Source organism: Brevundimonas sp. TWP2-3-4b2 (assembly GCF_049897345.1).
Lineage (GTDB): Bacteria > Pseudomonadota > Alphaproteobacteria > Caulobacterales > Caulobacteraceae > Brevundimonas.
The window spans coordinates 1-112,660 of the sequence record NZ_JAFCWB010000001.1; the positions used below are offsets into that span (position 1 = coordinate 1).

Sequence of the window (112,660 nt, forward strand, 5' to 3'; positions counted from 1 at the left end):
GCGCCCCCCGCCAACCTCCCCCCCCCCCGCCCCCCGCCGGGGGCCCCCCCCCCCCGGGGGGGCGGGCGGGCCCCCCCCCCGCCGGGGGTGTCGCCCCGGCCGGCCCGCTTGTTGAGGACGTTTCCCGGCTTCCGTGATCGGCTGCGGTCCCGGCGCTTGCCCCGGGCTCGGGTCATCCGGGATTTCTGAGCGCCGCACCTGTGCCTTCCTCGCGACGGACCACAGTCCCGTCGAGACAGGCCCCTTGCTGAGTGAAGATCAGCCGCCTCACCCCGCCTTGGGCGGCAGTTCGAAGAAGTTCACGAAGCGTTCGAACACACCGGCATCGCCGCTGATGCTCACCGTCTCCAGGCCCGCCCCGCCATAGACGATCGCCGCGACCGCCTCCGGCGTGCCGTCGATCTGCACCTCGGCCTGTCCATCGTCCTCGCGCGCCGCCGTCAGGACCCCGTCCTTCACGCGCACCACGAACTGTTCCGACCCGAAGCGGAAGCCCAGCGTCATCGCCGCCGCACCCGCCTTGTGTGCGTCGAACATGGTCCGGAACGACAGCATCATCGACGTGGGACTCAGCGGCAGGGTGGGGTCATGCGCGGGCGACCGCGCCGCCCAGCGGCCCAGCGCGCTGATGATCGGCTCGGCCTCGCGCCCCCAGTCCGTCAGGTCATAGACCTGCACCGAGGCCGGCGGCGGCAATTTGCGACGCACGACGACGCCGGCAACCTCGAGTCCCTCCAGCCGTTGAGTCAGCACATTGGCGCTCAAACCCGGCAGACCGGCGCGAAGGTCGCCGAACCTTTTGGGCCCGAACATCAGCTCGCGCACGACCAGCAGCGCCCACCGCTCGCCAATCAGATCCAGCCCATGGGCCGTGCCGCACGCGTCGTCATAACGCCGTCCCGTCTTCTCGGTTATATTTTCTAACTTCATAGTTGACATATATAATCTCACGGACCACAAAGTGCAACATCGGGGCCGGACGACACCCCGTCTCCGAAGACCGCCCACCGCCCTCGAACAGCCCGCCTCCGCGAGGCAGATTCAGGGCCCGTACGGAAGGAAGTGACCGATGTCCCGCATGATCTTCATCAACCTGCCCGTCGCCGACCTGAAGGCCTCGACCGCCTTCTACGAGGCCGCAGGCGCGACCCGGAACCCGACGTTCAGCGACGAGACCGCCGCCTGTATGGTGTTCTCGGAGACCATCTTCGTGATGCTGCTGACGCATGAAAAGTTCGCCAGCTTCACCTCGCGCCCGATCGGTGACCGCTCGACCGTCCACGCCCTGCTCTGCCTGTCGTGCGACAGTCGTGCCGACGTCGAGGCCCAGCTGGCCGCCGCGGTCAGTGCCGGCGGCCGCCCCGACCCGACGCCGGTTCAGGACCACGGCTTCATGTACGGCCGCAGCTTTGAGGACCTGGACGGCCACATCTGGGAAATCATGTGGATGGACCCCGCCGTTGCGGGCGCTGACGGCGGCATGAACGCCGACGCCGCCTGACGCCCTTGGCCCATTGCCGGGCCGACACGCAAAGGAGACCCCGATGACCGACAAGATCACGCCCTGCCTCTGGTACGACACCGGCCAGGCCCGGGCCGCCGCCGAATTCTACGTCTCGCTGGGTCTGGCCGACAGCCGGATCGATGCGACCCACACCAGCCCCGCCGACAATCCGTCGGCCCCGGCCGGCGCGGAACTGATGGTCGAATTCACCCTCGCCGGCCGCGCCTTCCTCGGTCTCAACGGTGGTTCAGTCTTCCCCCAGACCGAAGCCGTCTCGTTCGTGATCCAGACCGGGGACCAGGCCGAGACCGACCGCCTGTGGAACGCCATCGTCGGCAACGGTGGCCAGGAGAGCATGTGCGGCTGGTGCAAGGATCGCTGGGGCGTCAGCTGGCAGATCACCCCGCGCCGCCTGATGGAATTCTACCGCGACCCGAACCCCGCCCGCACCCGGGCCGCCTTCGAGGCCATGATGACGATGAAGAAGATCGACATCGCCGCCCTCGAGGCCGCCGCCGACGCCGCCGGCCAACCCTGACCCCGCACGCGAGCGACCGTGTCGCCCGCGTCAGCCCCCACACAAAGGAGACGACTCATGCCCTTCCTCGACATCACCGTCATTCCCGTGCCCACCGCCAACAAGGCGGCGTATCTGGAGCATTCGCGCCAGACCACGCCCTTCTTCAAGGAACACGGCGCGACCGCCGTCACCGAGACCTGGGGCGAGGACGTTCCCGAGGGCAAGACCACCGATTTCAGAAAGGCCGTCCAGCTCCAGGACGGCGAAACCGTCGCCGTCGGCTGGATCACCTGGCCCGACAAGGCGACCCGCGACGCGGCCTGGGAAAAGCTGATGCAGGACGACCGCATGAAGGGCATCGACATGCCCTTCGACGGCAAACGCATGATCTTCGCCGGGTTCGAGGTCGTGCTGGAGGGGTAACGCCCGAACAAGCCCGGGACTGGCGCGGCCAGATCGACGCCGAGGCCGCGCGGCTGGACGCCCTGACCGCCTGGTTTCAACCCACATTCAGCCGTCGGTCCCCTCTCCCCCTCCCGCGTCATTCCGGGGCTGGGACCGGCGTAGCCGGGAACAAAACCCGGAATCCAGGCGTCTGGACGCCGCTGTCCGCCCCATATTCCAGTGTCGGGTCCGGTCCCCTGGATTCCGGGTTCCGCTCCGCGGCCCCGGAAAGACGGTGTTTGATGGACCATCAGCGGGTCCGTTGAATGTCGATTGAACCGGGTCTTTGGCGCCTCTACCGCCCCGCCTCCGCCTTCTCTGCCTCGACATCGTCCCAGGTCTGAGGGCCGGACACCTCATGGTCGGGCCGGGGGCGCAGGCCCGCGGCCGTGCGGGCCTGGACGCGCATATGTTGCCAGACCCGGCCGAACACCGCGTCCTCGGATCGGAAGGCCCCCGTGTCTTCATAATCGTGGCCGGCCCAGCCGCCGAATTCGGCGCGGGCGCGATCGTGGGCGGCGACCTCGGGGCCCAGGTGTTCGGCCCGCCATTTCAGGGCGAACAGGCCGAACTGCAGCGTCGTATGCGACTCGTCGGCCAGCAGCTGCGCCGCCAGCCGGGCGGCCTCGGCCTCGATATGGGTCTGCAACTGACGTCGCACGGCCCGGGCCTCGGCCTCGGCCTCTGCGTCCTCTTCGGGGGTCAGACGCCGGCCGAGACTGTCCTCGGCCGCGCACCGCAGCCGGGTCGCGGCCGGAACAAACCGGGCCAGCGCCTCGGCCGCCTTCAACAGGGCCGTGGCCTCGACGGCCCGCCCCGCCGCCAGCAGGGCCGCGGCCCGGGCCACCGCCCCCGCCCGCGCCTGATCGGGATCCGCCGGCGTCAGACCGGCCGCATCGCTCCCCGCGATCGCCCGCGCATGGGCGGCGTGGGTCCAGCCACAGCGGGAGGCGCGCTTGCGGATCGAATTGACTGAAATGCCCAGCCGCTTCTGGATCGATTCCGCGGTCTCTCCCCCCAGATAGGCGTCGCGCACGACGGCCCAGGTCTCGGCGGGAAAATTGCGGCGGGTGCGGATGCCTGTCTCGGTCATCCGCACAGCCTGCACCGGCCCTGCGTCAGGATCGGACGCATGTCCTCCTCTGTCCCGATCCGTCACCGCAAGACCGATACGATCCGGGACCCAGGCGGTACAAACGCGGCGGGGACAAAAGGGGGGGATCAGGGAGTAGGGATTAGGGATTAGGGATTAGGGGCTTGGGTTCAATCGAAACTCAGCAGAGCCGCTGATCGTCCACCAATCACCGTCTTTCCGGGGCCGCGGAGCGGAACCCGGAACCCAGGGGACTGGACTCCAGTCTGGAACGTGAGGCGGACGGCGGCGTCCAGACGCCTGGATTCCGGGTTCTTGTCCCGGCTACGCCGGTCCCAGCCCCGGAATGACGTGGGAGAGAGAACGCCTTGCCGTCCCGGATCGCCGCTTCGCGACGTCCGGGATGACAAGCGTCCCTGATCCCTAGCTGTCGAGGAAGCTCCGCAGCTTCCGCGACCGCGACGGGTGCTTCAGCTTGCGCAGCGCCTTGGCCTCGATCTGGCGAATGCGTTCGCGGGTCACGCTGAACTGCTGGCCGACTTCCTCCAGCGTGTGATCCGTATTCATGCCGATGCCGAAGCGCATGCGCAGGACGCGCTCCTCGCGCGGCGTCAGGGACGCCAGCACGCGGGTCGTGGTCTCGCGCAGGTTGGACTGGATGGCCGCGTCGATGGGCAGGATGGCGTTCTTGTCCTCGATGAAGTCGCCCAGGTGGCTGTCTTCCTCGTCGCCGATGGGCGTTTCGAGGCTGATCGGTTCCTTGGCGATCTTCAGGACCTTGCGGACCTTTTCCAGCGGCATGGCCAGCTTCTCGGCCAGTTCTTCCGGGGTCGGCTCGCGGCCGATCTCGTGCAGCATCTGGCGGCTGGTGCGGACGATCTTGTTGATCGTCTCGATCATATGCACCGGGATGCGGATGGTGCGGGCCTGGTCGGCGATCGAGCGGGTGATCGCCTGACGGATCCACCAGGTCGCATAGGTGCTGAATTTGTAGCCGCGGCGGTACTCGAACTTGTCGACCGCCTTCATCAGGCCGATGTTGCCTTCCTGAATGAGATCAAGGAATTGCAGGCCGCGATTGGTGTATTTCTTGGCGATGGAGATGACCAGGCGCAGGTTGGCCTCGACCATTTCCTTCTTGGCCTGACGGGCCTCACGCTCGCCCTTCTGCACCGTCTGGACGATACGGCGATAGTCGTCGATCGGCAGGCCGGCCTCGGTCGCCACGGCGGCGACGTCGCCGCGGATCTGGGCGATCTGGGCGGACTCATTGTCGCTGAACTTGTTCCAGCGCACGCCCATCTCCTTGACGCGGGCGGCCCAGGTCGGGTCCAGCTCGGCGCCGAAATAGGATTTGAGGAACTCGGGACGCGAGATGCCGTAGCTGTCGGCCAGACGCAGCAGCCGGCCCTCGAGGCCCATCAGCCGCTTGTTGATCGCATACAGCTGCTCGACCAGCGCCTCGATGCGGTGGTTGTTGAGCTTCATCGTCTTCAGCCGGCCCGAGATGGTCGACGTCAGGGCGTCATAGGCCTTCTGGTCCTTGGTGGTCAGGACCTCGCCCTTCAGGCGGCTTTCGACCAGCTTGTCCTGCAGCTTGCGGAACGCCCCGAAGTCGCCGGCCACCGCATCCAGAACTTCCATGACGCCGTCGCGCAGCTCGGCTTCCAGCGCCGAGATCGACATGCCGCCGCCGTCGTCGAAATCCTCGTCCTCCTCGTCATCCGTTTCGGGCTTGGGCTCGGCGCCCTCTTCCGGTTCGGCCGGTTCGACCACCGTGCCGGCGGGCGGCTGGTTGTGCGGCAGGGATGAGGGATTGAGCACGCCGTAGGTGGCGTCCAGGTCGATGACCTCGCGCAGCAGGATGCGGTTGTTGGCCAGTTCGTCGCGCCAGACCATGATGGCCTCGAACGTCAGGGCGCTTTCGCACAGGCCCGAGATCATGGCGTCGCGGCCGGCCTCGATCCGCTTGGCGATGGCGATCTCGCCCTCGCGGCTCAGCAGCTCGACCGAGCCCATCTCCCTGAGATACATCCGAACGGGGTCATCGGTGCGGTCGTACGCGGCCTTGGCGGGCGTTTCCGAGACGCTGGTCTCGGCGCGCTCGACGACCTCACCGCCCTCTTTTTCCGTGGTCTCGGCCGCGTCTTCCTCGGCCTCCACGACGTTGACGCCCATCTCGGACAGCATCGCCAGGGTGTCCTCGATGGCGTCGGGGGTCACTTCCTCGGACGGCAAGACCTTGTTCAGGTCCTCCATCGTGACATAGCCACGGGCCTTGGCCTGTTTGATGAATTTCTTAACCCCGGCGTCGGTGAGGTCGAGCAGCGGACCGTCGCTCTGGGCTTCGGTTTCCTGCGTCTCGGTTTGAGCGCTCATTCAGTCTATTCTCCGGGTGGAGCGGCTGATCAGGCCGTCCGCCGATACAACGTGTGGCGGGGTCGTTGGTTACGAGCCCGCGCTGTCTTCCCAAATCTCACCGGTTTTGATCGCACGACGCAAAGCATCCCGCTCGGCTTTCAGCCGGCGAAACGCCTCGTCCTGGCCCGGCGTACCAGCCGTCGAGCCCAGGGCATCCTCCAGCGCCGCCACGCGAGTGAGCGCGTCGAACGCCTGCGACCATCGGATCCGCGCCTCGCCGAGGGGCTTGTCTGTGGCCAGGAAGGGCGCGCCGGACTTTGCCGCCGCCTTCTCGACCTCGTGCATTAAAACGCCATGACCCGATTGCGCCAAATGGCGACGGAGCGCCGCCGAGTCAAGGTCTTGCCCCGAGAAGCGCAGCCGAACCATCTCCTGCGCCAGCCCGTCGAGGGCCGGATCGCCAAAGCCATGGGCGGCGATGGCTTCGAGGCAGTCGTCCATCCGCTCGGGGTCGTCGATGGCACCGTGCGCCAGGGCCGCGGCGACCGGCTCGATCGATCGCGACAGCGACTGCATGGCCTGCGCGCCCTCTGCCGTCTGACCCAGCTTGGGCGGCGGCCCCGGACGCCAGCGCCCGCCGGGGGCTGTTGACGGTTGGGCGGACGGCGCACGGCGGGCCGGAAACAGGGCGTCGAATCGGTCGAACAACTCACGGCGATACTGCTCCGCCAGATCCTTGTCCTGGATGGCGGAGGCGGCCTGCCGCAGTCGCCCCTTCAGGCCGGCGCGGCGCTCAGGCGAATCAAGCGGCTCGACCTCGGCCTCCTTGCCGAACAGGACCTCGGCGAAGGGGCGGGTCGCGGCCATGGCCTGACGCAGCGCCGGTGCGCCCTTGTCGCGCAGGATGTCGTCCGGGTCCTGACCTCCGTCCAGCAGGGCGAAACGGAACGAGCGGCCGGATTTCAGCTGCGGCAGAGCCCGATCGATGGCGCGATACGCGGCGCGGCGCCCGGCGGCGTCGCCGTCAAAGCACAGCACCGGTTCATGCGACACGCGCCACAGCCGCTCCATCTGCTCCTCGGTCAGGGCCGTGCCCATGGGCGCGACAGCGGGGATGCCCGCGCGGTGGCAGGCGATCACATCCATATAGCCTTCGACCACGACGATGGACTGGTCGGACCTTGATTCGGCACCGAGGATGCGTCGCGCCTCGGGCAGGCCATACAGGGTCGCGCCCTTGTGAAAGAGCGGGCTCTCGGGGCCGTTCAGATATTTGGCCCGATCGTCCGGGTTCATCGCCCGGCCACCGAAGCTGACGATGCGACCCCGCGCGTCGAGGATGGGGAACATCAACCGGTCGCGAAACCGGTCATAGGGCGCGCCCCCGCCCTCGGGCGCGATCAGCATGCCGGCCTCCACCAGATCGCCCGGTCGGGCACCGCGCTGGACCAGAGCATTCTTCAGCCCCTCGCGGTCGTTGGGCGCATAGCCCAGGCCAAACCGGTCCCACTGGTCCTCGGGCAGGCCGCGCTTTTCCAGATATTCGCGCACGGCCTTGCCCGGCGAACGACGCAGATTGGCGGCGAACCATTTCTGGGCCAGGTCCATCCAGTCGGTCAGGCCCTGCTTCTTCGCCTCGCGCTCGGCCGCCTGCGGGTCCTCGGCCGGCAGAGCCATGCCCGCCTCGCCGGCCAGCCGCTGAACCGCCTCGACAAAGGACAGACGCTCGGTCTCCTGCAGGAAGCTGATGACGTCGCCGTGCTTGCCGGACGAGAAGTCGTGGAAGAAGCCCTTGTCGTCATTGACGAAGAAGGACGGCGACTTCTCCTTGGTGAAGGGGGACAGGCCGACGTATTCGCGTCCCTGACGCTTGAGTTTCACCGTCCGCCCGATGATGTCGGACGGCCGAAGGCGGGCCTTCAGTTCTTCAAGGAAGCGGTCGTCGAAGCGCACCCCCCAGCCTTAACGCCGACGCCCCCGACAAGCGACTCCGGATCGGCTCTGACGCCCGCCCTCATCATCAGCGACTTGACTCGACAACTTTATAATTGAAAGTAGTCACGTTGAAAACGGAGGCCCGCCATGTCCGATACCGCCCGTTCCGCTACGCGTTCCGATGAAAGCGACCTCGCCTATCTGAAGCGGCTGGCGGTGGCCGGGCGCGGCGAGCCGGCACCGTTCCTGCTGCTGATGGCCGTGTTCGGCGGGGTCTATGGTTTCGCAGCTCTTGCCGTCATGGCGGCCTTGCTGATCGACGGCTGGCCGACGGAGGGCGCGGCCCCGGGGCCGGCGACCCGCTTCCTCGGGGGATGGATATTCGTGGCGGCGCATCTCGCCTTCCTCGCCGCCCTGCTCTGGACCGGCTGGCGGACGTTCGGCCCGAACCGGGTAAGCCTGAACCGCGCAGCGTCCGCGACCTGGACTGCGGCCTTCATCGGACTGGTCGTCGTCGTCGCCATGATCCGGTTATTCACGCGCAACGAGCCGTCGACCGACGCCGTCTATGCCGCGCACCTGCTCGGCCCCATGGTTCTCGTTCTGTGGGGCTGCGCCTGGTGGGTCACGGCGATCATCAGCGAGCGCCGCTGGCTGCTGGGAGTCGCTGTCGGCAGTTTCGCCGCGGCCCTCGCCCTGGCCTGGGTCGGCAATTCCGTCGCCATTCTGCCGATCATGGGCCTGAGTCTGGTGCTGCTGGCGTTCGCGCCGGCCGTCACTTTGATGCGCGAGCGCCGGGCGTGAGCCTGCCGACCGATGCACCTGACCCGCTTGTTTCCAGTCGGGTACGGGCCGGGGTGCTGGCTTGGCTGTCCGACAAGGGGGCGGGAGACTTCACCGAACTGGCCGCTGTGCTGGCACTGGCCAACAACGCGCTGTCCAGCCATCTCCAACGGCTCGAAAGGGCCGGCTATGTCGAACTGAGGCGAGGGTTTCTGGGCCGGAAGCCCCGAACGCGGGTGGTGCTGACGGCCGCCGGCCGCGCCGCCTGGCTTGCCCATCTGGATCGGCTGGGCTGACCGGCGAGCCATGGTGCCCGGCCGGGCGGCGGGACGGTGGATAGGCGGTGGCAAGGCTGTTATGAGATCGGCCTCAGGGTGGATCATGACACGACGTCGGACGTTATGGGCGAGCCTTGTCTGCGGCCTGGCGCTGGCCGGATGCCAGACGCTTTCGCGACCAGCCTTCACCTATGCCGACATCGCCGCCGCCAGTCCGGACATCCGCATGGATTTCATGACCGGGTCCGATCACGCCCGCTTCATCGCCGAGACAGCCGCGGCGGTCGATGCGACCCGGGACGGCCATTTCGACCTGTTGGCGCTATCCGGCGGGGGCGCGGTCGGGGCCTATGGCGCGGGTGTTCTGGTCGGTTGGGGCCAGCGGGGTGACCGGCCGACGTTCGAGATCGTCACAGGCGTGTCCACCGACGCGCTGATTGCGCCCTTCGCCTTCATCGGCGCTGACGGAGACGCTGAACTTGAGCAGGCCTTCACCGACGGGCGATCCGATCGGCTTCTTCAGGCCCGCTGGGTCATGTCGCTGGCCGGCCCGGGGCTGTTTCGCCAGCGACCGCTACGGGACCTGGTCGCCGCATCCGTCACCGACGATCTGCTCGACAGGGTCGCCGCCGGCCACCGGGCCGGACGAAGGCTCTATGTCGCAACGACCAGCCTGGAAACCCAAGGTCAGGTCGTCTGGGACATGGGCGCGCTGGCCGCGTCGCAGCGACCGGACAAACGGGAGGTCTTCGTCGACATTCTGACCGCCTCGGCCAGCATCCCCGGCGTCTTTCCACCCGTGTTCGTGGATCTGGAACGCGACGGCCACAAGGTGCGCGAGCTTCACGCCGACGGGCGGACCACGGCCAATTTCTTCATCGCGCCAGAGCGGCTGATGCTGGACCCGGAGTTGCTCGGCCACGTCTCGGGAGGCCGGGTCTGGGTCGCCTTCAACGGGCGACCGGATGCACGGTTCACTGTCGCGTCCTACAGCGGCATGGGGGTTGCCGAGCGCGGGCTCGACGCCATGATGAAGGCCTCCACCCGAATGAGCCTGGTCGCCGCCGACCAGTTCGCCGAGCTTCGCGGTCTGGCGCTGTCCGCGGCCCTTGCGCCTGTGGGCTCCAGCGAGAACAACCTGCGCTTCGATCGGGCCTTCATGCAGGGCCTGTTCGAGCAAGGGCGATCTGCCGCCTTGGGTGGGCAGGCGTGGAGCGATCCTAACCCCGGCCGGGCTGCGCCTTAACCTCTTGTTAACCAGAATGGCCAAACAACGGCGGTAAGCGCCTGAATATGCGCATAATTTTACGGGCATAACGGAACAATCCACAGACCTGTGGATTAACCATCTGTCCGTTCATGAACAGGAACGGATCTGGACGGGGCGCGGCGAAGATCGCAGCCCCGGCCGAGAATGAGAAAGACGATCCCATGTTCCTGACCATCGCGCGCCCGGCGGTGGAACCCCAAGGCCCCGACGCCGTCGCCGTCCCCGGTTCCCCTGTCGTTCCTGAAATGTCTCCGCGCGCCATGCACGCCCGCCTGCTGGAGAACGCGGCGTTGCGGCGCATGCGCGGCGCGGAACGACTCCGCTTGAACCGGCTGGACGACGCGAACTACTGGCTGCATGCCGCGCCGGTCGCGGTCCGGAAAGCCAGTGCCTTGCGCGAGGAGCGCAGCTTCGCCCCCCTGCCGTGATGCCGGATCGCGTATGGCACAGAGCCGACGCTAGCGGCCGCCGGGTTTGAACACGAAGTTGAAGATGTATCTGTCGGTTTCCACCGCGGCGCGGTGGTCGACGTCCGGATCGAACGCCTCGATACCCCTCAGGGCCCCATCCTTGAAGACCATGGCATCGTAACCGAGGGCCTGGATGTCCGCGATCGACTGCTCGATCCGGAGACTGGAATGGCGTTCCTCCAGCTCGACCAGCAGCGTCGGCCGGTCGCGCTCAATGACCCCCGCGGCACCCGCGATGACCGCCGCTTCATGGCCTTCCACGTCGATCTTCATAAACCCGCAGGGCTCGAGATCCAGCGAGTCCAGGCGCAGAGTCTCGACCTTGACCACGCCAAAGGTGCTGCCGGCGATCCAGCTGTTTTCCAGCGACGCATGCTGGTTGGAATAGCCGCGCGGCGAAAGCGGAACGTTCAGGTCCGCGGTTCCGGACCGATCTGAGAGAGCCACCTGGCGGGCGACCACATTGGCCGGCCGCGCGGCGTCCAGAATGGCGAACATCTTCGGATTGGGCTCGAACGCATAAACCCTGGGGCAGAGCGCGGCCATCTGGTGGGTCCAGACCCCGCGATTGGCCCCGACGTCCACGGCCGCCCGGGCCGGGTCGACCAGTCCTGGCAACAGCCTCAGTTCCGGCTCGCCCTTGCGGAGTTCCCGCTTGATGACTCGCCTGAGTTCCTGTCGCGGGCTGAACAGCGCCCGTTTGATCTTCTCCCGGAACGTGGTGGGCGGCGACCAGGTCACCCGGCCTGTTCCATCAGAGTCGCGAACCGCTGGAACAGGTACAGGCTGTCCGTCGGCCCCGGAGAAGCCTCGGGGTGATGCTGGACGCTGAACACCGGGCGGTCCTTCAGGGCGATGCCACAGTTGGTGCCGTCGAACAGGCTGACGTGGGTCTCGGAGACCGCATCGGGCAGGCTGTCGCGGTCGACCGTGAAGCCGTGGTTCATCGACACGATCTCGACCTTGCCCGTGGTCAGATCCTTGACCGGATGGTTGGCACCGTGGTGCCCCTGATCCATCTTGATGGTCTTCGCGCCCAGCGCCAGAGCCAGCATCTGATGGCCCAGGCAGATGCCGAACAGGGGCTTGCCGCTGTCGACCAGTTTTCTGATCTCGGGGACCGCATAGACGCCGGTCGCGGCAGGGTCACCCGGACCATTGGACAGGACGACGCCGTCCGGCTTGCGGGCCAGAATCTCCTCGGCCGACGTCGTCGCCGGCACCACCGTGATCTTGGCGCCGGTCGAGGCGAGCGCCCGCAGGATGTTCCGCTTCACGCCATAGTCGACGACGACCACGGTCTTGTTGGCAGCGTCGACGCGCGGATAGCCTTCCGGCCAGTCCCACAGTCCCTCGTCCCAGTCGAAGGCCTGGAGGGTCGAGGCGGGCCTGGCCAGGTCGAGGCCGACCAGGCCGGTCCAGGCCCTGGCCTGCGCGACCAGGGCCTCGAGGTCGAATCGTCCGTCCGGATCATGGGCGATCACCGCATGGGGCGCGCCGCCGTCGCGGATCAGGGCCGTCAGGGCGCGCGTATCGACGCCCGCCAGACCGACGACGCCGCGCCGCTTCATCCAGTCGTCGAACGAGCTGTCGGCGCGCCAGTTGGCGGGATCGGTCGGGACGTCGCGGAAGATCGCCCCCCGCGCCGAGGTGTCTGATCCGCCGCCGATCTGTTCCAGATCCTCAACATTGGTGCCGGTGTTGCCGACGTGAGGAAAGGTGAAGGCCAGGATCTGGCTCATGTAGGACGGGTCGGTCAGGATTTCCTGATAGCCCGTCATGGCGGTGTTGAAGACGACTTCGCCCAGCGCCGAGCCGGTCGCGCCGCAACCGAGGCCCTGCAGGATGGTTCCGTCCGCGAGCGCGAGCACGCCGGTGACGCCGGGAAGAAGCGAGGTGGTCATGGCAGGCTTCCTAGCACCGAATCCCGGCAAGCAAACGGCGGCGTTGCTAAAGAGGTGCCGCCGCCGGGTCAACGGGCGCAGCCGGCTTGCGCATCACGGCGAACCAGATTCCGGTGGTGACGACGAAGAAGACCGCCGTCGGCAGAATGTATCCGGGGGCCGCCGCGACCACCGCCGCCGAGGTGAACAAGAGGCCCAGCGCCGCCACCCCGCGCGCCCGTGTCCAGCGCGCCAGCCGGAACAGCGAGGCCGAACACAGGCCGTAGACGACGAGGCTCAGCACCGAGGTGACGCCGACCAGCATGCCGAACTGTCCGCCCAGTGTCGGCTGCCCGGAGATCACCGCCACCACGCTCATGATGGCCCCGCCCAGCAGGGGATTGGCGATCGGCGTGTGCTCGCCCGCACCGAAGCCGGAGGGCAGATAGCCGCGACGGGCCCCGGCGCGCGCCGTTTCGCCGCCCAGCATGACCCAGCCGCTCAGCGTGCCCACCGCCTTGATCACGGCACAGGCCGCGACCGCCGCCCCGATCGAGGCCCCGAACACCCGGGCGGTCAGGTCGGCATAGGGGCTGGAGGACTGGGCCAGAACGCCGGCGGGGATGACCCCGAAGACCGCCACACTGGCCGCGACATAGACCGCCGAGGCCAGAAGCACGCCGGCGATGGAGGCGCGTCCGACGTCGCGGGCGGGATTCTTGACGCGCACCGACAGCACTGCGGCGCTCTCGACGCCGAGAAAGGCCCAGAAGATCACGGCCAGCGAGGCCGGGACGCTTTGCAGAAGGCTGTTCCCCGACGGACTCCACGAGGCGGCGAAGGTGTCGGCGCTGAAGGCCATGATCCCGGCGGCCACCGCTATGACGATAGGCACCAGGCCGATGGCCAGCGCCAGGGCCGCGAACCGCGACGCCGCCCGGGCACCCAGAATATAGGCTCCGGTCGTCAGCCAGATCAGGCCCAGATTGCAGAAGGTGGCGGCCACCGGCCCCTTCAGGACGGGAAAGAAGAAGCCGAGATAGCCTGTGGTCGCCACGGCGATGGCGACATTGCCGACCAGGCAGGCGGTCCAGAACGCCAGCGTCGTCTGAAACCCGAAGAACCGGCCGAGTCCCCGCTCCGCAAACCCCGACAGGCCGTCGGCGTCGGGCTGCAGGCGGCCGAGGGCGGCGAAGACCAGCGCCAGGGTGACGGCCCCGCCGCCCGCGACGATCCAGCCGACGAGGCTCGAGGACCCGACCGGTGCCAGCGTCGCCGGCAGCAGATAGACGCCCGAGCCGATCATGTTGCCGGCGACGACGAGGGCGGCCAGGCCCCAGCCCAGCTTGTGCCGGTCCTCGATCATGGTGGTCATGGGTGAACCTCGGCGATGCGGGATTGAAACCAGGCGACGGCCGGTTCGTGCTCGGGACTCAACACGCCGCGATCATAGGCCCCCGCCGACAGATTGGCCTGCACCGCCTCGCAGATGGCGGCGTCCTCGGCGGTCAGACGGTCGGAAGCGGCCAGCGAATCCCCGAGCGCCGCCTCGCCGCCGTCGTTGAGGAACAGATAGTCCAGCCGCGTCCGCCCCGGTCCCACCGGCGTCATCCGCTCGATCATGGCCCCGTCGCGATAGACGTTGATCCCGAGGTTCGGCCACAGCCAGCCCCAGACTCCCGCCTGCGGCCCGTCGTTGACGCCGACCGCCTCCTGCACGACCAGATCGCCCTCGACCCGGACGCGATAGTCGGCTGGCCCCAGTTCGTCGGCCAGCAACGGATGGACGGAGGTGATGTGATATCCCTCCAGATAGTTCTCGGCATAGGTCTTCCAGTCGCAGGCCAGGTCGTGGCTGCGACGCAGGGCGGGGGCGGCGATGGTGAGACCCCGCCCGGCCAGCAGGGACTCCAGCGGTGCCACCAGATCCGACAGCGGCCGTGCGTCGGGATCAAGGGACGCGAAGACAAGCCCGCGCCAGGACTCGAGCCGCGCCGTCAGCAGACCGAAGTCGCGCGGATCGAACCCTTCCGCAACGCCGAATCCCGTCGCGGCGCGAAGCCGGCCGTCAAAGGCATAGCGCCAGCCGTGGTAGGCGCAGAGCAGTTCGCCCTCACAGTGACCGCGTGCGCCGGTGACCAGCGGCCCGGCGCGATGGCGGCAGACATTGTGAAAGGCCCGCAGTATTCCGTCCTTGCCACGCACTGCCAGCAGCCGGTGACCCGCGATGTCGCCGGCGATCCAGTCGCCGGGCGCGGGCGCTTCTGCCTCGTGACCCAGAAACAGCCAGGCCCGGCCGAACACCGCCGACCGCTCACGCGCCCAAGCGTCGGGACAACCGTAGAGTCGGGCGGGAAGTGTGGCCTGCATGACGCGGATCAAGGCCCCGCCGGGAACGCCCCGTCAACCGCCTCTAGACCGTGATGGCCGCCATGCCGGCAAACACAGCATGGGTGGCTCCGGCGGCCTGGGCGGCCAGACCCCGGTCAGGTCGCAGGTTCAGCAGCATGACCTGGCTGCAGGTCTGGCGTGCGGCGGCGATCAGCGCCTGGGCCGCCTGCCACTCCCGCGGCGCCTCGTGGGCGACGCCGGCGAAGTCTATCGCCAGACACCGCGCGCGGATGCCGGACAGCCTGCGGACCAGGCCCGCGTCAGGTGCAACGTGCAGGATCACGCCCAACGCTGCGGTCTCGAAGTGGGAGATCGACTCGTCGATCAACTCCGGCGGTGCCTGTTCCAGGCCACCCATGACTTCCACGAGCAGGTTCCCGGGCGCGGCACCGTGCTGAAGCTCGGTGCACAGCAGGGCGAACCGGCCGCGGCTGGATGCGACGGTGCGCCAGAACACCGGGATCACGCCGGTATCTTCAGAGCCCAGATGCAGCAGGTCGAGGCCGTGGTTCAGGGTCTGCAGGTCGATGCGCTGGAGGTCCGTCGGCTCAATCGTGCGCCGGCCGGTCGCCGCCAGAGCGGACTCACCACCCCGTTGCCGCACACTGCGACGGATACGCCGGCTGACCGGCATGGAACGATCGAGGTCGAACACGGGCTGGGCGGCCAGGGTGATGGTCAGCTCGCGACCGGCACGCGTCACCAGGCTGAAGGTCAGGCTTTCATAGGGTGCGGCGTAGGCCCGGCGCTCGCCCAGAGGTCGGTACAGGCCCTCGCCCGCCGGGTTGTCGTTCGGGTCGTGGCCCGCCGGGTCGTCCGGAACGCGTATCATGACCGCCCCTTTCGGCTGGTCCGCAGGTTCCCCCGATAGAAAGGATAAGGCCTGAGATACGAACGTAACCCTGACGAACGTGGTCAAGAACCGTTGACCAAGGGGGGCGCGGTTTTGGGCACTGTCCCCTCCCCGCGCCGGACCGGGAGTGTTAGGGAGTAGCATGCGCATCACCACGGTCGGCCTCGATGCCGATGACACACTCTGGCACAACGAAACCATATTCCGCCTGACGCACGAGCGGTTCGTGGCGCTTCTGGCCGACCATGCGGACCCCGCCACGCTGGAAGCGCGGCTCGCCGAAACCGAACAGCGGAATCTTCGCCTCTACGGCTACGGCATCAAGGGTTTTACCCTGTCGATGATCGAGACCGCGATGGAGCTGACCGGCGGTGAAGCCCCGGCGTCGGTCGTGCGCGAAATCCTGGCTGCGGGCCGCGAGATGCTGGGCCATCCCGTCGAGACCCTGCCCGGCGTGGACGAGGCCCTGGCCCTCCTGTCGGACTCATATCGGTTGATCCTCATCACCAAGGGCGACCTGCTGGATCAGGAACGCAAGCTCGCGGCATCAGGCCTCGGGGACCTTTTCGCCGCCGTTGAGATCGTTTCGGAAAAGAACCGCGGGACCTATGACCGCATCTTCGCCCGCCACGGCACAGGGGCCGATGAAGCGATCATGGCCGGCAATTCCATGAAGTCCGACGTCCTGCCCGCCCTCGAAGCCGGGGCGTTCGCGGTCCACATCCCCTACGCCATAACCTGGGCCCACGAGTTGGCCGACGCCCCCGCGGACCATCGTCGATACGGCAAGCTTGACAGTATTGACCAACTGCCAGGCTGGATCGCCTCGCGTAGTCGAACAGCAGCTTAAGTAACAACGTTTTACTTCTGTGACATTAAGTCGCCAAATGGGCGGTTGTTGACACGTTCGTATCAATAACGACGCTATACAAGCACATTTGTTACTGCAGTGCTTGACCGGGCATTGGTGCGGAGAGTTTGTAACTCTACCCATCCGGGAGGAGCTGGCTTGCCGCTTCTCTCCCCCCACCCAAGCGAGTTCACATATGACCGTTATCCGTAACCGCCTTCTGGCGACCACCGTGCTTGCGGGCGCGATGGCCGTGTCCGCCCCGACCTGGGCGCAAACCGCGCTCCAGACTCCGGTGCCCCAGGACAGCGCGACGCTGAGCGGCACCACTGTCGCAGGGCAACAGGATGACCCGTCGGTCCAGCTTGACGAAGTCGTCGTCACCGGCTCACGCATCCGCCGCGACCCGACCAATTCGCCGACCCCGCTGATCCAGGTCCAGCGCATGGATCTGCTGACCACCGGCCAGACCACGGTCATCGACTACCTCGCCACAATTCCCGCCCTGTCCAACTCGGTCGTCCCGTCCGACACAACCGGCAGCGGCCTGGGCGACGGCGGCCTGTCGCTGCCCAACCTGCGCAGCCTCGGCTCGAACCGGACCCTGACCCTCGTCGACGGACGCCGTCACGTGGGTTCCAGCGGCGGCCAGCTGTCGGTCGACATTGATACGATTCCGCGCCTGCTGATCGAGAACATCGAGATCGTCACTGGCGGCGCCGCCTCGATCTACGGCGCAGACGCCGTCTCGGGTGTGCTGAACTTTATCCTGAGGGATGATTTCGAAGGCTTGGAGATCGACGCCAACTACGGCATGATCAACCAGAACGGCGAGGCGAACCGCCGCATGTCCATTCTGGGCGGCGTCAACCTCTTCGACGACCGGTTGAACCTCTACGCGCACGGCGAATATGAGGAGGTCGACGAGGTCACCTCACTCGACATCGACTGGCTGGCCGACGCGCCGGTTCGCATCGGTATCGACGCCGACCCCACCACCGCCCGCTTCGACGGCTTCCAGGACGCGCAATTGTTCACCGGCGTGCGGCGCATCGACAATCCGCGCTGGGGTCAGACCACGCTTGCCAACGTCCAGCGGCCCAGCCCGCTGAACGACCCGGACGTCCCCTACGAGGATTGCTTCTCGGGCACCGGCGCGGCCTTCGGCTTCTCCTACAGCCCCAACTGCTTCGCAGTGACCCCCGGCAAGACCTACTGGTACGACGGCACCACCGCCCGTCTGGCCGACTTCGGACAGCGGGTGGGCGAGACCGGCATCAACCGTCCGTTCAATATTGGCGGCGACGGCGAGAACCCTGCAGAGTTCAGCACCGGCTCCCGCGTGCCCCGTTCGGAATCCGCCCGCTTCCAGGCCGGCGCGACCTTCGCCGTGACCGACAGCATCGACTTCTACGCCGAGGCCAAATACGTCACCGAAAACACGTTCGATCTGGCCCAGCCGACCTTTTACGACGTCGATCTGGTCAACTCGTACGGCGCTGGCTCAGCCAACCCGGTCTACAACGTCGCCAATTTTGACCTGCGTTACACCGACAATGCCTTCCTGCCGCAGATCGTAAAGGACGCGATCACAAACAATCTCGTCACGCCGTTCTCGGAGCCGACGGAGACCGAACCCGGGCAGCCACTTGCGCCTATCCTGCTGCGCAATGCGCGTCACAGCCTGTTCGGCCCGGACCGCACCCAGGACAACAGCCGCGAACTGACCCGCTTCGTGGCCGGGTTCCGCGGTTCGAATGACGGCATCGGATTCATCCGGAATATCGACTGGGACATCGGCTACACCTACGGTGAAGTCGCTGTCGAGAACCGCGAGCGCGGCACAGATAGCCAGCGCTTCGCCATGGCGGCTGACGCTGTTGTCGACACCGCCGGTATCGTTCGCGGTCGCCCCGGCGAAATCGTATGCCGCGTCCAGTTGTTGGCGGCCCAGGGTGCGCCGAACGGTGCCCTCGACCAGGGCCCGGCCGCCCCGGGGGATCTGCGTGATACGGAATATGGCCGTCGGTCCATCGCCGAATGCGCCCCGCTGAACATCTTCGGAAAGGGCAACCAGAGCGCCGAGGCTCTGGCCTTCGTCGACGCTGTCGTCGGCGTCACCGAGCGCAACGAGCAGGAGCAGGCCATCGCCTCCGTCTCCGGCAATCTGTGGGATTTCTGGGGCGCGGGCCCGATCGGCCTGGCCCTCGGTGCCGAATACCGTCGTGAAGCGACCGAGGCCACCGGCCGCGATCGCGACACCGCCGGGCGCACCCTGCTGTTCCTCAACAGCGGCCCTGACTTCCCGAAGGTGGAATACACCAGTGAGGAAGTGTTCGCCGAACTGTCAGTCCCGCTGTTCCGCGACAGCATGTTCGGCGAATACGCCGAACTCAGCGGCTCCTACCGATATGCCGACTACAGCACGGTCGGCAACGTCGATGTCTATGGCGTCAATCTGGTCTATCGCCCGATCAGGGACATCGCCTTCAAGACCAGCTTCAACACCTCGATCCGGGTGCCGGACCTGGCGGAGAATTTCTCTCCGTTCGGCCAGACATTCCTGAATGATGTCAACGACCCTTGTGCAACGCTGAGCATCGCTGCCCAGGACCAGCAGACCCAGGCCAACCGCATCGCTAACTGCACCGCCCTGGCCCAGCAGCAGGGCCTGACCTTCGACTTCGCCGGTGCCACTGCGACAAACGCCGACGACTTCACGCCGGACTACACATCAGGCGTTGCCGGCGTGTTCGGCGGCAACCCGTTCCTGGCACCGGAGGAGTCGGAGAGCTTCACCTTCTCGACGGTGCTGCGTCCCCGGTTCATCCCGAATTTCTCCCTCGTCCTCGACTACTATGAGATCAAGATCGACCAGGTGATTTCGGCGGTCTCGGCCGGCACGGCGGCGGCAAACTGCGTCAGCGGCCCGTCGCTCAACTCGGCGGCCTGCGCCACCATTTTCCGGAACAATCCGGACATTCCGTTCGGCATCGGCGCTCCGATCGGCGATCCCATCGGCGGATTCATCGAGGGATCGGTCAACTACGCGTCGCTGGAGACCCGCGGCCTCGATTTCACCGCCCGCTATTCGTGGGATTTTGAGGAGATGATGGGCCGCAACTGGGGCCGCCTGGACTATTCCATCGGCGGCCTGTGGCTGATCGACCAGAAGCAGTTCCTCAACGCAGACGATCCGTCGGACTTCGACGACCTGGCCAGCGGCCTGTTCTACCCCCGTGTCCGCTTCACCTCGTCTCTGACCTACGCGCCGAGCGAAGTCTGGAGCGTCAACTGGACGGCCGACTGGCAGACCGCACAGGACATCGTCCAGGCCCGCGACTTCGTCACAAATGCCGATCAGCGCCTCTATCATGAGCGGAACACGGGCAACTTCACCCGTCATGACTTCACGGTCCGCTGGAACGCCCGTGAGGATCTGTCGATCCGCGCCGGCGTGGTCAACGCCTTCGACGCGGAGCAGGCTCAATATCTGGGCACGACCCTTTACTCGAACTTCGACCCCTACGGTCGTCGCTTCTTCATCGGCCTGAACTACCGCCCGTTCTAGGACAGGCCGGCACATGACAGAGGGGGCGGTTCGCGAGGACCGCCCCCTTTTTCATGCGCGCAAGCCCGCCCGGTCTTGCCACTGCCGCCCCCCGTCTTTAGACGGGCCGCTTGACCGACAACCCGATCGACCCGCGCCGGCGACCCGCCGCCGCCTGAGGCCGCGCGCGCAAGGAGCCCGCCCCGTGTCAGACTCCGCCATTCCCCACGAGGAGCGGGACGCCATGGTGCGCGCATCGCTGGCGGCGCATGGCGACAGCGGGATCACGCCGCGGCACACGCTGTTTTACTTCTATGGCGAAGGCGACCACGACGATCTGAACGAGGTCGCGCGCCGCGCGGGCTTCATCACGCGCGGATCGGACGACTCGACCATTCTCGAGACAACGATGGCCGTGGACGAGGCGTCCTTCGCCCCGGTCTCGTCCATGATGCAATCCTGGGCCGCGGCCTTCCAGCTGGACTATGACGGCTGGGAGTGCGCGGTCGTGACGAACTGAGGAGGCTGAGATGCCCAAACGCACGGACATCCAGTCGATCCTGATCATTGGGGCGGGACCCATTGTGATCGGACAGGCGTGCGAGTTCGACTATTCCGGGGTTCAGGCGTGCAAGGCGCTGAAGGCCGAGGGGTACCGGGTCATTCTGGTCAACTCCAACCCGGCCACCATCATGACCGACCCGGAGGTGGCTGACGCCACCTATATCGAGCCGATCACCCCGGACTTCGTCGAGCGGATCATCGCCAAGGAACGGCCCGACGCCCTGCTGCCGACCATGGGCGGTCAGACGGCGCTGAACACCGCCCTGGCGCTGGATGCCTCGGGCGCGCTGGCGAAATACGGCGTCGAGATGATCGGGGCCAAGGCCGATGTCATCGACAAGGCCGAGGACCGCCAGAAATTCCGCAACGCCATGGACAAGCTGGGTCTGGAATCGCCCCGCTCCAAGGCGATCCACAACATCAGCGAGGCCGACGACGCCCTCGCCTTCGTCGGCCTGCCCGCCATTGTCCGCCCGTCCTTCACCCTGGCCGGCACCGGCGGCGGCATCGCCTACAATGTCGAGGAATATTACGAGATCGTCGAGCGCGGCCTCGACCTTTCGCCGACCACCGAAGTGCTGGTCGAGGAAAGCGTCCTGGGCTGGAAGGAGTATGAGATGGAGGTCGTCCGCGACAAGGCGGACAACTGCATCATCATCTGCTCCATCGAGAACATCGACCCGATGGGGGTGCACACCGGCGACTCCATCACCGTCGCCCCGGCCCTGACGCTGACGGATAAAGAGTACCAGCGGATGCGCACGGGCTCGATCAACGTCCTGCGCGAGATCGGCGTCGAGACCGGCGGATCGAACGTCCAGTGGGCCATCAATCCCGCCGACGGCCGGATGGTCGTGATCGAGATGAACCCGCGCGTATCACGCTCGTCCGCCCTCGCCTCCAAGGCTACCGGCTTCCCCATCGCCAAGGTCGCGGCGCGTCTGGCCGTCGGCTACACGCTGGACGAACTGACCAATGACATCACCATGGTCACGCCGGCCTCGTTCGAGCCGAGCATCGACTATGTCGTCACCAAGATCCCGCGCTTCGCTTTCGAGAAATACCCCGGCGCCGAGGCCACCCTGTCGACCTCGATGAAGTCGGTGGGCGAGGTCATGGCCATCGGCCGCACCTTCCAGGAATCGATGCAGAAGGCCCTGCGCGGCCTCGAGACCGGCCTGACCGGCTTCAACGAGATCGAGATCGATGGCGTCGTCGACGTCGAGGACGAAGCCTCGGCCCGGGCCGCCGTGATCCGCGCGCTGGGCCAGCCGACGCCCGACCGCATCCTGGTCATCGCCCAGGCCTTCCGCCACGGCCTGTCGGTCGAGGAGGTCAACGCCGCCTGCTCCTACGAGCCCTGGTTCCTGAGGCAGATCGCCGACATCGTTCGGGAAGAGGGGCATATCCGGGTGCGAGGCCTTCCGGGTATGCCCTCCCCCTCCTCCGTGCACCCCGGCGAAAGCCGGGGTCCAGATGGAGGACTCCCGGGTCAGGACAGTGTTCGCGATCTGGATCCCGGCCTTCGCCGGGATGCACGGAGTCATGAGGATGCGAGGGAAGCGGACGCAACGGCCTTCCGCCGCCTGAAGTCCAAAGGCTTCTCCGACGCCCGCCTCGCCCAGCTGACCGGCACGACGGAAAAGGCCGTCCGCGCCGCCCGCCGCGGCCTGAACGTCCGCCCGGTGTTCAAGCGGATCGACACCTGCGCCGCCGAGTTCGCCTCGGCCACGGCCTATATGTATTCGACCTATGAGACCGGTGCCCTGGGCCAGGTTCCGCAGTGCGAGTCCAACCCCACGGACAGGAAGAAGGCGATCATCCTCGGCGGCGGTCCCAACCGCATCGGCCAGGGCATCGAGTTCGACTACTGCTGCTGTCACGCGGCCTTCGCCTTCGCCGACATCGGCGTCGAGTCGATCATGGTCAACTGCAACCCCGAGACCGTCTCGACCGACTACGACACCTCCGACCGCCTGTATTTCGAGCCGCTGACGGCCGAGGACGTGCTGGAGCTGATCGATGTCGAGCGTTCCAACGGCAACCTGATCGGCGTCGTCGTCCAATTCGGCGGCCAGACGCCGCTGAAGCTGGCCCATGCCCTGCACGAGGACGGCATTCCGATCCTCGGCACCTCTCTGGACTCCATCGACCTGGCCGAGGACCGCGAGCGGTTCCAGGTCATGCTGCACGACATCGGCCTGATGCAGCCGCCCAACGGCCTGGCCCGCAGCGCCGAGGAGGCCGCGCAGAAGGCTGACGAGGTCGGCTATCCCGTCGTCCTGCGCCCCTCCTACGTGCTGGGCGGCCGCGGCATGGTCATCGTCCACGACCGCGAGCAGCTGGACCGTTATGTCGGCGAGGCCATGCGGGTTTCGGGCGACGACCCGGTCCTGATCGACCACTATCTGAACCGCGCCACCGAGGTGGACGTCGACGCCCTGTGCGATGACGAGACGGTCTTCGTCGCCGGCGTGCTGGAGCATATCGAGGAAGCTGGCGTCCACTCGGGCGACAGCGCCTGTTCGATGCCGCCCTTCTCGTTGTCAGCGGAAATCGTCGCCGAGCTGAAGCGCCAGACCGAGGCCATGGCCCGGGCGCTGAAGGTGCGCGGCCTGATGAACGTCCAGTTCGCCATCGAGGAGCCGCACAGCGACAAGCCGCGCATCTTCGTGCTGGAAGTGAACCCGCGCGCCAGCCGCACCGCGCCCTTCGTGGCCAAGACCATCGGCCAGCCTATCGCCGCCATCGCCGCCAAGGTCATGGCCGGCGTGCCGCTGAAATCCTTCGGCCTGACCGACGTCCCGTATGACCATATCGCGGTCAAGGAAGCGGTCTTCCCCTTCGCCCGGTTCGCCGGGGTCGACACCGTGCTGGGCCCCGAGATGCGCTCGACCGGCGAGGTCATGGGTCTGGACTGGAAACGCGACGGCGAGGCCGACATGGCCCCCGCCTTTGCCCGCGCCTTTGCCAAGTCCCAGATCGGCGGCGGCACCACCCTGCCGGTCGCGGGCTGCGCCTTTGTCAGCGTCAAGGACGCCGACAAACCCTTCATCGTCGAGGCGGTGAAGACCCTGCTGGCCGAGGGCTTCTCGATCATGGCGACGGGCGGCACCCACGCCTACCTCGCCGAACAGGGCCTGCCGGTGACCTTCGTCAAGAAGGTGCTGGAGGGCCGTCCCAACATCGTCGATGCGATGAAGAACGGCGGGGTCCAGCTGGTCTTCAACACCACCGACGGCAAACAGGCCCTGCAGGACAGCTTCAGCCTGCGTCGCACCGCCCTGATGATGAAGATGCCCTATTACACCACGACGGCGGGTGCCCTCGCGGCGGCCCAGGCCATCGGCGCCATCAAGGCGGGTGAGCTGGATGTGCGGCCGATCCAGGACTATGCGCACTGACCGACGGGATCGACCTGTCCGTCATCGACCGGGTGCTGATCCTTCTCGCCCTCGCAGAACTGACGGCCTTCGGCCTGTTCTGGTTCGACAAGGCCCAGGCGCGTGACCACGGCTGGCGGGTGCGGGAGAGCACGCTGTTGCTGGTCTCGCTTTTCGGCGGCCTCGGCGCGTGGTTGGGCCAGCATCTGCTTCGCCACAAGACACGCAAGGAGCCGTTCAGAACGCTTCTGGGCGTGGTGATCGTCGTCCACCTGATCGGAGTTGCGGCGGTGCTCTGGTGGCTACTGCAGGCGGCCGGATAGCGCATTTTGGAGGAAGTTTCGCAGCCGGCCAATTCGTGACTATTTCGACCATGCCGTGACTGCAAGATCGACCGCAGTCCGGACAGGTTGACCATGCGAAGGGTGCGGAGACTGCAACGGCCGCCGACTTGTCCAGCCGCATCACGAACGTCTCCGACGGGGCGGCCATGCGCGGGTCGCCGACCGCACACGTCCGTTTCTGACGCAGGCGCGTGTCAGGCTCGCCGAATGGATCACTTTCGTCTGCGCAAATATCGCGGGCCGGAGACATGGGCGCAGGTGCGCAAGGCCTATGTGGCGGGGGAATCCGCCCCATCGGTCGCGCGGCGGTTCGACGTCGGCCTGTCCAACCTGCGACGCCGCGCCATGGCCGAGGGCTGGATCCGCGCGCGGATCGACGAGCGGCTGGACCTGAGGGCGCTGAGAGGCGGGGCTGACGACCCACCGCCTGCGCTGATGGCGCTGGCGGAGTTGGAGACCCTGCCGGAGCCGCCCGGGATCGAGCGCCGGACGCGGCGCTCAGAAAGGCGGTCCGCCGCGCGGCCTGGCTGGTCAGCCAAGGGCAGTCTGCCGAGGCCGCCGACCTGCTTCGCGCGGCCGACGCGCTGGACCGGATGAAATGGGCTGCGAATTGAGTCCGCTTTCTGCCCGAAGGCGATGGACCGCTTTCGACCCAAATCGGCGATTAGAAATCTCGACTACGGTGATCGGGTCCTTGGGTCAGCGGGCCGTCAAAGTGAGAGCAAGGTTCGAGCCAGCACGTATGCGGCTACCGTGAAAATCAGCCCCGCGAACAAGACGTTCAACGCTCCCCGTCGCTTGCCGACCCTTTGCGCGACCCGGGTGCCAACCAGACCTCCCGCAAAGCCGCCCGCAATGAACACGCCTGCGACTGCCCAGTTTACCAACCCTGCAGAAGCGTAACTCGCGGACGTTGTCAGCCCAAAGCCCGTCACGGCCAGGAGCGACGAAGCCATCGCGTTCGTGATTGGCATGCCCGTCGCGGCTATGAGCCCGGGCACGATCAAGAACCCTCCCCCTATGCCAAAGAAGCCGGAGAGCAGGCCGGTGGCGAGGCCGAACCCGACAAGCTTGGGGAAGTTGTCTCGACCCAATGTGACATGCGGCAGGCCCTCGCCGTTCCGATTTCGCAGCATGAGTCCGCCGACCACCATCATCAGCACTGCGAACATCGCGAGCAACTTGTCTCCATCAACCTGCCGCCCGAACCACGCGCCGACCACCGCGCCAAGGACGCCAGCCAAGGTGAACACCGCAGCGCAGCGCCATTTCACGTTTCCCTTCCGCCCGTGGTTCAGGAGGTTGAGGAACGCGTTGGCGGCGACCGCGACCGCGCTCGTGCCGATGGCGACGTGGGGGTTAGTGATCCCGACGAGGTAGACGAGCAATGGCACGGCAAGCACCGAGCCGCCGCCGCCCACGAGGCCGAGCGTGAAGCCGACCAGCGACCCGGACGCGAGCGCCAAGCCGGCCTGCAGGGCGTCCATCAGGCGGCCTCAAGCTGCGCGCGCCGGTTCCAAGGTGCACCAGCAAGCAAGCGAGCCATGCCGCAGGAGCCGCTCGCACCGGCGAAGGTCAGTTCCGACCCCACGAACAGCGGAACGACGAAAAACCACGGCGACAGAAACAGGCCCGCCGTGGTCCCCAGCGCGACCATCGATCCCGCCGCCAACTGGACCTGCCGCTGCAGCTCAAGCGGCTGTCCGGGGCCCTTGGCGATGGGCAGGCCCGCGCGCCGCCACCCATCCAGACCGCCTTCGAGGATGAACCAGTCACAGTCCCCGGCCTTCTGTCCCAGCCGAAAGGCCTAAACCTCCGTTCGAATGCCACTGCGGCAGTGATAGATGATCGGACCTGTTTCCAGCTGGCCGCCGTCCCAAGACGAGAGGGGCAGCGATATCGCGCCGTTGATCCTTTCGCGGGCGTGTTCGTCCGGCTCGCGGACGTCGACGAGGACGGCTCCGCCATTGGCGCAGAGGCGGGCGGCCTCGATAGGGTTGATGGTCTTCATGATACTTACTCGCGGTTCTCCAGGGTCAGTCGCGGGGGCAGACGGGGAGGCCTGCCGCTTGCCAGCCTTCGATCCCGCCCTGCAGGAGATAGACGTCGTCGGTGGGGACGGAAGCCGCCAGAGCTTCGGCGTTCATCTCCGTGCGGCGACCCGTGCGGCAGTGAAAGATCACCGGCTGGCCGGGGCGCGCCTCGAGCCCGCTCGCTCCGGACGACATAGGCGCGCTCAGGGCACCCTCGATGACCTCGGCGCATTCCTGGGCTTCACGAATGTCGATCAGGACAGCGCCGTCGGCGACGAGGCGGGCGGCGGCTTCGGGCGTGACAGGTTTCGGGGTCATGTGAAGGCTCCTCAGGCTTTCCCGCGCGCGGCGGAGGTGAGTTCGCGGCAGTAGATGACGCGAAGCACCGCGAGCACGCGAAGAACGGCGTCGTCGTCGATGCGGTAGTGCAGGGTCTGGGCGTCCCGCCTGAAAGCGACCAATCCGTCGGCCCGCAGTCGAGCCAGATGCTGCGACAGGGCCGACTGGCTAAGACCCACCTCGGCGACCAGCGCGCCGACTGTCAACTCCGTCTGCGCCGACAGATGACAGAGGATCAGAAGCCGCCGCTCGTTGGACAGGTTGCCTAGAAGTCGCGCAGCTTCGCCCGCGTTCGCGGCGAGGGCTTCGATGGATGGAGGGGAATTGGCGTTCATCGCTCTTTCTATTAGACTTGTCTAATGTAGTAGTTGCTAATATATGTGTCAACACCGCAGACACATGGAGCCCTTCAGTGACCCCTTCGGCTGAAATCCGAGCCTTCTTCGACAAGCCCACCAGCACGGTCACCTATCTGGTGTTCGACCCCGCCACGCGCGAAGCGGCGGTCATCGATCCGGTCCTGGACTACGACCCCGCATCAGGCGAGGTGGACACGGGGTCGGTCGCTGCCGTGCTCGCCGAGGCCGGGCGGCTCCAGCTGAAGGTGGAATGGGCTTTAGAGACCCACGTCCACGCCGACCACCTGAGCGGCGCGCCCTACATCAAGGCGAAGACCGGAGCGAAGGTGGGCATCGGCGAACATATTGCCGACGTGCAGCGCATCTTCCGCCCCATCTTCAACGCCTCTGACCTCGTCGCCGATGGCAGGGACTTCGACCGTTTGTTCAAGGACGGTGATCGCCTTCGGCTGGGAGAGCTGGAAGTCGAGATCATCTACAGCCCGGGACACACGCCCGCTGACGTGAGCTACAGGATCGGCGATGCCGTATTCGTAGGCGATACGCTCTTCATGCCGGACTACGGAACAGCGCGGGCCGACTTCCCGGGCGGCGATGCTCGCCAGCTTTATCGGTCCATCCGCAAGCTGCTCGCTCTGCCGGGGGAAACCCGGTTGTTCATGTGCCATGACTACAAGGCGCTGGGTCGCGACGAGTACGCCTGGGAGACCACCGTGGCCGATCAACGGCTGCACAGCGTGCATGTCAGCGAGGGCGTGAGCGAGGATGAGTTCGTTGCGATGCGGACAGCTCGTGATGCGACGTTATCCGCGCCCAGGCTGCTGCTACCGTCCATTCAGGTCAACATGCGGGCAGGGCGTTTTCCGCCGGCTGAAGCCAACGGCATTCGATATCTGATGATCCCGGTCAAAGAGCGCGGGTGACATTCGCGGCCGTAAATCCGATGTCCGCTCCCCCCCCGTTTCAGAACTTCGTAGCGTCCGCTTTCCGCCCTTAGCCCAACGCCGCCTCCGGCTCCGACGCCGCATCCCGCCCCTCGACGATCCGCGCGGCCGCCAGATCGGCGGTGACATTGCCGATGGTGCGGAAAATGTCGGGCACCACCTCGACCGCCAGCAGCAGGGGCAGGACCTCGAGCGGCAGGCCCATGGCCAGGGCGATGGGGGCGATGGAGGCGAAGAAGCTGACCTGACCCGGCAGGCCGACGGTGCCGACGCTGATGGCCAGGGCCGTCACCGAGCCCGCGAACAGAACGCCGGGCGTCAGGGGGATGCCGTACAGGTGGGCGACATAGATGCAGACGGCCAGGTTGGCGACCGTCGAGGTGATGCGGAACACCGCCACGGCCAGCGGCAGGACCAGACCGGCCGTCGCCTGGGAGACGCCCAGATGGTCGATGGCCCGCTCGACCATGACCGGCAGACAGGCGAGCGACGACTGGGTCGAGAAGGCCACGACCTGGGCCGGGGCGGCGGCGCGGGCGAACCGGCCGAGACTGATCCGGCCGAAGACCACAGCCACGACATAGGTCACCAGGATCAGGCCGATCAGGGCCAGGGAGACCAGGGCGATGTAATGGCCCAGTACACCGGCCGCGCCCAGCCCGGCCCTCAGACCCACGCCCAGCGACAGGGCGAAGACCCCGACCGGCGCGGCGCGCAGCACCCAGTGGACGATGACGATCATCGTTTCCGACACGGCCTCGAAGAAGAGCGTCAGCGGCTGGCGCAGCCGGGCCGACAGCCGGGTGGTGGCGAAGCCGAACACGATGGCGAAGACCACGACCCCCAGAATGGCGTCATCGGCCGCCGCGCGGATCGGATTGGCCGGTGCCAGACTGGTCAGAAAGGCGGAAAACCCGCCGCCGCCGAGGTTTTCGCGCACTGCCGCGTCGCCGGTGGCCCCGGCCAGCAGAAGGCGCCCGCCCTCGGGGTCGATGGGCCACAGCATATGCAGGCCCTCGGAGGCGAGGACGCCATAGACCGTCGCCCCGATCAGCAGCAGGACGAAGACGATGATGGCCCTGAGCGCCAGCCGGCCGGTCGCGGCGGCGTCGGCGATCGAGGCGATCCCCGTCACCAGCAGGCTGAACACCAGCGGGATGATGGTCATGCGCAGGGCGTTCAGCCACAGCTGGCCCAGCCCCTCGATGAAGGCCACCGTGCCGGTACCCCCCGGGATGCCGTAAGCCTGTGCCGCCGCGCCGGCGGCCAGGCCGGCGGCCAGGGCGACCAGCACCCAGAGGCTGAGGGACGAGAACAGGGCGGCGGTGCGGGACTGGGTCATGGGACGAAGCTAGGCCGGGCCGCGTGCACCGTCGAGGGCGGCGATGACACCCCGCACGCCGACCGCCAGTCCGGCGGGTGTCAGATCGGACAGCGAAACGCGCTCCAGGACCGTCCGGCCCCGGGTCTCGCCGGTGCGGAGATAGGCCGGATCATAGTGGGCCTCGATCAGTTCCGCGGCTAGTTCCGCAATCTGGCCCCGCGCCGCCATCGCCCGCCATTCCGCCACGACGGCCCGGGCGTGATGCCGCGGCAGCCGGATCAGGGCCGCGTCGAGCGCGGCCGGGTCGGCGGCGATGTCGGCATAGGTCTCGACGATATGTGCCACCCGCGCCTGCAGCGGCACGGTCATCTCGATCACCGGCGCGGTGGACATAGCGGCCCACACCGAAGGCGGGATGACGCGTGCACCGATCTTGCTGCTCTCGGCCTCGGCGATGACCGGACGCGCGGGGTCGAGCCGTGACAGGACGTCGTGCAGGGCGGTCTCGAAGGCTTTCTGCGAGGGCTGACCGCCCGCCACGGCCCCGAACAGCGAGCCGCGATGCCGGGCGAGGGCTTCCAGATCCAGCGTCTGCGACCCGTGTTCGGCCAGCGCCGTCAGAAGCGCCGTCTTGCCCGAACCCGTCGGACCGTCCAGCAGCACCAGCCGGTGCGCCAGCGGCTGGTCGTACAGCGCCGCCGTCACCTGCCGCCGCCAGGTCTGGTAGCCGCCGTCCAGCACCGTGACGGGCCAGCCGACCTGATCCATGACCGTGGCCATGGCTCCGGAGCGCTGCCCCCCGCGCCAGCAATAGACCAGTGGCCTGAATGAACCGTCGCGACCCGCCAGCGCCCCTTCCAGATGGGCCGCGATATTGCGCGCCACCAGGACCGCGCCGCTGCGCCGGGCGAGAAATTTGGAGCCCTGGACATATTCGGTCCCGACCGCCGCCCGCTGCGCGTCGTCCAGTACCGGCAGGTTGATCGCGCCGGGCAGATGATCGAGCGCGAACTCGGCCGGGCTGCGCACGTCGATGATCGCGTCGAAGGCGTCGCGCGCGGCGGGCGTGAGCGCGACGGTACGCTGGATCATTCGATGCGCACCCGCGCCGGGCCCTCGACGACGCGCCCGACGACGGCGGCCCCGGCGAACCCTTCGGTGCGGGCCAGGGCCAGCAGGGCGTCGGCCTCAGAGGCGGCGACCGCGATCAGCAATCCGCCCGAGGTCTGCGGGTCGGTCAGCAGGTTTCGCCGCCAGTCGGGCAGGTCCGCGGGCAGGTCGATGGCCGCGCCATAGCTGTCCCAGTTGCGGCCCGAGGCCCCGGTGCAGACGCCGGCGGACGCCAGCGGCTCGACCCCGTCCAGCAAGGGCGGTGCCGCCGTCAGTTCGACCGTCAGACCCGACCCCCGCGCCATCTCGAGCGCATGGCCGAGCAGGCCGAAGCCTGTCACGTCCGTCACGGCATGGACCCCGACCCGTCCGGCCAGCCGCGCGCCGAGGGTGTTCAGCCTCGTCGTCGACGCGATCAGCGCGGCATATCCGGCCGCGTCCAGACGCCCCTGTTTGAACGCCGCGCTCAGCACGCCGACGCCCAGCGCCTTGGTCAGGATCAGCACGTCACCGGCCCGTGCGCCCCGGTTGGTCAGCACCTGGTCGGGATGCACCAGCCCGAGCGCCACAAGACCGTAGATCGGCTCGACGCTGTCGATCGAATGGCCGCCGGCGACCGGGATGCCCGCCGCGGCGCAGACCGAGGCCCCGCCCTGCAGGATCCGCCCGATCGTCTCGGTCGACAGCACATTCACCGGCATGCCGACAAGGGCGAGGGCGAAGATCGGCGTCCCGCCCATGGCGTAGACGTCGGACAGGGCGTTGGTCGCGGCGATGCGGCCGAAGTCGAACGGATCGTCGACCATGGGCATGAAGAAGTCCGTGGTCGCCACCAGCGCCTGCTGATCGTTCAGCCGCCAGACGGCCGCATCGTCGCTGGTTTCGGTCCCGACCATCAGATCGGCGAAGGCCGCCGCCTGCGGCACATCCTTCAGAATGTCGCGCAGCACCGCCGGGGCCAGCTTGCAGCCGCAGCCGCCGCCGTGGGCGAGGGAGGTCAGGCGCGGTTCGGTCATCCCGTGAAATCCCCCAGCATGACCACGCGATCGGCGAGGGCCGGTCCGGCCCGAAGCACCGCCTTCGCAAACTTCCCGTCGGCGGTCACCATCCTCGTGTCCCGCCGGATCGCAAGGGCCAGGTAGAGGCAGTCATAGATTGCGTGATCCAGTCGAGCGGCCAGGATCATGGCCTCGTCCAGCAATCCCAAGGCGTCCTCTGTCTCGACCGCGACGTCGGCAAACCGCGCCAGACCCGCGCGGGCCTCGTCGAGGTCGATCTCGTCCCGATCAAACGCCTTCCACAGACCATTGGCGACCTCGATCCGCCACCAGTCCGGCGCGACAAGAGGACTGAACAGGACCTGCTCGGCCAAGGCCGAGTCCGGCTCGACCAGCACCCATTTCAGAGCCACCGATGCATCGACGACGAGCGGTGTCACCGCTCCTCGCGGCTCTCACGGATCAGGACCTCGGACGGCGTGAAGACGCGCCCCTTGAGACGCTCGCGCAACGGCTCGCCCGCCTTCAGCCAGGCCTCGACCTGCGCCCGCCGATCGGCGGCGAGGGTCTGCTCCAGCAGGGCCCTGTGCTCAGCCTCGACACTGCGGCCATGGGCGGCTGCCCGGGCCTTGAGGGCCTGAACCACGTCTTCGGATACATTGCGGACGAGGAGTTGCGCCATGGCGCGGATGATAGCGTTTGATAGCACCCAGTTCAAGCAAGACGCCCCCCGCATTGGCCGTTGCCAGCCCGCCTCCGCCGGACCAAGGTTCGCCCTTCAAACGGGGGGCGGAACGATGCGACTTCTTCTTGCGACGACAACGGCGCTGGCCCTGCTCACGGCCGGGGCGGTCCAGGCCCAGACCGGCTCGACCGATGTCGAGCTGCGCCAGGCCATCGCACGGGACTATGACGCCAACCTCGGTGCCCTGTTCGACGACTTCCATCGAAACCCCGAACTGTCCGGTCTGGAGGTGCGCACCGCCGGCATTATGGCCGCCCGGCTGACCGCCCTCGGCTATGACGTGACGACCGGCGTCGGCGGGACGGGCGGGGTCGCGGTGCTGCGCAACGGCGACGGCCCGACCATCATGATCCGCGCAGACATGGATGGCTTGCCGCTAAATGAACAGTCGGGCCTGGCCAATGCCTCCACGGTCCGCCAGACCGACAGCGACGGCGTCGAAAAGCCGGTCATGCACGCCTGCGGCCATGACGTGCACATCACCGCCCTGGTCGGCACGGCGCGGCAGATGATAGCGCGGCGGCAGGACTGGTCGGGCACCCTCGTCCTGATCGCCCAACCGGCCGAGGAGCGCATCTTCGGGGCCCGGGCCATGGTCCGCGACGGCCTCTACACCCGCTTTCCCAAGCCCGACATCGCCCTGGCCTTCCACGTCTCGGCCGACCTGGCGACGGGGCTGATCGACCTGCCGCTGGGCATCACCTCGTCCAGCTCGGACAGCGTCGACATCGCCGTGCACGGCGTGGGGACCCACGGGGCCTATCCGCATCTCGGGGTCGATCCGATCGTGGTCGCCTCGTCCATCGTCATGAACCTGCAGACCCTGCCCAGCCGCAGCATCAACCCGCTGGAGGGGGCGATCGTGACGGTCGGATCCTTCCATGGCGGCATCAAACACAACATCATCTCCGACCGCGTCGACCTGCAGTTGACGGTCCGCGCCGACAATCCCGAGACCCGACTGGCCCTGCTGGACGGCATCGATCGGGTCGTACGCGGCACCGCCCTGGCGCTGGGAGTCTCGGAACAGCGCCTGCCCACCGTCGTCCGCTCGCCGACCGAGACCACGCCGCCGACCATCAACGACGCCGCCACCGCCGCCCGCGTGCGGACCGCCATCGGCGCGGCCATGGGCGCCGACCGGCTCGTGGACGTAGCCCGTAGCGGCACGGGGGCCGAGGATTTCGCCTGGTTCGTCAACCCCGACACCGGGGTCAAGGGCGTGTATTTCAGCGTCGGCGGCACCCCGGCCGCCGATGTGGCGAGCGCCCCCGGCCACCACTCCCCCCTGTTCCGCATCGATCCAAGGCCCTCGGTCACGACCGGCGTCGAGGCCATGGTCGTGGCGGCGCAGGCGCTGATGCCGAAGGGCTAGGTTCAATCAACATCCAGACGTGGGGACCCCGCCATCCCCCCGCGTCATTCCGGGGCTGGGACCGGCTTAGCCGGGACAAGAACCCGGAATCCAGGTGTCTGGACGCGGCCGGCCGCCCCGGGTTCCAGTAATGAGTCCAGCCCCGTGGATTCCGGGTTCCGCTCCGCGGCCCCGGAAAGACGATGCTTGATGGACGATCAGCGGGTCTGTTGAATGTCGATTGAACCTGGGCCGCGGCTGGAAATCGCTGGACCGACGCTGCGTCAACCGGCCTAACTGCGACACCCAGGGGGAGCCGGCGCCATGATCACCATCCATCACCTGAACGATTCGCGGTCCCAGCGCGTGTTGTGGCTGCTGGAGGAACTGGGGCTTCCCTATGAGGTGAAACGCTATCAGCGCGACGCCAAAACGATGCTGGCACCGCCCGAGCTCCGGGCCCTCCATCCCCTCGGCAAGTCACCCGTGCTGGATGACGGCGACGTCCGGGTGGCCGAGACCGGCGCGATCATCGAATATCTGCTGGAGGCCTATCCGGCGGTACGGCTGCGGCCTGCCGCCGGAACCGAGGCCGCGCGGCGCTTCACCTACTGGCTGCACTATGCCGAGGGATCGGCCATGACGCCCCTGCTGCTGAAGCTGATCTTCACGGCCATTCCGAACCGGGTGCCCTTCCTCGCGCGCGGCGTGGCCAAGGGGATCAGCAAGGCGGTGAACGCCAGCATGATCGACCCGCAGCTGGCCAGCCACACCGCCTTCTGGGAGTCAGAGCTGTCGCGGTCGGCCTGGTTCGCCGGCGACGCCTTTTCGGCCGCCGACATCATGATGAGCTTCCCGGTGGAAGCCGCGGGCTCGCGCATCGGCTTCGGTGCCGACAAGCCGCATCTCAAGGCCTTCCTGAAGACGATCCACGCCCGGCCGGCGTATCAGCGGGCGCTCGAGCGGGGCGGGCCCTACAGTTATGCCCGATAGCCCGGCACCGGGCTTCGGCGCCACAGGTCGGCCTCGACGGCCTCATTCGGCGACGGGGCGCGCAACCCCGGGCCGCAGCGAACGTTTATGACCCCATGCGCCCGAGAACCATTCAAGTCATCGCCGCCCTGGTCGCGGCCGTCTCCTTCATCCTCGCCTTCATTGCCGCGGGGGTGGTGCTGCTTTCCAGCCTGTTCATGCTGGTGGGCCTCTCTGCGGTTGCCTGGCTGACCTGGAGCCTCGTCGGCCGGGTCAAATTGTGGGGCAACATCCAGCAAATCCGGGAGCGTCGTCGCAACCGCGCCGCATAACGCCAGTCTGCCGAAACGCCTTGGCCCTTGATCCCCGGGGCAGGACGCTCTATCATCTTTGGCCGGTCGCGAGCGCCCAGCGACCCTTGGCGTCACCAAACCTCTAGTCGGGCGATAGCTCAGAAATTCACGACATATGGAAAAAGTGCCGATGACGGCCGAGGGCTACCGTGTCCTCGACGATCAGCTGAAGCAATTGAAGTCCGTGGAACGGCCGAGCGTGATCTCGGCCATCTCGGAAGCGCGCGAGCATGGCGACCTGTCTGAAAACGCCGAGTATCATGCCGCCAAGGAGCGTCAAGGCTGGATCGAGGGCCAGATTGCCGACATCGAGGACAAGATCAGCCGCGCCCAGGTGATCGACGTGTCCAAGCTGAACGGAAGCCAGGTCAAATTCGGTGCCACGGTCACCGTGGTCGACGAAGACACCGAGGAAGAAGCCCGCTACCAGATTGTCGGCGAGCATGAAGCTGACGTGAAGGCTGGCAAGGTGTCGATCGCCTCGCCGATCGCCCGTTCGCTGATCTCCAAGGAAGTCGGCGACGTGGTCGAGGTCAACACCCCGGGCGGCGTCAAGGCCTACGAAATCCTCAAGGTCGAGTGGAAGTAGGGTCCGACAGGGCTCCGCTCTCCGTCTGGGTCGTCTCTGACGGCCGGACCGGCATCGAAAATCAGGCGCTGGGTCTGGCGGAAGCCATCCAGCGCCTTTTTCCGTCTGTGATCACCGTCAAGCGCATCCGCTGGCGGGCCGCGTTCGATAGATGGCCGTCCGCGATGAAGGCCGCGTGGATGCTGGCCCCCTCGTCCGATGCCGTGACGCCGGCCGAGGGCGAGGCCTGGCCGGACATCTGGATTGCCACCGGCCGGGCCACCCTGCCGCTGTCGGCGACTGCGCGACATCGCTCGGAGGGCAGGACCCTCGTGGTGCAGACCCAGGACCCGAAGTGGCGCATCGCCGCCTATGACCTGATCGTCGCCCCGGCGCATGACCGCGTCGAAGGATCGAACGTCCTGTCGATTACCGGATCCCCTCATCGCGTGACGGCGGAGCGTCTGGCGGAAGGCGCGGCGGCCTTCACCGGCCCGCTCGCCGACCTGCCCCGACCGCGCGTCGCCGCGCTGATCGGCGGGCGCTCAAAGGCGTTCGACCTGACCCAGGCCCACGCCGGGGCGCTGGCCGACCAGATCGCCAGGGCCGTCGAGGCCGCCGGCGGATCGTTGATGCTGACCTTCTCGCGTCGCACGCCCGAGGCGGCGAAGGCGGCGATGACGGCCCGGCTGTCCCACCTGCCCGGCCTGATCTGGGACGGGACCGGGCCCAACCCCTATTTCGCCTTCCTGCATTTCGCCGACCATGTGCTGGTCACCGAGGACAGCGCCAATATGGCGGCTGAAGCCGCCTCGACCGGCAAACCGGTGCACATCCTGCCGATGATCCCGCTGAAGACAGCAGACAAGTTCGCGCGCCTTCACGCCGACCTTCGCGAGCGCGGCGCGGGGCGACCGTTCGACGGATCGCTGGACGCGTGGCGCTATGAGCCACTGGCAGAGACCGAACGCGCCGCCCGCGAGGTACTGGAGCGCGTCAACAGGCGCTAGTCGCCGCCGCCGCCGCCACCGCCGTCTCCACCACCGCCATCTGACCCGCCATCATGGCTGTCTGCCTGTTTGCTGTGCGAGCCGCCGCCGTCGCTGACAGAGGCGGAGCCGCCGTCGGAACCGTCCTTGCGGCGACCCGTCGCGCCGCGAGAGTCCAGACCGGCACCCAGCGCAAGGCCGACCGCGACGCCCACGCCGATGCCCATGGCCAGGTTGTCCAGCGCGATCCCCAGCGCCGCCCCGACCCCGACTCCCAGCGCCAGCCCGACGCCGATGAAACTGCGGCCTTCCATGTCGCTCTCCCTGCGAACTTTGAACAGTCACCAACCTAGCATCGCGCAAGACGGAATTAGCGCCTAAATAGGGGCATGAGCACCCTCACAAAATCCCAGCCCCGCCATGTCCGTGTCGCCATCATCGGGTCCGGCCCGGCCGGCTGGACCGCCGCCATCTACGCCGCACGCGCCTTGCTGAGCCCGGTCATCATCGCCGGCCTGCAACCCGGCGGCCAGCTGACCATCACCACCGATGTCGAGAACTATCCCGGCTTCGCCGACGTGATCCAGGGGCCCTGGCTGATGGAGCAGATGCGCGCCCAGGCCGATCATGTCGGGACCGAGATCATAGAGGACATCGTGGTCAAGGCCGACCTGTCGCAGCGGCCGTTCCGCCTGACGCTGGATTCCGGGACCGAGATGCTGGCCGAGACGGTGATCATCTCGACGGGGGCCCAGGCCAAATGGCTGGGGATCGAGAGCGAGGCCCGATACCAGGGCTTCGGCGTTTCGGCCTGCGCCACCTGCGACGGCTTCTTCTATCGCGGCAAGGACGTGATCGTCGTCGGGGGTGGCAACACGGCCGTCGAGGAGGCGCTGTTCCTGACCAATTTCGCCTCGAAGGTCACGGTCGTGCACCGCCGCGACGAGTTCCGCGCTGAGCGCATCCTGCAGGACCGGCTGTTCTCCAACCCCAAGGTCGAGGTCATCTGGGACAGCGCCGTCGACGAAATCCTCGGCGAGACCAACGCCATGGGCGGGGCGAATGTCACGGGCGTGCGCCTGAAGAACGTCAAGAGCGGCGAAACCCGCGACATCACGGCTGACGGGGTCTTCATCGCCATCGGCCACGCGCCCTCATCCGAACTGTTCGCGGGCCAGCTGGAAACGAAACAGGGCGGCTATCTGGTGGTCAAGCCGGGCACGACGGCGACCGCGATCGAGGGGGTCTGGGCCGCCGGCGACGTGACGGACGACATCTACCGTCAGGCCGTCACGGCCGCGGGCATGGGCTGTATGGCGGCGCTGGAGGCCGTTCGCTTCCTGGCCGAGCAGGACCACAAGGCCGCGGGTCACCCCATCAGCCACAAGGAAGCGGAAAAAATCGGCGTCTGGTAGGCGGGATCAGCCGAACAGCTGAAGCTCCGGCGGCGCATATTCGACCGGGCGACCGGCGCGACGGCCCAAGGCGTAGTCCACCGCTGTCTGGACGGCGCGTTCGTCGGTCGGCTTGGACAAGACCCCGATGGCACCGGCCACGCCATTGCGCACCATGCCCGGATTGGCGGTCATGAACAGGACGGTGACGCCCAATTCCTGCGCCAGCTCGCGGCCCAGAGCGATGCCCGTCGGTCCATCCGACAGGTGGATGTCGACCAGGGCCAGATCGACTTCGGATTCCTGAACCAGTCGCCGCGCCGAACGCGCGTCGGCGACCGTCCCGATCACCTGGTGGCCGAGATCTTCCAGGACGAAGCGCAGCTCCATCGCCACCAGCGCTTCGTCTTCAATGACAAGGATACGCGCACTCATCGGACGTCAATCAGTTCAATCGGCTGGGGGCGTCCGTAACCGTACGGACCTGCTGGCTGAATGAACGCGGCCCGGAGGCGGCGGTTGCCCACCAACGTCGTTATGCGACAATTTTTGCGGCGCGGCGTCGCGACAGGGCCGTCACCGGCAGGTCGGCGGTCACCCGCAAGCCGACCGGATCCCAGACCCGTTCCAGCCTGCCCCCGAGCTGGGCCTCGACCGAGACGGTCGCCAGCGACGAGCCGAACCCGACCCGCTGCGGTTCGCCCTCGACCAGCGGTCCGCCCCGCTCCTCCCACACCAGGATGAACCGGTCGGCCTCGTTGCGGGTGGCCAGCGTGACCGTCCCGCCCTCGACCGAAAGCGCCCCGTATTTGGCGGCATTGGTGGCCAGCTCATGGAACAGCAGGGCAACCGAGGTCGCGGCCTGGTCGTCGAACACCGCATTGTCGCCGGTTACGACCACCCGCATATCGCCGACGAGGGTGGCGTAGGGCTTGAACAGGTCATTCAGGAAGGCATGCAGGGTCATCGAGCCGACGGTCGGGCGCGACGTCTCGGTGTGCGGCCGTACGAACTCATGGGCCCGCGCCAGGGCGTTGATCCGGGTCCGCACCGATGCGGCGAAGCCCTTGGCCTCGGGGAACTGGCGCGCCGACAGGGCGATCAGGGCCGAGACCACCGCGAAGATGTTCTTGATGCGGTGGCTCAGTTCCTGGCTCAGCAGGTCCTTGGCGTCGACCCCCCGTTTGATGTCCTCGATGTCGGTGCAGGTGCCGAACCAGCGCGTGATCTCGCCCGTATCGTTACGGATCGGCGTCGCGCGGCCCAAGGTCCAGCGATAGACGCCGTCGGCACGCCGCAGCCGGTATTCGATCTCGTACGGGTCGCCGGTCTCAAGCGAGTGGTTCCAGGCCTCCCGGGCACGTGCCTGGTCCTCCGGATGGAACATACCGTTCCACGCCTCGCCGTCGGTCGAGCCGTCGGGGACGCCGGTGAACTCGTACCAGCGGGCATTGAAATAGTCGTGGAAGCCGTCCGGCAGGGTCGACCAGACCATCTGGGGCATGGAGTCCGCCAGCACGCGGAATTTGGCGTCGCTCTCGGCCAGAGCCCTCCCCGCCCCTGCGAGCGCGGCGTCCCGATCGCGGGCGGCCTTCAGGGCGCGCCGCAGGGTCAACAGGTTCATGACCTGTCGCGCCAGCACCTCTAGGGTTTGGGTCTCGAGAACGCTCAAGCCCTCTGGACGCGGCCGGGTGTCCAGCACGCACAGGACGCCCAGCGGCAGACCTTCATCCGTGATCAGTGGGACGCCGGCATAGAAACGTACGCCGCCCTCGACCACCTGCGGATAGCAGGCGAACCGGGGATCCGCCGTCGCGTCGGGCACCACCAGCGAGTCGTGCTCGTACAGCGCATGACGGCAGAACGAGGTCTCCAGCGGCGTTTCACGGACCCCCAGCCCAACCTCGGACTTGAACCACTGGCGCTCGGCGTCGATCAGATTGATGATCGCGATCGGCGCGTCACAGATTCTCGCCACGAGGGCCGTGACATCGTCGAACGCGGGTTCACGCTCCGAGTCTAGGATGTCGTAGGCGTGCAGGGCCGCGAGGCGATCCGTCTCGTTCCAGGCCGTCGGGGTCATTCGGTATCCGTAATCGCCGTAACCAAAGGAAACGCGCCGACACTGCCTAATGCGTGACGGGCCATGACGTTGCACCGCCCGCCGGCGAGCGGGTTCAGGACGCCGGTCGACCCACTTCTTCCACCGCCATCGGCGTGGTGCCGGGAATGACGACCGGCACGGGCTGCGGAGCCGCCGCCGGGGCCTCGAAGGCCGCCAGACGTTCATTGATCGCGGCGATGTCGGACGCCGACGCCTGCCGACGACCGCCCAGGGAAGCGATCCCGAGGACGCGGGTCTGGCCGTCGATCTCGACCGTGCGCATGACGCCCTCACCGCTGGCGGCAGCCTCGGCCAGTGCCTTTTCGGCCTCGGCGGCGGTCGCAATCTGGATACGGGGCCGCGAGAAACGCGCCTCGTCGATCAACGGCTCGCGTCCCGCGTAGCGCTGGTTGAAGGCGGCCGGCTCCCCGTAGACGCCCTTCCAGCGATAGAAGATGTGGGCCCCGATCTGGCTCAGCTTGTTCAGCGTCGGCGACCACCAGGGATGCACATAGTCGGCGTGATAGTGGGTTGCCGTGCCCACGGCGGCCGACACCTCACCGGCCAGGGCGCGTTCCGCGACCCGTTTCGCCCGCTCCCAGGCCCAGCCGACCGGGGCCTGGCTGAGGGCACCGTCGCAGGTGAAGCTGAACTGGCATCCGGTGGTGCGCTCGGCTCCCTCGAACACCACGCCGCAGACGGTGTTGGCATAGTTGGGGTCGCGGACGCGGTTGAGGATGACCTGGGCCACGGCCTCCTGACCGGCGGTCGGCTCCAGCGCGGCCTCGTAATAGACGCCCTGCGTCAGGCAGCGCAGCGCGCGGCGGCGATCCTCGGCCGTAGCGGGCTTGAAGACGAAGGGCGCAGCGACGCGCAGATACTGCGACGCGTTCGGCGTTGCGGCGTTCAGCTTCATGGCATCGAGGCCGGTCGCCCCGAAATCAAGCGTCGGTCGGCCCGCCAGGGTCAGGCTCTCCCAGCCGGGAGTCAGGCCGTACAGGGCCGGGCCACGCTCGCCGGGATCATGGCGGATGGCGACCGCCAGTTCGGACGGACTCATGCGTCGCGTGATGGCGGCCAGGCCGCTGGCCCCGAGATCGCCCCGGGTCAACATCCGGACCACCTCGGCGCGGCGGTCGATCTCGGACCGGGGGCTGGAGCTGGCGGCAACCGCGACGCCCAGGGCGGCCAGCACCACGGGCGCGGTGGCGGCGAGCCGTCGCGTCCGTTTCAGCACCACACTCCAGTCGATCCCGGCCAAATCCAGCTCCAGACGGCGGCCCCGGCCGCGTCAATCCAATCCATGCCCGACAAGCGGGGCGCTTTTCAGGCGGAAAAGCGCCGTTTGGTCAAACCTTAGCGCCCGCCAAGTGTCGACCTCAGCATCCAAGCGAATTTCTCATGCGCCGCCAGACGCTGGGTCATCAGGTCCGCGGAGGCCTCGTCGCCGGCCTCGGAAGCGGTGTCGAACGCGGCCCGCGCGGTGGCGATCAGGGTCTCGTGATCCTGCATCAGCTCCTTCAGCATGGCGGTGGAATCCTTCTCCGGATCGCCGTCCTTGATCGAGGTCAGATTGCCGAACGCCGAATAGCTTTGCGGTGCCAGCACGCCGAGGGCGCGGACCCGCTCGGCGATGTCATCGAGGGCGGCCCAGATGTCGCGGTATTGCTGTTCCAGAAGATTGTGGACGCTGAAGAACTCGGGGCCGCGCACGTTCCAGTGATAGCCATGGGTCTTCAGATAGACGGCGAAACTGTCGGCCAGCACCTTGGTGAGCTCCTGAGCAACGTCGGCGCGCTCGGTTTTGGTCAGGCCGGTATCGATGGTGGCGGTCATTCGGGTTCCTCGGAGTTCGTTTCAACCTTCAAGTGGGAACGCGGTCGCGCTTCACCAAGTCGATTTCGGGCGCGCAGGCCGGCAATTTGTGCGACGGCACCGGCTGAAGGAACGTGAAGCTCGACAATACGTTGCAGCATTTCGAACCGCAGGCGTAACGGGGTAAGGCCGGGTGGGCGCAGACGCCGTCTTCAAGAGAATCGCCCTGTCGGAGCCCCTGGGGCCCGGGCGACAGGCGCTGGTCATACTGGTGTGCGCGAGCGCAGGCATCGGCCTGCGGCTCGCCCTGGGACCGATTTACGGCGGCTTCCCCGGCTATGTGATCCTCATTCCACCCGTGGTCGTCGCCAGCCTTTGGGCCGGACGTTGGGCCGGATTTGGAACAACCCTGCTTTGCCTCGCCGGCAGCTGGCTCGCGGCGTCGGGAATCGCCGGACTGGTGCCGTTCGACCCGACGACGAATGTGGTCGGTGGAATCGCCTATGTCGTTGTCGCTGCCTTCCTGACCCTGGTGGGGGCCTCGCTGAGGACCTACTTCCGCAACCAGGATCACGCGCAGGTCGCCCTGAGCGAGAGCGATGCGCGATTCCGGCTGATGGCCGATACCGCACCGTCGCCCGTCTGGATGACGAACACCCGGGCCGAGGTCGAATTCGTCAACTCGGCCCTCGCTGAATTCTACGGCCGACCCGCTGAAAGCATCCTCGGTCACGTCTGGAAACAGGTGATCCATCCGGACGACCAGGCGGCGGTTGAGGCGGCCATGCAGGCGGCACGACCCGCCCGATTGCCCTATGGATTCGAGGCGCGGTTCCAGCATGCAGATGGCGGGTGGCGCTGGATGCGGATCGCCGTCAACCCGCGCCTGGATGCCGACCAGACCTTCCTCGGCTATGTCGGCATGGCCTTCGACGTCAGCGAGACCAGAGCCGCGCTGGACGTCCTGGCAGAGCTGGGGCGACGTCAGAGTTTCCTGCTGGATCTCTACAATCGCGTTCGGGACCTCCAGGATCCCGAGGCCATCATGGACACGGTGCAGAGCGCCCTCGGCGAGCGGCTGGACGTTCGGCGGGTGGGTTATGGAGAGCTGGATCAGACGCGCGGCGTATTCGCGCTGTACCGCGACTGGACGCACGGAAAGACCGCCAGTCTGCAGGCCGAGTTGCGCATCGCCGATTTCGGGGGCCTGGTCGACCAGCAGCTGTCCCAAGGGCACATGGTCGTCGTCCAGGACGTCGCCTCACACCCAAGCACGGCCGGCGCGGCGGCCAGCTTCAAGGCCATCGGCGTGCAGGCCTTCGTTGCGGCCCCCATCATGCGGCTGGGCGAACTTCGCGGGTTCCTGCATGTGGACTCCGATGCGACCCGCGTCTGGACGGACGCCGAGGTCGAGCTGATCTCCGAGGTCGCGGACCAGACATGGTCGGACGTGGAACGCGCGCGAGCGGAAGCCGAGTTGCGCGAGAGCGAAGCCCGGTTCCGGTCGGTCGCCGACACGGCGGCGGTCCTGATCTGGGTCACCCACCCGGATGGCACCCGGGCCTTCGTCAACCAGGCCTATGTGACCTTCAGCGGCGGCACCTATGACGAGGCGCTCGGGGCGGATTGGCGGACGGTCATCCATCCCGACGACCAGCAACGCATTCTGCAGGAATCGGTCGCCGGCGAGGCGACCGGCCAACCCTTCTCCCTCGAAGCGCGCTATCTGCGCCACGACGGTGTCTACCGCTGGCTGAAGTCCTTCTCCCGCCCCCGCCCGGGACCGGGGGGATCGCTCCAGGGGTTTGTCGGCGTGGCGTTCGATGTCACCGACATCCGCGAGACCAATGCCCGTCTGGCCGCCGCCGCCGCGGAACGCGACGCCATCCTGGGCCAGCTGGCCGAGGGGGTCATCGTCACCGACCCGGACGGCCGGATCATCTTCGTCAACGAGGCGGCGATCCGACATCACGGCGTGGCGCAGCTCGACGTGCCGCCTGAAGACTATGCGGAGACCTATCACCTGTTGACCGAGGCCGGCGAACCCTACCCCACGGCGGATCTGCCTCTGGTCCGGGCGGTGCTGAAGGGGGAATCCGTCACCGACGCGCGTTGGCGCATCCGTCGACCGGACGGAAGCGAGGTCGTCGCGGTCGGCAACGCCCGCCCGGTGACCGGTGCGGATGGTCAGAAAATCGGTGCCGTGCTGACGCTGCGGGATGAGACGGCGCGGGTTCTGGCCGAGAACCGGCTGACGGAATCCGAGACCCGGTTCCGCACCGTCGCCGACAGCGCGCCGGCCCTGATCTGGATGCTGGACGCCGAGGGCAGGCCGAGCTTTGTGAACCGTCGCTACCGCACCTTCTTCGGCATTGAGTCCGAAGGGGACGTCCAGGAGGGCTGGTATCGGCTGGTTCATCCGGACGACATCAAGGCCTTCACCAAAACGTTCAACGCGGCCGTCGAACGGCGCGAACGGTTCGAAGGCGTCGTCCGCACGCGCCACGCCACGCTGGGCGAGCGCTGGCTTCGCTGCGAGGCCCTGCCCCGGTTCGACGCGGCCGGCGACTATCAGGGCTATGTCGGGGCCAATATCGATATCACCGAGGCCAAACGCGCCGAGGAGGACCTCAAACGCATCAACGAACTGCTCGAGGAACGCGTCGGCGAGGCGCTGGCGGAAAAGGCCCGGGCCGAGGCTGACCTGATGCACGCCCAGCGGATGGAGGCGGTCGGCCGGCTGACCGGCGGCGTGGCGCACGACTTCAACAACCTGCTGACGGTCGTCATCGGTGCGCTCGACATCATGCTGCGCTCACCCAACGATGCGGCGAAGCGTCAGAAACTCGGTGAAGCCGCCCTGGCGGCTGCGCGTCGGGGCGAAGGCCTGACTCACCAGTTGCTGGCCTTCTCGCGCCGGCAAGCGCTCCGCCCCGAGGCGATGGATCTCAACGCCCAGATCCGCCAGAGCGAGCCCCTGCTGCGCCGCGCCGTCGGTGAAGCGGTGGAGTTCAAACTCAAGCTGAAGCGCGGCGGTGCGAGGGTCAACGTTGACCCCTCCCAGTTCGAGGCGGCCTTGCTCAACCTCGTGGTCAACGCCCGCGACGCGGTCGGCGACAAGGGGCGTATCATGGTTCAGACCCTGTCCTGTGCCGTAGGACCGGGCGAGGTCACGGACCTGCCCCCCGGCGACTATGTCTGCGTGACGGTGTCGGACGACGGCTCGGGCATGCCACCCGACGTCATTGCCCGCGTCTTCGAACCCTTCTTCACCACCAAGGCGATCGGCAAGGGCACGGGTCTGGGTCTCAGCCAGGTCTATGGCTTCGCACGCCAGAGCGGCGGGGCGGCCCACATCTCGTCCACCGTCGGCCAGGGCACCGAGATCAAACTCTATCTGCCGCCGCTGACCGGGGCGCTGGCCGCAGCGGTAGAGAGCCGGCCGCAGGCCGCATCGCCCATGGCCGCGGGCCGCCGCCTGCTGCTGGTCGACGACGACGCCAGCGTGACGGTCGTGGCGCTGGAGCTGCTGGAGGGACTGGGGCTGGAAGTGCGCGCCGTCGACACGGCCCCCCAGGCGCTGGACCTGCTGAAGCGCGAGCGCTTCGACATCATGTTGAGCGACGTCGTCATGCCCGGCGGGATGACGGGAATCGAGCTGGCGCGGCGCTGCGAGCGCGACTATCCGGCGATGCGGATCGTGCTGACGTCCGGCTATGCGGGTGAAGACGTGGATGCGGCGCTGACGGACGCGCCCTGGCCGTTCCTGCGCAAACCCTATTCGGGCGAGCAGCTGGCGCTTATCCTCGGCGATCTGACGCCCGGGGATGCGCCGCCCGTCTAGAACCCTGAAAGCAAGGCCGGGCCTGATGGTCCAGGTTCAATCGACATTCAGCCGCTCCGCTGATCGTCAATCAAACACCGTCTTTCCGGGGCCGCAGAGCGGAACCCGGAATCCAGGAGACTGGACTCGCCTTTGGGCCGTGAGGTGCGCGGCGGCGTCCAGACTCCTGGGTTCCGGGTTCTTGTCCCGGCTACGCCGGTCCCAGCCCCGGAAAGACGGGGGAGGGAGCGGAGTCGGACTTCTGAAGGTCGATTGAACCTAGCGGGTGCGGGACTTGCGGGCGGCGTAGCGCGCGTCGCGGGCGGCCTTCTGCTCTTCCTTGGTGAGGGCCTTGCGCTCCTTGCGGGCGGCGCGGCGCTCGGCCTCAACGGCTTCCTGGGCCTCGAGATCGGTCGCCATGCGGGCGGCTTCCTTCTCGGCCTTTTCGCGGCGCGCCTCGGCCTTGGCCAGATCGTGCTGCTGGCGCAGGGCTTCCTTTTCGGCGGCCCGCTTGAGCGCCAGCTTCTCGAATTCAGGGTCGGGTGCCGCAGGCTTGGGCTTGAACCGGGCGAGCAGGGCCTTCTTGGCGTCCTGCTGGGTGGTCAGGCGGTCGGCGAAGCCGGTTTGTTTCAGATCTCTCATGCGGAGGTCGTCGATGTCCTTGATCGTTTATCGGAATACGCGGAACGGCGGCGGGCGAGCGTGTCTCAGCCCATCGCGTCGGCTAACCCTATATAGGCGGCGAAATCAAGTTTGCGAGGCAGGATCGGTCCCGCCCCGCTCACTCGACGGCCATGTGTGTCAGTTCGGCTTCTGCGCCTGACCGACCGCGGCGCCGGCAGCGCCACCCACCGCGGCACCGACAGGGCCGGCCACCAGCGCCCCGGCGACGGCGCCGGTCGCGGCCTTCTGTTCGATGGTCTGGCCGCAGGCGGCGGCACCCACGACGACAAGGGCAAGGACTAGGGTGACGGCGATGCGGTTCATGACAAAATTCTCCTGATAGCTTCGCTTGAACGCGATTGCCGCTTCGCCGGTTCCGGCACCGTACCCAAAGTCAAAACCGTCAACGCGAAAATAATGAAGACAATAGAAGGCGACGCGATTAATGCTGTCTATGCATCACGGCACCCACTGCATGTTGTGTTTGTGTTCAAAAATACAGTATTCGTTCGATCGATTGTCGATCAATACGGAAAGACGTCGCGCAGATCATTGGATTTTACACGCCGCAGGTGACGCGATGTTGCGCCGCACCCGAATCTTGCGAATCAACCACATTGGCGCCACAAACGGCTGGCTTAAGGCGCGTCCTCGACGGCTGGCCCTTTCGCCGACCGTCGATTTACCGCAAACGGATCGCGACGCCGATCTCCAGGGATTGGAGAGGGTCGCCCGGTTGCGAGACTACCCGGGGGCGGCACTGCGCCCTGCCGAACAGGACCGAGCCCTTGTCGAACGCCCCGCAGACGTGTGCGAAGCCTTCTGTCGATCGTCAGGCCCGGATTCGGCCCGGTACGGCGGCGGCGGCTTTCGGCGCGTTGTTGGGGCTGACGGTGGGCTGCGCCTACCTGGGTGGCACGGCGGCGAAAGCCACGACCGTGCGGAACCAGGCAGAGCGTATTGAAGGTGCGACGGCGGCGGGCTTTACCGAGGAAGCGCTGGCCGCGGCGGCCGGAGGCCTCGACGAGAGCGCCCTGACGATCGCCCGACGCCATGATCCCTACACGGTCGCCGGCGGTGCCCAGCGTGACCGCCAGGCCGAACTGATGACCGCGCGTCTGGAGCAGCTGCGCGCGCAACCCTCCGACGCCGGCCTGCGCCAGGTCAGCCTGACCGGCCCGGTCGCGGCCCAGCCCTTCCGCCTCGGCGGTGCCCTGGACGCCTCGCGCGATCTCGAGTGCCTGACCCAGGCCGCCTATTACGAGGCCCGCGGTGAAGGCCGCGACGGCATGCGCGCCGTGACCCAGGTCGTCCTGAACCGCGTCCGTCACCCGGCCTTCCCCAAGAGCGTCTGCGGCGTCGTGTTCCAGGGTGCCGGACGACGGACCGGTTGCCAGTTCAGCTTCACCTGCGACGGTTCGATGCGCGGCGCGGTCAATCGCGTCGCCTGGAACCGGGCGCGCGAGGTCGCCTCCAGCGCCCTGTCCGGCAGCGTGTTCGGCGCGGTCGGCAACGCCACCTTCTTCCACACCACCGGCGTCTCGCCGGGCTGGCGCAATGCCATGGTGCGGGTCAACCAGGTTGGCGACCACCTGTTCTATCGCTTCGGCGGCCGGACGGGGTCCAGCAGCGCCTTCAGCTATGCCGCCCAACGCTCGAGCGCCGCCGACACGCCCCGTTTGATCCAGGCCAGCGTGGACCCGTCCGAAACGGTGCTCGAGGCCGGTGCGGTCGCCTACAATCTGCTGGTTTCGTCGGAATACCGGACCCCGGCACCCGATCAGGCCCCCGTCGCGCCTGCCGCGACCGTTCAACCGGTGCCGGCCTCTTCGGCACCGACCCCGGCAGCGGACGCCGCCGCCTGATCCCTCAGTGGCCGGTCAGCGCTCCTGAACCATCCAGCGGTTGGTCCGGTTCTGCCTCAGATCGCCGAACCGGTCCCGCCCATCAGGGTTGAGGTCGCCCGGCTGACAGGTCTGGGGTCCGGGCTCAGGATCGTGGCCATCGCTGCAGGCACCCGGCCCGCCTGACTTGCCGCCATGGTCGGCTTCGCTGCGCTGTTCCTCGGCAATCCGCGGGGCGTGGGTCATCGAAGGCTCCATCCGTCCCCTGACAAACCCCTCGTGACCGACGGCGTTCCGTATCCGCGGCTCAGACGACGTCCAGCCCGATGTCCAGTGACGGTGCCGAATGTGTCAGGGCACCGACCGAGATCACGTCCACGCCCGTTTCGGCGATGCCGCGCACCGTCTCCAGGGTGACTCCGCCTGAGGCCTCCAGGACCGGGCACCCGAACGAAGACGCCTTCGCCCGCTCCACCGCCTCGCGCAGCATCGGCAGGGTGAAATTGTCCAGCATGATGACGTCGGGCCGTTCGGCCAGAGCCTCGTCCAGCTGCTCGGGACCATCCACCTCGACCTCGACCTTCACCAGATGCCCGACCGCCGCCTTCGCGCGCCGGATCGCCTCGGCCACGCCGCCGCAGACGGCGATGTGGTTGTCCTTGATCAGGATCGCGTCATCCAGGCCGAAGCGGTGATTGACCCCGCCACCGCACAGCACGGCGTGTTTCTCCAGCGCGCGCAGGCCCGGCGTGGTCTTGCGGGTGTCGGCGATGCGGGCGCGGGTCCCCTCCACCGCTTCGACATAGGCCCGGGTCAGGGTGGCCACCCCGCACAGTCGTCCCAGCAGGTTCAGCGCCGTCCGCTCGGCGGCCAGAAAGGCGCGCGCATCGGCCTCGACCTCGGCCAGCACTGCGCCCGCCTCAAAGGCCTCGCCGTCGGTCAGCCTGAGCGCGATCTCCGCCTCGGGGTCCATGGCCAGGACGCTGAGGCGAACGCAGGGGATCCCGGCCAGAACGCCGGGCTTGCGCGCGACGAAGGAGGCTCGCATGCGCGCGCCTTCGGGGATGCAGGCCTGGGCCGTCACATCGCCGGCCCGGCCGAGGTCTTCGGTCAGAGCCATGAGGATGACCGGTTCGATCAGCAGGTCGGGCAGGTGTCGGATCATGGCTCTATCCTGCGGCAGCCAGAAGAGCGGACTCCACGGCGGTATCGGGCCCGGGGGTCAGGCGCGTGTGCCGGGCCATGGCGGCTGTCTCGGGATAGTCCCGGCGGAAATGCCCGCCCCGGCTTTCACGCCGCGCCAGCGCCGCCTCGGCGATCAGCCGCGCGGCGACCAGCGGCAGGGCCGGCCCTGCGGACTGTTCCAACCCGGAGATGAGGGCCAGCGCGCGGGTCAGGCCCGCCGCGTCACGCACCACACCGACATCGTCGCTCATGGCGGCGCGCAGCGTCTGCAGGTCGGCGTCGTCCAGATCCGGTGCCGGCGCAGGGGCCATCACGGCGTCCCGATCGCCCCGCTCGGCCGCCGCCGCGCGACCCGTCCGTCGTCCAAAGGCCGCCGCCTCCAGCAGGGAGTTGGACGCCAGCCGATTGGCCCCGTGCACGCCCGTCGCCGCGCACTCACCCACGGCGAACAGGCCGGCCAGCGTCGTGCGACCGTCGGGACCGGCCGCGATCCCGCCCATGTGGTAGTGGGCCGCCGCCGCGACCGGGATCGGCGTCTCGCGCGGGTCCGGCCCGGCCCTCATGCAGGCGGCGAAGACGGCGGGAAAGGCCTCGGGGAATTCGTGGCCGATGGCGGTCCGGGCGTCGAGGAAGGCCCCCCGCCCGGCGGCGCGGGCGGCGTGAACCGCCCGGGCAACCACGTCGCGCGGCTGCAGGTCTGCATCCGCCGCCTCGCCCAGCAGGAACCGGCCGTCCCTGTCGATCAGCCGCGCGCCCTCGCCACGCAGGGCCTCGGTCGCCAGCGGCATGGGGTCGAGCCCGACATCGATGGCCGTGGGATGGAACTGCACGAACTCGGGATCGAGGATGTCCGCGCCCGCTTGCCAGGCCAGCGCCATCCCCTCGCCCAGCAAGGCCGCAGGCGTGGTGGTCTGGGCATACAGGCCGCCGGCCCCGCCCGTGGCCAGCACCACGGCGGGTGCCAGAACCTCGAACAGTCGGCCCGAGCCGGCCCGTTCGATCAAGGCTCCGCACACGCGGCCGCTCGCGTCCTGCATCAGGCCGCGCAGACGCGCGTCTTCCCAGACCTCGATGTGCGGTGCGGCGCGCACCGCCGTGACGAGGGCCGACAGAATGGCCCGGCCCGCACCATCGCCGCCGACCCGGGCGACCCGGGCCTGTGAATGGGCGGCTTCCAGACTGACCGCAAAGCCACCGTCGGCGTCACGATCGAACGGTGCACCCAGCGCAGCCAGCCACTCCACCGTCTCGCGCCCGTCGCCGGTCAGCGCCCGTGTGGCCCCGGCCTCGACCAGTCCGGCACCCGCCGCCGCTGTGTCGGCGGCATGCAGGGACGGAGCGTCGCCTACCGAAAGGGCCGCCGCCACACCCCCCTGGGCCCAGGCCGAGGAACAGGCCTCAAGCAGGGGCGCAGGCGTCACCAGCAGCACCTTGCGCGGCGCGGCCTCCAGCGCGGCCGAGAGGCCCGCCAGACCGCCGCCGACGATCAGCGGTCCGTCATGCCGGATCCGGTTCAACGACCGAACTCGAAATAGCCGGCACCCAGCGCCATGGCCTGTGACAGCGAGCCGGCCACCGGCATCAGACCCGACAGGGCCACACCGGCGCAGGCCGCCGCCACGACCACGAACAGGCCCACGCTGCGCGCCGCTTCCGGCCAGTTGAGCTGACGTCCTTCGGGCCGCCAGCTGCCGCGCCTCAGATGGCCGAACAGGGCCAGGGCCAGAAAGGCGGCGAAGATATAGCTGCCATTGGTCAGGCCCCAGAGGATCACCAGCGCGCCGACCGCCACCATGGCGGCCTTTTCGACCATCGGGTGGATACGGGCCAGCACCGGACCGAGCGCCTTGGAGCCGTCCAGCGGCGGCGCGGGGGCCAGATTCACCAGATTGATGATGGCGATGATGAAGACGCCCTGCAGCCACATCCCCTGCCCTGTCGCAATGTACAGGCCGAAGAAGGGGATGGCGGCCAGCAGACCGAAGGCCGGGCCCGCCAGCGACACCAGGACGCCATGCCATTCGCTGGCCGGCAGGCGCTGGCTCTTCGCCACGCCGCCGAGGAAGGGGATGATGTAGATGCGCGCCGGACCCATGCCCAGCGCGTTCATCGCCAGCACATGGCCGTATTCGTGCACCAGCAGGCCCCAGATCGCCGCGACCGCGATGACCCAGCTGCCCGAGACCCACCAGATGAACACGCCCAGAAGCAGGGTCGAAACCACCGCCCAGACCGGATGCTGACCCTTGTCGAGGGGGGGTTCGCCGGGTTGCGGTCGGGCGATTTCGGGCTGGGCCGGCGCGGCGGGCGGAAGATTGTCCCACGGACCGGGGCGGCGCTTGTCAGTATCTTTCATCGCGCGGACGTGGCCTTTTCCGATCGCAGCCACAAGGCCAGCAGGGCAAGTAGCCGCAGGCTCTTCGGGTCCACGCCGGCGACGATCCGCACGGGGGCGACATAGTGCATCAGATCAGCTCCACCGCGACGTGGTGTTTGGCCTTGAACAGGTCATAGCGCGCCGGGATCGCGGGCGGCGGCAGGTCGATCATCCGCTGCACCGCCAGCCGCGCCCGCTCGGCCATCTCTTCGGGCACGGTCACCTCGAACTGCATGTGCAGCAGGCAGTCGCGGATGTTCTGAAGCGTGATGCGCTTCATATAGGGGCACAGGTTGCAGGGGCCGATGAAGCTGACCTCGGGCACGTCGCCCTGGATGTTGGCGGCCATCGAGCATTCGGTCAGCAGCACCACCTGCTTCGGCTTGTTGGCGGTGATATAGTCGGTCAGGGCCGCGGTCGAGCCGGCGAAGTCGGCGGCCGACAGCACGTCCTCGGGGCATTCGGGGTGGGCCAGGATTTCCGCGCCCGGATAGGCTTCGCGCATCTCGGCGATGTCGGCGGCGGTGAACCGCTCATGCACGATGCAGCGGCCCTTCCAGGCGATGATGCCGACGTTGGTCTGGGCGGCGACATTGCGCGCCAGGAATTCGTCGGGGATCAGGATGACGCGGTCGACGCCCCATTCCTTCGCCGCCCATTCGACCACCTGCACGGCGTTGGCGCTGGTGCAGCAGATGTCGGTCTCGGCCTTCACATCGGCCGTGGTGTTCACATAGGTCACGACCGGCAGGCCCGGATAGCGCTGCTTGATCAGCCGCACATCGTCCCCGGTGATCGACTCGGCCAGTGAGCAACCGGCCTTCAGATCGGGGATCAGCACCGTCTTGTCCGGCGACAGGATCTTCGAGGTCTCGGCCATGAAATGCACGCCGGCCTGGACGATCACCTTCGCCTTCGACCGGGCCGCCTCCTTGGCCAGGCCGAGGCTGTCGCCGACATAGTCGCCGACGCCGTGAAAGATTTCCGGCGTCATATAATTGTGGGCCAGAATGACGGCGTCGCGCTGCTTCTTCAGCGCATTGATCTCGTGGATCAGCGCCGCCTGGGCCGGCCACTCCATGGGCGTGACGTGATCCCTGACCTTGGCCCAGACCGGCGCAGTTTCTTGCTCCAGCGCCTTTGACAAGCCAAACATGCCGTCTGCCATCTCGCTCTTCCTCCACTTATGCTCAAAGTTAGCATAAGTCGGAGTGAATGTAGTCCGGTCGCCGGAAAACGCAAGCGGGCCGCGATGTCTTCCGGTTATGGGAAACACGGTCTTAACCAGAACAGGGCTGAAAGGGATGCGACGCCCTTGCTGGAGACCCTCGCATGCGCCTGCTCCCGTCCGTCCTCGCGGCGACCACCCTTGCCCTGTCCTCCGGCGCGGCACTGGCGCAGTCCGAACCGGGCGTCGCCATCGGCGCGACGGCCGGCACGGCCGGCGTCGGTCTGGATGTCCAGATCAAGGCCGGATCCATCTTCACGCTTCGCGGCTCTCTGGACCGGCTGACGTATAGCGTCGACCGGAGCTATGACGGCGTCGACTACAACGCGGACCTGGCCTTCGACACCGTCGGGGCCTTCATCGACATGCACCCCTTGGGGAATGGCCTGTTGATCTCGGGGGGAGCCTATCTCGGCGACCGGGACATCGGCCTGAACGCAACGCCCACTGCACCGGTCGAGATCGGCGGCGCGACCTTTACCCCCGGCCAGGTCGGAACGTTGAACGGGACGATCAAGCTGCGCGACGTGGCACCCTTCGTCGGCCTGGGATGGGACGACACCTTCTACCGCCGCGGACGCTGGGGCTTTCGTGCCATCGCCGGCGTCGCCCTGAGCGACAAGCCCGAGGTGGCCCTGCGCTCGACCGGCGGCAGCCTGTCCAACGACCCGACCTTCCAGGCCCGACTGCGGGACGAGTCACAACGGATCACGGACGAGACCGAAGGCTATGGCCTGTTTCCCGTGATCCAGCTGGGGCTGAACTACAAATTCTGACCTCGGACCCTCAGACGCGGCGCTCGTGGTCCAGCAGCCAGCGCTTGCGCTCCAGCCCGCCCGCATAGCCGGTCAACGCACCGTTGGCTCCGATCACCCGATGGCAGGGCACGATGACGGCGACGGGGTTCTGACCGTTCGCCAGGCCCGCAGCGCGCACCGCCTTCGGCGAACCGATCGCCGCCGCCAGCTGGCCATAGGTTCGGGTCTCGCCGGCCGGAATGGCCCGCAGCGCCTTCCATACCGTGCGCTGGAACTCCGTGCCGCCGGTCCTGACCGTCAATCCGTCGAGCGCGGTCAGGTCGCCGCCGAACCAGGCCTCGACCGCGCGCCGCACCGTCACCGGAGCCCGCCCTTCGACGACCCTCGCGCCCGGCGCATGTCGGCCCAGCAACCGCGTCATCCGCGCTTCATAGTCAGCGAAGTCCAGCGCCCGTACGGCCCCCTCGCCGTCGGTCACCAGCAGCACCTCGCCCACCGGCGTGGCGACCCGGTCGAGACTCAGGGTTTCAGGCTGCGCGTTTCGCATCGTCGCTCTCCATCTGTCTCAGGTCTTCGCCGCTGATCCCCGCCATTGCGAGATGCAGCGCCCCATAGGCCCGCCACGGGCACCAGGCTTCGGCGCGGACAGCGAGGGTTTCATCGTTCAGTCGGTCGTTCGGTGCCTCCGCCCCGTCGTCGATCCAGGCGCCCGGCAGCCTCAGCCCCGGTCGCGCCGCGACCAGCGGCTTGAGGACCGGATCGGCCGACAGGTCGCGCCCGATAGCCTCCGGGTCCGCCGACAGGTCGAACACCCGCCGCACCCGCGCCAGCACGCCGGGCAGCGCCTTGAGGTCGTCCGCCTCAACGCAGACCGAGACCCGCCCGACCTCCGCCGGCTCCACCGTGACAGAGCCGTCCGCGCCGTCGGCGTCCTTGCGCAACACCCGCGACCACCGCTGTCCATCAACCGCGTCCCCCCGATCGGTCAGCGCCGCCAGCATCGCCGCCCAGTCATAGGGCGGGCGATACGGCAGGCTCAGGCGAACCCCGCCCGCGTGCACCCGCTCGCCGCGTCGGCGCAGGGCCGACGGTGGCCGGTCGTACAGGGCCTGAAACGTCTCGTTGAACCGACGCACGCTGCCGAAACCCGAGGCCAGGGCCACCTGCGCCATCGACAGGTCGGTCTGGTGGATCAGGGCCTTGGCCAGCAGAACCCGCCGGGTCTGGGCCACGCTGACCGGTGCCGCCCCGAGGTGCTGCCGGAACAGCCGGCGCAGGTGTCGCTCTCCGACGCCCAGCCGCGCGGCCAGTCCGTCGACGTCGCCCCCAAATTCAGAGTGGCTATCCAGCGCACCCGCCTCGATCAGCGCTAGCGCCCGGCTGACCGTATTCGAGGTGCCCCGCCAGGCCCCCATGTCGGGGGCGGTCTCGGGCCGGCAGCGCAGACAGGCGCGGAACCCCGCCTCCTCGGCCGCCGCCGCCGTGACGACGAAGACCATGTTCTCGCGCTTCGGTGTCCGGGCCGGGCAGACGGGACGACAGTAGATGCCGGTGGTCTTCACACAGCCGAAGAACCGCCCGTCGAACCGCGGGTCACGGGTCAGCACCGCGCGGTAACAGGCCTCCTGATCGAGCTCGCCAGCGTTTTCCATGACCGCAGAATGACCGCTGCGGTCATGGAAGTCTCGCGGTTTTCGGACATGGCCGTCGGGCCGCGTCGGATCGAGAAGGCAGAGCCTTCTGACCGCGGCCGACTTACATTCCCCGCGCCAGCCTCCACAGGTTGGCGAGGATCTTGAACGCCAGGCTCAGTGCCGAGAAGGCCAGCACCCAGACCAGCACCACCGACAGGGTGCCGGCGATGCCCGCGAGATCGCGCGCGCCGTCGCCGAGGGTCCGCAGGGTGTAGAAGTCCAGCATCGTCCAGTCGCCGGCGATCCGTGCCGTCTCCTCGCCGCGAGTGAGCGTGAACCAGTGCCCGGCTTCAAAGATGACCAAGGTCAGCCACAGGCCCGCGCCGGCGACGACGATCTGGGCCGCTGCCCGCGCCCGGACCGCATAGGGCCGAACCAGGCTGGCCAGGTCGATGGCCATCTGGGCGAAGGCGTAGAGCAGGATCGGCCCGAACAGGATCGACCAGATGGGCGCCCCGCTGACCACCGCGTCCTCGCCGCGCAGTTCGAGCGACACCAGGCCGGGGAAATGCAGCACCCCGATCCACCACAGCACAAACATGCCGACGGCGAGGAAGGAGAACAGATACTCCCCGCCGGGCCAGCCCTTCGCCCGCGGCTTCGGCATCCACGAGGCCTTCGCCACCGGCGTCGTCTCTCTCCCCGTCATCGAGGCCCCCCAGGCCGCCGGATCGGCCAGGCCGAAAGCGCCCAGATCCTTCACCCGCCACTGGGTCATCCACGCCGGCCGGATGCCCTGATGCTCAAAGATGGCCGCCGCCAGGGTCGCCACGCCGATCAGCGTCAGGCCCGCGCCGAAGAAGCCGTGAAACGCCTGGGCGATATCCTGACCAAAATTGTCGGACCCGCTGACGATCCGAACGACCAGTCCCAAGGCATAGACCACCCCCAGCACCATCAGTCCCGCCTTCACGCCGAACATCCAGTAGGGAAACAGCTCCGGCCCGACCAGCGAGTCCGGGCCCTTGCGATAGCGGGCGGCCACGACGAGCGGATGGCCGATCTCGCGCAGGATCACCTCCTGCTCGTCCTCGGTCAGGGCGCGGCCCAGGTCCTCTTCCTTCGCCTCGAACCGGCTCAGGATGAGGTCGCGCAACTCGGCTGTGATGTCGGCCCGTTCGTCCTGCGGCAGTTGCGCGGCGACGGCGTTCAGATAGCGATCGATCAGGTCCATGGCTTTTCCCCTTCAGCCAGAATTTCAGAGAATCTTGTCGAGCGAGGCGTTGATGCCCCGCCACTCGTCGGTCAGGGCGGCCAGCATCGAGACGCCCCCGGGCGACAGGACGTAGAAGCGCTTCTTGCGCTTCTCCTCCTCGCGCCATTCGCTATCCAGAAGGCCTTGGCTCTCCAGCCGGCGCAGCAGCGGATAGAGGGTCGATTCCTCCATCTCCAGCCCGTCGGCCGCCAGCGCCTGACGCAGGGTGTAGCCGTAGCGCTCGGTCCTCAGACAGGCGAGCACCGCCAGCACCAGCGACCCGCGCCGCAGCTCAAGTCGCATGGATTCATACAGGTCCGGATCAAGGCTCATGCTGGCTCCCTGCGTCTCACATAGTGTGTGACACACAGTGTATGCCGCATACTGTATGAGGGAGTCAAGACTCTCTTCGCCCGTCATCCTCGGGCTTGACCCGAGGATCGGACCATACGGACGCTAAGATGAACGAAGGCGGCCCTGGGGCCTCGGGGGCGCGCCCGCCGCTCAGCGACGGTGCCTCTGATCCTCGGGTCAAGCCCGAGGACGGTGGCGGGAGAGCGGCCTCACTCCGGGATGCGCTGCCCGTCCCAGGCGAACACACCGCCGCTGTCGGCGGGTGCCAGGCCGTCGATCACGGCCAGCAGCCGGTCCGCGGAATAGTCGGCGGTGAACAGCTTGTCCGGCTTCACACCCTTCTGGAACGGGGCGCTGAGGCCCGTATCCACCGTGCCCGGATGCAGGCCGGCGACGACCGCCTGCGGATGGGTGCGCCCCAGTTCCACGGCCAGATTGCGCAGCACCATGTTCAGCGCCGCCTTGGACGCCCGATAACTGTGCCAGCCACCCAGTCGATTGTCGCCGATCGACCCGACCCGCGCGGACAGGGCCGCAAACACCACCCGCCGGTCGCGCGGGGCGAGGGGCAGGAAATGCTTGGCCACCAGCGCAGGGCCCACGGTGTTGATCCGATAGTCGCGCAGCATGTGATCCGCTGTCAGGGCGCGATAGCCGCGCTCGGGCTCGAACCCGTGATGCAGCACGCCGGTGGCGACGAACACCAGCGTCGGCACCGGGCCGTCGGCCACGCGGGCGGCGGCGGCGGCGATAGACGCCTCGTCCTCAAGGTCGAAGCCTGTGCCCGCTCGCGACAAGGCGTGAACCATGGCGTAGCGGCCGGACGCCTGCAGCGCGCCTGAAATCGCCGCGCCGATCCCGCCCGAGGCACCGATCACCACGGCGGATTGCTCAATAGCTGTCATCGGGCGATCAGCGGTGACCGGGGCCGAAACGTCAATCGGGCCGAGGGTCGCAGCGCCGCAGTCAAACGGCGGAGCGGGCAGGCATGCTCGGGCAGCTCTTACCGTCTCCTCCCCATGAGCGTCGCGAACGGGGAGGAGACAATGCCGGCAATCCGCCGCCAGCCAGACAAGTTTCCGAACCCAACCCTTTGACTCCGCGTCGCTTCCCCCAACCCGCAGCGTCATTTCCCCGCCGCAGGAAGGCCCCGCCCCATAATTCCCCCATCCCGTCGGTGGGGAGGGCGTCGGATCCACGTTCCTCGATGGCGGCGGGCTGTGGTCGAGCGATGAAGCCCGGGGGAAGGATAGGCCGGGGGTCCTTGCGGGCGTCGATGGATGGCGTCCGCCTGCTCGCCGCGGGCTTCAGGAGCGAATCGATCCGCCACCGGGTGTGAAGTTCGTCCCGCGTCCGGTCCAGCAATGGACCGGGCGATGATCCGGCCAGGTCCGAACAGGGCCCCCACCGGAGAGCCCGTGGAAAACGACTGCGCGGAGCGGTCTGCTTCGTCGAAACGGTAACTCTACAACAGCACCGGGCGAGGCCCGGCCGCTCCGCGCCCTCCCCGCACCGTCTGGAAACAGCCGGCGAACAGTCATGCGCCAGGCAAACCCCCTCCCTCCCCTTCATGGGAGGGAGAGCGCGATCTCAGGGCTGGACAGAACCCGCGACCGGGTGTGTCCTGACGAGTCCGGCGCAAGAAAAACAACAAGCCGGTTTCAAGTGAGGAACCATGTCCAACCGACCGAGCCATATCCGGCTTAACTCACACCCCGGCGCGGGCACCGTCAGCCGCTTCCCGATCGAATGGGGTGCCGCCACCGCGAAGGAACGCGGGCCCGTCATCGGCACGGTCAACTCCGGCAGCGACCGCAACGCCATCGGTGCCCACGGCGGGGCCTATTCGGTCTATCGCGCGCTGGCGGTGTCTTCGGGTGCCATGGCCGCCAACAACCGGCCCGACCTGACCAATACCGCCCCGACCACGCCGATGGGGCCGTTCCCGCAGTGGACCGATGCGTCGAAGATCGTCTCGCTGGACCCCTGGGGCGCGCGCGTCGCCGAGGATTTCGCCGACGAACTGGCTGAGGGCGTCGACATCCGGCCGACCATCGCCGTCACCCGCGCCCGCCTGCAGCTGGGCGAGATCGGCGAGGCCATCGCCGCAGGCCGGCTCAAGGTCGACGGCCAGATCGTGCATGACAGCGGCGACGTCGCCGTGACCAAGGCCGCCATCGATCCGGTCTGGTACCTGCCCGGCATCGCCGAACGCTTTGGCGTCACCGAGACCGCCCTGCGCCGCACCCTGTTCGAACAGACTGGCGGCATGTACGCCGACCTCGTCACCCGGCCGGACATCAAGGTCTTCCTGCCGCCGATCGGGGGGATCACCCTCTACATCTTCGGCGACCCGGCCGCGATCGCCGACCCGAACCGCCGCCTGACCTGCCGCGTCCATGATGAGTGCAACGGCTCGGACGTGTTCGGCTCGGACATCTGTACCTGCCGCCCCTATCTGACCCACGGCATCGAGGAGTGCATCCGCGAGGCCCAGAACGGCGGGGCCGGCCTGATCGCCTATAACCGCAAGGAGGGCCGGGCCCTCGGCGAGGTGACGAAATTCCTCGTCTACAACGCCCGCAAGCGTCAGCCCGGCGGCGACCAGGCGGCGACCTATTTCGAGCGCACGGAATGCGTCGCCGGCGTGCAGGACGCGCGCTTCCAGCAGCTGATGCCGGACATCCTGCACTGGCTGGGGATCACGAAAATCGACCGCTTCGTGTCGATGTCCAACATGAAGCACGACGCCCTGACCGCCTCGGGCATAGAGATCGGCGAGCGCGTGCCGATCCCGGATTACCTCGTCCCGCCCGACGCCTCGGTCGAGATGGAGGCCAAGAAGGCCGCCGGCTATTTCACCCCCGACGCTCCGCCGTCGGCCGAGGACCTGACCCGCGTGGTAGGCCGCGACCTTGAGCAGTTCTGAGACGCAGCAGGCGCACAGCCTGCTCAACGCCGCCGCCGTCCGCGAACGCGCCCATGAGATGCTCGAGATCGGGGTCGCCGACGGCCTCGACCATTGGCGCGTCGACCTCGACCGCCTGCCGGAGACCGCGCGCTACGTCGCCGCCGTGATCCGCGACCAGTATCCGACCCTGGCCGTGCCCTTCCACGCCCGCTGGCGGCATTTCGCGATCGACGGCCTCGATTTTTGGGGCCCGGTCGCCGAGGCCCGCGCTTGGCTCGATCCCGCCTCGCGGGCCCGGACCGAGTTCGACCTGGCCATCGTCTCCGTCCTGCTGGATGCCGGGGCCGGGCCCGGCTGGTCCTACCGCGACGCCCGCACCGGCCGCACCCTGACCCGGTCAGAGGGTCTTGCCATCGCCTCCCTGCGCATGTTCGAGGCCGGAGCGTTCTCGGTCACCGAGGACGATCCCTGGCGGGTCGATGCCGTGGCTCTCACCTTCCTGACCGCTGATGTTCTGGCCAAAGGCTTTCAGGTCACGCCGAAGAATCCGCTGGTCGGGCTTGAGGGCCGCACCGCCCTGCTGCGTCGTCTGGGTCAGGCCTGCCTGGCCGAACCCGACCTCTTCGCCCTGGAGGACGAGCCCCGGCCCGGCGGACTGTTCGATGCCATGGTCGACCGGGCCGACGAACACGACCGCCTGCCCGCCCCCGTGATCCTCGAGGTGCTGCTCGAAGCCCTCGGACCCGTCTGGCGCGACCGGCTGAACCTGGGGGGCGTCGATCTCGGCGACTGCTGGCGGCATCCCGCGATCAAGCGCTCCGATTCCACCGACGGCCTCGTTCCGATCCACAAACTGTCCCAATGGCTCAGCTATTCGCTGGTCGAGCCGCTACAGACCGCGGGCGTGCAGGTGACCGGTCTCGACGGCCTGACCGGCCTGGCCGAATACCGCAACGGTGGCTTGTTCATGGACCTCGGCGTGCTGACGCTGAAGGACCCGGCCGACGCCGCCAAACCGTGGCCCGTCTCCGATCCGCTGGTGGTCGGCTGGCGCGCCATGACGGTCGCCCTGCTCGACCGGATCGCGCCGCTGGTCCGCGCCGAACTGGGCGTCACCGCCGAAGCCATGCCCCTGGCCAGCGTGCTGGAGGGCGGCACCTGGGCGGCCGGCCGCCGCGCCGCGGCCGAACGACGTGAGGGCGGTGGGCCGCCCCTGACCATCCTCTCCGACGGGACCGTATTCTGATGCCGAACACTGCCTTCAAGATGAACGGCGTCACCGTCGTCACCCACCCGCTGGTCGCCCACAAGCTCAGCATCATGCGGGCCAAGGACACCTCGACCGCCCGCTTCCGGCAGCTCCTGCGCGAGATCTCGACCCTGCTCTGCTACGAGGTCACCCGCGACCTTCCGCTGGAGGACTATCCGGTCGAGACCCCGGTCGGCCCGACCACCGGCCAGCGCATCGCCGGCAAGAAGCTGGTCTTCGTCCCCATCCTCCGCGCCGGTCTGGGGCTGGTCGAGGGGATGCTGGAGCTGGTCCCCTCGGCCCGCGTGGGCCACATCGGCCTGTACCGCGAACCCGAGACGCTGGACGCCGTCGAATATTATTTCCGCGCGCCCGACGACGTCGCCGAGCGCCTCTGCGTCGTCATCGACCCCATGCTAGCCACCGGCAACACCGCCGTCGCCGCCATCGAACGGCTCAAGGAGCGCGGAGTCACCAATATCCGCTTCGTCTGTCTGGTCGCCTCGCCCGAGGGTCTCGAGCGCCTGCGCGGCTGGCACCCCGACGTGCCGATCTGGACGGCGGCGGTGGACGAGCGGCTGAACGACCACGGCTATATCGTGCCGGGACTGGGCGACGCCGGCGACCGGTTGTTCGGGACGCGTTAGGTCAGGCCGCGCGCTCCTGGCGCACAGCACCAACCGGACGTTCGGCCGCAATCGCTGTCATCCCGGCGATGGCAGACAACAGAACGACGGGTGATATCGGCTTGGTCATATGCCGGTCCGCGCCCGCCGCCAGGCCCGCCGCGACATGCTCGGGCGCGGCGTTGGCGGTCAGCATGATGATCGGTGTCCGGTGCCTCCCCGCCGCCGCCTCTGCAGCCCGGATCAGACTGACGGCCGTCAGCCCGTCCATCACGGGCATCTGCATGTCCATCAGGATCAGGTCGAATGCCTGCCGCGCATGGGCCGCCACGGCCTGCTGACCGTCGGTCACGGCCGTCACCGCCACGCAGCTTCCAGCCAGAATGATCTCGACCACCTTCAGATTGGTCGGATGGTCGTCAGCGACCAGCAGGCGAAGGTCACGCGTCCGCACAGCCTCCGACGAGACCTCGGTCGGGGTGACCACGGCCGGTTCGGACGGGGCTACACGAGACAAAGGCAGTTCGAACCAGAATCGGGCCCCGAGGCCGGGCGTGCTGTCGCAGTCCAGCGTCCCGTCCATCATCTCCACCAGCTTGCGCGAGATGGCCAGACCCAGACCGCTGCCGCCGAAACGGCGCGTGATAGACCCGTCCGCCTGCTCGAACCGATCGAAAAGACGCGCCTTCATCGCAGGGTCAAAGCCGACCCCCGTATCCGAAACCGTGAACCGCAGCGCGCCACCGGAACTGACCCCCAGCCGGACGTGAACCTCGCCCCCGCTGGTGAATTTCACCGCATTGGACACCAGATTGTTCAGCACCTGCCGCACGCGCACGGTGTCGCCCAGATAAAGACCCTCGGCGCAGGGGTCGATCTCGATCGCCATGCCGACGTGCTTTTCCTCGGCCCGCATCCGGCACAGGGCCACGACGCTGCGGGTCAGGTCGGCGGCGCTGAAAGGCGCGGCCTCAAGCGTCATCTGGCCCGCCTCGACCTTGGCGAGGTCGAGAACGTCGGACAACAGCCGCTCAAGCATCTCGCCGGAGGTACAGATCAAGCCGGCGGCTTCTTTCTCGCGAGGCGGAAGGTCCGCGCGGTGCAGCACATCCGCCATCGCCAGCACGCCATTCAGCGGCGTGCGAATCTCGTGGCTCATATTGGCGAGGAATTCGCTCTTGGCGATGCTGGCCGCTTCGGCTTCCTGCTGCTTCTGGACCAGTTCCAGCGTCGTCCGCTGCAGCCGGCGATAGGCACTCCAGGCGTTGATCGCGGAACTGACGGCATACATGACCAGCAACGCGAGCGAGGCGACAAGGCCCGTCTTGGCGATCGTGAAGCCGCCGATGAGCGGAAGGATCAGAAGGGCGAAGACGGGCGGAAGGCCGGACACCAGCAGCTGGGCCAGCGAACGGTGACAGCCTCGCACGACATAAAGCAGCACGCCGGCGATAAAGCCGACCCCGACCGCCTTGGCGTATTCGCCAGGCGACATCCACCACAGTGCGCCGATGGTTACCCATGCACACGTCGACAGAAAGGTCGCGGCCAGCCTCAGACTCCTGAAGAAGACCGGTCGCCTTCGCTGGTTCGCCGGGTCAGTCGCGATCCACAAGGTCAGATCGCCCGTCACAAACATGGCGGCCCAGACCAGCAGTTCCGGCAGCGGAATGGCCGTCAGCCCGGACAGGAGAACGACGACCCCGATTGCGGCGCGAACGCCCGCCTGCTTTCGGGTCTCTACCGCCGTACGGTCGAGCGCCTCGTCAAAGCCCAGAAAATTCTGATGCATACGCTGGCCTACCTCAGGACGCAGCAGACGCCCCCAGCCATGAAGTCAACGTTAAGTTGGGACTAAGGGCATTACCGGATGTCGCAGGGATCAGCCCTGGCCCACCGCCTTCACATTGTCGTCCGAGTTGCGGTCGATCCACTTGTTGTAGGGATCGACGCCGGCGAATTTCGGCTCACGCGCTGTGATGAACCGCAGCGTCTGCACGCCCGACCGGATCGGCCGGCGCTCGAGCAGGACCACGTCACGGGCGTTGAAGGCTCCCTTGCCCGGCTCGGCCATGAACATGCCGATGTCGAAAGTCTCGTTCAGCGGCGCGGGGGTCTCGACCCCCTTGCCGTCGACGTAGAGCTTGCGCGCGTCGACCGTGACCGTGACGTCCCAGCGGCCGTCGGCGCGCTTCTTCGCGGTCACGCCGGTGGTCTTGACGTCGTACAGGGCGATCTTCTCGAACAGATCGGTGATCAGGGCCTGTTTGTCGGCGGGAGCCTCGGCCCGGATGGCCGCGACCAGGTCCAGCGAGCGCGGATAGGGAGCCCCCTTGAAGGCATACTGCGCCAGCACCCGGCGCAGGGCGCGGTTGACCGCCTCCTCGCCGATCTGGTCGCGCAGCAGGTACATCACCAGGCCGCCCTTCTGGTAGTGGATATACTGCTGGTTCTCGACCCGCATCAGGGGCAGTTCCTCCAGCCGTTCAGTCCCGCGCGAGCGCAGATAGCGGTCCAGTTCCTGCTTCAGGAAGCGGCGGATCTGATCCTTGCCGTACTTCTTCTCCATGACCATCAGGGCCGAATACTGGGCCAGGGTCTCGGACAGGACGGTCGCGCCCTGCTGGTTCGAGCCGACGATCTGGTGCGCCCACCACTGGTGAGCGAACTCATGCGCGGCGACATAGGTGACGTAGTCGATCTTCGTCGGATCGCTCAGGTCGGTGATGAAGCCGAGCCCTTCGGACCAGGCGAAGGTGTTGGGATAGGACTGGGCAAAACTGGCGTAGTCCGGGAACTCGACAATGCGCGCCTGTCTGAACTGATAGGGGCTGAAATTGGCCTGGTAGTAGTCCAGAGAGGCCGACAGGGCGTCCAGCATCCGCGGCACGTTGCGGCCGTGCCGGGCGTCATGGAAGACGACCATCTCGACCCCGTTGTGCATGCGCCGGGTCTGTTCGTAACGCGCTGACTGGATCGAGAGGAAGTTCAGCACCGGCGACTCGGTGACGAACCGGCTGGTCCGGCGACCGTCGCGCACCACGTCCGACACCATCCAACCGGGTGCCACCAGCGTCTGGTCGGCGTCGGTCGACACGGTGATGTCGGCGGTCACCCAGTCGGCACCGATGTAGTTGTGGGCCTGGGCTGACGTGTCTTCCAGCCTGGCCGGGCGCAGTTCGGCCGGCAGGCCCGCCTTGCGGCGCTTGGTTCGGTCGGTCAGCAGTCCGTCGCGGTTCATGCCGATCCTCGGCGCGAACTCCATGTTGTTGACGAAGGTCCCGTTGTCGACCAGCCGGGTCGTGTTGCCGCTGGCCTTGAAGCCGCGCTGTTCCAGCACCGTCTCAAAGGCGACATCGCGCCGGTCGCCCGGCTGCATCGGCGTGGTGAAGCGGTAGATGCGGTACTCGAAATCCTTCCATTCGCGGGCCACCGACGCGCCCTCGACGGTCAGGTTCACCATGTCCAGGTCGTCCCCCCAGCGCAGATGGACCTCTGCCAGCGGCGCATTGGTGTTGTTGACCAGCACATAGGAGCCGCGGGTGGTCAGCTTCGGCTGATGCGGCCGCAGATCCATAACCAGCCGCACGTCGGCGACCGACGGCTGGGGCGTGGCCTCATAGGGCAGCAACGCCTTCTCATAGGCGGCCTGTTCCTTCTCCTGTAAAGCCTGCGTCCGGTAGTCGTTCCAGACGTTCGTGTTGGCGTAGATGAAGACGCCGAGACCGATGAACACCGCCAGCGCCGTGCCGCCGATCAGGCCCGCCGGCCCCATCAGCCGGTGCGGCAGCCGCTTCAGCCGCGGCCACAGACGCTGCTCGGTGCCCCGCCGCCACAGGCCGTAGGCCAGCACCAGCAGGATAGTGGCGAAGGCGGTCCAGTAGGCGTCCAGCCAGGCCGAGAAACCGGCGAAATCACCCCGGCCGTTCATGTCCGACAACGGCACGCCGATGCCCGCGCCATAGCGATAGAGAACGTGATCGAAGCCGATGTTGGACAACACGATGGTCGAGATCATATAGACCACCATGATGGCCCAGCCGACGAATTTATTGGGTGAGAGGGCCTGGATGAAGATCGCCAGCACGGCGAGTTGCAAGAAGCTCAGCGACTGGGGGATCACATACCAGACAAGGTATTTGCCGAGCTCAAAGTCGGTGTAGCCCTTGATTGTCTGGGTCACCATTCCGGCCAGGACACCGATCAGAAGGGTCGAAATCAGGACCATTGCCAAGGCCAGGGTCTTGGGCACCAGGAAGGTCCAGTCGGGTGTGGACGAGGCGTCGATGATTTCGTGAACCTTGCGATCTCTGTCCCGCCAGACCAGTTCGCCGGCGTAGTAGATGGCAATGACGATGGAGATCAGGCCAAAGGTGCCCGTCAGGCCTGTGATGACAACGCGGGTGACCAACAGGATCGGCGCTCCGTAGATCTCGCCCGTGAAAAACAGGAACGACAGGGCGAAGGCGAAGGCCAACAGCACCAGCACAACATAGGCCGGGCTCTTGAACACGAGCACCGTCTCGAACACGGTGCGCGACCAGAGCTGGGTCAGGCCGCTGGCGAAGCCGTAGGTCGGGCGCGGCAGGGCACCGACGGGGGTGAGCACGACGTCCTTCTCGACCAGCGCCTTCAGCTGCTCCTGCTTCTTCAGCTTCGCGCCACGCGGCGACGGGCGGTACAGCACATAGGCGGCCGCCAGCAGGACCGCACCGACGGCGGTCCAGATCACCCGGTTCCACAGCAGCACGCCTTCCAGTGGCGCATTCAGCGTGTTCCGCTCGGCCGCGGTCCAGTATTTCGTGACCAGACCATAGGCGCCGGAGCCGAACGGTTCGGCCCAGGCCATGGCGGTCTCGAACTCGGGCTTGGAGCCCAGCACGCCCGTCGACGCCAGATAGGCGATCAGCACGGCGACGACGCCGATATAGGTCGCCATCATCGACCGTGTGACGGTCGCCAGCATGAAGAACAGGGCCGAGGTCAGGAACAGGCCGGTCAGGCCGAAGACGCCATAGGCATAGACGTAGTCGCCCGGACGCAGCGGCCCGACCGTCTCGGGATCGACCCAGGGCATGAAGGTGCCCAGCAGCGTGCCGAGGGCGATGCTCATGTAGCACAGCGCCACGGCCGCGAAGGCCCCGAAGAAGCGGCCGTAGAGATAGGCCCCCTTGGTGATCCGGGTCGACAGGATCATCGGCCCGAAGCCGGTCTGGGTGTCCCGCGCCACGACATTGGCCACGATCGCCGTCGTCGCGAGCATGAAGAAGACGTTGAAGACGATGTGTGCGATCGCCAGCGAGAAGGGCGCATTCTTGAGCACATTGCCGCCCGAACCCAGCGAGACGTTGGGACTGGCCACGGCACCGAAGGCGAGCAGGCCGAAGACGATGGCGATGACCCAGAACGCCGGCTGGCGCAGCTGGTAGCGGAATTCGAAACTGGCGATTCTGGCGAACATGATCCGTCCCTCAGGCCGCGCGGCGCGAGGCGTTGACGGTCGCCAGATAGACATCCTCAAGTCCGCCCGGCGCCGGTTCGAACCCGTCGCCCGGATGGGTGTCGGACAGGACGTGAACCACGGTGCGGCCCGCGAACAAGCGGGTCGAGATGACGTTGTGGGCCTTGTTGAAGGCGGGCAGCTCGGCCTTGTCGATGGTTCGGGTCCAGACCCGGCCATGGAGCGTGTGCATCAGCTCGATCGGCGCGCCTTCCAGCTGGATCTTGCCGCCCGCCAGCACCGCCATGCGGGGACACAGGTCGGTCACGTCCTCAACGATATGGGTCGACAGGATGATGACGACGTTCTCCCCCACCTCGGCCAACAGGTTCAGGAAACGGTTGCGTTCCTCCGGATCGAGACCCGCCGTCGGCTCGTCGACGATGATCAGTTCAGGGTTGCCGATCAGGGCCTGGGCGATGCCGAAGCGCTGGCGCATGCCGCCCGAGAAGCCGGCCAGCGCCTTGCCGCGCACGGGCCACAGATTGACCTGGTTCAGCAGGGCCTCGACCGTCTGCTTGCGGTCACGGCCGTTGGAGACGCCCTTCAGCACCGCCATATGGTCGAGCATGTCGTAGGCGGAAACGCGCGGATAGACGCCGAAATCCTGGGGCAGATAGCCCAGCACGCGGCGCAGCTGCTCCGGATCCTTGATCACGTCGATATCGCCGAAGCGGATCACGCCCGAGGTCGGCGTCTGCAGGGTCGCGATCGACCGCATGAGCGTCGACTTGCCGGCTCCGTTGGGGCCCAGCAGGCCGAACATGCCCTTGGGGATGGTCAGGCTGACATCGTCCAGCGCCCGTGTGCCGTTGCCATAGACATGGGTCAGGTTTTCGATCGTCAGCATGGGAGCCCCTCCGCAAAGTAAAGGAGCCTTGTCACCGACACGGCCAGTCCGCAAGTTACGTTTGTGTCAGGTTCGCCGCTCAGCGCACTCAGGCGCCCTGCTTCGCCATCCGTCTGAACTGATGCAGCAGCGGCTCGGTATAGCCGTTCGGCTGGGCTACGCCGTCGAACACCAGGGCCCGCGCGGCACGGAAGGCCAGGCTGTTCCCGGGATCGGCCGCCATCGGGCGGTACAGGGGATCGCCGGCGTTCTGGGCGTCGACCCGCGCCGCCATCCGCATCAGCGCGGCGTCGACCTGGTCCGCCGTGCAGACGCCGTGCAGCAGCCAGTTTGCGATGTGCTGGGACGAGATCCGCAGGGTGGCGCGATCCTCCATCAGGCCGATGTCGTGAATGTCAGGCACCTTGGAACAGCCGACGCCCTGATCGATCCAGCGCACGACATAGCCGAGTAGTCCCTGGGCATTGTTGTCCAGTTCCTCGGCGACCTCGGCTTCCGACCAGTTGCGCCCGACGGCCAGCGGCGGGGTCAGCAGGTCCTCCAGCCCGGGGACCGATCGGGCCGCGATCACATCGCGCAGGGCAAAGACATCGGTCTGGTGATAGTGCAGCGCGTGCAGGGTCGCCGCGGTCGGGTTGGGCACCCAGGCGGTATTGGCACCGGTCCGGGGGTGCGCCGTCTTCTGCTCCAGCATTTCGGCCATGCGGTCGGGTGCGGCCCACATGCCCTTGCCGATCTGGGCCCGGCCCGACAGCCCGCATTTCAGCCCGATGGCGACGTTGCGCGCCTCATAGGCGGCGATCCAGGCGGAGGATTTTATCTCGCCTTTCCGCACCATCGGTCCGGCCTGCATCGCCGTGTGGATCTCGTCACCGGTGCGGTCCAGGAAGCCGGTGTTGATGAAGACGATCCGGTCCTTCACCGCCTGGATACAGGCGGCGAGATTGGCCGAGGTCCGGCGCTCCTCATCCATCACCCCGACCTTGATCGTGTGCCGCGCCAGACCCAGCAGGTCCTCGACGGCGTTGAACAGGTCATCGGTGAAGGCGCACTCTTCCGGCCCGTGCATCTTGGGTTTGACGATGTAGATCGACCCGGCCCGGCTGTTGCGGAACCGCCCCGGCCCCTTGAGATCGTGCATCGCGATCAGTGAGGTGACGATGGCGTCCAGCACACCCTCGGGCGCGTCCGAGCCGTCCGCCTGCCGGATCGCCGGCGTGGTCATCAGATGGCCGACGTTGCGCACGAACAGCAGCGACCGTCCCGGCAGGGTCACCGTCGATCCGTCAGGGGCCATGAAGTCGCGATCCGGTGCCAGCGCCCGCGTCATCGATCGCCCGCCCTTGTCGAAGGTCTCGGTCAGGTCGCCCTTTATCAGGCCCAGCCAGTTGCGATAGGCCGCCGTCTTGTCGGCGGCGTCGACCGCGGCGACCGAGTCCTCCAGATCGACGATGGTGCTGAGCGCCGATTCCAGCACGACGTCAGAGATACCCGCCGGGTCTGTGGCACCGATCGGATGGTTAGGGTCGAAGACGACCTCGATATGCAGACCGTTGTGCCGGAACAGTCGGGACCGCGAGGTCTGGCCGACATATTGCCCCGGATCGCGGATCGCGATGCCGTCGTGTGGGTCAGTCAGGTCGGCCCACCGGCCCTCGGCCAACGGAACCGCCTCATCGAGAAAGGCCTTGGCCCGCGCCACGACCCGCGCGCCGCGTGCCGCGTCGTAGGGACCGGAAGGGGCGACGTCGCCCAGCGCATCCGTTCCGTACAGCGCATCATAGAGACTGCCCCAGCGCGCGTTGGCGGCGTTCAGGACGAAGCGGGCATTCAGGCTCGGCACGACCAGTTGCGGTCCGGCCAGGGTCGCGACCTCGGCATCGACGGGGCCGGTGCCGATGGCGAAGCCGGCGGGCTCATCGACCAGATAGCCGATCTCGCGCAGGAAGGCGGTCGTGGCCGGGACGTCATAGGGCTGGCCGCGACGCTGGACATGCCAGGCGTCGATCCGCGCCTGCAGATCGTCGCGAAGCGCGAGCAGACGGCGGTTCTCCGGGGCGAAGCGGGCGAAGACGGCGCTGACGCCGCTCCAGAATGCGTCCGCCCCGACCCCGGTGCCGGGCAGCGCCTCGTCCTCGAGAAACGCGGCCAGTTCGTCGGCGACCTCAAGTCCGGCGCGCGGCGTCATCGACATGGTGCAGTCCTGGGGAGCGGGAGCGATGCTGAAACATTCCGTGATGACCCGGCGGAAGTCGAGCGGTTTTCGCAGACGCGAGAAAGCGAGAGGTTTGCGACGGTGTCTCCTCCCTGTCGCCGCAGGCGACGGGGAAGAGACGGGAGGCGCAGGTTTCGCGAAGCCGCTTGCCTCAAACCGGCGGAAGCGCATCATCTCCCGATGAATCCCTCCGCCTGGTTTCGCCTGCACTGGCCACTGGTCCTGCTTCTGCTGATCGCTGTTTCCAGCCTGGCCTGGCCCGTCGGCGGCGGCTGGTTGTCCCGGCTGGCCCTGGGCTGGGACGTCGGGGTCGGCCTGTTCCTGATCGAAGCCGTGCTCAAACTGATGCGCGCGCGGTCCACCGATGGCCTGCGCCAGCGGGCGGCGGCGATGGACGAGGCCGGGGTCGCCATTCTGCCGCTGGCCCTGCTGGCCGCCGTCGCCAGCGTTGTCGTCGTGGTCGGCGAGGCCGTCAGCGTCTCAGGCGACCGGAGCCAGGTCGGCGGGGCGGCCATTCTGGCACTGGCCACCGTGGCCCTGTCGTGGACCTTTGTGCACCTGATCTTCGCCTTCCATTACGCCCACCAATTCTATGCCCCGGCGACGCCGGGCTGCACCCGTGCCCAGGGCAAGGCCGAGGACAAGGGCGGCCTGGTCTTCCCGGGCGGCGAAGACCCCGACTACTGGGACTTCGTGCATTTCTCGATCATCATCGGCGTGGCCCAGCAGACGGCGGACATCCAGATTTCGGACAAGGGCCTGCGCCGCACCGCGACCGTGCACAGCGTCACCGCCTTCCTGTTCAACACCGTCATCGTCGCCCTGACGGTCAATCTGGCGGTCAGCCTGCTGGGCAGCGGCTCATGAGGCTAGACTATCTCTATGACAGGCTCCGGCGCAGGGCCACGCCGTCGCTGGATTTCGACGCCTTGCCGGCTCGATACCGGGCCCGCAACGCCGCCATGGTTTCGGAGTGGCGCGAGAGGTTTCCTGAAACAGACTCGGCCGTGCTGGAGGTTATCATTCGAGCGAGCGGTAATGCCCGACGCCGCTTGAAGCGCTACCGCGAGTTCAGCAGCGTCAGATCGGGCGGCCCTGGTATCCTGTACATCCGACAACCGGTCTCGTTCGACGAGATTCTGGACTTCCAAATGATCGAGATCGGCGCGGCTGCTGCGAGAGCGGACGTCAGTGATGTCGAATGGCGGCTGCTCACTGTCGCAGAGGCGTTAACTTCCGCGCCTTGACTTGGCCGTGTTTCGCGCCCATCTGCGCGGCGTCGCACAATTGCGATGCCCCGGTGCGCTCCAGCGCGTGTGGGTCTTCCAGACTTCGAAGACCTGACTGTAGCAGCGGCCGGCCCTCAAGATTCATTCGCTGCCCGGACACGCGGGGCGGTGCCCGATCCACCCCGAAGGCCTCCCTTGAGGCCCCGTCGGGACTGGCGGTGCGCGGCCTTATCGGCGTTGAGCCATGGCTGTTGCGCGCCGCCGCATACGCGAAAGAAACCGCTCCCATGAGCAAGACATTCGACACCTTCGGCCTCAACCCGGCCCTCCTGCAGGCGCTGGCGTCTGAAGGCTACACCACCCCCACCCCGATCCAGGCCCAGGCCATCCCCGACGTCATGCTGGGCAAGGACCTGCTGGGCATCGCCCAGACCGGCACAGGCAAGACGGCGGCCTTCGCCCTGCCGATCCTGCACCGCCTGGCCGCCAACCGCATTCCGCCCGTGCCCCGCACGACGCGCGTCCTCATCCTGTCGCCGACCCGCGAACTGGCCAGCCAGATCGCCGAGAGCTTCAAGAGCTACGGCAAACACCTGGGCTTCCGCGTCGCCGTCATCTTCGGCGGCGTGAAATACGGACCGCAGGAACGTGCCCTGCAACAGGGCCTCGACGTCCTGGTCGCCACGCCCGGCCGTCTGCTGGATCACATGCAGCAGAAGACGCTGGACCTCAGCCAGACCGAAATCTTCGTCCTCGACGAAGCCGACCAGATGCTGGACCTCGGCTTCGTCAAGCCGATCCGCCAGATCGTCAGCCGCATCCCGGCCAAGCGCCAGAACCTGTTCTTCTCGGCCACCATGCCGACCGAGATCGGCAAACTGGCCGGCGAACTGCTCAAGGATCCGGTCAAGGTCTCGGTGACGCCCCAGGCCACGACGGTCCAGCGCATCAGCCAGTCGATCATCCACATCGAACAGGGCCGCAAGCGCGCCCTGCTCACCGAGATGTTCGCCGATCCGCACTACACGCGCTGCCTGGTCTTCACCAAGACCAAGCACGGCGCCGACAAGGTCGCGGCCTATCTGGAAGCTGGCGGCGTCGAGGCCGGTGCCATCCACGGCAACAAGAGCCAGCCGCAACGTGAACGTACCCTGGCGGCCTTCAAGGCCGGCAAACTGCGCGTTCTGGTCGCCACCGACATCGCCGCCCGCGGCATCGACGTCGACGGCGTCTCGCACGTGCTGAATTTCGAGCTGCCCTATGTGCCGGAAGCCTATGTGCACCGCATCGGCCGTACGGCCCGCGCCGGCGCCGACGGCACCGCCATCAGCTTCGTAGCCGGCGACGAGATGAAACTGCTGCGCGACATCGAAAAGGTCACGCGCCAGAAGATCCCGTCGACCGACCGCCGCAACGACAAGTCGCTGGCCCTGCTGGATCAGTCGATCATGGCCTCGGGCGTGAAGTCCAAGGCCTCGATGCCTGAAGACGGCCGCGGCGACCGCCAGCAGCAGCGCGGCCCCCGTAATCCGCGCCGCGACGGCGTCAAGCTTGAAGGCGGCGGGCAACCGCATCGCGTCCGCAAGCCCGGCCCGGGCCGCGACGCCCGCCCGACCCCGGAACGGGCCTTCGACCCGATGGCCCGCGAGCGGCCGCGCCCGACCAACAACGACCCGCGCCACTCCAGCGCCCCGGCCACGGCCTCGGCCAAGCCCGACGGCGAGATCAAGCGCCGCCCCCGCAGCCGTCGCCCGTCCAACGGCGGCAAGGGCTATGTCGCGAAGGGCTGAGCCCTGAACCGACGCGAACACAGAAGCGCCCGCCGGAGCGATCCGGCGGGCGTTTTGCTGGTCGAACCACAACGACCTTTCCCGTAGCACCGTTCTCTCACTGCCGCCGTCGTGCTATACCCGGATCAACACTCGGGGGAGGACAGGATGACGACTGGATTGGACCGGCGCGGCCTGGTTCTGGGCGGGCTCGGCCTGGGCGTTGCCCTGGGCGCGGCTCGCGGGGCGCGGGCGCAGGAGGTGCCGACGGCCTCCCAGATCGAGGGGCCCTTCTATCCCTATGATCTGCCGCAGGAACACGACGCCGATCTGGTGCGGGTCGGCAGCGACGACGCCCCGGCGATGGGGCAGGTCACCCATGTGTTCGGGACGGTCTGGACCACCGGGGCGACGCCGCTGGGCGGTGCTCTCGTCGAGATCTGGCAGTGCGATGCCAACGGCCGCTACCGCCATCCCGACGATCTGGAGACCAGCCGCACCCCCGACCTGCGCTTTCAGGGCTATGGCCGGACCCTGGCCGGACGCGACGGGTCGTTCCGCTTCAGGACCATCCGGCCCGTGTCCTACGCCGTCAGCGGGACGGACATCGTCCGCGCCCCGCACATCCACGTCGCGGTTTCGACCCGCGGCGTTCGGCGGTTGACGTCGCAGCTCTATATCGCCGGCGAAGCGCTGAACGACCGCGACGTGGCGCTTGCGAGCGTGACGAACCCGGCCCAGCGCAGCGGCCTGATCCGTCCCTATCAGGACGGCGGCGTGTTCGAAGCCGGCGCGCAGATGGTGCGCTACGACCTGATGGTGGTGATCTGATCGCAGTGGTCTGACAGCAAAACGCCCGCCGGAGCGATCCGGCGGGCGTTTCCCTATCCGATAACCAGACCGATCAGGCGGCGGCGCTGACCGGGGCCGGGGCCGAGTTTTCCGACGGGTCGCGCAGCACATAGCCGCGGCCCCAGACGGTCTCGATATAGTGTTTGCCGCCGGCGGCCGTGGCCAGCTTCTTGCGCAGCTTGCAGATGAAGACGTCGATGATCTTCAACTCGGGCTCGTCCATGCCGCCGTACAGGTGGTTGAGGAACATTTCCTTGGTCAGGGTGGTGCCCTTGCGGAGCGAGAGCAGCTCCAGCATCTGGTATTCCTTGCCCGTCAGATGGACGCGGTGGCCGTGCACCTCGACCGTCTTGCCGTCCAGGTTCACGGCGATCTCGCCGGTGTGGATGATGGCCTGGGCGTGACCCTTGGAGCGACGGACCACGGCGTGGGTGCGCGCGATCAGCTCGTCCTTGTGGAAGGGCTTGGTCATATAGTCGTCGGCACCGCCGCCGAAGGTCTTGACCTTGGTCTCGATTTCCGAGGATCCCGACAGGATCATCACCGGCGTATTAACCTTGCCGACGCGCAGCTGGCGCAGAACCTCGAGGCCGTTCATGTCGGGCAGGTTCAGGTCGAGCAGGATCAGATCGTAGTCATAGATCTTGCCGAGATCGATGCCTTCCTCGCCGAGGTCGGTCGTGTAGACGTTGAAGCCTTCCGACTTCAGCATCAGCTCGATGCTTTGAGCAGTCGCGTGATCGTCTTCGATAAGCAGAACGCGCATTGATGCCCCTCCAGGCGAAGCTTGACGGTCGTCCCCGACATCCGACGCAGGGTAACCTTGTTCGAGAGTTAACCGAGGAAAAACTTAAGAAAGGTTAACATCACCCCATTGAGGCGAATCGTAGGCTGATTTGCGAATCGGCGTCGAGGGTCCTGAGTCAAGCCGGCACACTTTTCCGTTGCGCCACCTTCCGACCTGCCTCCGGCAGGGATACGTCCGAATTCGACGTGTTATCGGACTATATTCCTATCTCCGGCGTGGCTGCCCGCAGAGGCAATCGCCGAACGGGATGATGGGAGCATGGGAATGGACGAGACGTATCGGGCACCGGTGACCGACGGGGATCGCAATCGCGCGGGCCTCGCGATCCAGCTGGTCGCCGCGGCGACCGGGGTGACCGCCGACCGGATGCGGGGGCGGGTTCGTCTGGGCGCGGCCGAGTGCCGAGCGCGCTGGCTGGCCATGTATCTGTCCTACGTCACCTATGGCTGGCCTCTTGAGAGGGTCGGGCATGCCTTCGGCCTGAACCGGGCGACCGCGGCGGCGGCCTGCCGATGGGCCGAGGACGAACGCGACCGGCCCACCCTCGACGCCATGCTGGACCGGCTGGAGCGCTGCGTGCGCGAGGTTCTGGATGCCCCCGTCTGCGAGTTGCCGGCATGAGCGCGGGACGGGCCCGACGCCTGTTGGCCCGGCGCGGGGGATGGCTCGAGGCCGCAGGGTCGGACTACAGCCTCAGGGTGGGGCGGGACCGTCGCAGCCGCATCCTGCTGACCCTCGACGAGGCCGGCTTTCGCCAATTGGTGGAGGATCCAGGCCTGAAGGCGAGACCGGGCGGGGGTTGGGTGGCGCGCCCCTCCACCGGGCGGGACACGGACCGGAGCCCGCCCGGACGTCCGGGGATGATCGAGGGCATCCGGCCGGTCGTGGAGCGTGACGGGCAGATCACCCCCCACCGCGCCAACCTGGCCCATTCCGCCGTGGCCTGGCTCGCCCGGCGGCGGGATGGTGAGGGCCGCCCGCTGCTGAACCCGGCCCAGGTCGCCGCTGCTGATCAACTGGGCCGCGACGCCGAGACCGCGCTGCGCGGACCGTCGCTCACCATGCGCTGGGACGCCCTGCCGCGTTCGGGCTCGGGTGGAAGCGCAGCGGGCCGGTCTGAACCCGGCCCGGCCGCGCTGGCGGCGGCCGGGCGCGTTGAGGCCGCCCTGGCCGCCTGCGGGTCCGCGCGGGGCATGGTCGAGGCGATCTGCATCCGGGCCTCGGCCCTTCAGGCCGCCGAACGGGACCTGGGCTTGCGCGGCAGGGAGGGCAGGAGCCAGCTGGACGCCGGCCTCTCGGCACTGGCGGCCCATTATCGTCTGGGCTGACCGACGGAAGGCGCGAGCCTGGACGTTACAGCCTCGTAACTTTCACCCTTGAGCCTTCAGCCCTAGGGTGGAAGAGAACCGCGCAACACGACGCGAAATTATAGTGGCGGCGCCGGGCATTTCGAGTGGTCGGCGCAGACCGGGGATTATGTTGAAGTCAGTTGCTTGCGGCTTGATCGCTATGTCTTGCCTGTCGGTCACGCCGGTGGCCGCCCAGGACTCACGGGCGGTCCGCGCCTTGGTCGGTGTCTGTCTGCCCTACGCCACGCGATCCCTGAGCTTCGAGAAATCGATCCGGGCGGCACGCATGCTGGAATTCCGACGCTCCACGGACGACAGGGCCCCTCTGGACGCGTGGGCGTCCGAGATCGAGCTGATCTCGAGGGATGGAAACTGGCGGATCCGGATCGAGGAAGGGTCTCGGGAGGACGAGGAGACCCCGGTCTATGCCGTCAGCTGCAGCATCTCCTCACGACACGCCAGTGCCCGGGAGCTCGGGAACCTCGGGCGTCGCGCCTTCAACGATCCGACAATGTGGGCCGTTTCCGCCGACAATCGCTGGCGCTGGGAGCGTCGCACCCGGCGGCCGCAGGAATATCGCCTCGCCGTCGAAGTTACAGAGCCGGCGGAACAGTTGCCGACGCTGACGGTGACCGGATTTTATTACTGAGCCGAGGCCGTCGCGGCATCGCGAATGCGTCCGACCATGGCGTTCAGGCCGTTGGCGCGCTGCCGCGTCAGCGCTGACGGGAGGCCCAGACGATCCAGGGCGGCGCGAGCGTCGAACGCCAGAATTTCGGCGGGCCGTCGATCCGAATAGAGACGAAGCAGCAGGGCGATATTGCCTTTCGACAGGGCGCTGTCGCTGTCGGCCGAAAAGCGAAGACGATCATCCTCGCGCCGCACAGCCAGCCAGACCTGGGCTGCGCAGCCCGGTACCTTGGCGGCTTCGGTCCGATCGGCGTCCGGAAGCGGGGCCAGTCCCTTGCCCAGTTCGATGACGTATTCGATCCGGCCTTCCCAGTCGCCCAGAAGGTCGAACTCCTCGACCAGCTCGGCCAGGGTGTCGTCGATGGTGGGGTGAGGCGTCATGAGGGCCAGATAGGGCGAGACGGCGTTAACGACAACCTCGCGACCTGTCCCCCGAAAACCGGCGGGTCGCGGCTTTGCACAGTCGCCTGGAACGGGTGTGTGCTTTGGACGACTCATCCGCACCGCTAGGCTGGAAAGCCGCCGGCATGGCCCGGCCTCAGCCATCACGCCCTTGATCCAGTCCGCCCGCCCCGATCCCCGGCCCGAAACCGACCCTGTGCCGGGCGATCGCCCCGCGCTGGCCGCATGGCATGCGGGCTGGGCGGTGGCGGCGGCCCTGCTGGCGCTCGGCGGCCGATGGATCGGCGGCGTCGACGGACCGGTCTTCTACGGCGTCCTGGCCATGATCGTTCCGGGACTGACGGGTCTGGGCCTGTTGCGGCGTGACAGCGCCGGCGACCGGATGATGCTGCTGGCCGTGTGGGGGTTGGCGGCGGTCTTGTCAGCGGCCCTTTCGGGCGGTCTGACCGGGCCCCTGACCGGGTTCGTCTTCCTGCCGCTGGCGGCCGGGATCGCACTCGGCGGCACACGGCCTGTCCAGGCAGGCGCGCTTGCCGTCGCCCTGGCCGCCTTCGCCGGATTTCTGTCGGTCGGGTTTGGCCTTCAGGGCCCGCCCCTGCCTGCCCTGGCCGCGATCTCGGCCGTGCTGACCGCGGGAGCCGCGGCCCTGGCCGTGCGCCTGTCCTGGCGGCAACGCGAAACGCGTCTGGAATCGGCCGAGGTCGAGACCGCACGGGTCGAAACCCTGCTCGCCGCCCAGCCCGCGTTGATGCTGATCCTGGAGCCGTCGGGGCGGGTCGTCGCCGCCTATGGCGCGCCCCCCGTCTATCTGCCCGTCGATCCCCTGTTCGAGAGCGGCCTGGTCGCGGCCGTTCACGCGCCGGACCGGCCCCGGCTGCTCGGAGCGATGGAGCGCGCCATGGGCGGGCAGGACGGGATGGTCGTGTTCGCACCCCGCCTCGCGCTCGATCGCCGCGCACAGATGCTGGTCCGTCGCATGGACGACCCCGCGGGCCCGCGTCTGGTGGCCCAGGTCTTCGACGCCACGGCCCAGTACGCCCGAGAATTGGGCCTCGAGATCGCCCGTAACGAGGCTGAGGCGCGCGAAGCCGGCAAGACCCGCTTCCTCGCCAATATGAGCCACGAACTGCGCACGCCGCTGAACGCCGTCCTCGGCTTTTCGGACATCATGCGCCAGCGCATCTTCGGCCCCCTGCCCGACCGCTACGGCGAATACGCCGCCAACATCCACGAGGCCGGCGGCCATCTGCTGGACCTGATCAACGACCTGCTGGACGTCGCCAAGATCGAGGCCGAACGCTACACCCTGACCCTCGAACGCTTCGATGCGCGCGAGATCGTTTCGGCGGCCATGGCGCTGGTCCGGGTCAATGCCGACGACAAGGGCGTCCACCTGAGCAGTGTCCTGCCCGGCGATCCGGTCGAGGTCTCGGCCGATAAGCGGGCCTTGAAGCAGCTCACCCTGAACCTGCTGTCGAACGCGGTGAAATTCACGCCCGCCGGCGGCACGATCACCGTCACGGTCGAGGCCATCGGCCCCTATCTGGAAGTGGTGGTGGCCGACACCGGCATCGGCATCGCGCCCGAGGACGTCCGCCGTCTCGGCCGCCCCTTCGAACAGGCCGGCGAGATCGAGCAGCGCCGCCAGGGGACCGGTCTGGGCCTGTCGCTGGTCCGCGCCTTCGCGGAACTGCACGGTGGTCGCATGAGCATCGACAGCACCCTCGGCGAAGGCACGGCCGTCACGGTGCGGCTGCCGGTCGCCCTGCTGGCCCGCGCGCCGGCCCCCGAGGGCGGGGCCGAGATCATCCCCATGCCGATGAAGAACGGGGGCTAGGCCCTACAGCATTCCCATCGCCAGGAAGGCGCGGCCTGCGGCGAAGTCGCCGGCCTCGAATTTCGCCGTGGCGACGCTGCCGTCCCGGAAATGGAACTCGATGGCGAAGGTCTCGCGCGGGTCCAGTCGTTCCAGCGCGGCGGCGGTCGAGGCCGGGAAACGCCAGGTCTCGCCCGCGGTGCGGCCTTCGGCCAGGAGCGCCGGATCGGCGACGGCGACTCCGGCGGCCCACAGGCTGGCACGCGAGGACGCCGGGACCAGACCGTCACCGGCGAGCCAGGCGCGGGCAACCCTTTGGGGATCGCGCAACACGATCCGCGCGGCATTGGGACGCGAACGGCCGACGAAACTGACCACGGCGACCAGACCCGGCGCATCGCCCTCGCCCGCATAGCCGAAGGCGACGGGAGAGGCACCGACCACAGACGCCTGTCGCAGGTGCCACGCCGGGCCCGTCGAACCCAGTCGATTGGCGGTCCAGTTCGCCCGGGTGCCGGGGAAGGTCATACGCGGTGTCCGCAGCCAGCCCGAAAAGGCATTATCGACACGGCCCTTGACGGTCGCCAGTTGCGGATCCCGGCAGGACACGGCCTGGGCCCGCGATCTTGCGCGAGCGGCGGTGGCGCTGAGGTCGGCCTCGGCCGCACCCGAGCGCAGGGCCGCGCCCCGGGCCTGGGCCGTCGCAGCCCCGAGGGCGGCGTCGATGCGCGTCTCGAACAGGCCGCAGCGCTGGTCGGCGGCGACCATGAAGGCGCGCTCGTAATAGGTGTCAGCAGGCCCCGCCTGCGCCGGGTTCGGCAGGCACAGAACCGCTGCGGCGAGCAGAGCGGCTTTGGTCTTGGGAGCGGGGTGGCCTATCGTCATGGGACCGCACCCTACGCGCCACGCGTTCCGGTCCGGTTTCCGAGCAGGGTTATCAAAGTGCTTCTTTCCAGTGACCTGTGGGTCTCCGCCCTGATCCGCCGCGCCGAGCTTTCGGGGGCCTTTGCCACGGTCGCCCGCAAGGGCGACGCGCGCGCCGGGACGGTCATCGTCAAGGCTTTCGACACCTCCACCCGGCGCGCCCGACTCTATAGTGAGGCCTTCGGACCCGACGGCGAGCGTCTCTGGATGCAGCCGGTCGAAAGCGAATTCGAGAGCGAGCTGGACGCCTATGTCCAGCGCCAGTCCGGCTATGATCCGGACCTCTGGGTGGTCGAGATCGAGGACCGCGAAGGCCGCCACTTCATCACCGAAAAGGTCGCGGGGGAGTGAGGGGTGTCTGGTGGCTAGTGGCTGGTGGATCGGAGCGCGGTCTCAAATGCGGCCAGCGGTGATCGACCAGCGCCACCAGTCACTAACCACCAGTCACCAGCCACCCCTTCCGGTGCGAAATCCTTAACTGCGTTCGGGAACGGAACCGCAAGCGCCTTGGCCTAGGGTCATCCTCAACGGGCCGAAAACGAGCCCGGTGATGGTGGGTGTTGTCGATGCTCTTTCTTCTCAACGACGTGGTGTTCGATCTGGATGAGGCCTCCCCGGTCACGCCCGGCGACGCGCGCCGGTTCGAGAACCTGGGTCTGGACTATGTTCTGGAACTGGGCTGCGAGCTGTTCGCCGAAGATCCGCTGCTGCACAAGACCGATCCGCAGCGCGCCCGCCGCCTCGCCTGGCTGATCCACGACCGGTCGCCCGAGGTCAACGCCGCCCTGTTCGCGGCCCCCGAAGCCGGCTGCGACCCTACACTGGTCGAGCCCCAGTTCTGCGCCCTGCCGGACGCCATCATGCGTCAGCTCAAGACCCGCGCCTCAAAGGGCAAGCTTGACGCCGTCGCCGCGGACCGCGCGGTCTGGATGCGCATGGCGGCGTGACGCGGCGGACGCGCGCAGTTCAGCCGGGCGTTCAAGCTTGAGGCGATGAGACCTCCTCGACGGCCCGGCCCGCGCAAACTCTCGCCGACTAACGGATCCAACATCTCGAAGCTCACCCTCGGACAGAAGGCCCTCCGCCGCAGGACCTTCGCCGTCGGCGAATGGGCCCGTCCACGCAAACCATGAAGGCCCAGAAGGGTGCGGCCGCCGGAACCCGCAAACCCGACGCCCCCGTCGCCCTGACCGTCGAAGCCGAACCGACCGCAGACCCCGACGACAGGGGTAGAGAACCGAGGCGGCTGACGCGCCTCAGCTCGCTAGCGGGCAGAACCTCGCCCTGTGGTCGGGTGCGCGAACGACCTGTTCGACATAGCCGGCTGCATATTGCGCCACGCCGTCAAGCGATCGTCCCGAGTTCTGCAGGGTGGCCGTCGCCCGGCTCCAGTCCGTGCCGCATTCCGCCGCCGCCCGATCTGAGGCCATGCAGTCGGTCAGGGCCGAAAACGCTATGCGATAGGTTTCGAACGCCACTCGATCCATCGGCCTGCCATGGCCGGGGATCACCGTGGTGAACGGAACCGCGGCCACCTGGTCCAGGGCCGCGCGCCAGCCCTCGGGGCAGGCCGTGTCCAGATAGGGTACCGGCAGGGTGATTAAATCGCCTACCGCCGCCACGCCTGACCGCGCATCGTAGACCCACAGGTCCGACTGGGTCGCCGCATGGTCTGTGACGTGAAGGTCCAGCGTCCGCCGGCCGATCGTCAGGGTCCGGTCCGCATCCACAATGACGTCGGGACCCAACGCCGCAATGTCATCCATCGCCACCACGTTCAGGCGAACATCGGCGGCCTCGGCCGGGGTCAGGTCGCCGCCGGCCAAGGCGCGCATGCCCGCCTCGCGGCTGGGGTTCAGGAAGGTCGGAACCGCCCCCTCCAGCGCCCCGGTCGCATAGACGGTCAGGCCTGGATAGGCGGCCTTGAGCCCCACATTCCCGATCACATGATCGAGATGCCAATGGCTGTTGAGGATCGCGCCGATCGGTCGGCCCTCGGCCTCGGCCAGCCGCTGTATGCCAATGCGGTGCCAGTCGTGACGGCCAGTGTCGACCACGACCGATCCGTCGTCGGTGGCGAAGACCACGCTGTTGCCGTCCGGCTGGCGGCCCCGGCCCAGATCACCGGCCAGCCACCATGTTCCCTCAGCCAACGCCTGACCCACGGGCGGATCGGGCGGCGCGGGCAGACCCGGCGGCGGCGGCACCGACTGGATCAACACCGAAATCACCGTTGCCAGCAGCATCGACATCCTCGTCCGACCCTCCCGCATATCCCCGCAGGTTCAGCCTAAGCCGCTTCCCACCACATACGCACCTTACCTTTTGGTCAGGCGAGGCCCTGACGCCAGTGACTTTCGTTCGCGCCCGCGCTACGCCCCGCCGCCATGTCCAAGTTGACCCTGAACGACGAAGCCCTGCGCCGCAGGACCTTCGCCATCATCGCCCACCCTGACGCCGGCAAGACCACGCTGACCGAGCATATCCTGCTGGCCGGCGGGGCTATCCGCGCGGCGGGTGCCGTGCGTGCGCGCGGCGAGAACCGGCGCACCCAGTCCGACTGGATGAAGATCGAGAAGGAGCGCGGCATCTCCGTCTCGGCCTCGGTGATGACGTTCGAACACACCCCGGCCGATGGCATCGCGCGCATGTTCAATCTGCTCGACACGCCGGGGCACGAGGACTTTTCCGAAGATACCTATCGCACCCTGACCGCCGCCGACTGCGCCATCATGGTGCTGGACGCAGCCAAGGGCATCGAGCCGCAGACCCTGAAACTGTTCGAGGTCTGTCGTCTTCGGGACATCCCGATCATCACCTTCATCAACAAGCTGGACCGCGAGGCCCAGGACCCGATGGCCCTGCTGGACGAGATCGCCAGCCGCCTCCAGCTTGAACCCGCCCCGATCTGGTGGCCGGCCGAAAGCGGCAACCGCCTGCGCGGCATGGTCGAGATGGGGACCGGCCGGTTCCAGCCCTATGCCCGCAAGCCGGCCGGCTCGGCCGAGGAGGTCCCCCACCCCGCGGCCCTGCCGCTGGTCGATGCCGCGCACTATTTCGAGGCCGGCGAACACCAGGCCCTGATGGACGCGCAGGAACTGGTCGAGGGCGGCTATCCGGCCTTCGACCGTCAGTCCTTCCTCGAAGGCCATATGACGCCCGTGCTGTGGGGTTCGGCCCTGCGCCATTTCGGCATCGACGAACTGCTGGCCGCGATCGGCGAATGGGCCCCTCCCCCGAAAGCCATGAAGGCCCAGAAGGGCGCGCCCGCCGGAACCCGCAACGCCGCCGACCCCGTCGCCCTGACCGTCGAACCCGGCGAGGCCGAGGTCACGGGCTTCGTCTTCAAGGTCCAGGCGAACATGGACCCCAATCACCGCGACCGCATCGCCATGTTCCGCATGGCCTCGGGCCAGTTCCAGCGCGGCATGAAGCTGAAGGTCCAGAACACCGGCAAACAGCTGACCGTGAACGCCCCCATCATGTTCTTCGCCTCGGACCGCGAGCTGGCCGAGGACGCCTATGCCGGCGACGTCATCGGCATTCCCAACCACGGCGTCCTGCGCGTCGGCGACAGCCTGTCCGAAAGCGGCCTGATCCGCTTTGCCGGCCTGCCGAATTTCGCCCCGGAAATCCTGCAGCGCGTGCGCGTCAAGGATCCGCTCAAGGCCAAACATCTGAAGAAGGCGCTGGACGGTCTGGCAGAGGAAGGCGTGACCCAGCTGTTCCGGCCCGAGATGGGGTCCGACTTCATCGTCGGCGCCGTCGGCCAGCTGCAATTCGAGGTCATGGCCGACCGGCTGGGCGAGGAATACGGCCTTGAGGTCATCTTCGAACCCAGCCCCTGGGCCGAAGCCCGCTGGATCGGCGGCACCAAGGCCGACCTCGAGGACTTCATGAGCAAATACCGCGGCCAGATGGCCCGCGACATCGACGACGACCCGGTCTTCCTGGCCAAGTCGAGCTGGGAGACCGGCTATGTGATGGAGCGCTTCCCGGTCGTCGCCTTCACGAAGACGAAGGAGCGGGGTTAGCGGCCTCTGGACAACCTGTCATGGACACCGGCTATGTGCGCCAGGTTGCATGAGAGAATCCATGATCGCTCCGAGCCGTTTCGCCGCCGTTCTTCGCGTTACCCTGATCAGTGCGGCGATCATCGCTATTCCCGGACTGGCTCACGCCGATTGGCGCAAGGCGGAGACCCGGCATTTTGTCGTCTAAAGCAACGGTTTCGAGCGCGACCTGCGCGACTATGCGATCGAGCTGGAGCGCATCGATCAACTGATGCGCAGTTATTTCGCCCTGCCGGAGCAACAGGACGAACGCAAACTGCCGGTTTACATCCTCCGCAACCGCACCGACCTCGGGATCGTCGCGCCTGAATTGCCCGAGCGCGTCGCGGGCTTCTATTCGGCCAACTTCCGCGACATCCGCGCCGTAGCCGTCAAGACCACGGGCGATGAGACCCTGCGGCACGAGTACGGTCACCACTTCATGTTCCGGAATTTTCCGGGTGCCTATCCCGCCTGGTTTCGCGAAGGCTTCGCCGAGTTCTTCAGCACCGCGACCGTAAGTCCGGCGGGACGCGCGGCCGTGGGAAAGACCCCTTTCAGCAGCGCTCAGGTGTTGAACAATCTCCGTTGGCTGCCGATGGAGACGGTGTTGGGTGGAACCCCCAACCTGCAGGACGGTCGCGAGACCGCGGCCTTCTACGCCCAGTCCTGGATACTTATGCACTGGACGCTGACGGATCCTGATCGACGCGGTCGCATGGAAAGATACCTGGCCGATACGGCGCGTGGCGTGGTGATTGATGCCGCCTTGAGAACGCATTTCGACATGGACGCCGAACAATTGGGCCGAACCTTGAGGACGTATCTCGACGCGGGTCCCCGGTACGCCGAGCTGGAACTTGGCGGAGCCAGTCCCTCGTTTACGACTTCAGCCCTGCCTGACAGTGCGGATGAGGTCCTCTTGCTCGACATCAACGCCCGCGACGGCGGTCCCGCCAACCAAGGGCCGGCCGTACTGGACCAGGCGCGACAGGTGGCGGAACGGCATCCCGGCGATCTGTTGGCCCAGTCGATGTTGGCGAGAGCCGAGCTTCGTTGGGGCGATCCCGCGAAGGCGGAGCAGGCCGTCCAGCCCTTGCTCGACGCCGACCCGACCAACGTCGATCTGTTGTTGCTGATGGCCGACGCCCGGATAACGGCTGGCGACAAGCTCACCGAACCGGAGGCGCGGGAGCGGCTGTACCGCCAGGCGAGGGGGTTCCTGGCCCGGGCGTATGAGGCAGATCCCGCTGAGCACCGGGTTTATCAGTCCATTGCCTACAGCCGACGGTTCACCCCCGACTATCCCACCGCGAATGACGTGGAACTGTGGCGGCGCGCCGTCGCCATCGCACCCGAGGTCGCCAGCAACCGCCCGGTGACCGCCGAGGCCATGCTCCGCCACGGGCTCGTCGACGAGGCGGAACAGGTCATCCAGCCCATCGCCAACGACCCCCACGGCCGCGAAACGCCCGCCCGGATCCAGCGTATCCTGACCCGGATCGCCGAGGCCCGCGCCAGTGCCCCGACCCCGGCCGGATCGACGGACTGATCCCCGCAAGCTGTAGGCTTCAACAACCTGAGGCTAGACCGCGCTCCGCAAACCGGGCTTAGAATGACGGACGCTTCAGGAGGTCCGTCTTGCCGTCAGTCGTCCGTTACCTTCTTCTCGCCCTGGCACTGATTGCGGTGACGCCGGCGTCGGCATCGGCCGAATGGCGGCGGGCCGAAAGCCAGCACTTCATTGTCTATAGCGACGGTTCGGAACGCTCCCTCAGGGACTATTCGGCCAAGCTGGAGCGGTTTCACGGGCTTCTGAGGGCGCGGTTCGGCGGGCCGGCGCAGGATGACACCCGCAAGCTGCCCGTCTATCTGGTGGCGGACGCCCGGGCGCTGCGCATCGCCCAGCCCCAGCTGCCCGAAGGCATCGCCGGCTACTATATGGCCAGCGAGAACGACATCTTCGCCATCCTGATCCGTGGCAAGGACGACGATCTGTTGCTGCACGAATACACCCACCACTTCATGGCCAACGTCGGCCAGGGACGCCTTCCCGGCTGGTTCAGCGAAGGGCTGGCCGAATATTATGCGACCGCGACGGTCAGCACGGCAGGGGCGGCGAGCTTCGGCCTGCCCAACCCCGGCCGCCAGTATCGGCTGCAGCAGGGCCGCTGGCTTCCGATGGAGCAACTGCTACGGGCGCAAGGCTCTTTCGATATCGAGAGCGAAGCGGGCCGGGGCATGTACTACGCCCAGTCCTGGGCGCTGACCCACTGGCTGCTGGCCGACCAGACGCGGGCGAGGGCGCTGGGCGTCTACCTGAACGCGGTCGGTGCCGGTCGGGACCCGGTCGAGGCCTGGCAGGCGAGCTTCGGCATCGCGCCTGACGCGCTGGAAGCCCAATTGAAATCCTATACCCGGGGAAGGCTCTTTTACTCCGAGCTGAACATCCCGCCGATCACGCCCGAGATCACTGTCTCGACCCTGACACCGGCCTGGGACACCGTTATCCTGCCGCTGATCAATGCTCGCAGCCCGCGCCCCGAAGAGACGAACGGGCCCGCCCTGCTGGAGACCAGCCGGACCAATGCGGCGCGCTTCCCCAACGATGCCCTGGCCCTGGTGGCGCTAGGCCGCGCGGAACGGCGCTGGGGCGATTCCGTCGCGGGCGAAACCGCCTTGACCCGCGCGCTGGAAATCGAGCCCACCAACGTCGAGGGCCTGCTGCAGATGGCCGACATCGTCGAGGAACGCTCCGATCTCGCATCCAGCGAGGCCGAAATCGATCGCGAGCGGGGCCTCGCCGCGGACCTGCTGCGTCGCGCGCTGGAGGCGGAGCCGAAGGACTATCGTGTCCATGCCGACCTGGCCCGACTGCGCCGCGGGGCCGAGGACTATCCAACCGAGCAAGACCTCATCACCTGGGCGATGGCCGTGCGATACGCACCACAGGTCATGTCGATCCGCGGCGACGCGGCAGTCGCCATGCTCCAGGGCGAGCGATACGAAGAGGCCATCGTGCTGCTGACGCCCATCGTCAACGACCCGCACGGGGGCCCCGGGGTACAACAGGCGCGGACGCTGCTGGCGCTGGCGGCGCAGAGGCGCGCCGCCGCGGGCCTGGACTGACTTCAGACACGGACCGAACCCCCGTCGCGGCGCTGCGTTTGCATGGTACGTTCCCGGGACACCTGTCTGGTCCCGAAGCGGGACGACCGGAGCAGCTGACACCATGTTCGAATTCGGCCGGGATCTGAGAAAGCTGTTCGACAAGGCGCGCGAGAGCGACGACCTCGGCTGGCTGGAGCTGATCGGCGCGGACCAAGTCGAGGCCGAGGCCCGGCGCGAGATGGTCGATGCCGGACGGGTATCCTGCTCCGCGCCCTTTGCCGGCTGGATGCGCGCCTCGGCCCTGTGGCGCGAGCACGCGCGCCGTACCGGTCGTCAGACCAGCCTTGGCCGCGCGGCCTCGGCGGCGTCTGACGCGGCCCGGCACACAGCCTCGCCCGATCAGACCGCCGCCGCAGCGATCGAGTCCGGCGAAATCCACCTTCTGCGTTTCGACCTGTTCGGCGGCCCGGAAAAGCTGACGGCGGCCCTGGCTGACGTCCAGTCCCTGACCGCCGAACGGCCGGCGACCCGCTCGGCCGCAGCGGCCCTGCATGCCCGGCTGACGGCGCGTCGGGCTCGTCTGTCAGGCGAGCCGTCGGCCATGCTGGATGCCGCGGCCCTGCTGGACGCCGCCCTGCACGGAGCCAAGGGCCTGGCCCCGACGGTCGGCGATGATCTGCGGCTTGAGCGCGCGGCGCTGGCGCTGGAGGCCGGCGTGGCCCGCCGCGACGGTCGGCTGCTGGATCAGGCGGGACGCGACCTGCGCGTGCTGGTCGAAGCGGCCTCGCCCGATTATCGCCCCCTGACCCGCGCCCGCGCCCTGGCCCTCGCCGGTGCCGGCCTGATGGCCTTGGCACGACTGGCACGGAACGAGACCGCGACCGAGCAGGGTCGCGCCCTGTTCAATGCGGCGGCTGACCAGTTCACCGCAGACCACAGCCCGCTGGACTGGGTCGCGGTTCAGTTGGTCCAGACGCAGGGCGACACGCCCCTGCTGGCGCTCGCCCAGGCCGAGACCCTGAGCCAGGAGCCGGGTCTGGTGCTGGGTGCGCTCGCGCGAGAGCGTCGTCTGGCGGCGGAGGCAGATTTGACCGAGGCCGCGGGCGACGTCGCCGCCCTGGTCGGGCTCGAGACGACGGTGCGTCAGCGCCTGACCCGCGTCCAGCCACCGCTGGACTGGGCCGCCGATCAGATCGGCATGGCCCATCTGGCACTGGCCAAAGGCCGGCTGATGGGCGTGGAGCCGCGCGCGGTCGGCCTGATGCTGGCCGAGGCGATGGAAACGGCCCGGGAGTGGGGGGCGCCGGCCCTGGTCGAACGCGCCGTACTGGCGATGCCTGAGGCGATCAGCCTCTGATCGATCGTCAGACCTACCCCCCCAGCGCCACGAACCCGCCGTTGCCGAACCCCGGCTTGCCGTAGCGCAGCGGCTGGCCGTCCTCGGCCATGACGCGACCGCCGGCGGCTTCCAGCACGGCCTGCCCCGCCGCCGTGTCCCATTCCGAGGTCGGGCCGGTGCGGGGATAGGCGTCGAACCGGCCCTCGGCGATCAGGCAGAATTTGAGCGACGAATCCGTGCCCTGCCACTGGACGCAGCCGTGGCGGGAGGCGAGGCGTTCGGCTTCCGCGTCGGTCATGCTGTGGCTCATGACGGCCATGGGCGAGGCCGGCCGGTTGCGCACCTTGATAGGCTGCCAGCCCTCGCCGAACCGACGGCGGAAGGCGCCCCCCCCCGGCGTGCCGCTGCGCCATGTCGTGGCCGTGGCAGGGGCGGTGACGACGCCCGCAACGGGGGCACCCTTGCGGATCAGGGCGATGTTGACGGTGAAGCTCTCGCGCCCCTCGATGAATCCCCGTGTGCCGTCCAGCGGGTCGATCAGCCAGAACCAGTCCGCGGCCTCGGCCGGCGCGCCGTCGGCCGCCACGGCTTCCTCGGCGACGGTCTGGACGCCGGGGTACATGGCCTCGAGCCGGGCCAGGATCAGCGCCTCGGCCTCCTGGTCGGCCCGGGTGACGGGACTGTCGTCGGCCTTGGTCTGCGCCACCACGCCATTGCGCCACCAGGGCAGGATCACGCGCGCCGCGTCCTCGGCGATATCCGCCAAGGCTTCGGTCAGGGCGCCAGACGCGAGGTCGGCGGTCAGTCGTTTGGTCATGGCGCGGGATTAGAGCATCGGACCGGTTTCGCGAACCGGCAAATCAGGTCAGCGTCCGGCCATCTATCCGACTGTTGCACCGGGGCCCTATGACCGACACCTCCACCGCCTTGTCCGACGGCCAGGCGCTTCCTGACGGCCAGGCCCTGGCGGCCTTGATCGCCGGCAAGTTGTGCCACGACTTCATCAGCCCGGCCGGCGCGATCAGTTCCGGCCTCGACCTGCTGAAGGATCCCTCAGCCCAGGACATGCGCGACGACGCCATGAGCCTGATCGAGGCCAGCGCGAGGAAGATGGTCGCCCTCGTCGCCTTCGCGCGGGTCGCCTTCGGTGCGGCCACCTCGGCCGAGCGATTTTCCGGTGCCGAACTGGGCGAACTGGTGGCGGGACTGACCGAGGGCGGCCGCGCCACCCTGGACTGGAAGGCCGAGGACACCAGCTATTCCAAGGCCGAGTCACGGGCACTGGTGAACCTGGCCTATCTGACCATGGCGGCCCTGCCGTCGGGCGGGACCGCCGCCATCAGCACCCGGCGCGACGGAAGTGATCTGGTCCTTCAGGGTCTCGCCGAAGGCAACCGCGCCCGCCTCAAGGCCGAGGCCGTCGCCGGCCTGGCCGGCCAGCCCTTGACCGAAGGCCTTCCCGGCCAGTGGATTCAACCCTACTGGCTTTGGCTGACCGCGCACGACGCCGGCGGCTCGCTCGACGTACTGGCCGAGGAAGGTCGGGTTATCCTCACCGCGCGAATGGCTAACTGACCCTTAAGCCGGTTTCCCAAGGACTCATTAACCGGCGCGGGGCGACTATAGGGACGTCGCACACGCGGGCGTTGCGTGACGCTGAATTGGAACCCAACCCGTGACTCCCAGAACCTGTCTGATCGTCGACGACAGCCGGATCATCCGCAAGGTTGCCCGCCGTATCGTCGAGGGGCTGGGATTCGAGGTCGACGAAGCCGCGGACGGCTCGGAAGCGCTGGCCTTCTGCGGTGGCGTGATCCCCGAGGTCATCCTGCTGGACTGGTCGATGCCGGTCATGGACGGTATGACCTTCCTGCGCCGCCTGCGCGCCCTGCCCGGCGGCATGGCCCCCAAGGTCCTGTTCTGCACCATAGAGACCCGCGCCGAGCGCATCGCCGAGGCCCTGTCCGCAGGCGCCGACGACTATGTGATGAAACCGTTCGATGGTGAAATCCTGACTTCCAAATTCGCTGAAGTGGGGGCCGTCTGATCCCATGACGCCAGACGATTTCGATCGCCTGCAGACACTGATGGCCTCGCGCGCGGGGTTCAGGCTGACGCGCGACCGGATGAAACTGGCCGAACACCGTCTGGGCCCGGTGGCCCGGCGGGAGGGGTTCGAAACGGTCGACGCCATGCTGGGCTCCCTGTGGGCCAAGCCTGTGGCCTCGCTGGGCTGGGCGGTGATCGAGGCGCTGCTGAATCCCGAGACCTGGTTCCGCCGCGACCGCGACAGTTTCGATACCCTGGCCAAGGAGCTTTTGCCCGCCCTGGGCAAGGCGCGCGGCAACCAGCCGGTCAAGATCTGGTCCGCCGGTTGCTCCACAGGCCAGGAGGCCTGGTCCCTGGCCATCGCCGCCCAGGAAGCGGGCGTGGCGGTCGAGATCGTCGCCACCGACCTGTCGCAGCGCGCGCTCGAGAAGGCCCGGTCGGGGGCCTATACCGGTTTCGAAATCCAGCGGGGCCTGAAGGCCGGAACCATGCTGCGCTGGTTCGACCAGGTCGACGACGCCTGGATCGCCAAGGCCGAGCTTCGCGCCGCGGTTCATTTCGCCCGCGCCAACCTGGCCGACGCCCCGACCGATGACTACCGGTTCGATATCATCTTCTGCCGCCACGTCCTGGGCGACGCCGATCCCGCGCGGCGTCGTGACATGTTCGACAATCTGGAACGGCGTCTGGTCGACGACGGCTGCCTGTTCCTGGGCCCGGAAGAACACCCGGACGGCGACAGCATCGCCTTCCGCGCCGTGGCCGGCCGCAAGGGCCTGTTCGTGAAATCGGCGGCAGCCCTGCGGCGCGCGGCCTAGCTTCCCCACGCCCTCCTGATCTCCTAGTCTGCCGACTTCATCGGGGGGATGACACATGCGGTTGCTCTGGCTGGTCGGATCGTTGGCGCTGGCGCTGCTGATCGCGGCGCTGACGTTACAGAGCCCGCGACCCGCGCCGGCCGGCGCGCCCGCGACAGCCTTTTCCACCGCACGGGCCATGGCCGATGTCCGCGAGATCGCCCGACGCCCGCATCCCGTCGGGTCAGCGGATCATGCTCGGGTTCGGGCCTACCTGCTGCAGAGAATGGCGGCCCTGGGCCTCCAGACCGAAACCCAGGAGGGGCCCCTTTCGCCGGCGGCGGTGCAACGGCTGGAACGCGACGGCCGCCCGTCTACCGGGATCGGCCTGACCAATTTGATCGGCGTCCTGCCCGGACGCGACCCGCGCCTGCCCGCGGTCGCCCTGATGGCTCATTACGACACCGTGCCGGACTCGGCCGGTGCCGCCGACGACACGACCGGGGTCGCTGCCATACTGGAGGCCGTCCGCGCCATCCGCGCGCGCGGCCCGGCGGATCGGACGCTGGTGGTCCTTTTGACCGACGGCGAGGAGCTGAACCTCGACGGGGCGCGCATCTTCTGGGGCGGCCATCCCTTGCGCGACCGCATCGGGGCCGTGGTCAACCTCGAGGCGCGCGGCGGCGGCGGCAGGGCCATGATGTTCGAGACCGGGCGCGGCAATGCGCAGACCATCGGCCTGTTCGCCCGCGAGGGCGTCCGGGCGACCGGCGGCGTCTCGTCCAATTCGCTGGCCGTCTTCGTCTATGAGCTGATGCCCAACGGCACCGACTTCACCATCCCCAAGGAGCGCGGCGTCCAGGGGATCAATCTGGCCTTCATCGGTCGGCCGGCCCAGTATCACGCCGCCGCCTCGACACCGGCCGCCCTCGACCAGGGCAGCGTCCAGCACATCGGCTCCCAGGCCCTCCAGATGGCGGACGCCTTGTTGCGCGGCCCCGTCCTGCCCGCAGCGACACAGAACCTCGTCTACGCCGACCTGTTCGGACGGGTGATCGTCGGCCATGCGCCGGCCGTCGGCTGGGGGCTGCTGGGGCTGGCCTTCCTCGGCCTGGGCGCGGCCATCGTGCGGGCGCGGTCCCGCGCGGGTCTGACCTTTGCCGAGGTCGGTCGCGGCATGGTCGACGGCCTGTGGTTTGTCTCGACGGGACTGGTCCTGACCCAGACGGTGCGGCTGCTGGCAGGGCCCCTGTCGACGCGCGCCGAAAGCGCCGACGCCTACTATACCCTGCTGGCCCGTCTGCCGTGGATGGAGGCCGGCGTCGCGCTCTGCATTCTGGCGCTGACCCTCGCGCTGCTGGGCGGGCGAGCGCGACCGGACCGCCGCGTCGTTGCCGGCGCCGTCGCGGCCGCAGCGGTGCTTGCCCTGGTGCTGGGCGGGGTCAATGTGATCGTCATCGGTGCTGCGGTGCTCTCCATCGGCCTGTCCCTGGTCCCGACCCTGGCGGCGCGTTCGACCTGGGGAGGCTGGACCGGGCTGATCGGCCTGATCCTGATCATCGGCACAGCGGCCCAGGCCGCTGCCCCCGAGGCGGCCTTCCTGTTTATCTGGACCGGCCTGCTGGCCGCCCTGACGGCCGCCGTGGCCGCCTTCGCCGATCCGGGCCTGACCCGCGCCCGATCGCTGGCCCCCGTCGCCGGGGCCGCCGTGCTGGGCGGCGGCTGGATCGCGGGGCTGTCGCACACGGTCTTCCTCGGCATCGGCATGGACCTGCCGGGCGTGCTGGTGCTGATGGGCCTGCTGGTGCTGATGTTCATCCGCCCGTTGAGCCCCGAGCGGGCGACGGCGCGGGGCCTGCTGATGGCGGCGCTGGCCGTCCTGCTGGTCGGCGGCGGCCTGTCGTTCACCGCCCGGACCGCCGAGCCGATGGCGGCGGCGGCAGGGGCGACGGCGACGGGCCGCTGATCGTGTAACCTTCCGCTCGCTGCGGCGAAGACTCCGGCAATCCTGCTGGAGCCGTCCTCATGCCCGTCCATCGCACCGCCCCCCGTATCCACCGCCGCGACGACCTGGGCCGCCGCCTCGCCATGTTCGGATCGATCGCCTCGGTCGGCGCGGCCATCGTCGGCGGTGTCCTGACGGCCGCCCCGAGCAGCGCACGGACGTCTGAGCCCGCACCGGCAGGCCAGCTCTCGGTGGTCGAGCTGTTTACCAGCCAGGGCTGTTCGTCCTGCCCGCCGGCCAATGCCAATCTGGTCCGACTGGCCACCCGGCCCGACGTGCTCGCCCTCAGCTTCAACGTGACCTACTGGGACCAGTTGGGCTGGAAGGACACATTTGCCCAAGACGCCTTCACGCGCCGCCAGCGCGCCTATCAGCGGGGTCTCGGCAACGACAATGTCTGGACGCCCCAGGTGGTGGTGGACGGCCGCGCCGATGTGGTCGGCGGCCGGATGGCCGAGATCGAGGCTCTCATCACGCAGCATCGCCCCTTTGCGGGCCCGACCCTCCGCTTCGGCGAATCGTCCGTCGGCCTGGCCGGCGGTACCGCACCCGCGCACCCGGCCGACGTCTGGCTGATCCGCTATGAGCCGCGCCCGATCGATGTCCCGGTGGCGCGCGGCGAGAACGGCGGCCGCACCCTGCCCCACGCCGCGGTCGTGCGCGACCTGGTGCGTCTTGGCACCTGGGACGGCCGCACCGTGGGCTATCGTCTTCCCGCCGCCTCCCGGCAGGGTCTGAACACGGCGGTACTGGTGCAGGCCCCCGGCGGCGGGCCGATCCTCGCCGCTGCGCGAAGCTGACACGTCAGTTTCGGTCGTAGGCCGCCGGTGTTCTGATGCCTGTCGAAAAGAACATATTGGCAACCGGAACAAACCGTGTACTAACTGCATCTCACAGGGAGCGGGTCCAGGCGGGTCTCTTCCGAAAACCAGATGGGAATCATGGCAAGGGAGAGTGGCAAGGTGGCAGCTCAGGCGAATCTGAAATTGGTGGGCAAGGACGACGGCGACAAGCAGCGCGCGCTGGAGGCGGCGATCGCCCAGATCGACCGCGCCTTCGGCAAGGGCTCGGTCATGAAGCTGGGCAAGGGCGGGGTCGTGGCGGAAATTCCGTCCGTCTCGACCGGTTCGCTGGGCCTCGACATGGCGCTGGGTATCGGCGGCCTGCCCCGGGGCCGGGTGATCGAGGTGTTCGGTCCGGAAAGCTCGGGCAAGACGACGCTGGCCCTGCACACCGTGGCTGAAATCCAGAAGGCCGGCGGCACCGCCGCCTTCGTCGATGCCGAGCACGCCCTCGACCCGGGCTATGCCCAGAAGCTGGGCGTGAACCTCGACGACCTGCTGGTGTCGCAGCCCGACACCGGCGAACAGGCGCTGGAAATCGTCGACACCCTGGTGCGGTCGGGTGCCGTGGACATCGTGGTGATCGACTCGGTCGCCGCCCTGACCCCGCGCGCCGAGATCGAGGGCGAGATGGGCGACAGCCTGCCCGGCCTGCAGGCCCGTCTGATGAGCCAGGCGTTGCGCAAGCTGACCGCCTCGATCTCCAAGTCGAACTGCATCGTGCTGTTCATCAACCAGATCCGCCACAAGATCGGCGTCATGTACGGCTCGCCAGAGACGACGACGGGCGGCAATGCGCTGAAATTCTACGCCTCGGTCCGCCTCGACATCCGCCGCACCGGCGCGATCAAGGACCGCGACGAAGTCGTCGGCAACACCACCCGGGTCAAGGTGGTCAAGAACAAGGTCGCACCGCCGTTCCGTGAGGTCATCTTCGACATCATGTACGGCGAAGGCATCTCCAAACTGGGCGAGATCATCGACCTGGGCGTCAAGGCGGGCATCGTCGAAAAGTCGGGCAGCTGGTTCTCCTACGACAGTCAGCGGATCGGCCAGGGCCGCGAGAATGTGCGCGCCTTCCTCAAGGCCAATCCCGACATCGCCGACTCGATCGAGGCCAAGGTGCGCAAATCCACCACCAAGATCGCCGAGGAACTGCTGGGCACGCCCGAGCCCGACGAGGGGCAGGACCTCGAGGGCTGATCGGCAGAAGACCTGAACGCCCTGGCCCCTTCGGACACACGTTTTTCGATCCGGGGTCCGGGCGCTTCGAACTCTCCGGACCCGCTGTCCGCACCACGACCTTCTCCGGCCGGGTCCGTCGACCCGCCATCCGACCCCGACTGGCCGGACCGGACGGAGCGGCCGCTCGACCCCCGCCGGGTCGGGCGGCCATTTTTTGTTCAGACCGGCAGCCCCAGCGACCGCAACCCGGCCTCCGATCGTTCGCGGAACGGGAAGAAGCCGCGGTCCGCATAGGGCCAGAACACCTCATCCCAAGGGCGGCGGAGCATGACCAGATCCAGCCCCGCAGCCTCGATCCACGGACGCGCGGCGCAGAGAGCAGAGGCGGTCGGGCCGACCGGGACATAGGGGGTGACGACCGTGAGCGCGCCCACGGCGGCGGCGGCCTCCAGCAGGGCCGGGCCGTCCAGCACCTCAAGCCGCTGCACGGGTAGCCGATACCGTGCCCGGCACCGCTGCTCCATATCGGCCATGGCTCCCTCCAGGAACCGGCCGGCCGGCGCGCCGAACCGCTCGCGCCCCGGCTCGGCAGCTGACACCACCGCCCGGATGTCTCCCGATATCGCGCTGTCCTCGGGTGTCATATCCTCTGACGTGACCAACAGAAGGCAGGGCCCGTGGGGCATCCCATCACGAGCCGGCGGCAGCGCGCGGGCCGGCGCAGGCGCGGCCCCGACCACGGGCCGGGCGACGGTGGCCAGGCCCTGCGGTCGAAAGCGGCCGTCACTGAAGCGGGCGATATTCTCTGCCGTCGCCAGATAGGTCTTGCCCGGAGTCTGCAAGCCCGCCACCCAGCGCCACGACAGGGTATTGGAGGCAGGGTCCCCGTCCAGCAAATGCCGCAGGAAGAAGTCGGCCCCGAGCGTCCAGGGCAGGCCGAGGGTAAATATCCAGATCGAGGCGAACCACATCCGGGCATGGTTATGCAGCCAGCCCGTGGCGACCAGTTCCCGGGCCCAGTCGTCAAAGCCCTCGATGCCGGTCCGGCCTTCCTCTGCGGCCCGAACCGCGCCGGCCCCGGCGTCATGGCGGGGCCGCTCCGACTGAAAGCCGCTCCAGACCTCAGGGCGCATCTCCAGCCAGCCTTTCCAGTAGGTGCGCCACAGCACCTCCTGAACGAATTTGTCGGCTCCGCGCGCGCCAGGGGACGCGATCGCCGCCCGGACCACGGTCTCCTCGGTCACCAGACGCCGACGGATCCAGGGCGACAGCCCCGACACCTGTTCATGGCGGCCGGGTCCGAAGTCGGTGTTGCGATTGGCCGCATAGGCCTGCCCCATCCGCGGCGTGAACGTCTCGAGCCGCGCGAGACCCGCGGCCCGACAGGGATCCCACCCGGGCAGGATACTGTCGCTGACGCCGGGACCCGGGCCCTCATCGCCCGGAGGCACACCCTTGGAAACCTCAAGCCTGGACATGTCGAACGCCGTAGCCCGGGCCGAAACGGCTGTCGCTGCGACGCGACGTCATCGCCAACGCCCGGCGCATGATGCATTGCGTCCCAAAGCCCTATATGACGCCTCTTCCCCAATCTCCGCCTGCCCGAAGCCGATAGCCCCATGTCCAGCCTGAACCAGATCCGTTCGACCTTCCTCGACTATTTCGCGGCCGACGGTCACGAGAAGGTGCCGTCGGCACCGCTGGTGCCGCAGAACGACCCGACCCTGCTGTTCGTCAACGCGGGCATGGTGCCGTTCAAGAACGTCTTCACCGGCCAGGAAACCCGCGCCAACAAGCGCGCCACCTCCTCACAGAAGTGCGTCCGCGCCGGCGGCAAGCACAACGATCTGGACAACGTCGGCTACACCGCGCGCCACCACACCTTCTTCGAGATGCTGGGGAATTTCTCGTTCGGCGACTATTTCAAGGAACACGCCATCGAGATGGCGTGGAACCTGTGCACGAAGGAGTTCGCGCTCGATCCCGATCGCCTGACGGTCACCGTCTATATCGACGACGACGAGGCCTTCGACCTGTGGAAGAAGATCGCCGGCCTGCCGGAATCGCGCATCATCCGCATCGCCGGCTCGGACAATTTCTGGTCGATGGGCGACACCGGCCCGTGCGGCCCCTGCACCGAGATATTCTGGGACCATGGCGACCACATCCCGGGCGGCCCTCCCGGTTCGCCGGATGAGGACGGCGACCGGTTCGTCGAGATCTGGAACAACGTCTTCATGCAGTTCGAGCAGTCGGCGGATGGGTCTCGCACCCTCCTGCCCAAACCCTCGATCGACACCGGCATGGGTCTGGAGCGGATCGCCGCCGTGCTTCAGGGCGTGCACTCCAACTATGAGATCGATCTGTTCCGCGCCCTGATCGCGGCGTCCGAAGACGCGACCAACACCCGGGCCGAGGGCGAGCGTCAGCCCAGCCACCGCGTCATCGCCGACCATCTGCGCAGCTCGTCCTTCCTGATCGCCGACGGTGTCACGCCGTCGAACGAGGGCCGCGGCTATGTGCTGCGCCGGATCATGCGCCGGGCCATGCGCCACGCCCACCTGCTAGGTGCCGCCGATCCGCTGATGCACCGTCTGGTGCCGACGCTCGTGGCCGAGATGGGCGAGGCCTATCCCGAACTGCGCCGGGCCGAGGCCTTCATCACCGACACGCTGAAGCAGGAAGAGATCCGCTTCCGCACCACGCTCGGCCGGGGCATGGGCCTGCTGGAGGACGCCGCGCGCGACCTTGGCGACGGCGGCGTGCTGTCCGGCCAGACGGCCTTCACCCTGTACGACACCTATGGCTTCCCGCTCGACCTGACCCAGGACGAGGCGCGCCGGCGCGGCTTCACCGTCGACACTGAGGCCTTCGACGCCGCCATGAACGAGCAGAAGGCCCGCAGCCGCGAACACTGGACCGGCTCGGGCCAGACCGCCTCGACCGGCGAATGGCTGGCCCTGCGCGATCGCCTCGGCCCCACCGTCTTCACCGGCTATGACGCCGTCGAGGATTCGGGCGAAGTTCTGGCCATCGTGCGCGACGGCACGTCCGTGGACGACCTGTCGGCCGGCGAGACCGCCGAGGTCCTGTTTGACCAGACTCCCTTCTATGGCGAAGGCGGCGGCCAGGCCGGCGACCGCGGCGAGATCGAATGGACCGACGCCTCGGGCCAGCAGGGCACCGCCACGGTGCTGGACGTCCAGAAACACGCCGGCGACCTGTTCGCTCACCACGTCGAGATCACCTCGGGCACCCTGGCCATCGGCGCGCGCGTCCAGCTGCGCGCTGCCGCCGATGCCCGACTGACCACCCGCGCCAACCACTCGGCCGCCCACCTGCTCCACAAGGCCCTGGCCAATGTGCTGGGCGGCCACGTTGCCCAGAAGGGCCAGTTGGTCGACGCCGAGCGGCTGCGCTTCGACTTCAGCCACAACGCCCCGGTCACCGAGGACGAACTGGCTCGGATGGAGGACGAGGTGAACGCCGTCATCCGCCAGAACCTGCCGGCCGAAACGAAGATGATGGCTCCGCAGGAGGCCATCGAGGCTGGCGCGGTCGCCCTGTTCGGCGAGAAATACGGCGACGAGGTCCGCGTGCTGACGCTCGGCCGCGCCCTGACGGCCAAGGATGCGGCAGGAGACGGGGCCTATTCGATCGAACTGTGCGGCGGCACCCATGTGGCCCGCACCGGCGACATCGCCCTGTTCAAGATCACCTCCGAGACGGGCATCGCCGCCGGCGTGCGGCGCATCGAGGCGCTGACCGGAGAGGCCGCACGCCAGTACCTGCTGGCCCAGGCCGGGGTGGCGAAGACCCTGGCCCAGAGCTTCAAGGTCCAGCCCGCCGATGTGCCGGCCCGGGTCGAGGCCCTGACCGCCGACCGCCGCGCGCTGGAGAAGCAGGTCGCCGACCTGAAGAAACAACTGGCCCTGGGCGGCGGCGGTGCCTCCGCCCATGCCGCGCCGGAAGAGATCAACGGCGTCAAGCTGATCGCCCGCGTGCTGGACGGCGTCGATGGCAAGGGCCTGCGCGGCGTGGCCGAGGAGTTCCGCACCCAGGTGGGATCGGGGGTCGTGGCCCTGATCGGGGTCACCGACGGCAAGGCCGCGATCACCGTGGCCGTCACCTGGGACATCACGGGAACGGTGAACGCCGCCGATCTGGCCCGCGCGGCCGTCATCGCCATGGGCGGACAGGGCGCGGGCGGCAAGGCTGACTTCGCCCAGGGCGGCGCGCCGGATGGATCCCGGGCCGAGGCGGGTCTGGCGGCGGTACGGGCGGCGCTGGCCGGTTAAACCGCCGGCGCGCTCTGCAGGTCCACCGCGGCCAGCTTCCAGTCGAACAGGCCCCGCCGCTCGAGGATCAGGGCCAGATGGTCGTCCGGCCGGTCACGGTCGGTCAGGGTCACCGCGAACTCATTGAGGCTGCGATAGCCCCAGGACTGGTGAATATCGTTTCCATCGCGCTTGTCGGCGGGATCGGGATCGCTCGGCCTGGTCGGGTCCGGTGCCTCGGCCGTCGTGACCATATTGGCCACCACCTCGGGCGTGACCAGGGTGTCCACGGCACCCGACAGCAGCATGGGGGCCAGCATCATGCCCAGCCCGCCCAGCCCGCTCTCGACCACGCGCGGATCGCGCCGCATCCGCTCGACCAATTCGTCGTTCAGCTCATCTTTCAGGCTGGCACGCAGCGACGGGAAGTCGACCCGCTGTTCGATCCCGCGCTCGTCACCGGCCTTGGCGGCCCGGATCAGGCCCTGCGCCGCGAGGATCGGGGAGATGGCCCAGGCCAGCACAAACACGGCCACGGCCGCCATGGCGACGCCGGCGATAATCTTTCTGGTCATTCTTCCCTCTGGCGCCGAAACGCCCCCACCCGCTCACGGTAGCCGGGAATCGTGGCGCATGGCCAGCGCCGGCGGTGGATCAACCGCCCTTGCCACCGCTGTTGCCCACAACCGGAGGCGCGGGCGGCGCGGCGCGGGATGGCGTGACGGGTGCCACACCCTCGGGGAGGCCGACATGAACCAGCTTCCATTCGAACGGACCCTTGCGCTCGAAGGTGAAGATGGTCTGCGAGCCGCCCTCGTCGGTGGCGCTCATCCGGGCGCGGTTGATGCCCCAATAGACCGGACGGGGCATCGGCCCACCGGTCGTCGTCGCGTCCGGCGACGGCAGGGCACCACCCGTCCGCTGTGACGCATACCGGCCCTCGCCGCGGGTCAGGGCAGCCAGAGCCGCGGGCGTCAGATAGGCGTCGGCGTCCGGCGACGCCGCAGGCGCGACCTGCTCCAGCTGGCGGCGAACCGCGCCGATCGGGTCTTCCATGAACGAGGGCGCGGGGGCCAGGGCGGCGGGATTGCCGTCCAGCTGCGGCCGCAATGACTGTCGCACGGCCGCAAAGTCCACCAGCCGCGCCAGTCCCGCGACGTCGTTGGATTCCGCCGCCGACCGCAGGGCGAAGAAGGCCACGCCGGGGGCCGCGAAGAAGGTGATCGCCATCAGGACCACGGCAGTGACGATGAACCGGCCGAGCAGTTTCATGGGGGGCGTTCTCCGGAAGGTCACCATCAATGCACGAACGCCGGTTTCGCTCAAACGAAAGGCTCGCCGGACGCGAGTCCGGCGAGCCTCTTTCGTTAGGCCGCGGTCATCGGCCCCCTGCCGCTTCGCGCGACGGCGCTCTAGCAGCGAGCCGCCGCGCGACGAGCGTTAGCGCCCTTACTATGACGCCTTCATCGCCGTGGTCAGGTTCTCGGCCACCTTGTCGAGGAAGCCCTCGGTGGTCAGCCAGCCCTGTCGGTCGCCGACCAGCAGCGCCAGGTCCTTGGTCATGTGACCGGCCTCGACGGTCTCGACGACGACGCGTTCCAGCGTGTCGGCGAAGGTCGCCAGTTCGGCGTTGTCGTCCAGCTTGGCCCGGTGCGAGAAGCCGCGCGTCCAGGCGTAGATCGAGGCGATCGAGTTGGTCGAGGTCGCCTCGCCCTTCTGATGCTGGCGATAGTGGCGGGTGACGGTGCCGTGGGCAGCTTCCGATTCCAGCACCTTGCCGTCCGGCGTCATCAGCACCGAGGTCATCAGACCCAGCGAGCCGAAGCCCTGCGCCACGACGTCGGACTGCACGTCACCGTCGTAGTTCTTGCAGGCCCAGACGAAACCGCCCGACCATTTGATGGCCGCGGCCACCATATCGTCGATCAGACGGTGCTCATAGGTCAGGCCGGCGGCCTTGAACTTGTCAGCGAACTCCTTGTCGAACACGTCCTGGAAGATGTCCTTGAAGCGCCCGTCATAGGCTTTCAGGATGGTGTTCTTGGTCGACAGATAGACCGGGAAATTGCGCGCCAGGCCGAAGGCCAGGCTGGCGCGGGCGAATTCCGTGATCGAGTCGTCGAGGTTGTACATACCCATGGCGATGCCGGCCGAAGGGAACTGGAACACTTCATGTTCGATCACGGCCCCGTCGTCGCCGGTGAAGGTCATCATCAGCTTGCCGGGCCCGGGGACCAGGAAGTCGGTGGCCTTGTACTGGTCGCCGAAGGCGTGACGACCGACGACGATCGGCTGGGTCCAGCCCGGCACCAGACGCGGCACGTTCGAGCAGATGATCGGCTCGCGGAAGACGACGCCGCCCAGGATATTGCGGATCGTGCCGTTGGGCGACTTCCACATCTTCTTCAGGCCGAACTCCTTCACCCGCGCCTCGTCCGGGGTGATGGTGGCGCATTTCACGCCCACGCCGTGCTTCTGGATCGCGTGGGCCGCGTCCACCGTGACCTTGTCATCGGTGGCGTCGCGGTTTTCCATCGACAGGTCGTAGTAGTCGAGATCGACGTCCAGGAACGGGAAGACCAGCTTGTCCTTGATCATCTGCCAGATGATCCGGGTCATCTCGTCGCCGTCGATGTCCACGATGGGATTGGCGACCTTGATCTTGGCCATGCGGGTGTTCGCCTCTGACTGGGAATGGGGAGTGAGGCGCGCGGTATAGCGGGGCGCGCGGGCGGGCGCAAAGGGCGAGAGCCGGCGAGTTAACCCTCATTCCGCAGATGTCCGAACGGCCAAGCTGAACCGGAGACGTCCGGCATCGTTGATGCGACCGGAAGCACGCCTTCCTGAAACCGGAGGACGTCTGCTGGATACCGAAACAAAAGCCCTGGTTCAGCGCTGGATCATCGCGTTCCGCGAAACGCCGGTCCTGATTGATGCGGATCTGATGCGCCGGGTTCTGGCTGATCACGAAGGCCCGACCGGAGAGCGGAAGTCGTGACGCCAGGTCGCCGTGGCGGGGGTAATATGCCATCGTCGAGACAGGAGTGTTGACAGTGAACCGCATGACGTTGGTCTGGACAGCGATCATTACCGCCACCCTCGCGGGTTGCGGCGACGACAGTCCCGCTGTTCAGCCTCAGGCCCGTACGGACGCCACCGTCTCCGCCATCCCCGTAACCGCAGGGCCCACCGCGTCCGGTCGGTCAGAGCGACGCGTCTTCGGCGACTGGAACGCGACCTGCGACAGCGGCTATCGGTGTGCGGCCCCCATAGCGGGCTCGGCACAGGCAGCTGGCTGATGGTGCGTCTCGACGCCGGTCCCGACGCGCGGCCCGAAATTCTGATGAACATGTCCGCCATCAGCGGGGTGGCCATCCGGCTGGTGATCGACGGCCAGTCACAGACGCTGATCGAGCCGAAGGGCGATGCCGTCGCGTTCAGCGTTCCCCCGGCCGATGTTCCGGCCACACTGGTCCGGCTGGCGGCGGCGCGGGAAGTCACTCTGGTCGCGCCCGATTTCGAGAACGATATCCCGACCGCCGGGGCGTCCGCCGCCCTGCTGTGGATCGACGAGCGTCAGGGACGGCTGGGCACGGTCACGGCCCTGATCCGCAAGGGCGACCGGCCCGTCGCGACCGTGCCCGCCGCGCCCGCCCTGTCCGCCGTCGTCGCCGCGCGCGCCATCAGCCAGAGCGGTTTCGGCGACGAGGCCCAGACCCTGCCGGCCGCGCTGGAGGCGCTGCCCGCGGTCAAGGCCTGCCGGGCGGAGACCAGCTACAATGCGGCCATCAGCCAGGCCGTAATGTCGGCGCGCCTCGACGACTCGACCGAGCTGTGGGCCGTGCCCTGCTTCTCGGGGGCCTACAACATCGGCCACAGCTGGTACTTGACCGGCCCGGGCGGACGGAGCCCTCGCCCGGCGACCCTGGCTTCAGCCGACGGCAAGCCGTCCAACGGCACGGTCAATGGTGGCTATTCCGCCGCGTCCCGGACGATGACGGCGTTTTCGAAGGGGCGCGGCCTTGGCGATTGCGGCCTGGCCTCGACCTGGACATGGACGGGCCGCGCGTTCGTGCTGACCGCGGAGTCAGCGATGGAGGAATGCGAGGGCATGCCGTCAGACCTGTGGCCGACCACCTGGCGCACCCGGTGAGCGAGGACGGAACCGAAATCCTGATCGTCGGCGACGGGCCTGCGGGCCTGACCGCGGCCACCTATCTGGCCCGATTCCGCCGCCGGGTGCTGGTGGCCGACGGCGGCGCGCCGCGCGCCCGCTGGATCCCGCTCAGCCACAATATGCCGGGCTTTCCCCGCGGTATCACCGGGGATGCCATCCTCGAGCGGATGACCGAGCAGGCCACGGAATATGGCGCGGTGATTGAGGACGGCCGGATCGAACGGCTGACCCGTGACGGTGACGGCTTCATCACCCGCCTCAACGGCCGCGACCTTCGGGTGCGCGCTGTCCTGCTGGCGACCGGTGTGGTCGACCATCATCCCGACCTGCCCGGGGTCGAGCGCGCCATCGAGCGGGCCCTGGTTCGCATCTGCCCGATCTGCGACGGCTTTGAAGCCATCGACAAGGCGGTCGCGGTCATCGGCGATGACGACAAGGGCGTGCGCGAGGCTGCCTTCCTGCGCACCTATTCCGACCGCGTCACCCTGATCCACACAGGTCCCGCCGAGGCGTTGACCGAGCAGGCGGAAATGGCGCGACTGGGAATCGAACTGATCCGCGCGCCGATCGATAACGTCCGGCTCGATGGCGACCGGGTGACGGCGCTGAGCTGGGGAGGGACCTTCCGAAGCTTCGATCTGGTCTATTCGGCGCTGGGAACCTCGGCCAATGCGGCCGTGGCCGAGGCCCTGAACGCGCGGACGGGCGAGGATGGCCGGTTGTTCGTCGACGCCCATCAGGCGACGAGCGTGCCGGGCCTCTATGCCGCGGGCGACGTGGTGCGCGGCCTGAACCAGATCGCGGTCGCCAGCGCCGAGGCGGCCGTCGCCGCCACCGCCATCCACAACGCCCTGCGCGAGGCCGACGGCTGGACGGTCAGCTGAGCAGGAGCGCGAGGAAATCCGGGTCGGACCAGCCGGATCGGACACCGCGCATGGCACCCAGAATCCCGTCTGCCTGACGTACGACCACCATGTCCCGCTCCGGGATCAGATAGAGCCGCTGATCCCCTGCTCCGGCGGCCATCCGGACATCGGGCAGGCGCGACAGCTTGCCGGGATCGACGTCGATACCCGAGCGCGGGGCGGGCGGCACCAGCCCGGGCCGCAGCAGCCACCAGCTCAGCCCGTATCCGGGATTGGCCGCCGACGGCTCGAAGCAGGCCGCGAGCGCGGCCGCGTCGACGATGGATCGACCGTCAACCCGACCCCCGCCCATGACGAAGGTGCCGAACCTGGCCCAGTTCGCCGCCGTCAACTGTGCGCCCGAAGGCAGGTTCGGCTGGCCGTCCTGCCGCCGCCAGAACGAATAGGTCACACCCGCGGGCCGCAGGACCCGCTCGGTCATGAAGGCCAGCACGTCGTCGGGGCGACCGGCGGCGTCCAGCTTGCGTCGCACGATCTCGCCGAACACCTGGAACGGCGTCGGCCCGTAGCGGAAAACGCCCGGGGGGCCGGCAAACGGCTGGGCGACGGCGGCCGCGTAGGTGGAGGGTCGTCCCAGCGACCCGCCCCCGGCACCGGACGAGAGACTGAGCAGCGAACGGATCGTGGCACGGCGCTGCGCGGGGTCGTCACGCCATTCCGGAAGCGTATTGGCGCATGGTTCGTCGAGCGACAGCATGCCGTCCTGAACCAGGGCTGCAGCCAGGACGCCGCTGAAGCTCTTGGTTCCGCTGGCCAGTTCGTGGGCCGTCCCGGCGGTGCTGCGCAGATAGTCCTCGAACAGGACCCGGCCGCCCTGCATCACCAGCAGCGAAACCCCGCGTCGCGCCGCCGAATAAGCAGCGGCCGAATCGAAGTCTCCCGCGGGCAACACGGCCCTGGCCGGTGTCGCCGCCAGGGCCGCGCCCCCCGCCAGCGCCGTCCTTCTGTTCATCAGCATCGCGGTCTCCATCCATCGCGGCCCCGAAGCTGTAACGGTCTGGCTTCGCCCGTCCGTCGTCCCGCTCAGGCAGACGGTATGTCAGGGGCACGGCCCGGGTAGATGAAAATGGTTCGGACACGCCCGTTGCCGGTCCCGAGACGGCCTAGGCCCGCATCAGCCCTTCCAGCACCGACAGCGGCACCGAGCCGTTCAGCAAGACCTTGTCGTGGAAGGCCTTGAGGTCGAAGCCGGGCCTCGCCTCGGCCTCGGCGCGCAGCCGGGCGATGACCGTCTGACCCAGCTTGTAGGAACAGGCCTGGCCGATCGAGACGCAGTAGCGGTCGATCTCCTTTTCCGCCGACTCCGGCGGCTCGCCGCATTCGTCGATCATGTAGCGAATGGCCTGGTCCCGGCTCCAGCGTTTGTGGTGCAGGCCGGTGTCGACCACCAGACGCACGGCGCGGAACAGATAGGACTGCAGGTATCCGACCCGGCCCAGCGGATTGCCGGCATAGACATCGAGGTCGTCGGCCGCGACACGCTCGGCATACAGCGCCCAGCCCTCGTTGAAGGCCGAGTTGCCGGCGACACGGCGATAGAGGGGCAGGCTGCCGGCCTCGCGTGCGACGGTGATCTGGAAATGGTGCCCCGGCGAGGCCTCGTGATAGGTCAGCGTCGGCAGCCCCCATTTGGGCCAGTTCGCCGTGTTCGACAGGTTGATGTAGTAGGCCCCCGGTCGTGACCCATCCAACGAGGCGGCCTGGTAATAGCCACCCGGCGCGCCGAGCTCGATCGAGGGCGGCACGCGGCGGATTTCGACACCGGCCCTGGGCAGGGTGTTGAACACCCGCGGCAACAACGGCGTCAACGCCTCCATCTGGCGGTTCAGAGACCCGATCAGTTCGACCTTGGCCTCGTCGGTGTTGGGCCAGAGGTGTTGCGGGTCCTCGCTGAGTGTCTTGATCCGTTCGCCGACCGTCCCCTCGGCCATGCCCATGCCCTTCAGGATCGTATCGATCTCGGCCTGGATCGACGCGACCTGTTCCAGGCCGATGTCGTGGATGGCCTGGGCACTGTAGTCGGTGGTGGTGAAGGCGCGGAGGGCCAGGCCATAGACCTTGTCGCCCTGCGGCAGTTTCCAGGCCCCCGCGTCCTCCGTCGCAGTCGGGCGCTGGGCCTCGAACACAGCGATCTGGCGGGACAGGGCCGGCTTGACCTCTGCCTCCACGACGGCGGCGGCGCGGGTGCCCCAGTCGCCGGCTATGCCCTTCTCGCCCGTCTTGCGGATCAAGGCCTGGACCATGGCCATGTCGGCGGCGGGGGTATCGCGCAGCGTCCGCAGCTGGGTCAGCGTCTTGTCCATCAGGAAGGACGGCAGCACGACGCCCAGCGCCCCATCAGCCACGATCCGCTCGCTCTCCTGATCGAGAACGACGGCGAAGGCCTTGAGTCGGGAGATGAAGGCGGCCGCGTCTGCCTCGGTCTCGACCCGGTGCTGGTTGGCCATGAAGTCCGGCACCGAGAAATAGGCCCCCGACCGCTGGGTCACCGTATAGGGGCCGATGCCGCCGCCGTAAGGGATGTCCGCCGCGCGGGCCGCGCCTTCAGCTGTAAAGCGATAGACAGCCAGAGACACCCTGGCCTGGTCCGAAAGTCCCTCGTCCGAGACCGTCTGTATCTCGGCCCAGCGGGCCCGGGCGCGAGCGCGGTCGGCGTCGGCGTCTGCCAGTCCGACCTGACGCAATTTGCCGGTCAGAGAGGCGCGCGCATCGCGGTCAAGGCCCAGGTTGGTGGCGTACTCCGGCGACAGATCCACATTCTCTTCGAACCAGCGGGTCAGCATCGCGTCTAGCCGGGCGTCCGGGCCGGACGTCGCCGGAGCCTGGGCGGCGGCGGGCAGAGCCGCCATCAGGCCGAGACCGGCGGAAGACAGCATCAAGCGGCGGCGGTCGATCATGGGTAGTCCTTTTGCGGCAGTGGCGAACGGCCCGGGTTCGCCGCAGCAAACCCGGGCTGATGGTTCTCAGGTTCAGGCGCGCCGGGCCGCGATCCAGTCCGACATGACCTTGTCCAGCACGGTCAGCGGGACCCCGCCGGCGTTCATGCCGGCATCGTGGAAGGCCCGGATATCGAAGCGGTCGCCGAGGGCGGCCTGGGCCCGGCTGCGCAGCTCGACCCATTTGTTGTGGCCGACCTTGTAGCTGGAAGCCTGACCCGGCCAGACGCAGTAGCGCTCGACCTCGGTGGTGACCGCGGTTTCGGAATCGCCCAGAGTGTCCACCATGTAGCGGATCGTCTGCTCGCGGCTCCAGCGCTTGTGGTGCAGGCCCGAGTCAGCGACCAGCCGGGTGGCACGGAACAGCAGCGACTGAAGATAGCCGATCTGGCCGATCGGATTGTCGGCATAGACCCCCATCTCGTCGGCCAGCTGCTCGGAATACAGGGCCCAGCCCTCGGAATAGGCCGAGAAGCCCAGCACCTTCATCAGCAACGGCCGGTCGGCCTGCTCCTGTTGCAGGGCGATCTGGTGGTGATGGCCCGGCGAGGCCTCGTGGTAGGTCAGGGTCGGCAGCTGCATACGCGGCCATTCGGCCGTGTCACGCAGGTTGATGTAGTAGGCACCCGGCCGCGAGCCATCCAGAGCAGGCGAGTTGTAATAACCCCCGGGCGCGCCGGCCTCGATGAACACCGGAACCCGCCGAATCTCGACCGACGAGGCAGGGATGCGTCCGAAATACTGCGGCAGGCGTTTGGCCATATCGGCCATCTGGGCGTTCAGGTCCGCCAGCAACTGCTCCTTGCCCGCGTCAGTATTGGGATAGAGCTGCGCCGGGTCCCTGCCGAGCGCGGCAATGCGCTCGCCGACCGTCCCCTGCGTCAAACCCTGGGCCGTCAGCAGACCATCGGCACGGGCGGACAGGGCCGCCACCTGCTCCAAGCCGAGGGCGTGGATTTCGGCACCCGACAGGGTCGAGGTCGTGTAGCTGCGGATACCCCAGTCGTAATAGGCCTCACCGTCCGGCAGCCGCCAGACGCCGGCCTCGTGGGTGGCGTCGGCGCGGCGCGCCCGCATGGCATCGGCCTGACGGCGCAGGGCCGGATAGACCTCGCTCTCGACGATGCGCTGCGCCCGAGCCCCCCAGTCGCCGGCGATATTCTTCTCGGCTGTGCGTCGCACGACCGAGGTGGTCAGGACCATCTTGTCCGCCGCAGTCTCGTAGAGGTTGGCGAGCTGGAGCAGCGTCTTGTCGATGACGAAGTCCGGCGGCACGGCCCCGGCCGCGAAATCGGCCTGCATCCGCGCGGTTTCCTGGTCCAGAGCGGTCGGGAAGGCGGCAATGCGCGACAGATAGGCCTCGGCGTCGGCCGCGGTCTCGATCGAATGCTGGGTGTCGAGGAAGTCCGGCAGGCTCTGATACGAGCCGGTCAGCTGGGAGATGGTGTACGGAGCCGGGCCGAAACCACCGCCGCCGTAGGGGAAGCGCTCGCCCATGATCTGGGTCGCGCCGAAGAAGGTCAGGGTGTCGTGATAGACGCCTTCGGTCTCGGGCAGGGCACTGCGGTCGATCGCCTTCAGCTGATCCATCTGCCCCCGGAAGACCGCCCGGTCCGCGTCGATCTTGGTCTGCGACCGGTCGTCGAGCCGCGACTTCATCGCCGCCATAGGGCCCTTGTCCATGCCCAGCCCGGTCAGGGTCTCGGGTGACTGAAGCAGGAAGGTCTGGACGATCCCGCCCATCAGGGCCGTCAGGGCGGCCGAGGCCGATCCGGCGGCGGCAGGCGTCTGGGCGAGGGCCTGGCCACAGGCGACCAGACCGGCCCCGGCGGCGGCGGTGAACATCAGGCGGCGGCGATCGATCATGGTGGTAGGCTCCTTTTGGCGCGACGCGGCAGAGGACGCCGCCCGGCGACGCTTGGCAAGTTACGGATGCTTCAGCCGGCGTGCAGTTCCTGCTTAACCCGCTCCGCCAGCGTCTTGATGTCCAGCGGCTTGGGCAGGAAGGAGACGCCGACCTCGTCCTGCAACAGGTCGGAGAAGTCACTTTCGGCATAGCCGGAGATGAACAGAACCGGCGCATCCCCGAGGAACGGCCGGGCCTTCTTCAGCAGGGCGGGACCGTCGAGGCCCGGCATGATGACGTCCGAAATCATCATGTCGATCTTGCCCGCCCATTCCTCCGCAAGTTCGAGCGCCTGTTCGCCATCCTCGGCCTCAATCACCTCATAGCCGCGCTGGCGCAGCAGGCGGGCGGCGATCCCGCGCACCGCGGCCTCGTCCTCGACGAACAGGATGCGGCCGGCACCAGACAGATCGCGCGGAGCCTTCACCTTGATCTCGACGGGTGCCAGCTCGGCCAGCTCGGCCGCGGCCGCCTCGGGCAGGAAGATGCGGAACACGGCCCCGCCGCCCGCGGCGTTCGAGACGTTGATGTGGCCGCCCGCCTGTTCGACAATGCCATAGACGGTGGCCAGACCCATGCCCGTGCCCTCATTCACCGCCTTGGTGGTGAAGAAGGGCTCGAAAATCTTGTCGAGCAGTTCCGGGGGCACGCCCGGTCCGCTGTCGGTGACCTCGATCAGGGCGACGGCGTCGGTGGCGGGATTGGCCCACCCCAGAGCACGGGCCGCATCGGCGGTCAGGCGGGCGGTCCGGATGGTGACAACCCCCGCGCCGGGCTCGACCACGCCGCGCATCGCGTCGCGGGCATTGACAGCCAGGTTCATCACCGCCGTCTCGAGCTGGCTCTTGTCGGCCAGAACCACCGGCAGGTCGCGGCCGTAGTCGGTCTCGAGCCGCACGTCTTCGCGCAACAGCCGGCGCAGCAGGACCGCGAACTCGCCGACCAGTTCGCCCAGATCCAGCCGTTCGCGCCGCACGGTCGACTTGCGCGAGAAGGCCAGCAGCTTGCGCACCAGATCGGCGGCGCGGATGGCGGTCTGACGGATTTCGTTGAGCCCCTCATACGAGGGATCGCCGACCGGGTGGCGCTCGAGCAGGCCGGACAGCTGCAGCTGGATCGCGGTCAGCAGGTTGTTGAAGTCATGCGCCACACCGCCGGCCAGCTGGCCGACGGCCTGCATCTTCTGGGCCTGCGACAGCTGAAGTTCCATCGACTTCTGGGCCGAGACGTCGAACAGCCAGATGCGCCGCCTGTCGCCTTCGGGGGCGACATAGAGGTGCAGGACCTTGTCGGGAAAGGCGCGGGCGACCAGCTCGATCGGGCCCGAGGAGCCGTCGGCCAGCCGGGCACGCGCATCCGTGACGCCGGACGGATCGAACAGGTGGCCGAAGGCGGCGTCGCGGGCGGCACCGGGACCGGTCAGGACCGACAGGGCGGCATTGGCCTCCTCGACCTTGCCGGCAAACAGGTCCTCGGCGGCGATCACGGCCGAGCCGAACGGCGCACCTGCGGCCATGGCGCGGCTCTCAACCGCATTCGATACCGTGGCAGCGCGGTGAGTCACCATGGCACCGACTGGCAGCACGGCCTCGGGGGCGGCGCGAACGAGGAAGCGCCCCTCGCCGGCCAGACCGATCAGCACCTCCTGCTCGCGGTCACCGATGACCACGATGGCGCGGCCCTGCTCGCCCGCGCGGGCCTGGGCGAAGGCCATATAGAGGGCAGACGCGGATTTTCCCTTGGGCAGGGCGGTGGTGGTGCCGTTGGCCTCGGCCCAGGCGGCGTTGAAGGCCAGCACTTGGCCAGTCGCCCAGACCAGGGCGGCGGGCTCGGCCATGGCGTCCAGCAGATCGACGGCGTCGTCGCCCATCGGCTTGCGGGACTCGCCGCGTGTGAATGAGAACAGGCCGATCAGGGCCACGGCACCGACCGTGAAGATCAGCACCAGCCCCGGCGCGCTCATCGGATCGGAGCGGAAGGCCGGATAGGCCAGCGCGCCCACGGCGACGATAAACCCGACCGCCATCAAGGGCAGCAACGGGTCGAAGGATCGGGACGTCGGTGCGGTCCTGGTGCTTGCGGTCATGGCGCCTCGGCCCGAATCAGAAGGGCATTCGAGGCGATAGTGATCCGTATGCCCCCGCGGCGCGAATCCGGCGTTTCCGGCCTCCCAAAAGGGAAGAGCCAGACGGGATCAAGCCGCCTTGCGCTGCTCGGCCTTCTGGTCGCGGGCCGCGTTGATGCGGGCCTCGGCGATGGCGTCAGCGATCTGGTGCGTGGGGCGCTTCTCGGCGACCGACCGGTCCAGAACCTCGTCCAGAGTCTCCATCAGACGCGACAGCTTGGCCTCGACCCAGGCCGGGTCGTAGGCCCCGCCCGTCTGGCGAGCGCGCAGTTCCGAGGCGACGTTGATGATGCCGCCGCCATTGACGACATAATCGGGCGCGTAGAGCACGCCGCGCTCGAAAAGCTGCTGGCCGATGTCCGGCGTGGCCAGCTGGTTGTTGGCGGCTCCGACGACGGCCTTGACGGTCAGGCGATCAAGCGTCTGCGGGTTCAACGTCGCGCCCAGGGCGCAGGGCGCATAGATGTCGGCCTTGACGTCATAGATGGCGTCCGGCGCGACGATCTCGGCATGGGTGCGGGCGGCGACCTCGGCCAGCAGGGCCGTGTTGACGTCCGTCATGATCAGCCGGGCACCGGCGGCATACAGCTTGTCGGCCAGATAGCCGCCGACGTGGCCGATACCCTGGACCGAGACAGTCAGGCCGGTCAGGTCGTCCTGGTTCCACAGGCGTCGCGCGGCCGCCAGGGTGGAGCGGTAGACGCCCTCGGCGGTGACGGGGCTGGGATCGCCCGAAGCCTCGGGA

At 67.9% G+C, this 112,660-nt stretch carries 105 protein-coding genes (1 of these 105 cut by a window edge); 51 read left to right on the forward strand and 54 right to left on the reverse strand.

The window, feature by feature from the left end; all coding sequences use genetic code 11:
* Positions 1–267: 267 nt before the first annotated feature.
* On the reverse strand, positions 268–930 hold the full coding sequence (locus ACP7AS_RS00005; RefSeq protein WP_426026771.1) for a winged helix-turn-helix transcriptional regulator: 663 nt from the start codon (positions 928–930) through the stop codon (positions 268–270).
* Between the two features lie 139 nt (positions 931–1,069).
* On the opposite strand from ACP7AS_RS00005, the gene ACP7AS_RS00010 reads away from it, so the two are divergent.
* From ACP7AS_RS00010 to ACP7AS_RS00020, 3 genes are read left to right on the forward strand one after another with little or no spacing between them, the layout of a single operon-like run.
* Positions 1,070–1,501, forward strand: coding sequence for a VOC family protein (locus ACP7AS_RS00010; RefSeq protein ID WP_426026772.1), 432 nt, complete (start codon positions 1,070–1,072; stop codon positions 1,499–1,501).
* A gap of 43 nt (positions 1,502–1,544) precedes the next feature.
* The gene (locus tag ACP7AS_RS00015; protein WP_426026773.1) at positions 1,545–2,042 is read left to right on the forward strand and encodes a VOC family protein; all 498 of its coding nucleotides are present in this window, start codon (positions 1,545–1,547) and stop codon (positions 2,040–2,042) included.
* A 57-nt stretch (positions 2,043–2,099) separates the two neighbouring features.
* Complete coding sequence (locus tag ACP7AS_RS00020; protein WP_426026774.1) at positions 2,100–2,447, forward strand: DUF1428 domain-containing protein; 348 nt, start codon at positions 2,100–2,102, stop codon at positions 2,445–2,447.
* A gap of 316 nt (positions 2,448–2,763) precedes the next feature.
* Here ACP7AS_RS00020 and ACP7AS_RS00025 read toward each other — a convergent pair whose 3' ends face one another.
* From ACP7AS_RS00025 to dnaG, 3 genes are all read right to left on the reverse strand, one after another.
* Positions 2,764–3,561: a hypothetical protein gene (locus ACP7AS_RS00025; protein ID WP_426026775.1), complete on the reverse strand. Its 798-nt coding sequence runs from the start codon at positions 3,559–3,561 to the stop codon at positions 2,764–2,766.
* Between the two features lie 423 nt (positions 3,562–3,984).
* Complete coding sequence (gene rpoD / locus ACP7AS_RS00030; protein ID WP_426026776.1) at positions 3,985–5,940, reverse strand: RNA polymerase sigma factor RpoD; 1,956 nt, start codon at positions 5,938–5,940, stop codon at positions 3,985–3,987.
* Between the two features lie 69 nt (positions 5,941–6,009).
* Positions 6,010–7,875: a DNA primase gene (dnaG, locus tag ACP7AS_RS00035; protein ID WP_426026777.1), complete on the reverse strand. Its 1,866-nt coding sequence runs from the start codon at positions 7,873–7,875 to the stop codon at positions 6,010–6,012.
* Between the two features lie 129 nt (positions 7,876–8,004).
* On the opposite strand from dnaG, the gene ACP7AS_RS00040 reads away from it, so the two are divergent.
* From ACP7AS_RS00040 to ACP7AS_RS00055, 4 genes are all read left to right on the forward strand, one after another.
* The gene (locus ACP7AS_RS00040; RefSeq protein WP_426026778.1) at positions 8,005–8,661 is read left to right on the forward strand and encodes a hypothetical protein; all 657 of its coding nucleotides are present in this window, start codon (positions 8,005–8,007) and stop codon (positions 8,659–8,661) included.
* Positions 8,658–8,936, forward strand: coding sequence for a transcriptional regulator (locus tag ACP7AS_RS00045; protein ID WP_426026779.1), 279 nt, complete (start codon positions 8,658–8,660; stop codon positions 8,934–8,936). Before ACP7AS_RS00040 ends, ACP7AS_RS00045 begins: the two co-directional genes overlap by 4 nt.
* Before the next feature lie 85 nt (positions 8,937–9,021).
* Positions 9,022–10,164 (forward strand): patatin-like phospholipase family protein, encoded by a 1,143-nt coding sequence (locus tag ACP7AS_RS00050; protein ID WP_426026780.1) that lies wholly within the window; start codon positions 9,022–9,024, stop codon positions 10,162–10,164.
* 185 nt (positions 10,165–10,349) lie between these two features.
* On the forward strand, positions 10,350–10,616 hold the full coding sequence (locus ACP7AS_RS00055) for a hypothetical protein (protein WP_426026781.1): 267 nt from the start codon (positions 10,350–10,352) through the stop codon (positions 10,614–10,616).
* Between the two features lie 30 nt (positions 10,617–10,646).
* Here the strand turns inward: ACP7AS_RS00055 and ACP7AS_RS00060 are convergent, their stop codons facing one another.
* Genes ACP7AS_RS00060 through ACP7AS_RS00080 form a run of 5 tightly spaced genes read right to left on the reverse strand, consistent with a single transcriptional unit; the run spans position 10,647 to position 15,764 of the window.
* Entirely contained in the window at positions 10,647–11,399 is a 753-nt protein-coding gene (locus ACP7AS_RS00060; protein WP_426026782.1) for an FkbM family methyltransferase, read from the reverse strand.
* Positions 11,396–12,562 (reverse strand): glutamine-hydrolyzing carbamoyl-phosphate synthase small subunit, encoded by a 1,167-nt coding sequence (gene carA / locus ACP7AS_RS00065; protein ID WP_426026783.1) that lies wholly within the window; start codon positions 12,560–12,562, stop codon positions 11,396–11,398. The genes ACP7AS_RS00060 and carA overlap by 4 nt, the downstream gene beginning before the upstream one ends.
* A gap of 46 nt (positions 12,563–12,608) precedes the next feature.
* Complete coding sequence (locus ACP7AS_RS00070) at positions 12,609–13,916, reverse strand: amino acid permease (protein WP_426026784.1); 1,308 nt, start codon at positions 13,914–13,916, stop codon at positions 12,609–12,611.
* The gene (locus tag ACP7AS_RS00075) at positions 13,913–14,911 is read right to left on the reverse strand and encodes an aromatic ring-hydroxylating oxygenase subunit alpha (RefSeq protein ID WP_426026785.1); all 999 of its coding nucleotides are present in this window, start codon (positions 14,909–14,911) and stop codon (positions 13,913–13,915) included. The genes ACP7AS_RS00070 and ACP7AS_RS00075 overlap by 4 nt, the downstream gene beginning before the upstream one ends.
* A gap of 43 nt (positions 14,912–14,954) precedes the next feature.
* Positions 14,955–15,764: a hypothetical protein gene (locus ACP7AS_RS00080; protein WP_426026786.1), complete on the reverse strand. Its 810-nt coding sequence runs from the start codon at positions 15,762–15,764 to the stop codon at positions 14,955–14,957.
* Positions 15,765–15,927: 163 nt separating this feature from the next.
* Between ACP7AS_RS00080 and ACP7AS_RS00085 the strand changes: the two genes are divergently transcribed.
* The 6 genes from ACP7AS_RS00085 (at position 15,928) to ACP7AS_RS00110 (ending at position 25,073) form a co-directional block, all read left to right on the forward strand.
* Complete coding sequence (locus tag ACP7AS_RS00085) at positions 15,928–16,635, forward strand: HAD family hydrolase (protein ID WP_426026787.1); 708 nt, start codon at positions 15,928–15,930, stop codon at positions 16,633–16,635.
* A 196-nt stretch (positions 16,636–16,831) separates the two neighbouring features.
* Positions 16,832–20,206, forward strand: coding sequence for a TonB-dependent receptor domain-containing protein (locus tag ACP7AS_RS00090; protein WP_426026788.1), 3,375 nt, complete (start codon positions 16,832–16,834; stop codon positions 20,204–20,206).
* Positions 20,207–20,390: 184 nt separating this feature from the next.
* A complete protein-coding gene (locus ACP7AS_RS00095) occupies positions 20,391–20,705 on the forward strand; it encodes a hypothetical protein (protein ID WP_426026789.1) in 315 nt (104 codons plus the stop codon).
* 10 nt (positions 20,706–20,715) lie between these two features.
* Positions 20,716–24,153 (forward strand): carbamoyl-phosphate synthase large subunit, encoded by a 3,438-nt coding sequence (carB, locus tag ACP7AS_RS00100; RefSeq protein ID WP_426026790.1) that lies wholly within the window; start codon positions 20,716–20,718, stop codon positions 24,151–24,153.
* Between the two features lie 32 nt (positions 24,154–24,185).
* Positions 24,186–24,455, forward strand: a complete 270-nt coding sequence (locus tag ACP7AS_RS00105; RefSeq protein ID WP_426026791.1) for a DUF1294 domain-containing protein — start codon at positions 24,186–24,188, stop codon at positions 24,453–24,455.
* Between the two features lie 228 nt (positions 24,456–24,683).
* A complete protein-coding gene (locus tag ACP7AS_RS00110; RefSeq protein WP_426026792.1) occupies positions 24,684–25,073 on the forward strand; it encodes a hypothetical protein in 390 nt (129 codons plus the stop codon).
* 113 nt (positions 25,074–25,186) lie between these two features.
* On the opposite strand, the gene ACP7AS_RS00115 is transcribed toward ACP7AS_RS00110, so the two are convergent.
* The 5 genes from ACP7AS_RS00115 to ACP7AS_RS00135 are packed head-to-tail and all read right to left on the reverse strand — an operon-like array spanning position 25,187 to position 27,183.
* Positions 25,187–25,963 (reverse strand): sulfite exporter TauE/SafE family protein, encoded by a 777-nt coding sequence (locus ACP7AS_RS00115; protein ID WP_426026793.1) that lies wholly within the window; start codon positions 25,961–25,963, stop codon positions 25,187–25,189.
* Positions 25,963–26,274 (reverse strand): YgaP-like transmembrane domain, encoded by a 312-nt coding sequence (locus ACP7AS_RS00120; protein ID WP_426027483.1) that lies wholly within the window; start codon positions 26,272–26,274, stop codon positions 25,963–25,965. The genes ACP7AS_RS00115 and ACP7AS_RS00120 overlap by 1 nt, the downstream gene beginning before the upstream one ends.
* A 9-nt stretch (positions 26,275–26,283) precedes the next feature.
* On the reverse strand, positions 26,284–26,487 hold the full coding sequence (locus ACP7AS_RS00125; RefSeq protein ID WP_426026794.1) for a rhodanese-like domain-containing protein: 204 nt from the start codon (positions 26,485–26,487) through the stop codon (positions 26,284–26,286).
* A gap of 25 nt (positions 26,488–26,512) precedes the next feature.
* On the reverse strand, positions 26,513–26,827 hold the full coding sequence (locus tag ACP7AS_RS00130) for a rhodanese-like domain-containing protein (protein ID WP_426026795.1): 315 nt from the start codon (positions 26,825–26,827) through the stop codon (positions 26,513–26,515).
* 11 nt (positions 26,828–26,838) lie between these two features.
* A complete protein-coding gene (locus tag ACP7AS_RS00135; protein WP_426026796.1) occupies positions 26,839–27,183 on the reverse strand; it encodes an ArsR/SmtB family transcription factor in 345 nt (114 codons plus the stop codon).
* Positions 27,184–27,260: 77 nt separating this feature from the next.
* Here ACP7AS_RS00135 and ACP7AS_RS00140 point away from each other — a divergent pair, with 77 nt between their 5' ends.
* Positions 27,261–28,130, forward strand: a complete 870-nt coding sequence (locus tag ACP7AS_RS00140; RefSeq protein ID WP_426026797.1) for an MBL fold metallo-hydrolase — start codon at positions 27,261–27,263, stop codon at positions 28,128–28,130.
* A 70-nt stretch (positions 28,131–28,200) separates the two neighbouring features.
* Here the strand turns inward: ACP7AS_RS00140 and ACP7AS_RS00145 are convergent, their stop codons facing one another.
* The 5 genes from ACP7AS_RS00145 to ACP7AS_RS00165 are packed head-to-tail and all read right to left on the reverse strand — an operon-like array spanning position 28,201 to position 32,265.
* A complete protein-coding gene (locus tag ACP7AS_RS00145) occupies positions 28,201–29,493 on the reverse strand; it encodes a dicarboxylate/amino acid:cation symporter (RefSeq protein WP_426026798.1) in 1,293 nt (430 codons plus the stop codon).
* A 9-nt stretch (positions 29,494–29,502) separates the two neighbouring features.
* On the reverse strand, positions 29,503–30,567 hold the full coding sequence (gene mnmH, locus ACP7AS_RS00150) for a tRNA 2-selenouridine(34) synthase MnmH (protein ID WP_426026799.1): 1,065 nt from the start codon (positions 30,565–30,567) through the stop codon (positions 29,503–29,505).
* Positions 30,564–31,601 carry a selenide, water dikinase SelD gene (gene selD, locus ACP7AS_RS00155; RefSeq protein ID WP_426026800.1) on the reverse strand — a complete coding sequence of 346 codons (1,038 nt, stop codon included), beginning with the start codon at positions 31,599–31,601 and terminating at the stop codon, positions 30,564–30,566. Before selD ends, mnmH begins: the two co-directional genes overlap by 4 nt.
* Positions 31,598–32,023, reverse strand: a complete 426-nt coding sequence (locus tag ACP7AS_RS00160; RefSeq protein ID WP_426026801.1) for a type II toxin-antitoxin system VapC family toxin — start codon at positions 32,021–32,023, stop codon at positions 31,598–31,600. Before ACP7AS_RS00160 ends, selD begins: the two co-directional genes overlap by 4 nt.
* A complete protein-coding gene (locus ACP7AS_RS00165) occupies positions 32,020–32,265 on the reverse strand; it encodes a FitA-like ribbon-helix-helix domain-containing protein (RefSeq protein ID WP_426026802.1) in 246 nt (81 codons plus the stop codon). Before ACP7AS_RS00165 ends, ACP7AS_RS00160 begins: the two co-directional genes overlap by 4 nt.
* Before the next feature lie 115 nt (positions 32,266–32,380).
* On the opposite strand from ACP7AS_RS00165, the gene ACP7AS_RS00170 reads away from it, so the two are divergent.
* The 5 genes from ACP7AS_RS00170 (at position 32,381) to ACP7AS_RS00190 (ending at position 36,585) form a co-directional block, all read left to right on the forward strand.
* Positions 32,381–33,703: an amidohydrolase gene (locus ACP7AS_RS00170; protein ID WP_426026803.1), complete on the forward strand. Its 1,323-nt coding sequence runs from the start codon at positions 32,381–32,383 to the stop codon at positions 33,701–33,703.
* A 303-nt stretch (positions 33,704–34,006) separates the two neighbouring features.
* Complete coding sequence (locus ACP7AS_RS00175) at positions 34,007–34,675, forward strand: glutathione S-transferase family protein (protein WP_426026804.1); 669 nt, start codon at positions 34,007–34,009, stop codon at positions 34,673–34,675.
* Positions 34,676–34,770: 95 nt separating this feature from the next.
* Positions 34,771–34,986: a hypothetical protein gene (locus ACP7AS_RS00180; RefSeq protein WP_426026805.1), complete on the forward strand. Its 216-nt coding sequence runs from the start codon at positions 34,771–34,773 to the stop codon at positions 34,984–34,986.
* Between the two features lie 136 nt (positions 34,987–35,122).
* Positions 35,123–35,596 carry a transcription elongation factor GreA gene (gene greA, locus ACP7AS_RS00185; RefSeq protein ID WP_426026806.1) on the forward strand — a complete coding sequence of 158 codons (474 nt, stop codon included), beginning with the start codon at positions 35,123–35,125 and terminating at the stop codon, positions 35,594–35,596.
* Positions 35,587–36,585, forward strand: coding sequence for a mitochondrial fission ELM1 family protein (locus tag ACP7AS_RS00190; protein ID WP_426026807.1), 999 nt, complete (start codon positions 35,587–35,589; stop codon positions 36,583–36,585). The genes greA and ACP7AS_RS00190 overlap by 10 nt, the downstream gene beginning before the upstream one ends.
* Here ACP7AS_RS00190 and ACP7AS_RS00195 read toward each other — a convergent pair.
* Entirely contained in the window at positions 36,582–36,878 is a 297-nt protein-coding gene (locus ACP7AS_RS00195; RefSeq protein WP_426026808.1) for a hypothetical protein, read from the reverse strand. The genes ACP7AS_RS00190 and ACP7AS_RS00195 overlap by 4 nt on opposite strands.
* Positions 36,879–36,953: 75 nt before the next feature.
* On the opposite strand from ACP7AS_RS00195, the gene trxB reads away from it, so the two are divergent.
* Positions 36,954–37,979: a thioredoxin-disulfide reductase gene (gene trxB, locus ACP7AS_RS00200; protein ID WP_426026809.1), complete on the forward strand. Its 1,026-nt coding sequence runs from the start codon at positions 36,954–36,956 to the stop codon at positions 37,977–37,979.
* A gap of 6 nt (positions 37,980–37,985) precedes the next feature.
* Here the strand turns inward: trxB and ACP7AS_RS00205 are convergent, their stop codons facing one another.
* The 4 genes from ACP7AS_RS00205 to ACP7AS_RS00220 form a co-directional block, all read right to left on the reverse strand.
* Positions 37,986–38,393, reverse strand: a complete 408-nt coding sequence (locus ACP7AS_RS00205; protein WP_426026810.1) for a response regulator — start codon at positions 38,391–38,393, stop codon at positions 37,986–37,988.
* Between the two features lie 100 nt (positions 38,394–38,493).
* Entirely contained in the window at positions 38,494–40,041 is a 1,548-nt protein-coding gene (locus ACP7AS_RS00210) for a sensor histidine kinase (protein ID WP_426026811.1), read from the reverse strand.
* A 94-nt stretch (positions 40,042–40,135) separates the two neighbouring features.
* A complete protein-coding gene (locus ACP7AS_RS00215) occupies positions 40,136–41,323 on the reverse strand; it encodes a cell wall hydrolase (RefSeq protein ID WP_426026812.1) in 1,188 nt (395 codons plus the stop codon).
* Between the two features lie 95 nt (positions 41,324–41,418).
* Positions 41,419–41,898 carry a Dps family protein gene (locus ACP7AS_RS00220; protein ID WP_426026813.1) on the reverse strand — a complete coding sequence of 160 codons (480 nt, stop codon included), beginning with the start codon at positions 41,896–41,898 and terminating at the stop codon, positions 41,419–41,421.
* A gap of 172 nt (positions 41,899–42,070) precedes the next feature.
* Between ACP7AS_RS00220 and ACP7AS_RS00225 the strand changes: the two genes are divergently transcribed.
* Positions 42,071–45,721 carry a PAS domain S-box protein gene (locus ACP7AS_RS00225; protein ID WP_426026814.1) on the forward strand — a complete coding sequence of 1,217 codons (3,651 nt, stop codon included), beginning with the start codon at positions 42,071–42,073 and terminating at the stop codon, positions 45,719–45,721.
* Between the two features lie 258 nt (positions 45,722–45,979).
* Here ACP7AS_RS00225 and ACP7AS_RS00230 read toward each other — a convergent pair whose 3' ends face one another.
* Positions 45,980–46,342 (reverse strand): DUF6481 family protein, encoded by a 363-nt coding sequence (locus tag ACP7AS_RS00230; protein ID WP_426026815.1) that lies wholly within the window; start codon positions 46,340–46,342, stop codon positions 45,980–45,982.
* A gap of 159 nt (positions 46,343–46,501) precedes the next feature.
* Complete coding sequence (locus ACP7AS_RS00235; RefSeq protein WP_426026816.1) at positions 46,502–46,687, reverse strand: hypothetical protein; 186 nt, start codon at positions 46,685–46,687, stop codon at positions 46,502–46,504.
* A gap of 464 nt (positions 46,688–47,151) precedes the next feature.
* Between ACP7AS_RS00235 and ACP7AS_RS00240 the strand changes: the two genes are divergently transcribed.
* Positions 47,152–48,228, forward strand: coding sequence for a cell wall hydrolase (locus ACP7AS_RS00240; RefSeq protein ID WP_426026817.1), 1,077 nt, complete (start codon positions 47,152–47,154; stop codon positions 48,226–48,228).
* 15 nt (positions 48,229–48,243) lie between these two features.
* On the opposite strand, the gene ACP7AS_RS00245 is transcribed toward ACP7AS_RS00240, so the two are convergent.
* The 5 genes from ACP7AS_RS00245 to nadA all read right to left on the reverse strand — a co-directional run bounded on the left by ACP7AS_RS00245 (position 48,244) and on the right by nadA (position 52,937).
* Positions 48,244–48,453: a hypothetical protein gene (locus ACP7AS_RS00245; protein WP_426026818.1), complete on the reverse strand. Its 210-nt coding sequence runs from the start codon at positions 48,451–48,453 to the stop codon at positions 48,244–48,246.
* Between the two features lie 61 nt (positions 48,454–48,514).
* On the reverse strand, positions 48,515–49,372 hold the full coding sequence (nadC, locus tag ACP7AS_RS00250) for a carboxylating nicotinate-nucleotide diphosphorylase (protein ID WP_426026819.1): 858 nt from the start codon (positions 49,370–49,372) through the stop codon (positions 48,515–48,517).
* 4 nt (positions 49,373–49,376) lie between these two features.
* Positions 49,377–50,909, reverse strand: coding sequence for an L-aspartate oxidase (locus tag ACP7AS_RS00255; protein WP_426026820.1), 1,533 nt, complete (start codon positions 50,907–50,909; stop codon positions 49,377–49,379).
* Positions 50,906–51,748, reverse strand: a complete 843-nt coding sequence (locus tag ACP7AS_RS00260) for a metalloprotease (RefSeq protein ID WP_426026821.1) — start codon at positions 51,746–51,748, stop codon at positions 50,906–50,908. The genes ACP7AS_RS00255 and ACP7AS_RS00260 overlap by 4 nt, the downstream gene beginning before the upstream one ends.
* Before the next feature lie 109 nt (positions 51,749–51,857).
* The gene (gene nadA, locus ACP7AS_RS00265; RefSeq protein WP_426026822.1) at positions 51,858–52,937 is read right to left on the reverse strand and encodes a quinolinate synthase NadA; all 1,080 of its coding nucleotides are present in this window, start codon (positions 52,935–52,937) and stop codon (positions 51,858–51,860) included.
* Positions 52,938–53,101: 164 nt separating this feature from the next.
* Here nadA and ACP7AS_RS00270 point away from each other — a divergent pair, with 164 nt between their 5' ends.
* Complete coding sequence (locus ACP7AS_RS00270; RefSeq protein WP_426026823.1) at positions 53,102–53,773, forward strand: hypothetical protein; 672 nt, start codon at positions 53,102–53,104, stop codon at positions 53,771–53,773.
* A 10-nt stretch (positions 53,774–53,783) separates the two neighbouring features.
* Here ACP7AS_RS00270 and ACP7AS_RS00275 read toward each other — a convergent pair whose 3' ends face one another.
* The 5 genes from ACP7AS_RS00275 to ACP7AS_RS00295 all read right to left on the reverse strand — a co-directional run bounded on the left by ACP7AS_RS00275 (position 53,784) and on the right by ACP7AS_RS00295 (position 57,903).
* Complete coding sequence (locus ACP7AS_RS00275) at positions 53,784–54,302, reverse strand: methylated-DNA--[protein]-cysteine S-methyltransferase (RefSeq protein WP_426026824.1); 519 nt, start codon at positions 54,300–54,302, stop codon at positions 53,784–53,786.
* On the reverse strand, positions 54,283–55,407 hold the full coding sequence (locus ACP7AS_RS00280) for a bifunctional transcriptional activator/DNA repair enzyme AdaA (protein WP_426026825.1): 1,125 nt from the start codon (positions 55,405–55,407) through the stop codon (positions 54,283–54,285). The genes ACP7AS_RS00275 and ACP7AS_RS00280 overlap by 20 nt, the downstream gene beginning before the upstream one ends.
* 103 nt (positions 55,408–55,510) lie before the next feature.
* A complete protein-coding gene (locus ACP7AS_RS00285; RefSeq protein ID WP_426026826.1) occupies positions 55,511–56,623 on the reverse strand; it encodes a hypothetical protein in 1,113 nt (370 codons plus the stop codon).
* 24 nt (positions 56,624–56,647) lie between these two features.
* Positions 56,648–56,977 carry a PadR family transcriptional regulator gene (locus ACP7AS_RS00290; RefSeq protein ID WP_426026827.1) on the reverse strand — a complete coding sequence of 110 codons (330 nt, stop codon included), beginning with the start codon at positions 56,975–56,977 and terminating at the stop codon, positions 56,648–56,650.
* 230 nt (positions 56,978–57,207) lie between these two features.
* The gene (locus ACP7AS_RS00295; RefSeq protein WP_426026828.1) at positions 57,208–57,903 is read right to left on the reverse strand and encodes an SDR family NAD(P)-dependent oxidoreductase; all 696 of its coding nucleotides are present in this window, start codon (positions 57,901–57,903) and stop codon (positions 57,208–57,210) included.
* 770 nt (positions 57,904–58,673) lie between these two features.
* On the opposite strand from ACP7AS_RS00295, the gene ACP7AS_RS00300 reads away from it, so the two are divergent.
* The 3 genes from ACP7AS_RS00300 to upp are packed head-to-tail and all read left to right on the forward strand — an operon-like array spanning position 58,674 to position 61,805.
* Positions 58,674–59,927: a GTP cyclohydrolase II gene (locus tag ACP7AS_RS00300; RefSeq protein ID WP_426026829.1), complete on the forward strand. Its 1,254-nt coding sequence runs from the start codon at positions 58,674–58,676 to the stop codon at positions 59,925–59,927.
* Positions 59,914–61,155 carry a URC4/urg3 family protein gene (locus ACP7AS_RS00305; protein ID WP_426026830.1) on the forward strand — a complete coding sequence of 414 codons (1,242 nt, stop codon included), beginning with the start codon at positions 59,914–59,916 and terminating at the stop codon, positions 61,153–61,155. The genes ACP7AS_RS00300 and ACP7AS_RS00305 overlap by 14 nt, the downstream gene beginning before the upstream one ends.
* 20 nt (positions 61,156–61,175) lie before the next feature.
* Complete coding sequence (gene upp / locus ACP7AS_RS00310) at positions 61,176–61,805, forward strand: uracil phosphoribosyltransferase (protein WP_426027484.1); 630 nt, start codon at positions 61,176–61,178, stop codon at positions 61,803–61,805.
* 1 nt (position 61,806) lies between these two features.
* On the opposite strand, the gene ACP7AS_RS00315 is transcribed toward upp, so the two are convergent.
* The 4 genes from ACP7AS_RS00315 to ACP7AS_RS00330 form a co-directional block, all read right to left on the reverse strand.
* Complete coding sequence (locus tag ACP7AS_RS00315) at positions 61,807–63,576, reverse strand: ATP-binding protein (protein ID WP_426026831.1); 1,770 nt, start codon at positions 63,574–63,576, stop codon at positions 61,807–61,809.
* 90 nt (positions 63,577–63,666) lie between these two features.
* A complete protein-coding gene (locus ACP7AS_RS00320; protein WP_426026832.1) occupies positions 63,667–67,245 on the reverse strand; it encodes an ABC transporter permease/M1 family aminopeptidase in 3,579 nt (1,192 codons plus the stop codon).
* Positions 67,246–67,255: 10 nt separating this feature from the next.
* Complete coding sequence (locus tag ACP7AS_RS00325; protein ID WP_426026833.1) at positions 67,256–68,134, reverse strand: ABC transporter ATP-binding protein; 879 nt, start codon at positions 68,132–68,134, stop codon at positions 67,256–67,258.
* An 88-nt stretch (positions 68,135–68,222) separates the two neighbouring features.
* Positions 68,223–70,328, reverse strand: a complete 2,106-nt coding sequence (locus ACP7AS_RS00330) for a malate synthase G (RefSeq protein WP_426026834.1) — start codon at positions 70,326–70,328, stop codon at positions 68,223–68,225.
* A gap of 201 nt (positions 70,329–70,529) precedes the next feature.
* Here ACP7AS_RS00330 and ACP7AS_RS00335 point away from each other — a divergent pair, with 201 nt between their 5' ends.
* The 4 genes from ACP7AS_RS00335 (at position 70,530) to ACP7AS_RS00350 (ending at position 74,178) form a co-directional block, all read left to right on the forward strand.
* Positions 70,530–71,216 (forward strand): DUF1345 domain-containing protein, encoded by a 687-nt coding sequence (locus ACP7AS_RS00335; protein ID WP_426026835.1) that lies wholly within the window; start codon positions 70,530–70,532, stop codon positions 71,214–71,216.
* Positions 71,213–71,596 carry a hypothetical protein gene (locus ACP7AS_RS00340; RefSeq protein WP_426026836.1) on the forward strand — a complete coding sequence of 128 codons (384 nt, stop codon included), beginning with the start codon at positions 71,213–71,215 and terminating at the stop codon, positions 71,594–71,596. Before ACP7AS_RS00335 ends, ACP7AS_RS00340 begins: the two co-directional genes overlap by 4 nt.
* 269 nt (positions 71,597–71,865) lie before the next feature.
* Entirely contained in the window at positions 71,866–73,368 is a 1,503-nt protein-coding gene (locus tag ACP7AS_RS00345; protein ID WP_426026837.1) for a DEAD/DEAH box helicase, read from the forward strand.
* A gap of 147 nt (positions 73,369–73,515) precedes the next feature.
* Positions 73,516–74,178, forward strand: coding sequence for a hypothetical protein (locus ACP7AS_RS00350; RefSeq protein WP_426026838.1), 663 nt, complete (start codon positions 73,516–73,518; stop codon positions 74,176–74,178).
* Positions 74,179–74,251: 73 nt separating this feature from the next.
* Here ACP7AS_RS00350 and ctrA read toward each other — a convergent pair whose 3' ends face one another.
* Entirely contained in the window at positions 74,252–74,965 is a 714-nt protein-coding gene (gene ctrA, locus ACP7AS_RS00355) for a response regulator transcription factor CtrA (protein ID WP_426026839.1), read from the reverse strand.
* A gap of 306 nt (positions 74,966–75,271) precedes the next feature.
* On the opposite strand from ctrA, the gene ACP7AS_RS00360 reads away from it, so the two are divergent.
* The 3 genes from ACP7AS_RS00360 to ACP7AS_RS00370 all read left to right on the forward strand — a co-directional run bounded on the left by ACP7AS_RS00360 (position 75,272) and on the right by ACP7AS_RS00370 (position 77,005).
* Positions 75,272–75,628 (forward strand): chromosomal replication initiator DnaA, encoded by a 357-nt coding sequence (locus ACP7AS_RS00360; RefSeq protein WP_426026840.1) that lies wholly within the window; start codon positions 75,272–75,274, stop codon positions 75,626–75,628.
* Positions 75,625–76,335: a DUF6456 domain-containing protein gene (locus tag ACP7AS_RS00365; RefSeq protein ID WP_426026841.1), complete on the forward strand. Its 711-nt coding sequence runs from the start codon at positions 75,625–75,627 to the stop codon at positions 76,333–76,335. Before ACP7AS_RS00360 ends, ACP7AS_RS00365 begins: the two co-directional genes overlap by 4 nt.
* Positions 76,336–76,507: 172 nt before the next feature.
* The gene (locus ACP7AS_RS00370; RefSeq protein WP_426026842.1) at positions 76,508–77,005 is read left to right on the forward strand and encodes a hypothetical protein; all 498 of its coding nucleotides are present in this window, start codon (positions 76,508–76,510) and stop codon (positions 77,003–77,005) included.
* On the opposite strand, the gene ACP7AS_RS00375 is transcribed toward ACP7AS_RS00370, so the two are convergent.
* On the reverse strand, positions 76,999–77,427 hold the full coding sequence (locus ACP7AS_RS00375) for a SufE family protein (RefSeq protein WP_426026843.1): 429 nt from the start codon (positions 77,425–77,427) through the stop codon (positions 76,999–77,001). The two genes, ACP7AS_RS00370 and ACP7AS_RS00375, sit on opposite strands and share 7 nt — an antisense overlap.
* Before the next feature lie 172 nt (positions 77,428–77,599).
* Here ACP7AS_RS00375 and ACP7AS_RS00380 point away from each other — a divergent pair, with 172 nt between their 5' ends.
* A complete protein-coding gene (locus ACP7AS_RS00380; protein ID WP_426026844.1) occupies positions 77,600–79,285 on the forward strand; it encodes a sensor histidine kinase in 1,686 nt (561 codons plus the stop codon).
* A gap of 3 nt (positions 79,286–79,288) precedes the next feature.
* Here the strand turns inward: ACP7AS_RS00380 and ACP7AS_RS00385 are convergent, their stop codons facing one another.
* Entirely contained in the window at positions 79,289–80,149 is an 861-nt protein-coding gene (locus tag ACP7AS_RS00385; RefSeq protein WP_426026845.1) for a hypothetical protein, read from the reverse strand.
* A gap of 57 nt (positions 80,150–80,206) precedes the next feature.
* On the opposite strand from ACP7AS_RS00385, the gene ACP7AS_RS00390 reads away from it, so the two are divergent.
* On the forward strand, positions 80,207–80,539 hold the full coding sequence (locus ACP7AS_RS00390) for a DUF1491 family protein (RefSeq protein WP_426026846.1): 333 nt from the start codon (positions 80,207–80,209) through the stop codon (positions 80,537–80,539).
* Between the two features lie 215 nt (positions 80,540–80,754).
* Positions 80,755–81,135, forward strand: a complete 381-nt coding sequence (locus ACP7AS_RS00395; protein ID WP_426026847.1) for a hypothetical protein — start codon at positions 80,755–80,757, stop codon at positions 81,133–81,135.
* Between the two features lie 309 nt (positions 81,136–81,444).
* Here the strand turns inward: ACP7AS_RS00395 and ACP7AS_RS00400 are convergent, their stop codons facing one another.
* A complete protein-coding gene (locus tag ACP7AS_RS00400) occupies positions 81,445–82,434 on the reverse strand; it encodes an MBL fold metallo-hydrolase (RefSeq protein ID WP_426026848.1) in 990 nt (329 codons plus the stop codon).
* Between the two features lie 141 nt (positions 82,435–82,575).
* Here ACP7AS_RS00400 and ACP7AS_RS00405 point away from each other — a divergent pair, with 141 nt between their 5' ends.
* From ACP7AS_RS00405 to ACP7AS_RS00425, 5 genes are all read left to right on the forward strand, one after another.
* Positions 82,576–84,222, forward strand: a complete 1,647-nt coding sequence (locus tag ACP7AS_RS00405) for a peptide chain release factor 3 (protein ID WP_426026849.1) — start codon at positions 82,576–82,578, stop codon at positions 84,220–84,222.
* Between the two features lie 61 nt (positions 84,223–84,283).
* Positions 84,284–84,409 carry a hypothetical protein gene (locus ACP7AS_RS00410; protein ID WP_426026850.1) on the forward strand — a complete coding sequence of 42 codons (126 nt, stop codon included), beginning with the start codon at positions 84,284–84,286 and terminating at the stop codon, positions 84,407–84,409.
* Positions 84,410–84,472: 63 nt separating this feature from the next.
* Positions 84,473–85,792, forward strand: a complete 1,320-nt coding sequence (locus tag ACP7AS_RS00415; protein WP_426026851.1) for a hypothetical protein — start codon at positions 84,473–84,475, stop codon at positions 85,790–85,792.
* Positions 85,793–85,881: 89 nt separating this feature from the next.
* Positions 85,882–87,369: a DUF1570 domain-containing protein gene (locus tag ACP7AS_RS00420; protein WP_426026852.1), complete on the forward strand. Its 1,488-nt coding sequence runs from the start codon at positions 85,882–85,884 to the stop codon at positions 87,367–87,369.
* A gap of 103 nt (positions 87,370–87,472) precedes the next feature.
* Positions 87,473–88,708: a hypothetical protein gene (locus ACP7AS_RS00425; protein ID WP_426026853.1), complete on the forward strand. Its 1,236-nt coding sequence runs from the start codon at positions 87,473–87,475 to the stop codon at positions 88,706–88,708.
* A 13-nt stretch (positions 88,709–88,721) separates the two neighbouring features.
* Here ACP7AS_RS00425 and cysQ read toward each other — a convergent pair whose 3' ends face one another.
* Positions 88,722–89,507, reverse strand: coding sequence for a 3'(2'),5'-bisphosphate nucleotidase CysQ (gene cysQ / locus ACP7AS_RS00430; RefSeq protein ID WP_426026854.1), 786 nt, complete (start codon positions 89,505–89,507; stop codon positions 88,722–88,724).
* An 89-nt stretch (positions 89,508–89,596) separates the two neighbouring features.
* Between cysQ and chpT the strand changes: the two genes are divergently transcribed.
* The 6 genes from chpT to recA all read left to right on the forward strand — a co-directional run bounded on the left by chpT (position 89,597) and on the right by recA (position 95,586).
* Positions 89,597–90,265, forward strand: a complete 669-nt coding sequence (chpT, locus tag ACP7AS_RS00435) for a histidine phosphotransferase ChpT (protein ID WP_426026855.1) — start codon at positions 89,597–89,599, stop codon at positions 90,263–90,265.
* A 100-nt stretch (positions 90,266–90,365) separates the two neighbouring features.
* Positions 90,366–90,737, forward strand: coding sequence for a response regulator (locus tag ACP7AS_RS00440; protein WP_292098782.1), 372 nt, complete (start codon positions 90,366–90,368; stop codon positions 90,735–90,737).
* 4 nt (positions 90,738–90,741) lie between these two features.
* Complete coding sequence (locus ACP7AS_RS00445) at positions 90,742–91,557, forward strand: CheR family methyltransferase (protein WP_426026856.1); 816 nt, start codon at positions 90,742–90,744, stop codon at positions 91,555–91,557.
* 55 nt (positions 91,558–91,612) lie between these two features.
* Positions 91,613–93,502: a M20/M25/M40 family metallo-hydrolase gene (locus tag ACP7AS_RS00450; protein WP_426026857.1), complete on the forward strand. Its 1,890-nt coding sequence runs from the start codon at positions 91,613–91,615 to the stop codon at positions 93,500–93,502.
* A 59-nt stretch (positions 93,503–93,561) separates the two neighbouring features.
* The gene (locus ACP7AS_RS00455; protein WP_426026858.1) at positions 93,562–94,341 is read left to right on the forward strand and encodes a DUF1223 domain-containing protein; all 780 of its coding nucleotides are present in this window, start codon (positions 93,562–93,564) and stop codon (positions 94,339–94,341) included.
* 162 nt (positions 94,342–94,503) lie between these two features.
* Entirely contained in the window at positions 94,504–95,586 is a 1,083-nt protein-coding gene (gene recA, locus ACP7AS_RS00460) for a recombinase RecA (RefSeq protein WP_426026859.1), read from the forward strand.
* Positions 95,587–95,786: 200 nt separating this feature from the next.
* Here the strand turns inward: recA and ACP7AS_RS00465 are convergent, their stop codons facing one another.
* Positions 95,787–97,046, reverse strand: a complete 1,260-nt coding sequence (locus tag ACP7AS_RS00465; RefSeq protein ID WP_426026860.1) for an FAD-binding domain-containing protein — start codon at positions 97,044–97,046, stop codon at positions 95,787–95,789.
* A gap of 141 nt (positions 97,047–97,187) precedes the next feature.
* Here ACP7AS_RS00465 and alaS point away from each other — a divergent pair, with 141 nt between their 5' ends.
* Positions 97,188–99,866, forward strand: coding sequence for an alanine--tRNA ligase (gene alaS, locus ACP7AS_RS00470; RefSeq protein ID WP_426026861.1), 2,679 nt, complete (start codon positions 97,188–97,190; stop codon positions 99,864–99,866).
* Here the strand turns inward: alaS and ACP7AS_RS00475 are convergent.
* The 3 genes from ACP7AS_RS00475 to ACP7AS_RS00485 all read right to left on the reverse strand — a co-directional run bounded on the left by ACP7AS_RS00475 (position 99,863) and on the right by ACP7AS_RS00485 (position 102,515).
* Positions 99,863–100,420: a DUF2939 domain-containing protein gene (locus ACP7AS_RS00475; RefSeq protein WP_426026862.1), complete on the reverse strand. Its 558-nt coding sequence runs from the start codon at positions 100,418–100,420 to the stop codon at positions 99,863–99,865. The genes alaS and ACP7AS_RS00475 overlap by 4 nt on opposite strands.
* Positions 100,421–100,499: 79 nt before the next feature.
* On the reverse strand, positions 100,500–101,117 hold the full coding sequence (locus ACP7AS_RS00480; protein WP_426026863.1) for a DUF2939 domain-containing protein: 618 nt from the start codon (positions 101,115–101,117) through the stop codon (positions 100,500–100,502).
* 180 nt (positions 101,118–101,297) lie between these two features.
* The gene (locus tag ACP7AS_RS00485; protein WP_426026864.1) at positions 101,298–102,515 is read right to left on the reverse strand and encodes an NADP-dependent isocitrate dehydrogenase; all 1,218 of its coding nucleotides are present in this window, start codon (positions 102,513–102,515) and stop codon (positions 101,298–101,300) included.
* 151 nt (positions 102,516–102,666) lie between these two features.
* Between ACP7AS_RS00485 and ACP7AS_RS00490 the strand changes: the two genes are divergently transcribed.
* The 3 genes from ACP7AS_RS00490 (at position 102,667) to ACP7AS_RS00500 (ending at position 104,906) form a co-directional block, all read left to right on the forward strand.
* Positions 102,667–102,843, forward strand: coding sequence for a hypothetical protein (locus tag ACP7AS_RS00490; protein WP_426026865.1), 177 nt, complete (start codon positions 102,667–102,669; stop codon positions 102,841–102,843).
* 345 nt (positions 102,844–103,188) lie between these two features.
* Positions 103,189–103,998 (forward strand): DUF1176 domain-containing protein, encoded by an 810-nt coding sequence (locus tag ACP7AS_RS00495; RefSeq protein WP_426026866.1) that lies wholly within the window; start codon positions 103,189–103,191, stop codon positions 103,996–103,998.
* The gene (locus ACP7AS_RS00500) at positions 103,995–104,906 is read left to right on the forward strand and encodes an NAD(P)/FAD-dependent oxidoreductase (RefSeq protein WP_426026867.1); all 912 of its coding nucleotides are present in this window, start codon (positions 103,995–103,997) and stop codon (positions 104,904–104,906) included. Before ACP7AS_RS00495 ends, ACP7AS_RS00500 begins: the two co-directional genes overlap by 4 nt.
* On the opposite strand, the gene ACP7AS_RS00505 is transcribed toward ACP7AS_RS00500, so the two are convergent.
* The 5 genes from ACP7AS_RS00505 to ACP7AS_RS00525 all read right to left on the reverse strand — a co-directional run.
* Positions 104,899–105,900, reverse strand: a complete 1,002-nt coding sequence (locus tag ACP7AS_RS00505; RefSeq protein ID WP_426026868.1) for a serine hydrolase domain-containing protein — start codon at positions 105,898–105,900, stop codon at positions 104,899–104,901. The genes ACP7AS_RS00500 and ACP7AS_RS00505 overlap by 8 nt on opposite strands.
* A 151-nt stretch (positions 105,901–106,051) precedes the next feature.
* Complete coding sequence (locus ACP7AS_RS00510; RefSeq protein WP_426026869.1) at positions 106,052–107,845, reverse strand: DUF885 domain-containing protein; 1,794 nt, start codon at positions 107,843–107,845, stop codon at positions 106,052–106,054.
* 72 nt (positions 107,846–107,917) lie between these two features.
* Positions 107,918–109,750 carry a DUF885 domain-containing protein gene (locus ACP7AS_RS00515; RefSeq protein ID WP_426026870.1) on the reverse strand — a complete coding sequence of 611 codons (1,833 nt, stop codon included), beginning with the start codon at positions 109,748–109,750 and terminating at the stop codon, positions 107,918–107,920.
* A 71-nt stretch (positions 109,751–109,821) separates the two neighbouring features.
* A complete protein-coding gene (gene cckA / locus ACP7AS_RS00520; RefSeq protein WP_426026871.1) occupies positions 109,822–111,876 on the reverse strand; it encodes a cell cycle histidine kinase CckA in 2,055 nt (684 codons plus the stop codon).
* Positions 111,877–111,984: 108 nt separating this feature from the next.
* Positions 111,985–112,660, reverse strand: the 3' portion of a protein-coding gene (locus ACP7AS_RS00525) for a Glu/Leu/Phe/Val family dehydrogenase (RefSeq protein WP_426027485.1). The gene runs 416 nt beyond the window's last position; only the last 676 of its 1,092 coding nucleotides appear in the window; its start codon lies off the right edge, out of view; its stop codon occupies positions 111,985–111,987.

Excerpts from the sequence above, each read along its gene's own strand:
- ACP7AS_RS00320 (WP_426026832.1), bottom strand. The coding sequence starts at position 67,245 with ATGTTCGCCAGAATCGCCAGTTTCGAATTCCGCTACCAGCTGCGCCAG.
- ACP7AS_RS00465 (WP_426026860.1), bottom strand. The coding sequence starts at position 97,046 with ATGTCCAGGCTTGAGGTTTCCAAGGGTGTGCCTCCGGGCGATGAGGGC.
- ACP7AS_RS00410 (WP_426026850.1), top strand. The coding sequence starts at position 84,284 with ATGATCGCTCCGAGCCGTTTCGCCGCCGTTCTTCGCGTTACCCTGATC.
- ACP7AS_RS00455 (WP_426026858.1), top strand. The coding sequence starts at position 93,562 with ATGCCCGTCCATCGCACCGCCCCCCGTATCCACCGCCGCGACGACCTG.
- ACP7AS_RS00485 (WP_426026864.1), bottom strand. The coding sequence starts at position 102,515 with ATGGCCAAGATCAAGGTCGCCAATCCCATCGTGGACATCGACGGCGAC.
- ACP7AS_RS00110 (WP_426026792.1), top strand. The coding sequence starts at position 24,684 with ATGGATCACTTTCGTCTGCGCAAATATCGCGGGCCGGAGACATGGGCG.
- ACP7AS_RS00295 (WP_426026828.1), bottom strand. The coding sequence starts at position 57,903 with ATGACAGCTATTGAGCAATCCGCCGTGGTGATCGGTGCCTCGGGCGGG.
- nadA (WP_426026822.1), bottom strand. The coding sequence starts at position 52,937 with ATGGCAGACGGCATGTTTGGCTTGTCAAAGGCGCTGGAGCAAGAAACT.
- ACP7AS_RS00115 (WP_426026793.1), bottom strand. The coding sequence starts at position 25,963 with ATGGACGCCCTGCAGGCCGGCTTGGCGCTCGCGTCCGGGTCGCTGGTC.
- ACP7AS_RS00375 (WP_426026843.1), bottom strand. The coding sequence starts at position 77,427 with ATGACGCCTCACCCCACCATCGACGACACCCTGGCCGAGCTGGTCGAG.
- ACP7AS_RS00475 (WP_426026862.1), bottom strand. The coding sequence starts at position 100,420 with ATGACCAGAAAGATTATCGCCGGCGTCGCCATGGCGGCCGTGGCCGTG.
- ACP7AS_RS00010 (WP_426026772.1), top strand. The coding sequence starts at position 1,070 with ATGTCCCGCATGATCTTCATCAACCTGCCCGTCGCCGACCTGAAGGCC.
- ACP7AS_RS00400 (WP_426026848.1), bottom strand. The coding sequence starts at position 82,434 with ATGCTGCTGGCAACGGTGATTTCGGTGTTGATCCAGTCGGTGCCGCCG.
- ACP7AS_RS00090 (WP_426026788.1), top strand. The coding sequence starts at position 16,832 with ATGACCGTTATCCGTAACCGCCTTCTGGCGACCACCGTGCTTGCGGGC.
- rpoD (WP_426026776.1), bottom strand. The coding sequence starts at position 5,940 with ATGAGCGCTCAAACCGAGACGCAGGAAACCGAAGCCCAGAGCGACGGT.
- ACP7AS_RS00235 (WP_426026816.1), bottom strand. The coding sequence starts at position 46,687 with ATGAACCGCATCGCCGTCACCCTAGTCCTTGCCCTTGTCGTCGTGGGT.
- ACP7AS_RS00135 (WP_426026796.1), bottom strand. The coding sequence starts at position 27,183 with ATGAACGCCAATTCCCCTCCATCCATCGAAGCCCTCGCCGCGAACGCG.
- ACP7AS_RS00385 (WP_426026845.1), bottom strand. The coding sequence starts at position 80,149 with ATGACGATAGGCCACCCCGCTCCCAAGACCAAAGCCGCTCTGCTCGCC.
- ACP7AS_RS00205 (WP_426026810.1), bottom strand. The coding sequence starts at position 38,393 with ATGAGTGCGCGTATCCTTGTCATTGAAGACGAAGCGCTGGTGGCGATG.
- ACP7AS_RS00130 (WP_426026795.1), bottom strand. The coding sequence starts at position 26,827 with ATGACCCCGAAACCTGTCACGCCCGAAGCCGCCGCCCGCCTCGTCGCC.
- cysQ (WP_426026854.1), bottom strand. The coding sequence starts at position 89,507 with ATGACCAAACGACTGACCGCCGACCTCGCGTCTGGCGCCCTGACCGAA.
- ACP7AS_RS00275 (WP_426026824.1), bottom strand. The coding sequence starts at position 54,302 with ATGCGAAACGCGCAGCCTGAAACCCTGAGTCTCGACCGGGTCGCCACG.
- ACP7AS_RS00330 (WP_426026834.1), bottom strand. The coding sequence starts at position 70,328 with ATGTCGATGACGCCGCGCGCCGGACTTGAGGTCGCCGACGAACTGGCC.
- ACP7AS_RS00340 (WP_426026836.1), top strand. The coding sequence starts at position 71,213 with ATGAGGCTAGACTATCTCTATGACAGGCTCCGGCGCAGGGCCACGCCG.
- ACP7AS_RS00505 (WP_426026868.1), bottom strand. The coding sequence starts at position 105,900 with ATGAACAGAAGGACGGCGCTGGCGGGGGGCGCGGCCCTGGCGGCGACA.
- ACP7AS_RS00280 (WP_426026825.1), bottom strand. The coding sequence starts at position 55,407 with ATGGAAAACGCTGGCGAGCTCGATCAGGAGGCCTGTTACCGCGCGGTG.
- ACP7AS_RS00405 (WP_426026849.1), top strand. The coding sequence starts at position 82,576 with ATGTCCAAGTTGACCCTGAACGACGAAGCCCTGCGCCGCAGGACCTTC.
- alaS (WP_426026861.1), top strand. The coding sequence starts at position 97,188 with ATGTCCAGCCTGAACCAGATCCGTTCGACCTTCCTCGACTATTTCGCG.
- ACP7AS_RS00180 (WP_426026805.1), top strand. The coding sequence starts at position 34,771 with ATGCGCCCGAGAACCATTCAAGTCATCGCCGCCCTGGTCGCGGCCGTC.
- ACP7AS_RS00450 (WP_426026857.1), top strand. The coding sequence starts at position 91,613 with ATGCGGTTGCTCTGGCTGGTCGGATCGTTGGCGCTGGCGCTGCTGATC.
- ACP7AS_RS00495 (WP_426026866.1), top strand. The coding sequence starts at position 103,189 with ATGAACATGTCCGCCATCAGCGGGGTGGCCATCCGGCTGGTGATCGAC.
- trxB (WP_426026809.1), top strand. The coding sequence starts at position 36,954 with ATGAGCACCCTCACAAAATCCCAGCCCCGCCATGTCCGTGTCGCCATC.
- ACP7AS_RS00350 (WP_426026838.1), top strand. The coding sequence starts at position 73,516 with ATGACGACTGGATTGGACCGGCGCGGCCTGGTTCTGGGCGGGCTCGGC.
- ACP7AS_RS00005 (WP_426026771.1), bottom strand. The coding sequence starts at position 930 with ATGAAGTTAGAAAATATAACCGAGAAGACGGGACGGCGTTATGACGAC.
- ACP7AS_RS00075 (WP_426026785.1), bottom strand. The coding sequence starts at position 14,911 with ATGCAGGCCACACTTCCCGCCCGACTCTACGGTTGTCCCGACGCTTGG.
- ACP7AS_RS00415 (WP_426026851.1), top strand. The coding sequence starts at position 84,473 with ATGCGCAGTTATTTCGCCCTGCCGGAGCAACAGGACGAACGCAAACTG.
- ACP7AS_RS00050 (WP_426026780.1), top strand. The coding sequence starts at position 9,022 with ATGACACGACGTCGGACGTTATGGGCGAGCCTTGTCTGCGGCCTGGCG.
- ACP7AS_RS00025 (WP_426026775.1), bottom strand. The coding sequence starts at position 3,561 with ATGACCGAGACAGGCATCCGCACCCGCCGCAATTTTCCCGCCGAGACC.
- nadC (WP_426026819.1), bottom strand. The coding sequence starts at position 49,372 with ATGATCCGACACCTGCCCGACCTGCTGATCGAACCGGTCATCCTCATG.
- ACP7AS_RS00360 (WP_426026840.1), top strand. The coding sequence starts at position 75,272 with ATGGACGAGACGTATCGGGCACCGGTGACCGACGGGGATCGCAATCGC.
- ACP7AS_RS00165 (WP_426026802.1), bottom strand. The coding sequence starts at position 32,265 with ATGGCGCAACTCCTCGTCCGCAATGTATCCGAAGACGTGGTTCAGGCC.
- ACP7AS_RS00070 (WP_426026784.1), bottom strand. The coding sequence starts at position 13,916 with ATGACCACCATGATCGAGGACCGGCACAAGCTGGGCTGGGGCCTGGCC.
- ACP7AS_RS00260 (WP_426026821.1), bottom strand. The coding sequence starts at position 51,748 with ATGAAAGATACTGACAAGCGCCGCCCCGGTCCGTGGGACAATCTTCCG.
- ctrA (WP_426026839.1), bottom strand. The coding sequence starts at position 74,965 with ATGCGCGTTCTGCTTATCGAAGACGATCACGCGACTGCTCAAAGCATC.
- mnmH (WP_426026799.1), bottom strand. The coding sequence starts at position 30,567 with ATGATCCAGCGTACCGTCGCGCTCACGCCCGCCGCGCGCGACGCCTTC.
- ACP7AS_RS00245 (WP_426026818.1), bottom strand. The coding sequence starts at position 48,453 with ATGACCCACGCCCCGCGGATTGCCGAGGAACAGCGCAGCGAAGCCGAC.
- ACP7AS_RS00015 (WP_426026773.1), top strand. The coding sequence starts at position 1,545 with ATGACCGACAAGATCACGCCCTGCCTCTGGTACGACACCGGCCAGGCC.
- ACP7AS_RS00325 (WP_426026833.1), bottom strand. The coding sequence starts at position 68,134 with ATGCTGACGATCGAAAACCTGACCCATGTCTATGGCAACGGCACACGG.
- ACP7AS_RS00290 (WP_426026827.1), bottom strand. The coding sequence starts at position 56,977 with ATGAGCCTTGATCCGGACCTGTATGAATCCATGCGACTTGAGCTGCGG.
- ACP7AS_RS00195 (WP_426026808.1), bottom strand. The coding sequence starts at position 36,878 with ATGGAAGGCCGCAGTTTCATCGGCGTCGGGCTGGCGCTGGGAGTCGGG.
- ACP7AS_RS00490 (WP_426026865.1), top strand. The coding sequence starts at position 102,667 with ATGCGACCGGAAGCACGCCTTCCTGAAACCGGAGGACGTCTGCTGGAT.
- selD (WP_426026800.1), bottom strand. The coding sequence starts at position 31,601 with ATGACCGAACCGCGCCTGACCTCCCTCGCCCACGGCGGCGGCTGCGGC.
- ACP7AS_RS00085 (WP_426026787.1), top strand. The coding sequence starts at position 15,928 with ATGCGCATCACCACGGTCGGCCTCGATGCCGATGACACACTCTGGCAC.
- carB (WP_426026790.1), top strand. The coding sequence starts at position 20,716 with ATGCCCAAACGCACGGACATCCAGTCGATCCTGATCATTGGGGCGGGA.
- ACP7AS_RS00170 (WP_426026803.1), top strand. The coding sequence starts at position 32,381 with ATGCGACTTCTTCTTGCGACGACAACGGCGCTGGCCCTGCTCACGGCC.
- ACP7AS_RS00230 (WP_426026815.1), bottom strand. The coding sequence starts at position 46,342 with ATGAGAGATCTGAAACAAACCGGCTTCGCCGACCGCCTGACCACCCAG.
- ACP7AS_RS00480 (WP_426026863.1), bottom strand. The coding sequence starts at position 101,117 with ATGAAACTGCTCGGCCGGTTCATCGTCACTGCCGTGGTCCTGATGGCG.
- ACP7AS_RS00510 (WP_426026869.1), bottom strand. The coding sequence starts at position 107,845 with ATGATCGACCGCCGCCGCTTGATGCTGTCTTCCGCCGGTCTCGGCCTG.
- ACP7AS_RS00285 (WP_426026826.1), bottom strand. The coding sequence starts at position 56,623 with ATGGACCTGATCGATCGCTATCTGAACGCCGTCGCCGCGCAACTGCCG.
- greA (WP_426026806.1), top strand. The coding sequence starts at position 35,123 with ATGGAAAAAGTGCCGATGACGGCCGAGGGCTACCGTGTCCTCGACGAT.
- ACP7AS_RS00515 (WP_426026870.1), bottom strand. The coding sequence starts at position 109,750 with ATGATCGATCGCCGCCGCCTGATGTTCACCGCCGCCGCCGGGGCCGGT.
- ACP7AS_RS00425 (WP_426026853.1), top strand. The coding sequence starts at position 87,473 with ATGTTCGAATTCGGCCGGGATCTGAGAAAGCTGTTCGACAAGGCGCGC.
- upp (WP_426027484.1), top strand. The coding sequence starts at position 61,176 with ATGAACGGCGTCACCGTCGTCACCCACCCGCTGGTCGCCCACAAGCTC.
- ACP7AS_RS00335 (WP_426026835.1), top strand. The coding sequence starts at position 70,530 with ATGAATCCCTCCGCCTGGTTTCGCCTGCACTGGCCACTGGTCCTGCTT.
- ACP7AS_RS00125 (WP_426026794.1), bottom strand. The coding sequence starts at position 26,487 with ATGAAGACCATCAACCCTATCGAGGCCGCCCGCCTCTGCGCCAATGGC.
- chpT (WP_426026855.1), top strand. The coding sequence starts at position 89,597 with ATGACCGACACCTCCACCGCCTTGTCCGACGGCCAGGCGCTTCCTGAC.
- cckA (WP_426026871.1), bottom strand. The coding sequence starts at position 111,876 with ATGACCGCAAGCACCAGGACCGCACCGACGTCCCGATCCTTCGACCCG.
- ACP7AS_RS00445 (WP_426026856.1), top strand. The coding sequence starts at position 90,742 with ATGACGCCAGACGATTTCGATCGCCTGCAGACACTGATGGCCTCGCGC.
- ACP7AS_RS00315 (WP_426026831.1), bottom strand. The coding sequence starts at position 63,576 with ATGCATCAGAATTTTCTGGGCTTTGACGAGGCGCTCGACCGTACGGCG.
- ACP7AS_RS00300 (WP_426026829.1), top strand. The coding sequence starts at position 58,674 with ATGTCCAACCGACCGAGCCATATCCGGCTTAACTCACACCCCGGCGCG.
- ACP7AS_RS00055 (WP_426026781.1), top strand. The coding sequence starts at position 10,350 with ATGTTCCTGACCATCGCGCGCCCGGCGGTGGAACCCCAAGGCCCCGAC.
- ACP7AS_RS00080 (WP_426026786.1), bottom strand. The coding sequence starts at position 15,764 with ATGATACGCGTTCCGGACGACCCGGCGGGCCACGACCCGAACGACAAC.
- ACP7AS_RS00020 (WP_426026774.1), top strand. The coding sequence starts at position 2,100 with ATGCCCTTCCTCGACATCACCGTCATTCCCGTGCCCACCGCCAACAAG.
- ACP7AS_RS00220 (WP_426026813.1), bottom strand. The coding sequence starts at position 41,898 with ATGACCGCCACCATCGATACCGGCCTGACCAAAACCGAGCGCGCCGAC.
- ACP7AS_RS00270 (WP_426026823.1), top strand. The coding sequence starts at position 53,102 with ATGCGCCTGCTCCCGTCCGTCCTCGCGGCGACCACCCTTGCCCTGTCC.
- ACP7AS_RS00345 (WP_426026837.1), top strand. The coding sequence starts at position 71,866 with ATGAGCAAGACATTCGACACCTTCGGCCTCAACCCGGCCCTCCTGCAG.
- ACP7AS_RS00210 (WP_426026811.1), bottom strand. The coding sequence starts at position 40,041 with ATGACCCCGACGGCCTGGAACGAGACGGATCGCCTCGCGGCCCTGCAC.
- ACP7AS_RS00145 (WP_426026798.1), bottom strand. The coding sequence starts at position 29,493 with ATGACCCAGTCCCGCACCGCCGCCCTGTTCTCGTCCCTCAGCCTCTGG.
- ACP7AS_RS00395 (WP_426026847.1), top strand. The coding sequence starts at position 80,755 with ATGCTCTTTCTTCTCAACGACGTGGTGTTCGATCTGGATGAGGCCTCC.
- ACP7AS_RS00040 (WP_426026778.1), top strand. The coding sequence starts at position 8,005 with ATGTCCGATACCGCCCGTTCCGCTACGCGTTCCGATGAAAGCGACCTC.
- ACP7AS_RS00365 (WP_426026841.1), top strand. The coding sequence starts at position 75,625 with ATGAGCGCGGGACGGGCCCGACGCCTGTTGGCCCGGCGCGGGGGATGG.
- ACP7AS_RS00175 (WP_426026804.1), top strand. The coding sequence starts at position 34,007 with ATGATCACCATCCATCACCTGAACGATTCGCGGTCCCAGCGCGTGTTG.
- carA (WP_426026783.1), bottom strand. The coding sequence starts at position 12,562 with ATGACCACCTCGCTTCTTCCCGGCGTCACCGGCGTGCTCGCGCTCGCG.